Raw genomic sequence first — 110,181 nt, forward strand, 5'->3', positions numbered from 1 at the left:
AAACGCGGGTCCCAGTGATGTCCGTTGGCGACGACGAGGAGGTCGAACCGGCGTCGTTCACCGTGTTGGGTCTCCAGCTCCCAGCCGCCGCCGTCGAGCCGGCGTGCGTGTTCGACGCCATTGGTGAACTCGATCGAGGGGATGAGGTCGAAGGCCTCTGCATAGGCGTCGAGGTAGGCCTTGATCTGCGTGTGGTGCGGGAAGTCGGGATACTCGTCCGGCATCGGGAAGTCGCGGAAGGACAGCTGGTGCTTGGAGGTGTCGATGTGCAGCGACCGGTAGGCACTGCTGTGACCGTTCGGATTGCCGAACGCCCAGTTGCCGCCGATGCGGTCGGAACTCTCGAAACACGTGTACGGGACGCCGTAGTCGGTGAGCATTTTGCCTGCGGTCAGACCGCTGATCCCGGCGCCGATGATCGCGGTGGTCGGTAAGCGCACGCTTCCCCCTCTGGACAGACATCAGTTCTGGACAAACATCGGGTGTAGACACAATCTGGTTTGTGTCTACACGATGGTCGGGGCCGTGTACACAGATTCCGCGAACTGTCTACGGCCTTGTTAGTCTTCGCCGGAGCACACACGCCACCACGAGCAACGCAGACCGCAGAGCAACGCAGGAGAACCCGTGACCGAGACAACCAACCCGTCGGTTCACGACCGCCTGCTCGACGCCACCGAGAAGTTGCTGGCGGACAAGGGCATTCGCGCCACCACGATGCAACAGGTCGCCGAGTCGGCCGGGGTCTCCCGAGCCTGGCTGTACCGGCACTACCCGGACAAACCGTCCATGATCGGCGCCACCATCGTGCGACTGACGGAATCGTTCTGGCGGGACGCGCGGACCGCGCTCGACGACATCGGCGATCTCGCCGGTCAGCTGACCGCCGGTGTGCGGATCGGCCGTGGCGCCTACGACGACCCCGGCACCCTCCTGATGCGGCTGCGTACCGAGGAGCCGACAGAGTTCGCCGAATGCGCGGGCGTCGGCGTCGTGAAACTGGTCCCGGACCTCGCCGGCTTCTGGTTCCCCTACGTCGAGGCGGCCGCCGGCCGGGGCGAGATCCATCCCGCGCACGATCTGCACGAGGTCGCCGAATGGGTTGCGCGCGTGTTGATCAGCCTCGGAACCACGCCGAGCGAGACCATCGACATCGACGACGCCGGACAGGTCCGGCGCCACCTCGACCGTTTCGTGATGCCCGGCCTGCGCACCGACCCCGGCGCCTGACGGACCGCTAGACGACCGCCGGTGCGAGCTCGAGTTTGCCGGCCAGCTTGGCCAGGTATCCGCTGGCGCGCTCGACCGAGTCGTCGGGAAGGCCGTACAGCACGGTCGTGACACCGATCTCGCGCCACTTCTCGAGCTTCTCGGCCACCGGCTTGAAGTCGAGGACGACGACCTGCGGGTCGCTTTCCCGGCCGGAGTCGGCCCAGATCCGCTTGAGCAGCGCCACCGAACCCTCGATGTCGTCTTCGCCCGGCGTGGTGATCCAGCCGTCGGCGCTGCGGGCGATCCACTTGAAGTTCTTTTCCGTGCCGGCACCGCCGACCTGCACCGGAATATGCGCCTGCGTCGACTTCGGCCACGCCCAACTGGGACCGAACCTGACGAATTCGCCGTCGAATTCGGCTTCCTCCTGCGTCCACAGCGCCCGCATCGCCTCGAGGTACTCGCGCAGCATGGTCCGGCGACGCTTCGGTGGCACGTGGTGGTCTTCGAGCTCGTCGAGGTTCCACCCGAATCCGACGCCAAGGGTCACCCGGCCACCGGAGAGGTGGTCGAGCGTCGCAATGGTCTTGGCGAGGGTGATGGGGTCGGACTGCACGGGAAGGGCCACCGCAGTGCCCAGTCGAATCCGCTCGGTCACCGCGGCCGCGGCCGCGAGTGACGTCCACGGGTCGAGGGTTCTCATGTACCGATCGTCGGGCAGGGTCTCGTCACCGGTCTGCGGATGCGCGGCGTCGCGACGAGTGGGGATGTGTCCGTGCTCGGGGACGTAGTACGACGCGAAGCCGGCGTTCTCGATCAGCGGCGCCAGGATGTGCGGCATGAGGCCACGATCACTGGTGAACTGTACGATTCCGAAATCCATGAGGGCCTCCCCGGGCGCCGTTGCTGCCGCCCTCTCAGAATCGGACGGTTGACTGGACACCAGTCTAGGTGATGGGCGCCACAGAGACCAGGGGTTCAGACCCTTCGAGGCTCGTCGCTTGCGCTCCTCGCACCTCAGGGAGCGACGGTCCGGCTAGGGCGCGACAACGAGCCGTTGCCGGACATCACGGAAGATTCCGTTGGCGACGCTGGTGCGGCTCACGGCATCGGCGGCCAGGACGACAGCCGCCGAGGTCCAGCAGCTCTTCTCCACCGGCCAGCGCTTGCCGTCCGCGAAAACCAGTCCCGTCCAATATGATCCGTCGGGATCGCGCAGGTGCTGTATGGAGGCGATCAGCTCGACCGCATCAGCTGTGTCGCCCAGCGCGTCGAGAGCCAGTGCCAACTCGCAGGTTTCGGCGCCGGTGACCCATGGGCGGTGGTCGACGCACCGCACACCCTTGCCGGGGACGACGAACTGGTCCCAGCGACGGGCGATCAGTTCCTGACCCTCCTGGCCGCGCATCGCACCGCCGAGGATCGGGTAGTACCAGTCCATCGAGTGTTCGGACGGGGGCGTGAAGATCTCCCACTCGTCCCGCACGATGTCGGCGCGGATCACATCCCCGAGCCTGGTGTGGGCGACGATCCAGTCCTCGTCGGGCTGATCCATCTGACCGGCGATCCGGATCGCACAGTCCAGAGCCTGAAAGATGCTGGAGTTGCCCGTGATCAGGGCTTCACCGAACATGGCGCCGGTGCGGTGGTCGCCACCCCACCGGAACGCGCCGTCCTCGCGCTGGAATCGGAGGACGCAGTCGATCGCCGACCAGACCGCCGGCCACATCCGTTGCAGGAAGCCATCATCCCCGGTGATCAGGTAGTGATGCCACACCCCGACCGCGATGTAGGCGCAGAAGTTGCTGTCGGTGCCGGCATCCTCGACCTTGCCGCACACAGTGCGGATCGGCCAGGAACCATCGGCTCGCTGCTTGCGCCGCGACCACTCGTAAGCGGCCTCGGCCTCGGCGTGAAAACCGGTGACCGACAACGCCATCGCCGATTCGATGTGGTCCCACGGATCGGTTTGCCCGCCGGGGAACCACGGCAGTGCGCCGGATTCCTCCTGCATGCCGACGATCGCTGCGCCGGTGGCGCGCATCTGCTCGGCGGTGACCACTCCAGGGACAGCCGGAGCGACCGTCATGAAGACGCAGCAATCTCGGGCTTACGGAGATACAGGGCCACGGACTTCCCGATGAACGGGTTGAGCACCTGCTCACCCACCCGGGTCAGCCACGGCTTGCTCATCATGTCCCAGACGAGCAGCTGGTGGTAGCCCTTCACCAGCGGGTTGTCGTTGTTCTCCACGCCGACAGCACATTTCAGCCACCAGTACGGAGCGTGCAGAGCGTGTGCGTGATCGGTGCCGGTGACCTCGAGGCCCGCCGTGCGCAGCTTGCCGGCCAGTTCGGAGGCCTTGTAGATGCGGACGTGTCCGCCCTCTACCTCGTGGTACTCATCCGACAGGGCCCAGCAGACCTTCTCCGGCCAGTACCGCGGCACCGTCACCGCGGCCACCCCACCGGGCTTGAGAACGCGAACCATCTCGCTGATCGCACTCTCGTCGGACGGAATGTGCTCCAGGATCTCCGACATCAGCACCACATCGAAGCTGTTGTCCGCGTACGGGAGACGCAGTGCGTCACCGACCTCGGCGCGCGCCTTGGCCGAAGCGGGCACATGCCCCTCGGCCGTCATGGCGTCGAACATCTCCGCGACATCGGCCATGTCGCTCTCCGACATGTCGAAGGCGATGACATCCGCGCCCCGCCGGAACATCTCGAAGGAGTGTCGTCCCTGACCCGCCCCGATGTCGATCGCCTTGGTGCCCGGGCCCACGCCCAGACGGTCGAAATCAACTGTCAGCACTCGATGTCCCTTCTGTTGCTCGCCGGTGTCCGGCCAGCACGGTTTCGTAGTGGGCCGCCGTCTTCGCGGCCACCGCCGCCCAGCTGTAGTTCTCCTCGGCCCGGCGCCGTCCGCCCGAGCCCAGACGAGCCCGCAGCTCGGCGTCGTCGAAGAGTCGACCGATCGCCTGCGCCAGACGCCCGGAGTCCCGCGGCGGAACCAGCAGCGCGGCTTCCTCGCCCGTACCGACGACCTCCGGGATCGCGCCGGCGCGAGTGGCCACCAGCGGTGTGCCACAGCTCATCGCCTCGACCGCCGGCAACGAGAAGCCCTCGTACAGGGACGGCACGCATGCAACCTCGGCCGAGGCCAGGAGTTCCGCGATCTCGGAGTCCTCGAGCCCCGAGACCACCGACACCCGATCGGCGATCGCGAGATCCTCGATCATCGCGGCAGACGGTCCATTCGGGTCCAATTTGGACACCAGTACCAGTTGCACGTCGTCGCGTTCGGCGGCGAGCTTCGCCACCGCCTCGAGCAGGTACGACACCCCCTTGAGAGGTGCGTCTGCACTGGCGATGCTGACGATGCGTCCCGGTACGCGTTCGGTTCCGGGCGTGAAGATCTCGGTGTCGACGCCGAGTGGAATCGTCGTGATACGGCCCGACGGGATGTCGAAGGCCTTGCGGATGTCGACCTCGCTGCTACGGGAGACGGTGAGCAGTTCCGGGATCCGGCGCGACACACGTCCCTGCATACGCAGGAAGGAATGCCACCGCCACGCAGTGATCTTGCGCCAGCCCTTGGCCGCGCGGACCGCGAGGGTGCGGTCCCGCGTGATCGGGTGGTGGATCGTCGCGATCAGCGGGAAGCCCGCCTTCTGGATGTCGAGCAATCCGTAACCGAGACACTGGTTGTCGTGCACGATGTCGAAGTCGTCGCGCCGCTCCTTCAGCAACCGGGCGACCCGGAGGCTGAAGGTGAGCGGCTCGCCGAAGCTCGCCGTCCACATCGATCCGACCTCGAGCAGGTCGATCCAGTCGCGGTACTCGCTCAGTCCCGGGGTACGGAAGGGGTCCGGCTCGTCGTAGAGCCCGAGGCTCGGCACCTTGGTGATCGTGACACCGGCGTCGATGGCCGACTGGTCCAGTTCCGGGTACGGCTGCCCCGAGAAGATCTCGACGCTGTGCCCGAGAAGCGCGAGCTCTCGGGACAGATGACGGACGTACACCCCCTGCCCACCGCAATGAGGTTTGCTGCGGTAGGACAGCAGTGCAATCCGCACGGTTACTGCGCCCCGGCGGTGGCAGCCGCCTCGAACTCGGAGATGCTCACGAACTTCGCACGCGCACGGCCGGCCGCCTTGCCCGCCGACTTCTCGGCGGCGTCGATGGCCTTCCACCCGGCGAGGTCGATGCGGTTGGCACCGCGATCGGCGACGAGCGCGGCGACATCGTCACGCGGGGTCGACGGATCGGCGATCGTGCCGGCGACGAAGTCGTCGATCACGGCGCGCGCCGTCTCCTGACCACACAGCCGATTCATGCCGATCCCGCCGGTGGCCCCGCGCTTGATCCACCCGGTGACGTACAGGCCCGGCATGACCTCGCCGTCGGCGGCCACCTGGACCCGCCCGCCGGCATTCGGGACGACGCCGCGTCCCTCGTCGAAGGGGAGGTCGGTGACCGGGACGCCCCGGTAGCCGATGGCTCGCAGCACCAGGCCCGTCTCGAGGTCGAACCGCTCATCGGTCGGCGTCACGGCCACTCGCCCGGAGGCGTCGGTGTAGGCATTGCGCACGCACGTCAGCGCGGTCACCTCTCCGTCACCGGCGATCTCCACAGGAGACGTCAGGAAGCGGAAGACGATGCGCTTGTTGCCGGGCGTCTGCGGCCGTTCGGTGAACTCGCGGGCCAGCCGGATCTTGGTTGCGATGGTGGAGTCGAGCGTGTCGTCGGCCAGCGCCGCCTCGGTGGCCGGGTCGAGGGCGAGGTCCTCGGGATCGATGACCACGTCGACCCCCTCGACGTCGCCGAGGGCCAGGAACTCGCTGTTGGTGTAGGCAGCCTGGGCGACGCCTCGCCGGCCGAGCAGCACGACCTCCTTGATGTTCGACTCACGCAGCTTCGCCAGGGCGTGGTCGGCGATGTCGGTCTTGGCCAGCTCGTCGGGATCGGTCACGAGGATGCGTGCCACGTCGAGCGCCACGTTGCCGTTTCCGACCACCACCGCGCGCTCCGAGGACAGGTCGACATCGAGGTCGGCGAAGTCCGGGTGGCCGTTGTACCAGGCGACGAACTGAGTGGCCGCGACGGAGTTGCGCAGGTCCTCCCCCTCGATGCCCAGCCGCTTGTCGGTGGCGGCACCCACCGCGTAGATGACCGCGTGGTAGCGCGCGACGAGTTCGTCGTGGCTGATGTGCTTGCCGACCTCGACGTTGAGGTAGTAGTCGAAGTTCTTCTTGGCGGCGACGGACGCGAAGGTCTTCTCGACGCCCTTGGTGGCGGCGTGGTCCGGGGCGACGCCCGCGCGGACCAGGCCGTAGGGCGTGGGCAGGCGATCGAACATGTCGACCTTGATGCTCTGCTTGCGCACGAGTTCCTCGGCGGCGTAGAAGGCGGCCGGCCCGGCGCCGATGATCGCCACGTGCAGCTCCTTGTCGGGCAGCTGCGGCGACTTGCGCGGCGGGACGAGCCCGCCCTCGACGTCGTGGTCCTTGTAGTAGTCCGCGTTGATCTGCAGATACGGCTCGTCGCGCTCGGTGAGCTGATCGTCGGGGACGATCGCCTCGACCGGGCACTCGTCGATGCACGCGCCGCAGTCGATGCAGGTCTCCGGGTCGATGTAGAGCGCCTCGGCCGTCAGGAATTCCGGCTCGTCGGGCGTCGGGTGGATACAGTTCACCGGACACACGCTCACGCAACTCGCGTCGTTGCAACATGGCCGGGTAATCACATGCGCCATCTGCTGTTTCCTCGTAATCCAACACGTAGAACGTGTTCTAGTTTCGGCCTTGACTGTATCTTAACTGCAAAGATACCTGCGACCCATTGAAGGGACTCGAGTGAGCCAGGTTACTTCAGGTGTACAAGCGGGATCATTACCGGCCCGCAAGGACGGCGCCCGGTTCTACCAGGCGCAGTACCGGGTCCGGACCGGTGATGTCGATCAGGACATGCGGGTGCGGCTCGACGCCGTCGCTCGATATCTGCAGGACATCGCCAACGACAACCTCGAGGCCACGGAGTTCGGCAAGACCGAACCGTTCTGGATCGTCCGGCGAACCGTCATCGACGTCATCCGGCCGATTTCCTGGCCCGGGACGGTGACGGCCCAGCGCTGGTGCGGGGCCCTGTCGACGCGGTGGACCAACATGCGGGTACGTCTGACCTCCGACCACGAGACCAACCGGTTCAATCCCGACCCGCGTCCCGAGGGCCTGATCGAGACCGAGGCGTTCTGGATCAACGTCAACGACAAGGGCGTGCCCTCGCGGCTGTCGGACGAGGCCTTCGAGATGCTGTCGTCGATGACCGACGAACACCGTCTGCGGTGGAAGTCGATGAACCCGGAGAAGGCTCCGGCCGCCGAGGACATCCCGTTCCCCGATCGCGAGCACGTCCTGCGCATCACCGACTTCGATCCGTTCAAGCACCTCAACAACGCCGCCTACCTCGAGGCCATCGAGGACGAGCTGGTCGAACACCCCGATCTCGTCGACATGCCGCACCGGGTGGTCATCGAGTACCTGCGGCCCATCGTCCCCGGGACGCGCCTCACCCTTCGTCGCGTCCGCGAGGGCGACCAGCTGACGGTGTGGCTGCTGGTACCAGGGTCCGGCGACGAGCTGGTCGTTGCCGCGAGTGTGGTGGTGGGGCCGCTACCGGCCTGAGGCGCGGCGCTACTGACCGCCCTGGAGGAGCAGTTCCATCAGCTTGATCGGGGCTGCGCACGGGTCCCCCTGGGGCGCGCTGCGGGGTTCGACGAACCAGGTGAAGATCCCCCGGCTGGGCGCCCGCGCGGTGACCCCGCAGACGCCCGGACGGTCGGGACTGCGCTGGGTGAAGGCGGACTGGCTGGCGACCTTGATGTTCTCGGTCTGGAATCCGAGCTTCTTCGCCGTCTCCTTCTCGAGGTTGACGTTGCCCCATTCGAACCAGTTGAACGTCACGCTGACGACGTCGGTGGCACCGGACACCAGCCAACGGCAGATGGCACCGCTGAAGGATCGCTCGGCGAATCCACCGCCGGCCACGACGTCGGCGATCATGGCGTCGGGGAGCACGTCGCATTCGAGGAGCAGCTTGTCGAACTGATCGGTGTCGATGTCACTGCTGCCGGACTGTCCGGCGGCGCCCACCGGCACCGGCTCACCGTCGACCGTTCGTGCACACCCGGCGAGCGCGGTCAGGCCGAGGAGAAGGGCGATGAGAACCGCCAGCGGCCGCCTCATGACGCACGCTCGATCGACAGTGTCGCCAACTCCCGGGCGGCGTCGCAGATCTGCTCGATCGGACGGGCCTGCTGTGCGTCGCCGCGGATGGACCATTCGAAGAAGTCGGCCCCGAAACCGATACCGACCTCACAGATCTGACCGGACTGGGTGTAGCCGATGAACCCCTGATGACCGTCGATCTCGAGCTTGTTCGTGACATCGCGCGACAACTTGACGTTGGCCTCTTCCCGGCCGATGGGTGAACCCCGGTACCAGTTGAACGAGGCGACCGCGCCCGTGCGCGAGCCGGTGGTGTCCCACTCACAGACCGAGGTGTTGTTGACGGTCTCGGTGAGCCCGCCGAAACCGGTGATCCGGGTGACCTCGTCCAGCGTCACCCCACCGCATTTGCCGAAAAACGGTCCGGAGCCCGCCTGGGCGGGGGCCTCCGGGGTGTTCGGCTTGTTCGGGTCGGCCGGCGCGTCGTCCGAACAACCGCCGACCAGCAGCACGACGACGGCGAGGAGTGCGACGAGGAAGCTCGAGTCGCGGAGCCGATCGAGTTGTCGCCGTTCACGTTTGGTGGGCCTGCCGGCGCCGCGGTCACGACGGGGCTGGCTTGCGAGGATCTCCTTGGGCGGAGGTGGAGGGGACCGGTCGACGAAACATTCGGCGGCCATCGGCGCGGACACCCGCTTGTTGATCGTCTTGATCACCTCGACGATGCGTTCGCGCCCGGCCAGACGGACACGGATCTCGTCGCCCGGAACCACGGGCTGAGCGGGCTTCGCGGTTACGCCGTTGACCCGCACATGGCCACCCCGGCACGCCGCACCCGCCGCGGATCGGGTCTTGGTCAAACGGATCGCCCAGATGTAGGCATCGACGCGCGTGGACATGGTCAGCGACCCGGCCGCCCGGCCGCCGGGCCGTGGTGACGACCCGAATAGTCGATCATGTGCCCGCACTCCCTTCACCCGCGTGCGCCCGCCGCCGACGCGCACGGCGTCGCGGTCGAGCTCAGTGGCCACCACTGTAGCCGCGCCCGCCGTCGAGTCGCGGTTTCACCGCGCGGGCGACGTGCTCACCGTTTGCGGGTCAACAGATACACTCCGCCGCCGACGGCGAGGACGGCGAACAGGATCGCCAGGAACGTCTGGTCGAGCAGCAGCAGGACCACGAACACGGCGATGCCCGGCGAGACCGCGACCAGGCTCATCACCGGATGCTCCCGGACGACCTCCGACACCGCTCTGCTTCTGTCGCGATCGATCGCCATCACGACCTCCTCATCGGCTCCGCGTGGCGTCCAGCCCCGCTTTTCGTCCAGAGTAGTGGTCGACGCCCCGGCACGGATCGAGTGCAATGCCGGGGCGCCGGTCTGGGGGGCGGCCGGTGTCAGGCCGCTTCTGCGCCGGAGCTGCTCGCCGAGTCCGAGCCCGAGTCCGATGCGCTGGCGGAGTCGGTGTCCGAACCCGCGTCGCCGCCGGCGTCCGGACCCGCGTCGCCGCCGCTGTCCGAACCGGCGCCGTCGGAACCGGAACCGCTGGAGCCGCTGCCCGATTCACCGCCGTCGTCGGTGCCCGAACCGTCGTCGTTGCCCGCACCGTCGTCCGAGCCCGCACCGGTGTCCTCGGCGTCCACCGCGGTTTCGGGGGCGCGGTGCTTGCCCTCGTAGGTGGCGCGATGCTTGCCGACGTATTCCTCTTCCTCGACGACGTCGCTGCCCGACTCGCCGGTCTCGGGGGCAGCGAGCTCGGGGGCTTCGGTGTCCGCAGAGGTGACCGACGCGAACCCGGTGGGGGCCGAGGCCGCGACCCGGGCGACGGTGTTCGACTGCGGGATCACCGCGTCGTCGGTCGCCGGGATACCGAAGGGGAACTCGTAGCTCGGTATGTGGATCACCGGGACGATCTCGCCGGTGTCGAGCTGACCGAAGGAGATGACCGGGCGGCCGAGACGATTGGGCCGGAGTTCGCCGTTCACCTCGACCAGGGGACGGAAGGTGACCGTGGAGCCGAGCCAGTCGACGGTGATCGGCCCGGTGAAGCCGTAGTCGCTGGTGAGGCGGAGGAAGTTGCCGCTGAGCAGGCCGTGGTCGCCCCCGACACTGAGCCGGGCGAAGTCCTTGGAGAGGGAGAACCAGTCTCCGTCGAAGTCGACACCTTCGCCGCCGAGCAGCGCGGACGCCAAGCCGGACAGGATCTCGAGACCTGCGCCGCCCAGTACGCCGGTCGGGTCCGCCAGGAGCGCAGTCGGGTCGGTGAGCGCGAACTGCACCTCGCCGTTGGGCTGCTGGTAACGGAAGTCGAAGGTTCCGGCGACATTCGCACACGCGCCGACGCCGTCGGCGTAGCCGGCGGTGAGTCCGCCGTAGCAACCGACGCCCGTGATCCCCGGGATGGTGGCCAGAGGTTTGCCGAGAACGGTCACGTCGAGATCGCCGGTGTTCCACGCGTGGGCCGAACCGATCACCGCGAAGGCGAACGCCGACCGGCCGTCGCTGGCCCCGGCGGTCGCGATGCTCAGCGGCAGGTAGGAGACGGCGGTGGCATCACCGTCGCGGTATGCGAGGGCAAACTGAAAACCGTTGCCCTTGACCGTCGCCGAGCCGGTGGTGTCGGGTTCGGGTGTGATCTCGGAGGGCAGCTCCGTCTGGAAGATCGGCACGAGAATGACGTTCGCGGCATCCTTGATCCACTGCGGAATACCGTCGTAGAGCTCCTTGAACGAGCCGTACACGCCGACCGGGACCAGCTCGAGGCTGTCGGGCAGCACGACCGCGACGCCGAATCCACCGAGGTCGGTGGACGAATCGGAGCAGTCCGCTCCCCCATTGCCACCGCCCGATGCGCAGAGCTCGATCCGCCACGCCTCGACGAGCTCGGCCAGAGCCTCGTTGTTGATGTCGGCGAAGAGGTCGCCCAGCGGATTCGTACCGTACTCGTTCTTCAGGTCCTTGATCTGGTTCGCCAGACCGGAGCCGGTCGTGGGGGTCGGCCACAACGACAATGCCTCTGCCGCGGCCGGTTCCATCGCCTGTCCGGCGCCGATCGCGGCGACCGTGGCGAGCGCGGCAGCACCCGCGACGACGCGGTGCTGGCGCTTCTGCTTGCGGTCCGCGCGGCGCGCGACCTTCTCCGAACGCTGAGTTCCGTTCCGCCCCATGCTGGTCACTCGTCCAACTTTCTTCTCCCACCCCTTGCGCTGAGCAAGTTAAGCACCGGGGATCGAAAATTGGTAGCCGACGCGGCGCCACGGCACGAAAGCGACCTGCTGGACAAACGACCAGGTCGGAAGGTTTGCGCGAGACGGATGCGGCCGCCCCGATCCGTATGACGTCGAACCCGGATACCGGGCTCGACGTCATACGGATGAGATGCGGGTGGGCGAGGTCGGGACTACCAGCGGTCGCGGTCGAGTTCCGTTCCGGCAGCACCGGCGTCGGCCGCGCAACCGAAGCCGACGATCCACCGCGCCGGTCCCGTCTCGCCGGCGGCCACCTCGACCTTGCCCAGCATCATCGGTTCCGGCAGAGCGGCGAGGAACTCGCCGAGCGCGGCCGGCGACAACCGCCAGATCTCGCCCCGAATGGCCCGTCCGGCAGCAGGATCGCGGATCAGGCCCGGTTTCGGCGGGATGGTGTCGAGCGCTACGAGTCGGTAGGTCGGGGTCGTGGTGATCTCGCCCGCCCATCGGGCGCCACGCTCGCTGAGCTCGTGGGTGAGCGGCCCGCCCCGCATGTGCGCGCCGAAGACCGCGAGCTCGATCGACTCCGCGGTCTCCACCCACGACGCCCGGATGTCGGGAGCACCGAGGAACCGGCCCGCCACGTCGACGAGGACCGCATCCTCGTGTGCCGTGCCCAGGAAGGTGACGCCGAATTGCGCCTCGGTCCCGTCGGTTTCGGATACGACGCCGCTCGGGACGGCGAGGCCGCAGAGATCGAACAGATTGCAGAAGTTGGTGTACGTGCCCATCCGGGAGTTGACGCCGACCGGGTCGTCGGCGACCTCGGCGATCGTCGGGTGCGCCGGCGCGGTCGGGACCATCAGCACGGTGGCGTCACCCCACTCCTCCATGGCCTCCGTCCGGAGTTCGGCAAGGCGGCGGCGCGCGCGGAGGAGATCCACGGCGGTGAATCGAGCTGCGGCACCGATGATCCCGGCTACGGTGGGGTCGAGCCCGGCATCGTCCGGGTCCGCCGAGTCCAGGAAGTCACCGACCGCGTCGTGCCGTTCGGCGACGAGCGCGTCCTCATACAGAAGTTTCGCAGCCGCCAGGAAGGGCGACAGGTCGACGGTCTTGATCACGAGTCCGGCGGCCTCGGCCCGCAGCACCGCCTCGGCGAACGCGGCGCGCCAGGCCTCGTCGAGTTCAGGCAGGTCGGCGGGCACGGCGACCACGGGACGTTCCGGTGCGGCCAGCGGCGCCGACGAGCCGAACGGCCTCGGGCCCTGCGCTGCAGCCATAGCCGACATGGCGCGGTTCGCCAGTGGGAGGTCGGCGGCGAAGATCGTGACCGTATCATAGCTTGCACACGCCGGCACGACGCCGTCGGTCGAGATCGCCCCGACCGTCGGCTTGACGCCGACGAGCCCTTGTAGGCCCGCGGGTACGCGGCCCGATCCGGCGGTGTCGGTGCCGATCGCTATGTCCGCGAATCCGAGCGCAACCGCCACCGCAGATCCCGAACTCGAACCGCCCGAGATGCGATCGGGTCGTCGCGAATCACGCACGGCGCCATGAGGACTGCGCGTTCCCACGAGTCCGGTCGCGAACTGGTCGAGGTTCGTCTTCCCGATCACCACGGCACCGGCCGCCCGCAGTGCCGCGACCGCGGGTGCGTCTGCGGTCGGCGTGGAGGCGTAGCCCGGGCAGGCCGCGGTGGTCGGCAGCCCGGCGACGTCGACGTTGTCCTTGACCGCGAGGATCGTGCCGGCCAGCGGCCCGCCGGACGCGAGTGCCGCATCGAACTCGGCCGCGACGTCCGCCTGCGGACGCAACGTGAGGAACACCTCGGGACGGTCCGCCGCGGCGATCCGGGTGTAGACCTCGTCGACCTTGCTCATGCCACTCGCTCCTCGTTCCCCACGCCGACCACTGCCGTCTCGGCGCCGTTGCCGTCGTCGGCGAATTCACCCTGCGCCGACCATCTCTGACGCTCCTCGGCCCGGGCGATCTCCATCTTCTCCCGCCGAGAGGCGATGTCGGCGGCATTGTCTTCGAGGTACTGCTGGTGTTCTGCCAGCGAGAAGACACCGTCGACGATCTTGGTACTGTCCCCGCGTCCGGCAGCGACGTGGGCGCGCATGTCGAGGAGTTCCTCGGCACTCACCGGGTACCAGTGGATACGGTCGAAGAAGCGCAGCAACCATGGGTGTTCGGGATCGAAACCGGGAGCCGGCTGCGGGTGGCGATGGTTCCACACCTGCGTGGTGCGTCCGACGAACTGATAGCCGCCGGGACCCTCCATTCCGTAGATGCACAGGTAAGCACCGCCGATGCCGACCGCGTTCTCCGGCGTCCAGGTCCGCGCCGGGTTGTACTTCGTCGTGACGAGCCGGTGGCGGGGGTCCAGCGGAACCGCCACCGGCGCACCGAGATACACGTCGCCCAGGCCGAGTACCAGATAGCTGGCGTCGAACACGGTGCGATAGACGTCGTCGACGGAGTCGAGGCCGTTCATGCGGCGGATGAACTCGATGTTCCACGGGCACCAGGGAGCGTCGGAACGCACACCGAGCATGTAGCGTTCGATGGCCTCCCGGGTGGCCGGGTCGTCCCACGACAGCGGCAGGTGAACCGTTCGGCTGGGCACCACGAGATCTTCGGCGGCGGGAAGCTCGCTCTCGCATTCGGCCAGCCATTCGAGCATCTGCGTCTGTGACCACACATCCGGGTCCGCTTTCACCTGCAGCGACCGGATGCCGGGCGTGAGATCGATCAGACCCCGGGGCTCTTCGGCGGCGATGCGCTCACTCAGCGCGTGCACACGTGCCCGGAGCGCCAGGTCGAGCTGCATCTCGCCGTATTCGACGAGGATGTTGTCGTCTCCGGAGCGGCGGTACGTCACCGACGTCGACCCGTCGGCGGTCGTCGTCGAGCCGAGGATTCCGTTGTCGGCGTCGCCGCCCGAGGACAGGACGTCGACGAAACTGGCGCGCCGGCCGAGGCCGGTCTCCTTGGGCGAGGCGGTCTCCGCACTGCGCACGGCCACGAAGCGGATCGTGTCACCGGGCTTGAGCTGACCGAGCTTCCACCGCTGGGCGGTCACGACCGTCACCGGGCACACGAATCCGCCGAGGCTCGGCCCGTCGGGTCCGAGAAGGATCGGTGTGTCGCCGGTGAAGTCCAGGGCACCAACGGAGTACGCGTTGTCGTGGATGTTCGACGGATGCAGTCCGGCTTCGCCGCCGTCATTGCGCGCCCATCGCGGCTTGGGACCGATCAGCCGGATGCCCGTCCGGTCGGAGTTGAAGTGCACCTCGTAATCGGTGGCGAACAGGTCGGCGATGTCGGCCTCGGTGAAGAACTCGGGTGCGCCGTGCGGACCGACGGTCACCGCCAGTTGCCAGGTGTTGGTCAAGGCGGGCTGCTCGTCGCCGAGGATGCGCCGCGCCGGACCGGTCGGACCGCCCAGCAGTGCGAGCTGATCGCCCGCCGCGAGCGGCCGGCCGTCGAGTCCACCGAAACGCCCCATCGTGAAGGTCGAACGGCTACCGAGATAATCCTCCGCGTCGAATCCGCCCGACACCGCGATGTATGCCCGCATGCCCAGCGACCCGACGGTACCCACGTCGAGGACGTCACCGGCAGCCACCGACAACGGAACCCATTGCGGCACGGGCCGTCCGTTGAGCGTCACGGCGACCGGCGCACCGGTGACCGCCACGACGGCCCCGGCCTCGAAACGCAATGCCGGACCCATGAGGGTGATCTCGAGGCCGGCCGCCGCCTCGGGGTTGCCGACCGCGAGGTTGGCGAGCCGGAACGACAGGTCGTCCATCGGCCCGGAGGGCGGTACCCCGACCTTCCAGTACCCGGTACGACCGGGCCAGTCCTGGATGGTGGTGAGCGGGCCGGACCGCAGGACGGTGACGGGGGCCGGCGTGGGGGCCCCGATGGAGGCAGACATGGTGTGGTCCCTCGGTGAGTCGGTGAGCTGTACGGATTCGACGCGGCGGAGGTGTCAGGCGGCTGGTCGGGTCACGATGACCCGGACCGCGGTCGGGTCGAATCCGTTGCACGGGTTGTTGATCTGCGGGCAGTTGGAGATCAGCACCAGGGTGTCGGTCTCGGCGCGCAGCGCTAGGCGCTTTCCGGGCGCCGACAGTCCGTCGACGATGCCGAGAGACCCGTCGGGGTCGACCGGCACGTTCATGAAGAAGTTGACGTTGCCGACCAGGTCGGCCTTGCCCAGTCCGTGCCGGCTGCCCTCGATCAGGAAGTTCTCGACACACGCGTGCTGATGCTTGGTGTGGTGGCCGTAGCGGAGGGTGTTGGACTCCTGCGAGCACGCACCACCGACGGTGTCGTGGTTGCCGACCTCGTCGGCGACGATCGTCATCAGCGGGTCGCCCTCCTGGTCGCGGATGACGGTGCCGGTGGTCAGGAAGATGTTGCCCTGCGCGGCGATCGTGGCCTGCGCCGAGTAGCGCTTCGTGTGGTCGTCGGCACCGTAGAAGAGGGTGTCCACGGCCTGGTTGCCGTGTAGGTCGACGATGGTGAGCACGTCGCCGGCCGCGACGACACCCGACCAGGGGCCGCGTTCACCCACGGTGGCGTCGTGGACGACCGTGCCGGTGACGAGGGCGAGGCCGGCGGCGGGTGCCGCGGCGAGATCGATGGTGGCGGTCATGAGTGTTCGGTCCTCTCGGGATGGGGAGCTCAGAAACGAGCCGCGGCCCAGGCGTCTTCGGAGTTGGCGACGGCCCGTTGGTATTCGGGGTCGGTGTGTGCGACGCCGGCCAGCAGCGCATCGAGTTCGGCCTGGGCCTTCCACGCGAGCAACTCGAGCGAGGTGGTGTCGAAGGTCGGCGACGGGTCGACGGGGTGTGCGGTGTTCACGATCGCCACGACGCACGGCAGGTGCAGGATGAGGTCGACCGACTTGTCGGCACCGGCGGAACCGGTGGAGCGCAACGAGCCGTCGTCCTCGACCTTCACCCCGTGGAAGAACGACACCGAGGGTGCGACGTCGGTCGGCGTCAGGCCGTGCTTGGCGGCGGCGAGAGTGAACATCTCGCGTCCCGCCGGGGTTGCCGAATGTACATGTCCGTCGCCGTATTTCGCGATGTTGCCGGCGAGAGTGGTCGTGCCGCAGAGGGCGTCGTGATGGCCGGACTCGTCGGCGACGACGGTCGCCAGGACGCGTCCCTGATCACTCAGCAACGGATGTCCGGCGCCGAGATAGGCCTGCCACGGGACCTTCACCGTGTCGGCGACATTGAGCCGCTCCCACGGTGCGTCGGCGCGCCACAACAGGATGTGGGCGCAGGCCGAACCGGCGACGTCGTGCAGGCGCAGGCGCGTACCGCGGGCCAGGACCTTGCTGGTGTAGCGCCCACCGGGAACGGCCTCGGCCCAGGTCAGGGATGCGGGCTCGATGCCCGCGGGTGGGTTCGGCCAGTTCGACGCCGGGACGACCGGCATGCTGTCGGTGATACGGCCGGCCTGCGACCGGGCATGCTCGCGGGCTCCCGCGGTGGTCCCGGTGGCGGTGATGGTGGTCATTCTCGTGACTCCTCCGAGTTGTTCAGGAAGCGGGGAAGGTGACGGGCTTCGGATGTTCCTTGCCGCGTGGGAAACACGCGATCCCGACGAGGACGGTGACGGCGATGCAGATCGGTCCGGCCCAGCGCAGGATCGGCATCTCGCCCGCGGGATCGAAGACCTCGGCGCGTGGCCAGGCCAGGTTGATCACCATGAGCGCTCCGTAGAGCACCGCGAGAGCGTTGACGACGATCCCGAGGCGACCCAGGCTGAACAGCTTCTTGCCGCCGGCGTCGACGCCGCCCCGGTGCGGCCAGCCCTGGAACCGGCGGTAGAGCATCGGACCGGTGACCGCGAGGTAGGCCAGGTAGATCAGGATGATGCAGACGCTGGCGAGTGTCGCGAAGATCGCGGAGTTGCCCACGTTGACCAGCAGGATGCCGATGCAGAGCACACCGATGAGGATCGACGGCGCGATCGGGGTACCGGTGCGGCGGTTGACGTGGGACAGCTGCGCGGAGAACGGGAGCCGGCCGTCGCGGGCCATCGAGAACATCAGTCGCGAGCACGCGGTCTGGATGGCGAGGGTGCAGATGAAGATCGCCACCGCGACGTCGCACAGCAGGACCTTGCCCCAGAAGCTGCCGAGCACCGAGTCCAGGACGTAGGGCAGTCCGCCGGTCGCGAGTTCCTCATCGAGCGTCGGCGCTGCCATGAGCGCACCGAGCAGCATCAGTCCACCGCCGACGGCGGAGACGGTCAGAGCCATCCGGATGGTGCGCGGTGCGACCCGTCGCGGGTCCCGGGTCTCCTCGGCGAGCTCGCCTGCGGAACCGAATCCGACCATGACATATGCGGCCATCAGGCCGGACACGATGAACGCCCAGATGTAGCCGGGTTGCTGCCCGGGGACGCCGGTGTCGAAGACGACGTCGGGGCCGCGGCGGGCGTGGGTGAACAGCGCGAGGATCACCGCGGTGACGCCGACGAGTTCGCAGATGACGCCGATGCTGTTGACGCGGCTCATCCAGGTGACGCCGACACAGTTGATCGCGGTGACGATCACCAGGAGGATCGAGCCGAGCAGCACCGCATTCGCCGCACCGCTGGTACTGGTGAGCGTCGGGTCGTCACCGACGATCTGAAAGCCCGTCCACACCGCAGGCAGGACCACCTGCAGCGCGATGGCCGCGGCGGCGGCGGTGACGATCTGCGCGATCATCATGAACCATCCACCGAACCAGCCGATGACCTCACCGCCCAGGCGGCGGGACCACTGGTAGATGGCACCCGAGATCGGGTACCGCGCAGCGATTTCCGCGAAGCACAGGGCCACCAGGAACTGGCCTGCGTAGACGATCGGCCAGGTCCAGAAGAACGCCGGTCCACCGAATCCGAAGCCGAGTCCGAAGAGCTGGAAGATCGTGGTCAGAATGGAGACGAACGAGAAGCCCGCAGCGAAGGAGGCGAATTTGCCGAGCGAGCGGTGCAGCTGCTGCTCGTAACCGAATTCGGAGAGGTCGTCGGCGTCGAGGTCGCCGGCCGGCGCGGTGGCCGGTGGCGCAACAGCCGTTTCCGGGGTTGAGGTCATGGTGCGTTCCTTCTTGTCGAGGAGCTCCTCGTCGAGCGCGAATCTGTCAGTTGACAGATAAGCGAACGAACATTTCTTGCGGTTGACAGTTTTGTTCCGACCGCGAAAACGGGCGTAACGAGTGCGTTAATCGATGCAGGTCGAGGTATCGCAACGGCCTCCGGAGTCGCTCACACATGGTCCACTGGGTCGAGAACATCCACCAACGCAGGAGGAATCATGGCGACCGGCGCGCGCTCGGCCACCACATCCGGCGGTCCCGGGCGCCCACGCCTGGTGCCGTCGAGACGTCGGGGCGAGACCGCCCGCGACGAGATCCTCGACGCCGCCGCCGAGCTCTTCACGCGCCACGGCTACACCGGGACATCGACGCGGATGATCGCCGAGGCCGTGGGCATCCGTCAGGCATCGATGTACCACTACTTCGGCACCAAGGACGACATCCTCGCGAACCTGCTGGAGACGACCGTGCTCGCCTCGGTCGAACAGGCCCGCGCTCTGCTCGACACCGAGGGACCGGCGTTGGATCGGCTGCTCACACTGGCCCGGTTCGACGTGGAACAGCTCGCCCGCGCACGCTGGAACCTCGGCGCGCTCTATCTGCTACCCGAGGTGGGCGAACCCCGATTCGTCGAATTCCGCTCCGCGCGACAAGAACTCGCCGCCGCCTATGCGGCACTGACGTCCGCGGCGCTGGGCGATCCGGCGGACAAGCGCTGTCTGCTGCCGTTCCGCCTCGTGGAGTCGGTCATCATGATGCGCGCCGACGAACAGCGCGGCGAGCTCGGCAGCCACACCGCCGAGGGTCTCGTCGGCACGATCGTCGGCGCGATCCGGATGCTGACCGAACACCGGCCCTGACCGGCCGACGGCCCAGCGGAGAGCAGAACGACCCTGGCGCAGTAGGTCACTGCGCCAGGGTCGTTGCTCTGGTCCGATCAGCAGCTGCCGACCACACCTCCCTGTAACGCGACCTCCGCCATCCGCAGCAGCGAACACGGCACCGCATCGCGACGGGCGGACTGGGCGGGCGCGATCCTCTTCACCGCCGGCGTCGGCGTCACGCGCCGAACCGCGGGCACCGGGGCCGACCGCGTGACGGCGGACACCGGGGTCAGCTGCCTGATGACGGTCGCCGGTACCGGCGGGGCCACCTGGGCCGGAGCCCGGTCGAGAGAGACCGACGTCGGCTGGGGACGCGTGGCCGGCTTCCGGTTGAGCGGCACCTTCCACCCCTTGTCGTAACCGTGCGCCGCTCCGATGGCGACACCGGCCGCGACTGCCGGCAGCGCGACCAGAGTGGCGACGACAGCGGTCCCGACCAGCGGACCCACGACGAGACCGGTAGGCCAAAGCGGAAGTGTGAGAACGAGTCCGAGTCCACCACCGACCACACCGCCGACGGCCAAGGCCAGCGGAGCCGCGACACCGGCGCCGATCACACCACCGACCGCGGCGTCGCCGACCATCTGTTCGGCGACCTTGTCCGCACGAGCCACCGAAACCCCGTTGCTGCGCAGGACGTCGGAGATACCCGCCACGAGTTCACCCGAGCCGGCACTGATGTCCGCGGCCAGCTGCCGGGACACGACGCTGGGGCGACGTAGCTCGAGATTGCCGATACGCACGACGTCACCGGTTCCGGCCGCTCGATCGGCGACCCGACGGGCGGGCCCCAGCGGCGTCGGATGCACCGACACATCACCCGGCAGAACCCGCGGCCAGGTCGACGTCACGACCGACTCCTGTTTCCCGCCAACGGCCTTCGACACCACCACCTGGGACACCGGACGAAGGTCCGGCAACCTCCCGATCGGCGGGGCCCCGGCGAGAATCCCCGCCGAGGCGAGGTCCGGTGTCGGCGGCCCGGCCCCTGGAGTGGCTGCGTCGGCAGGTGCGGTCACCGCGAACGACGCGGCCATCGCACATCCCAACAGTACGACCGCTGGGCGTCGAACGCGCAAGCCCTGGAAGCGCATTCGGCGTAGCTCGGTCGAAGTCCCTGACCTGCTCATGGACTACCTCATTTCTGGATGGTGAATCTCCCATTGTTGAAAAACGCTAGACCCGGAACGGCCGTCCTCGTGGCCGTTTTCGCGAGTCATGTATTCGTCGAGAATCGCGGCGATCCGGATGATCGCCTCGTTCTCGGTCATCCCGAGGTGGTGCACGTCGACGTCGACGTTCGAGATGTTCCCGCGGACATACGGTGCCCATCCGTCGTGCCCCACCGCGTCCGCACGACGGTCGCGGACCGCGGTGAAGTACCGCAGGTCGACGTCGACGACGGGTGGCTGCCAGTCCCCGGTCGCCCGGATCAGCATGTTGTACGCCTCGGTGAGGTTCTCGATGGATTCGGCGTCGATGCCGAGTCCGCCGCCGAGACGCGCGGCGATCTGTTCGGCCGCCTCCTCCGCGGTCGCGTCGGCGCTGACGAAGTCGATGCCGAGGACCGGTCCGAGGTTGCTGATGAGTTCACCGGCCGTGATGGTGGTGATCGCCTCGGTGTCGACCGCGTCGGCCTCGGTGTCGAGCATCGCGAGCAGCGCGACCTCTTCCCCTGCTGCCCGCATCTCCGCGGCGACCGCGTGCGCGATCGTGCCGCCCAGCGACCACCCCATCAGGTGGTACGGCCCGTGCGGCTGCACGGTGCGGATCTCGTCGAAGTAGCGGCGGGCGAGCCCGGCCACGGTTGTGGGACCGTCCTTCTCGCCACCGATCTGTGGTGCCTGCAGGCCGTACACCGGTCGTCCGGACGCGAGGTGCCGGCCGAGGGTGTGATAGGCCCACGAGAGCCCGGACGCGGGATGAACGCAGAACAGGGGCGGCCTCTCACCGCCCGGCCGGATCGGCAGCAGGACGTCGAACCCCAGCGGTGGCAGCGCATCGAATTCCATGGATTCGCCGGTGCCTTCGCCGTTGCCCATCCCGTCCTCGATCCGCCGGGCCAGATCGGCCGGACTCGACGCCGACAGCATCCACCGGACGGGGATGTCCATGTGCAGTTCGCTCTTCAGGTCGTTGACCACCTGGACCGACCGCAGCGAGTTGCCGCCGAGTTCGTAGAAGTCGTCGTCGACCCCCACCCGTGGCACCCCCAGGACGTGTTCGAAGGTGCGGACAATCTCACCTTCCAGCCAGGTCGACGGCTCGCGGAACTCCGCGGTGTTCAGCGCCGGCTTCGGCAGGCGCTTGCGGTCGAGCTTGCCCGACGCGGTCAGCGGCACCGTGTCCAGCACCAGCACCGCGGTGGGCATCATGTACCCCGGCAGTTCCGTCGACGCGTAGGCCGTCACCTCGTCGGTGTCGAAGTCGGCGGCGTCCGGGGAGTCGATGCCCGGGGTCGCGGGCACCAGGTAGACCGCGAGGAACTCGACGGTGTCGGTCGAGGTGACCGTGGCGACCGCGCGGGCGACCTTCGGGTGTTCGGCGAACACCGCCTCGATCTCCCCGAGCTCGATTCGCAGGCCACGCAGCTTCACCTGGAAGTCGCTGCGGCCCAGGTACTCCAGATCCCCGCTCGGCCGGCGGCGCACGAGGTCGCCGGTGCGGTACATCCGCTCCCCCGGCGCGAACGGGTCGGGTACGAAGCGTTCCGCGGTCAGGCCGGCTCGTCCGTGATAGCCGCGAGCCACCTGGGTCCCGGACAGATACAGATCGCCGGTGACGCCCGTCGGTACGGGCTGCAACCGCGAATCGAGAACGTAGGCACGGGCATTCCACACCGGCTTGCCCATCGGCACGGCCCGGGTGTCGTCGGGATGCGCGGCATACGCGGTGGCGTGCACCGTGAACTCCGTCGGACCGTAGAGATTGTGCAGCTCCACCCCGGGCAGCATCCGCCGCGCCGCGGCGACCACGTCCGGGCCGAAGGCCTCGCCCGCCACGAGGAGCGCCCGCAGCGAATCCAACGAGCCGGTGGTCGCGGCGCCCGCGAACACTGCCAGCATCGAGGGCACGAACGAGGTGATGGTCACGCGCTCCCGGGCGATCGTGTCGGCGAGGTAGTCGGTGTCGGTGTGTCCGTCCGACCGCGCGATCACCAGGCGCGCTCCCACCGCGAGGGTGGCGAACAGCTCCCACACCGAGACGTCGAACGTGGCCGGCGTCTTCTGGAGGACGACGTCGGTGACGTTCAGCTCGTACTCGTCGCTGATCCAGAGAACCTGGTTCACCACCGAACGGTGCGACACGGCGACGCCCTTCGGCCTTCCGGTGGAACCGGAGGTGAACAGGACGTAGGCGAGATGGTCCGGTGTCAGCCGACCGAGCCGGTCGTCGTCGGTCAGCGGCGCATCGTCGAAGGCGTCGAGTTCGACGCCGTCGAGCGATGTCAGGACCACGACCGGGTCGGCGCACTCCAGCATGTAGTCGATCCGCTCGGCCGGATGATCGGGATCGACCGGGACGTACGCTCCACCGGCGGCGTGCACCGCGTACATCGCGGTCACCTGGTCCAGCGAACGCCGCATCCGCAGCGCCACCAGTGAATCCGGGCCGACCCCGCGGGAGACGAGCCACCGGGCCAGCCGGTTGACGCGGCCGGCGAACTCCGCGTAGGTCAGGACGGTCTCGCCGGCGGTGATCGCCGGGCTGTCGGCGAACCGGACCGCGGAATCGGCGAAGAGCGACGCCAGCGTCGCCGTCGGATCGATCGCGTGGGCGGTCTCGTTGCACCGCACCAGGACCGCGTCCCGTTCCGAGTCGTCGAGCAGGTCGACCTCGAGCACTCCTCGCGCGGGATCCTCGGCGAGCGCGGTGAGCATCCGCACCAGGCGTTCGCCGAAGCCGGCGACCGTCGATGCGTCGAAGAGGTCGGTGGCGAAGGTGATCCCGCCTCGGAGACCGGCCGGCGCGCCGCTCGCGTCGTAGGTGTCCGACACCGTCACCTGCAGGTCGAACAGCGACATCCCGGTGTCCGGCTCGACGGCGGACGCCGACAGCTCCGGTAGTTCGATGTCTGCCGAGGCGGTGTTCTGGAACGCGAGCATCACCTGGAACAACGGGTTGTAGGCGTCGGACCGGACCGGGTTGAGCTCCTGGACGAGTCGCTCGAAGGGGACATCCGAGTGCCCGAAGGCCGCCAGATCGGTGTCTCGAACGTCGTCGATCAGTTCCCGCAACGACATGCCCGGCCGCAGCTGTGTGCGGAGGACCAGGGTGTTGACGAACATGCCGATCAGATCGTCGAGTTCGCGCTCGCCTCGCCCGGCATACGGGGTGCCGATCGACACGTCGTCGGTCGCCGCGAGCCGGGCCAGGAGTGCGGCCAGCGCCGCGTGGAAGACCATGAACAGCGTGGTGTTGTGGGCACGCGCGACCTGCTGCAGCGCGGCGTGCAGATCGGCGTCGACGGTCAGCGGCACGTTACCGCCGGTGTAGGACTGTGTCGGCGGCCGCGTGCGGTCGGCGGGCAGTTCGAGCAGCGCAGGCGCGTCGGCCAGCTGCCTGGTCCAGTAGTCGATCTGCGCGTGCAGAAGCGAGTCGGGGTCATCGGCGGCACCGAGGACCACCCGCTGCCAGAGCGCGTAGTCCGCGTACTGCACCGGCAGCGGTTCCCAACCGGGTTCCCCACCGTTCGTGCGGGCCGCATACGCGTTCATCAGATCGCGGGCGAGCGGCGTCAACGACGAACCGTCGGCACCGATGTGATGGATGACGACCGCGAGCACCCACTCGTCGTCGCCGAGCGAGAACAGGCTGATCCGCACCGGGACCTCCGACGTCACGTCGAAGGGCCTGGCCAGCAGCCGGGACATCGCCTGCGGCATCTCCGATTCGGGAACCGACGTGACGACGACCGGGACACGGTCGGCGGCGGGCGGCAGGATCACCTGCGTGGGTTCGGCATCCACATAGGGGTAGACCGTGCGCAGGATCTCGTGACGGTCGACGACGTCCCCGACGGCCGACCGGAGGGCGTCGACGTCGAGGTGTCCGGATAGCCGTACGACGATCGGGATGCTGTACGCCGGCGAGTCGGGTTCGATCCGGCTGAGGAACCACATCCGCTGCTGCGCGTACGAGAGCGGGATGCGTGCGGGTCGTTCCAGCGATCCCAACGGGATCCGGCCGATGGCCGTGTGGGATTCGGCCCGTGCCGCCAGCTTCGACACCGTCGACGCCTCGAAGATCATCGACACGCCGACATTGGTGCCCAGGGCCGCGCCGATCCTCGACACGACACGGGTCGCGGCGAGACTGTTGCCGCCGAGGTCGAAGAAGTCGTCGTCGGCACCGACCCCGCCCTCGATCCCGAGGACTTCGGCGAAGACCCCCGCCACGATCTCCTCCACCGGGGACGCCGGGGCGCGGAATCGCCGGGTGGTGATCAGCGGTGCGGGAAGGGCCTTGCGGTCGAGTTTGCCGCTCGGCGTCAACGGGATCTCGTCCAGAACCATGACCGCGGCCGGGACCATGTACGGCGGCAGCGAGTCCAGGAGGAGGGCGCGCAGCTTCTCGCCCGAGACCACCTCACCGGGAGCGGGCACCACATAGGAGACCAGCCGCATGCCGACCCCGCTGTCGCGGCGCGGCACCGTCACCGCGAACGACACCCCGGGATGCTCCCCCAGCGTGGCATCGATCTCGCCGAGCTCCACCCGGAAGCCGTGAATCTTGACCTGGAAATCATTGCGTCCCAGGAACTCCAACGACCCGGCGGCATTCCAGCGGACGACGTCACCGGTGCGGTACATCCGCTCCCCGGCCCGACCGTGGGGATGGGCCACGTAACGCGATGCCGAGACGCCGGGCCGGTTCAGATAGCCACGGGCCAGCGCCGGACCGGCCAGATAGAGTTCGCCTGCCACACCGACCGGGACGGGCTGCATCCGCGCGTCCAGGACCAGGGCCTGCATCCCGGCCATCGGGGTACCGATCGTCGACCGTTCCCCCGCCTTCAGCGGCTCGGTCGCAGTGGCGACGATCGTGGCCTCGGTGGGCCCGTACAGCACTCGGAATCGGCGTGCGCGGACCGGGTCGTCGCCCACCCACCGGGTGATCAGATCCGTCGGCACCTCGTCGCCGCCGGACATCACCTCTCGCAGGTCGTCGAGACCCGTGGGATCGACCGACGCCAGCGCCGCGGGGGTCACGAACGCGTGGGTGACGCGTCGGCTGCGGAGGAAGTCGCCGAGTTCGCTGCCGCCGCGTACGTCGGTCGGCGCCACCACGAGTGCCGACGACGAACTGATCGCCAGCAGGATCTCGAGCAGTGAGGCGTCGAAGGACGGCGAGGCGAAATGCAGGACCCGGGAGTCGGGTCCGCTCGCGGGATCGACGAACAGCGAGGACAGATAGTCGGCGACCCCGGCGTGGGTGACCGCGACGCCCTTGGGCACCCCGGTCGATCCGGACGTGAACACGACCCACGCCGTGTTCGCTGCGCGCACCGGCCGGATCCGTTCGGCCTGTCCGACCTCGCCGTCGTCCAGCGCGTCGATGCGCGCGGCGTCGGCGGGATCGTCCGCGACGACCCAGTCGATCGTCCCGGGTAGTCCGGCGCGTGCACCGAGCGTCGTGATACCCAGCGTCGCACCGGAATCGGTGACCATCTGACCGATCCGAGCGGTCGGGTAGTGCGGATCGACCGGCACGTAGGCGGCGCCGGACTTGACCACGGCCCACCAGGCGATGACGGAGTCCAGGGACCTCTCGACCGCGACGGCGACCGGCTGTTCGGGTGCCGCGCCCCGTCGGATGAGGTGACGTGCCAATCGATTCGAGCGTCGGTCGAGTTCGGTGTAGGACAGCTCGACGCCACCGGCGACCACCGCCGGCCCGTGCGGGTTCCGCCGAACCGCAGCGGCGAAGACCTCCGGCAGGAGTACCGATGAGGGCGGCGCCTGGTCACCGGCGAGCCGCGGCCGTCCGACACGCGACAGCAAGTCGGTACGTTCCGCGGAGTCGAGCCAGTCGATCTCGCCGACGGGTGTCTCCGGATCGTCGACGATCGCTTCCAGTATCCGGCACAGACGCTTGACGAAGCCCTGGACCGTCTCCGGGTCAAAGAGGTCGTGCGCGAACATCATCGCGCCCGAGATGCCCTTCGCCGCACCGTTCTCGCCGTAGGCGTCGGCGACCACGAGCTGTAGGTCGAACTGGCAGACACCGGTGTCGGCCTGCACCCGCGACACGGTCACCTCGGGCAGTTGCACGTCGACCTTGGAGAGGTTCTGGAAGGCGAGCGCCACCTGGAACAACGGGTGGTGTGCGGTCGAGCGTTGCGGGTTCAGCTCCTCGACGATCCGCTCGAACGGGACGTCGCCGTGCTCGTAGGCGTGCAGGTCGGTGTCCCTGACCTCGCCGAGAAGTCCGGCGAAGGACTGATCGCGGTCGAGGGATGTGCGCAGCGCGAGCGTGTTCACGAACATGCCGACGAGCGGTTCGAGTCCCGGCTCGCCGCGGCCGGCGACGGGGGTGCCGACGACGATGTCGTCGCCACCGCTCAAGCGGCCGAGAAGCGTGGCCAGCGCGGCGTGCAGGACCATGAACAGCGACGCGTTCCGCGATCGCGCCAGTTCCAGCAGGCGGCCGTGGAGCCGGGCGTCGATCTCCACCGGGACGTGGCCGCCGGACAGACTCGCCACCGCAGGTCGCGGACGGTCGGTGGGGAGATCCAGCACATCCGGGATCTCGGCCAGCGTCGACCGCCAGTAGTCCAGCTGCGCGTGCATGAGGGACTGCGGATCGTCGGGCTCACCGAGCACTCGACGCTGCCAGAGCGCGTAGTCGGCGTACTGGACCTCGAGCGGTTCCCAGGCCGGTTCCTGTCCGGCGAGCCGGGCTGCGTAGGCGGACATCACATCCCGTGCCAGCGGCGCCATGGACTGTCCGTCACCTGCGATGTGGTGCACGACCAGGATCAGCAGGAACTCTCCGGCCTGGTCCAGGAAGGGACCGCCGACCGCGGTGCCGGGCTCGCCGATGCGCAGGAGTCCCACGCGGATCGGCACCCTCGTGGTCACGTCGAAGCCGCGACGTACGAACTCGCCCACCGCGTCTTCGACGGCGCTCTCGGGCACGTACCGGATCTCCACCGCTGCTGCCACGTGGTCGAGCACCAGCTGGTGCGGCTCACCGGCGTCGTCCGGGTAGATCGTCCGCAACACCTCGTGCCGGCCGATCACGTCGGCGAGCGCATCCTCCAGCGCCGCGATGTCGAGGTGTCCGGCCAGCTTCAGGATCACCGGGATGTTGTACGCGGGTGATTCCGGCTCCATCCGGTTCAGGAACCACATGCGCTGCTGCGCCAGCGACAGCGGGAGGCGCTCCGGTCGCGGGCCCGGGATCAGCGGTGCCCGCTGTCCTTCGTGCAGCGATCCGGCGAGCGCGGCCAGGCTCGACACGGTGGGCGCCTCGAACAGGGCGCGCACCGGGACACGGACGCCCAACGCCGCACCCACTCGCGCGGCGACCACCGACGCGCTCAGCGAATCGCCGCCGAGGGCGAAGAAGTCGTCGTCGGCACCGACCCGAGCGATGTCCAGGACTTCCTCGAAGGCGGTGGCCACCACGGACTCCGCGGGATTCGACGGTGCCCGGAACTCCGTTGCGGCGAACACTGGTGCGGGCAACCGGCTCCGGTCCAGCTTGCCGGTCTGTGTGCGCGGGACCTCGTCGAGTACGACGACCGCGGCCGGGACCATGTATGCGGGCAGCCGCTGCGACAGCGACTCCCGCAGGTCGTCGCCGGAGCACTCCGCACCCGGTACCGGCACGACGTAGGACACCAGCGTCCGCGGCATCCCGTTGTCACTGCGGGCGATGGTGGCTGCGTACGCCACGTCCGAGCGGCCGCCGAGGAGCGCGTCGATTTCCCCGACCTCGATCCGGGTACCGCGGATCTTGACCTGGAAATCGTTGCGTCCCAGGAACTCCAGCTGGTTGTCGACGGTGCGCCGGACCAGGTCGCCGGTCCGGTACATCCGGTCGCCGGTGTCACCGAACGGGCACGCGACGAACCGGGCCGCGGTCGTCGTCACGTTCCCGACATAGCCGTCGGCCAGTCCGGGCCCGAACAGGTACAGCTCCCCGACGACGCCCTGGGGCACCGGGCGCATCCAGGTGTCGAGCACGGCTGCGGCGACCGGACCGACCGCACGGCCGATCGTCACCCGGCCACCCGGTTCGAGCGGTTCGCTGGCCGTGGCCCAGATGGTGGATTCGGTGGGGCCGTAGAGGTTGATCATGGCGCGTCCCGGCGCCCACCGCGCGATCAGTTCGGGGCCGACGGCCTCGCCGGCGGTCGCGAGGACACGCAGCGTGTCGAGTCCCGCATCGGGCACGGTCGCCAGAGCCGAGGGTGTCACCACCGCGTGGGAGACATGTTCCCGACGGATCAGCTCGGCGAGTTCGGGGCCGCCGTAGACATCCGGCGGCGAGACGACCAGGCGCCCACCGGAACCGTGCGCCATCAGCATCTCGAACACCGAGGCGTCGAAGCTCGGTGAGGCCACCTGCAGAACGCTCGACGTGGCATCGCAGTCGAGGATGCGATGCTGTGCGTCGACGAGCCGCGCCAGGCCGCGGTGGCTGACCAGCACGCCCTTCGGCGTGCCGGTCGAACCGGAGGTGTAGATCACGTAGGCGGTCTGTCCGATCCGGATCGGACCGCCCCGCTCCACATCGCTGATCGGCTCGGCGGCTTCGGCGTCGAGCATGCACAGGTGCCGTTCGTCGTCGAGTTCGAGCCACTCGACGCCGGGGGGCACGCCGGGACCGTCCAGGGTAGCGGTCCCGGCGTGCGTGAGACCCAGCCTGACATCGGCATCGGCATCGGCATCGGAGAGCAGGTATCCGATCCGTTCAGCAGGCAGGGTCGGGTCCACCGGCAGGAATGCCGCACCCGTCTTGGCCACCGCCCAGAGGGCGACGACCGCGTCGAGCGATCTCGGCAACACACAGGCGACCACGTCGTGCGACCGGACTCCTTGGCGCAACAGGAATCTGGCCATTCGGTTCGACCGCTCGTCGAGCCAGCGGTACGACACCGACGCGCCACACGTCACCGCGATCGCGTCGGGGTGGCGGGCGACGGATGCGGCGAGGATGTCGGGCAACGTCTCCGGGTGGTGACCCCGCGGCGGCGCCGGCCGATCCAGCTCGCCGCCGACATGCGCGAGCATGCCCAGGCGGGCGTCGGGGTCGTCGGCGATCCGGGACAGGCACTCGACGAAGAGGTCGACGATCTCCCGCGCCCGGCTGGGGTCGAAATCGTCGCGGCGGAAGCGAAGCGTGATGGACAGGCCCGGTTCGCCCTCCCCCGCATCGTTTTTCGGTGCCACGACCAGACTCAGGGGGTACGGGGTGGCGTCGACGCCGGTGAGCCCGTCGACGCGGAGACCCGCCGACGAGACGAGTTCCTGCAGGCTCGACTCGCGCAGGGGGAAGGACTGGAAGGCGAGCGCGGTGTCGAACATGTCGGCCAGTCCCACCGCGCGGTGGATGGCGGGAAGGCCCACGTAGTGGTGGTCGAGCAGTTCGGCGTTGTGGTCCTGGGCCTCGACCAGCAACTCCCGCAACGACGTCGAGGGATCGAGCCGGACCCGGACCGGGACGGTGTTCAGGAACATCCCGAGGGCCTGGCCGACCCCCGGCAGTTCCGGCGGGCGTCCGGCGACGGCCGAACCGAGGATCACGTCGGTCTCACCGGTCAGCACACGCAGGACGAGTGCCCATGCTGTGGACACCGCGGTACCGACGGTGACCGCGGAATCGGCGGCCACGGAGCGCAAACGCAGGAACTCCTGTGCCGGCAACTCCGCGCCGACCTCGCCGGCCCGATCTCTCGACATCGCGGCACCGTTCCGGCTGACGCGGGTCGCCGCGTCGACGTCGGCGTAGGCCCGTGTCCACGCCGCGATGGACGCGTCGTGGTTCTGCTCGGCCAGCCAGCGCAGGTAGTCGCGGTAGGAGGGGGCCGAGCCGGCCGTGTCGATCCGCTCCGGCTCGCCGTAGAACTCGAGGAGCTCACCGATGAGCAGCGGCATCGACCAACCGTCGAGGATCACGTGGTGATTGGTGATGTGCAGCGCGAACGCCTCGGCCTCGAGACGGACCAGGGTGAACCGGATCAGCGACGGGATGCTCAGGTCGAACCCCGCGGCGGCGTCCTCGGCGGCGATGCGTTCGGCTTCCTTCCGGGCCCGGTCGGCGGACCGGCCGGTGAGGTCGATCTCGCGGAAGGCGACGTCGGTGTGCCCGACCACGACCTGGCGTGGGCCCCGGGAGGTCTCGACGAAACCGGCACGCAAGATGTCGTGACGGTCGACGAGCGCCTGTGCGGCACGACGCAACCGCGCGCCGTCGAGGTACCCCGACAGCCGGATCGTCGACTGCACGGTGTAGTTGTCCGAAGCGTCGGGATCGAGCGTGGAATGGAAGTGGATGCCGGCCTGCGTGGGCGACAGCGGCCAGATCTCGGCCAGATCCGGGTAGCGATGGTGGAGGAGCTCCGCATCGGAGTCGCAGACATCCCCGAAGTCGTTGTAGGAGAGCGCATCGCGGTTCTCCAAAGGTGCGACGTCGGTCTCGACTGCTCGAGCGGGGTCGCCGGACTCGGGGCCGTCGAGGTCGGCGAGGGCCGCCAGCGCGGCGACCGTCTTCGCCTCGAAGACCTGGCGGCCGGTGATCGTCAGTCCGACCGACTTCGCCAGCGCCACAAGCTGCATCGAGACGATGCTGTCGCCGCCGAGGGCGAAGAAATTGTCATCGGCGGTCACCGTGTCGACGTCCAGGACCTCGGCGAACAGTTGGGCGACGAGCTTCTCGGTGGGGGTCGACGGCTCTCGGCCGCCGGCACTCTCGGCGCGGAAGTCCCACGCGGGGAGCGCCTTTTGATCAACCTTGCCGGTGCGGGTGACCGGCATCGCCGGCAACTCGAGGATGACGGTCGGCACCATGTAGCGCGGCAGGGATTCCGCGAGGTCCGTGCGCAGCGCGGTCACGTCGAGCTGCTCCCCCGGCGTGCCGACCACATAGGACACGATGACCGGCCGGCCCGCCGGTCCCGGCTGGACCAGGGTGACGGCCTGCGCGACCGCGTCGTGCCGTGCGAGATGTGCGTCGATCTCGCCGGTCTCGATACGCAGACCGTGGATCTTGACCTGCTGGTCGTTGCGTCCCAGATAGTCCAGTTCGAGTCCGCCGCGTCCTCGGATCCACCGCACCTGGTCACCGGTGCGGTAGATGCGCTCGCCGGTCGCCGACCGGGGATCGGCGACGAACCGGGATGCGGTGAGGTCGGGACGGTCGAAGTACCCGCGGGCCAGACCCGGTCCGCCCAGGTACAGTTCGCCGGACACGCCGACCGGAACCGGCCGCAGCCATGCGTCGAGCACCACCGCGGACACCCCGCGGACCGGCCCGCCGATGGTCACCGGTTGTCCGGGCTGCAGGTCGTCGGCCGCGGTGGCCCAGATCGTGCATTCGGTGGGGCCGTAGTGGTTCATCAGCCGGCGTCCGGGGGCCCAACGGTTCACGATGTCCGCGCCGGTCGCCTCCCCGACCACCGCGATCGTCGTGAGCGACGGCACCCGTGCGGGGTCCATGGTGTTGAGGGCGGTCGGGGTGATGATCGCGCACGAGATCTCCTCGGCCCGCACCAGTTCCTCGAGATCGGTTCCGCCGTAGACGTCCTGGGGCGCCACCACCAGGCATGCCCCGTTGCCGTGCGCGAGCAGCACCTCGGAGACGCAGGCGTCGAAGCCCGGAGACGACACCTGCAGCACTGCCGAACCCGCTTGCACGCCGAAGTAGTCGCCCAGTTCGGTGACCCGGTCTCGCAGGCCCCGGTGATCGATGTGGACCGCCTTCGGCCGTCCGGTCGATCCGGAAGTGAAGATCAGGTACGCACTGCTGTCGGCCTCCACCGTGGTCGTCGACCAGTCCGCTTCCGCCCCTTCGTCATCCGCCCGTTCGGCGGCGTCCAGAACGAGCCAGTCGACGCAATCCGGGAGGTTCTTCGTGACCTCCTCGACCGTGATACCGAGCGTGCAGTGCGAGTCGGCCAGCAACTCGGCCAGGCGGTATGCGGGATTGCCGGGATCGAGTGCGACGAACGCTGCTCCCGACTTGGCCACCGCCCACATGGCAACGATCAGTTCGACCGACCGCGGGAGCGCCAGCGCGACGAACCCCTCGGGTCCGGCGCCGCGGCGCACGAGTTCACGGGCGACACGGTCGGCCCGTCGGTCGAGCTCCCGGTAGGTCAGCGTGCCCTCTCCCGAACGCACGGCCGGCATGTCGGGGTGGCGGCGCGCGGTGTCCGACAGGATGCCCCGGAGCGTCCGCGGTGTCATGGCCGGCGGACCCTCGACGCGGGACAGCGCGGCCCGTTCGGTGTCCCAGCAGGGAGAGACCGCCGCGACCTTCCGGCCCGGGTCCGCCGCGATCTGCCCCAGCAGCATCGCGAAACGTTCGAGCAGGAGTGACGCGCTCTGCGCGTCGAGACGATCGGCGGAGTACTTCAGGATCAGCTCGTAGCGGCCCGGATCGCCCGCCCCCCGTCCGGCGGTCACCGGTCGGGGCGGGGTGACCTGCAGGCTGACCGGATACGGGGTGGCGTCGTGCGCCACGATGCCCTTCCACCGCAACCCGGCATCCGCCAGGGCGCCCGCGACCCCCTCGGCGTCGATGGGATAGGACTCCAGAACCGTGGCGGTGTCAAAGATGTCGGCCATCCCCGCGGCGCGCTGGAGTTCGGCGAGCCCGATGTTGCGGTGCTCGAGCATGGTGGCCTGCTGGGCCTGCGCCCTGGTGAGCAACTCCGTGACGGTCTCGTCGGGATCGAGCCGGACCCGCACCGGCAGGGTGTTGATGAACAGGCCGATCATCCGCTCGATGCCCGCGATGTGCGCCGGCCGATCGGAGACCGTGTTGCCGAACACCACATCCGACCGACCGGTCATGGCGGAGAGCAGCAGTGCCCACGCCACCTGGATGGCGGTGTTCGGGGTGACGCCGTGGGCGCGGCCGAGTCCGAGCACCGCGTCGGTGGTGGCCACGTCGAGATCGAGGTCGACCTGCGCGACGTCGTCCGCGGCGACCCGGTCCGGGTTGCCGGTGAGTCGCGTCGGGCTCTCGATGTCGGCCAGCATCTCCTCCCACGCGGCCGTCGTCGCCTCATGGTCCTGAGAATCCAACCACTGCAGGTACTCCCGGAAGGACCGCGGTGCGGGCAGCCCGGCCGCTCCGCCGTCCGCCGAGTCGGCGATGTACAGCGCGAGCAGGTCGTGGACGAGCAGCGGCATCGACCAGCCGTCGAGCACGATGTGGTGGTTCGTCAGCAGGAGCAGGAACTCGTCGTCGTCGACGCGGATGAGGTGGAACCGCACCAGCGGCGGCTGCGACAGGTCGAAGGGGGTCGCCGACTCGGTGATCAGCCGGCGCAGCTCACGATGCCGCTCCTCGGCGTCGACGATGCCGGTGAGGTCGGAATCGGTCCAGTCGACGGGCACGTCGCGCAGCAGGATCTGGCGTGGACCGGAGCGGGTCTCGACGAAGGCGACCCGGAGACTGTCGTGGCGGTCGATGAGCGCCTGCGCCGCCTGCCGCATCCGTTCCGGCCGGACCGACCCGCCGAGGGTGACCTCTGCCTGCACGACGTAGCCGTCGGCGCCACTCATGCCTCCGGCGCTGTTCTTGGCGTCGATGCCGTCGAAGGTGGCGTGGAACAGGAGTCCGGCCTGCAGGGCGGTCAAGGGCCAGACGTCGACCATCGACGGGTGGTCGCGCAGCCAGCCGTCGATCTCCTCCTGGGTGGTCTCGACGAGCGGGAAGTCCGACGGGGTGTGACCGCCCACGTGATCGGCCTGCGCGAGTCGGGCGAAGGCCTCGAGAGCCTGCACCCACAGCTGCGACAGTTCTTCGGCCTCGGCGCGGTCGAGCACCAGCGAGGCGAATTCGAACACGGCGTCGAGTTCGAGTCCGTCCGGACCCGGCTCGGCGATCGCGTTGATGTCCAGGATGGCCGGCAACGCCATCGACGGGTCGGCCGTCCCGGCCAGCGCGTCGAACTCGCGTGACGGCGTCCACGGTCCCACGAGATCCCGGGTGCCCGCGCGGCCCAGGTAGTTGAAGCTGATCTGCGGTTCGGGACGGTTCTGGAGTTCGTTGCAGCCCACCGGGTCCAGGTGCCGGACCATGCCGTAGCCGATGCCGTTGTCGGGCACCGCGCGCAGTTGTTCCTTCACCCGCTTGATCGCCGCGCCGGCGGCTGCCCCGCCGGCGAAGGCGTCGTCCAGATCGATGCCGGCCAGGTCCAGGCGGACCGGGAAGCGAGAGGTGAACCAACCGACGGTCGCGGTCAGGTCGGCACCGGGGACCGCGGACTCCTCACGACCGTGCCCCTCGAGCGCGATCAGTTCGCTGCCCGATGCCTCACCGCGCAGAGACCGCCAGCGTGCCAGCGCGAGTGCCAGGGCGGCGAGCAGCGGGTCGTTGGGGCTGCCGTGGAACCGGCCGGGGATGGTGGTGACGACCGACTCGGTGACGTCGGCGGGTAGGCGCACACGCACGCGTTCCGCGGTGGCGGTGACGTCGCGATCGGGGTCCAGCGCGCGGGCACCCAGCGGACGGTCACCGGCCGCGAGGATGTCCGACCACAGGTCGAGTTCGGCGGCGGTACGGCCGGAGGACCGTTCGACCAGGCCGTGGACCCAGCGCCGCACGGAGGTCGTCCGCGGGCTGAGCTGCGGGTCGGCGCCCGCCGCGATCTGACCGTGGGCGATCGCGAGGTCGCCCAGGAGGATTCGCCACGACACCCCGTCGACGGCAAGGTGGTGGATGACGAGCCACAACAGATCCGGCTTCGCACCGCCACGGTCCCGCATCCACACGAAACGCGTCAGCAACCCGGCCGTCGGGTCGAGGAGATCGGCCGCGGCCTGCAGGTGCTGGTCGATCTCGTCGGCGTCGCGACGGTCGAGCCACACCTCGGCGAGCGTGGAGTCGACGTCGACCGAGCCCGGTTCCCGCACCTCGACGAACCTCTCGCCCGAGTGGACGTCGCGCAGTACCGCGCGCAGGATGTCGTGACGGTCGACGAGGGCGCCCAGTGCACGAACGAGGTCGGCGCGGTCGAGGTCGTCCGGGAGTTCGACGAGGGCGGCCTGGGCGAAACGGGAAATGTGCCCCCGGTCGAGCATCGCGTGCATGATCGGCGCCAGCGGGAACGATCCGACGCCCGCCCCGGGGAGTTCCTGCAGGGCGTCGTCGTCGGCTGAGTCGGTGGCCCGCACCGCCAGGGCCGCGACGGTCTTGCACTCGAACACGTCCTGGGTCGAGAACGCCAGTCCGGCGGCCTTGGCGCGGGCGACGAGCTCGATCGAGGAGATGCTGTCGCCGCCGAGGACGAAGAAGCTGTCGTCGGCGCCGACCTCGTCGACCCCGAGGACGTCGGAGAACAGCTGTGCCAGTCGGTATTCCCCGGGCGCCGACGGAGGCCGTCCGGTGCGCGCGGACGCGAAGACCGGAGCGGGTAGTGCCTTCCGGTCGACCTTGCCGAACGGGTTGAGCGGCAGGGCGTCCAGCGTGGTGATCACCGCCGGGACCATGTGCGGCGGAAGCGATTCGCGCGCGAATCGGCCCAGCTCCGGGACATCGATCCGGTGGTCGCGGACGGGCGTCACGTAGGACGCGAGGACGGTTGCGCCGGAGTTGTTGCGGACCGGCACGGTGATCGACGCCTCGACGTCCGGGTGACCGATGAGAACCGCGTCGATCTCGCCGGGCTCGATCCGGAACCCACGGATCTTCAGCTGGAAGTCGGTGCGTCCCAACAGTTCGAGCGACAGTGCAGAATCGTCTCCGACCCACCGTGCGAGATCGCCGGTGCGATACATCCGCTCCCCGGGCCGGCCGTGGGGGTTCGCGACGAAATGGTCCGCGGTCTGCGCGAACAGGTTCGCGTAGCCACGCGCAAGACCCGGTCCGGTCAGATACAACTCGCCCGCGGTGCCGACGGGGACCGGCTGCAACGCAGGGTCGAGGATCACCATCGACGCGCCGCGCACCGGCCGGCCGGCCGTCAGACCCTCGGGAGGGTCGAGGACCCCGCTTGCGGCGGTGATGGTCGCCTCGGTCGGTCCGTATTCGTTGATCATCCGCGCGCGCCGCGTCCAGAGTTCGACGATGCGCGGCGCGGTCTTGTCGCCGCCGACCATGACCGCCCGCAGATCGGTCAGCTCCTCGGGCTCGACCGTGGCCAGCATCGCCGGCGTCAACGTCAGGTGGGTGACACCCTCGTCGGCGAGCAGGCGTGTGAGCCGCTCGCCGCCGATCACGTCCGGCGGCACGACGATCAGCGCGGAACCGCTCGCGAAGCAGGTCAGCAGCTGTTCCATCGACGCGTCGAAGCTGGGCGAGAGCGCGTAGGACACCCGCGACTCCGGGTCGAGGCCGTAGGCCTCGGACCGGTCGGAGATCAGGTTCGCGAGTCCGTTGTGCGTGACCTGGACGCCCTTCGGCACACCCGTCGATCCCGAGGTGTAGGTCACGTAGGCGACGTTGTCCGCACGCAGCGGACGAATGCGGTCGCCGTCCCCGATCGCCGGGCCCGAGGCGAGGGCGGCCCCCTCCCCGAGACCGCCCTCCCCTCGGGATTCGTCCCCCCGGGAATCGTCACCGTCGACGAGCACCGTGGGCATCGACTCCGGGAGTCGATCGGTGAACTCGTCGGCGGAGATGGCCACCGCGGCGCCGCTGTCGGCGACGATGTGCTCGATTCGCTTGCGTGGGTAGTCCGGGTCCACCTGGACGATGGCAGACCCGGACTTCGCAACCGCCCACGCGGCGGCGACGGACTCGGCGGACCGTCGGAGAAGTATCGCGACCGACGTGTCCGGCCCGCAGCCCAGGGCGATCAGGCGGCGCGCCATCCGGGACGAGACGGCGTCCAGTTCCCGATAGGTCAGGCGGACTCCGTTCGACGAGATCGCGACCCGGTCGCCGTGACGAGCCACGCTCTCGGCGAGGATGTCCGGAAGAAGCCGCGGCGCAACACCTTCCGGACCACGAACGGGCAGAAGCGCAGCGCGTTCGTGATCGTCGAGCAGGTCGAGCAGACCCACCTGGCGCTCCGGCGGACCGCCGAGGAACTCGTGCAGGAACATCAGGAACCGGCGGTGGTGGTCGGCGAGTTCGGCAGCGGTGTAGACGTTGGGGTTTCCCTGGAAGTCGATGTGCGTGCTGTCGTGCCCCGCACCGGGATAGATGTTGACGAACAGATCCGAGGTGGGCCCGGACGTCAGCACGTGCAGGCGTCCCACCACGTCGCCGAACACGACCTCGCTGTCGACCATCATCAGGTTCACGGCCGGACCGAACGAGGACGCCTCGTCGCGGGCGATCCCCATGTCACGGAAGATGTCCTCCTGGCGGTACCGCTGCCGCCGGAGAGCGCTCAGCAGCTCGCCTTTCACGGCGGTGACGACCTCGCTGAGCGTGTGCCCCGCGACCGGGACCCGGAGCGGCACGACATTCGCCACCATGCCACCCGAGCGACGGAGGACGGCGGAATGCCGGCCCGAGACCGGCAGACCCAGAAGGACCTCGGGACTCCCGGTCATCCGGGCGAGGTAGGCGGCGAAGGCCGCGACGATCACCGGCGTGACCCCGCCGTCATGCGAGGCGTCGTCGAGGAGTCGGGCGGTCTCGTCGGGCAACGGGGTGCTCACGAGGGTCGGATGCAGCGTGGGCTTGCCGAGTCGGCCGGCGAGACTGACCACCGGGCGGGGCACCCTCGAGGTGTTCGCTCCAGTACTTCCGGTCGTTCTCGTAGCGGGTCGAGCCGGGATATGACGCGTCCTGCTCGATGATGTCGGCGAGATCGCTTGCCGTGCAAGGCGGTGGGGCCTCGCCTCGGATGCCGGCGTTGTACCGCTCGGTGATGCGCCGGACCATCGTGACCGCCCCGAACCCGTCGAGGGCGATGTGGTGTGCACGCAGGTACCAGAAGTAGTGGTTCGTCCCCACCTGGTACACGATGCTCGTCATCAGATGGTCGACGAGCAGATCCAGAGGCCGCGAGTAGTCCTCCGACATCAGGCGATGTGCGGTCTCGACCGGGTCGGGCTCCCCGCGCAGAAGGATGGCAAGGTCTCGAAATGATGACATTCGGCAATTGGTCCAATCGGATGACATTGCCCTGACCGCCTGCTATCCGCGCAGATTTCTGCATCTCCACTGCCGCAGAAACAGATTCGGATCCAGATTCACAAACCCGGGGGTACGGTCCCGAAAACGTTTGTCGGGGAGGTGGTTTCAGGCGACACCGGAAGACGGTTAATAAGCACAAATCGCCCAGAGTGCGCATATCGTCAATCTCATTAGATTGGGTAGCTAATGGGTATGAATAATTTGACTAACGACGCCGTGACCATTTCGATATTCAATCTCCACTTAGATTCTCAACCGCGACAGAAGGTCTCGATTCAGACGGTGTCGTTCCAGGAAACTACAACGACCCAGACGCATGTACATCTGCGGCAACCACATTGCCGCGCTGCTCCGTAGGACCTTTGTCACTCGGCGGGTGCCTTTGGTCATCACGCTGTCCCCCGTTCGGTTCACCGCGTGCCGACCGTTGCGCCGCAGTCGCCGAACCGGCCTCTACCGGGCAGGCACCGACCGCGTGCGCCAGACCCGGCGGAGGCATCCCGCTCGCGCAGGGCTCAGGTCCACGGACTGGCCCTGCTGCTCCTCGCCGCCCACTACCCCGCCGGGCGGACCCCGTCGCGGCCAGGTACGCCGTGATCGACGGTTGGCGCGCCGTCGATCGGCGACGCCGCAGGCCGATTAGGGTGGTGATCATGGCAGGGCGCAGCATGGACTTCGATCCCATCACCGAGGCACGGGACAACTGGACCCAGGCCGGGTGGGGCGACGTCGCCGACGGCATGGTCGCGGTGACCTCGGTGATGCGCGCGCACCAGATCCTGCTCGCCCGCGTCGAGGCCACGTTGCGACCGTTCGATCTCAGCTTCTCCCGGTTCGAACTCCTTCGGCTGCTGGCGTTCTCACGCCAGGGCGCACTGCCCATCACCAAGGCCAGCGACCGTCTCCAGGTTCACGTCACGAGCGTCACCCATGCGATCCGTCGCCTCGAGGAAGGCGGCCTCGTCCGACGTGTCCCGCACCCGACCGACGGGCGCACCACCCTCGTCGAGATCACCGACCTCGGCCGCTCCACCGTCGAGGACGCCACCAAGACCCTCAACGAGAAGGTCTTCGCCGACGTCGGCATGACCGACGACGAGATGGCCGGCCTGGTCGGGGCGATCCAGTCGTTGCGGAAGCACAACGGGGACTTCTGACCGAGATCGGTGTTGCGTTTTGTCCCGGCAACCGGGACAGAACGCAACGTCATCACGAAGCGGCCCGCAGTAGAGCACTCCGAACTGCCTCGACGACCTGCTGCGGCCGTTCGGTCAGGTCCGCCCACGTGAAATTCAGGACTGTCCATCCGTCGGCGATAAGCGCATTGCGCTTGGTCCGGTCCCGCTGAAATGTGTCGGCGTCGCGGTGGAACGCAAAGCCATCGATCTCGACGGCGAGCCTGGCCTGCGTGAACGCGAAATCGAGCAGGTACCCGCATACCGGCAGATTGGCCGTCCATCCGTCGATGCCCTCACGACGGAACAGTCCAGCGGTCAGGCGTTCAGCCTCAGAGCGTGTCCCGTCCTCGAGTTGATCGAGATACTTCGACACCGCTCCGGATCCGGCGCGTTTGGGGTATCGGCCATGTGCGGCCCGGAGGTCGGCGAGCGTCACGTCCTCGGAGAGCAGCACCGAGTCGAGGACGCCGATCCCGAGATCGACTGCCGCGTCGAGGACGGACAGCGCGGGCCTGGTGACGCGGAGGTCGTCTTCGACGGTGACGTCCTCGTCGGCGAGGTCACGGTGCCGTACCAGCGCAGTCGCCGACGACCTCGCGTGGCGCCCGCGACGTCGCGTGAGCACCAGATGTTTCGCGGGCTCCCTGGGATGCAGCCTCAGCCACCAGCACGCCGCGATCCCACCGAGCGCGGCGTCGTCGCCGACGGAGAGCACCGCGATCCGGGCCTGCGCCCGTGCCGAACGATGATGGCCGGAGACCAGGTAGACAGCGGGCGCAACCGCGGTCCAGTCCCCCGCTGCCCGGCGTCGGCTGATCGCGGACCGGCTCAGCCCGGCCGCGTGCGCCTGCGACGTCGTCAGCACGCCGTCCTGGCGAATGATGAGCTCGTTGAGGTCGACCACGGAACTTCGACGCAGCACGCGTCGACGCGGTTCCACCTCCCCCGAGCGCAAGAAATCCCGTTGCGTTTTGTCCCGGTAACCGGGACAAAACGCAACGGGATTTCAGGAGCCGTCAGGCAGGTACTTCGAGACCTAGTGCAGCGAGGTGATGATCGCGCTGAAGTCGAGGTCGGCGTGCTGCTCGGCGAAGCCGCGGTACAGCTGTGCGGCGTGGGTCCCGAGCGGTGCGCGGGCGCCGGTGCTGGCGACGGCGTCCATCGCCAGACCGAGGTCCTTGTTCATCAGTGCGGTGGCGAAGCCCGGCTTGAAATCGTTGTTCGCCGGCGAGGTCGGGACCGGGCCCGGGACCGGGCAGTTGGTCTCGATGGCCCAGCAGTTGCCGGTGGCACCGGTGACGACGTCGTAGAGCGCCTGCTCGTCGAGGCCGAGCTTCTGAGCGAGGACGAACGCCTCGCCGACCGCGATCTGCTGGACGGCGAGCAGCATGTTGTTGCACACCTTCGCCGCCTGGCCGGCACCCGCCGCACCGCAGTGGATGATCTTCCCCGCCATCGGGTCGAGGGTCCCACGCGCCGCGGAGAAGGCCTCGTCCTCGCCGCCGACCATGAAGGCCAGGGTGCCGGCCACGGCACCCTTCACCCCGCCGGAGACCGGTGCGTCGACCTGAGCGAAACCGTGGTCGACGGCGCGACGGTGGATCTCCCGCGCATCGTCGACCGAGATGGTCGACGAGTCGATGAAGAGCGCACCGGTCGGGGTGACCGGGATGATCTCGTCGTAGAGCTTCTTCACGATGCCGCCGTTGGGCAGCATGGTGATCACGACCTCGGCCGCGGCCACGGCCTCGATGGCGGCGGGGAACGTCTCGATGCCGTTGGCCTTGGCGGTCTCGACCGCCTCGGGAACCGGATCGAACCCGTGCACCGTGTGCCCGGCCTTGACCAGATTGGCGGCCATCGGGCCACCCATGTTGCCGAGGCCGAGGAAAGCGATCGTCGTCATTGTCTTTGCTCCCTAGAGTGTTTGCCTGCGAAAACCATTGCGTTGCAGCGAGTTCGCGTCAGCTCTCCCGGTAACGGGACGCGATCGAACGGCCGAGGACGACCCGCATGATCTCGTTGGTCCCCTCCAGGATGCGGTGCACACGGAGGTCGCGGACGATTTTCTCGATTCCGTACTCGGACAGATACCCGTAGCCGCCGTGCAGCTGCAGCGCCTGGTCGGCGACGTCGTAGCAGCTGTCGGTGACGAAGCGTTTCGCCATCGCACACTGCTCCACCTTGTCGGGGGCGTTGTCGTCGAGCGCGGTCGCCGCGTGCCACAGCATCAACCGTGAGGTCTGCAGCGAGGTCGCCATGTCGGCGAGTGTGAACCGGATGGTCGGCTCGTCGAGCAGCGAGTTGCCGAACGCCCGACGACTCGAGACGTAGGCGGCCGCCTTGTCGAACGCCGCCTGGGCACCACCGAGTGAGGACGCCGCGATGTTCAAACGGCCACCGTTGAGGCCGTTCATCGCGATGCCGAACCCGATGCCCTCGGTCTCGGCGAGCAGGTTGGCCGCCGGGACCCGCACCTCGTCGAGGATGACCTGCGCGGTGGGCTGTGCATGCCAACCCATCTTGTGTTCCTGCGCACCGAAACTCAGTCCGGGAGTGTCCTTCTCGATCAGGAAGGTGGAGATGCCCTTGGGTCCGGCGTCGCCGGTGCGGGCCATCACCACGTACAGGTCCGACGACCCGGCACCGGAGATGAACTGCTTGACCCCGGTGAGGACGTACTCGTCACCCTCACGCTCGGCACGGGTGGCTAGTGCCGCCGCATCCGATCCGGCACCCGGTTCGGTGAGGCAGTAGCTCGCGATGGTCTCCATCGTCGCCAGTCGCGGCACCCACTTGTTGCGCTGTTCGTCGGTGCCGTAGTGATCGATCATCCATGCGCACATGTTGTGGATGGACAGGAACGATGCGACCGCCGGATCGGCGTAGGCCAACTGCTCGAAGATCCGCACGCCGTCGAGACGGCGGAGTCCGCTGCCCCCGGCGTCCTCGGAACAGTAGATGGCACCCATCCCCAGTTCGGCCGCCTCGCGGAGCTCAGGCACCGGGAAGTGGTTGGACGCATCCCATTCCAGCGCGAAGGGCGCCAGTTTCTTGGCCGCGAAAGCCGCTGCGGTCTCGACGATGACGCGTTCGTCACCGTCGAGCCGCGCGACTGCGGCCTCGGCAAGTGTGGTCATCTCGGCCGCACTCAGTCCATCGTCGGGATGACGAACTCGGCGCCATCCTTGATGCCCGACGGCCAGCGCGTCGTGACAGTCTTTGTCTTGGTGTAGAACTGGATCGACGCCGGGCCGTGCTGGTTGAGATCGCCGAAGCCGGAACGCTTCCAGCCACCGAAGGTGTGGTAGGCCACCGGCACCGGGATCGGCACGTTGACGCCGACCATGCCGACCTCGACGCGTGCGGTGAAGTCGCGGGCGGCGTCACCGTCCTGGGTGAAGATAGCAACACCGTTGCCGTACTCGTGATCCGAGGCCAGCGCGAGGGCTTCTTCGTAGTCGTGCGCGCGCACCACCACGAGCACCGGACCGAAGATCTCGTCGGTGTAGATGCTCATGTCCTTGGTGACGTTGTCGAACAGGCTTGGTCCGATGAAGAAGCCGTTGGAGATGTCGTCGTCGCCGTACTGCTGCTCAGGCGTGCCGATCTCGCGGCCGTCGAGAACGAGCTCGGCGCCTTCCTCGACACCCTTGGCGATGTAGCCGCGGACACGATCGAGTGCGGCGGCGGTGACCAGCGGGCCGTAGTCGGCCTTGGGATCGAGGCTGTGGCCCACGCGCAGTGCGTTGGCCTTCTCGAGCATCTTCTCGCGCAACCGGTTCGCGGTCTCCTCACCGACCGGCACGGCAACGGAGAGGGCCATGCAACGCTCGCCGGCACTGCCATAGGCGGCGCCGATGATGGCGTCGGCGGCCTGGTCGAGGTCCGCGTCGGGCATGACGACGGCGTGGTTCTTGGCACCGCCGAAGCACTGCGAACGCTTGCCGTGTGCAGCGGCGGTCGAGTAGATGTACTGCGCGATGTCGGAGCTGCCGACGAAGCCGAGAGCCTTGACGTCCGGGTGGGTCAGGAGCGCGTCGACGGCTTCCTTGTCGCCGTGGACGACCTGGAAGACACCGTCGGGAAGCCCTGCCTCGGTGAACAATTCGGCCAGGCGGACCGGCACGGACGGGTCCCGCTCGCTGGGCTTGAGAATGAAGGCGTTGCCGCAGGCGAGTGCCGGGCCGGCCTTCCAGAGCGGGATCATCGCCGGGAAGTTGAACGGGGTGATACCCGCGACCACACCGAGCGGCTGGCGGACCGAGTGGACGTCGATGCCGTTGCCGGCACCCTCGGTGAACTCGCCCTTCAGCAGATGCGGGATGCCGATGGCGAACTCGATGACCTCGACTCCGCGCTGGATGTCACCGAGGGCATCGGCGTGGGTCTTGCCGTGCTCGAGCGACAGTGTGGTCGCGAGCTCGTCGGCGTTCTTGTTGACCAGGTCCACGAAGCGCATGAGGACGCGGGCACGACGCTGCGGGTTCCACGCCGCCCATTCCTTCTGCGCCTTCGAGGCGGTGGCGATGGCGGCGGCGACCTCGTCGGTCGACGCGAGCGGCACCTGGGCCTGCACGGCACCGGTACTCGGGTTGAAGACGTCGGCGAAGCGGCCACCCTCGGCGGTGACGCGCTTGCCGTTCAGGAAGTGCGGGATGGAAGGGACAGCGGGAGCGGACACGGAGATCACCTTTGATTCTTCTCGGGCGTTGCCTGGTCGGGGTCTCGGCCGGGGGCCTGACGCGTTGTTCGGGGTTTTCGGACCTGCCTCGTCGGCGTCGGAGCCGGCGGCGAGCGCCCCGTTCCGGAGTTCGGGGTTATGGCCTCTGTCACCACATAGTAGGACATCCAAGTATTTCTTCCAACCCCCTTCCCACCTGCGATTTCGCAGCGAGGAGCGGGTTAGGTTACCCTCGCTGCGAAAAGCCGACGTCGAGAGGAGTTCTGCAAATGTCGGTCGTCATCCTCTACGGAACCGAGACCGGAACGGGCGAGCTCGTCGCGGACGCCATCGCGGACGCGCTCGACCAGCACGATCCCTCGATCTACGACATGAGCGAGTACGCGGTCGAGGACCTTGCCCCGGAAGACTTCCTGGTGATCGTCTGCTCGACCTACGGCGAGGGCGAGCTCCCCACCGGTGCCGAGCCCTTCGCCGACGAACTCGAGAGCGTCAACCCCGATCTCGGCGGGCTGCGCTTCGCCGTGTTCGGGCTCGGCGACTCGATCTACGACACCTTCAACCGCGGCGGCGAGATCATCGCCGAGATGCTGACGAAGCGTGGGGCCGTCCAGGTCGGCGAGCACGCCCGCCACGACAACTCGTCGTCGATCAAGCCCGCGAAGCAGGCCGAAGAATGGGCCGAGGGCATCGCGGAACTCATCGAGGGCTGATCAGAACAGACTGGTCGACTCCGAGCTGATCATGCCGCCGGCCGTCCCACGGTCGGCGGCATTGCCGTCTCTGTGGCCACCGCCTGCTCCCATCCGCGGACAGCCGACAGCTTCGCCAGCTCACACACCGCGCGGATCATGATCGCGAGCACGATGCCGAGGAACATCGCGGTCGGCACCGAGACGTTGAGGTTCTCGCCGAGCAGCAACACGCCCAGCACCATCGCGACCGCCGGTTCGGCGACCGTCATGGACGGGAACGACGTCTGCAGGTCGCCCGCCCCGAAACCCAGCTGCTGCGCGACCACCGCACAGACCACCACCAGCACGAACAGATAGATCTCCGGCTGGACGAAGGTGCGCCAGAACTCGTGGGTCATCTGGTAGATCACCGCTTTGACCAGCAGCGCCGAGACCCCGAACATCGTGCCCGCGACGAGTCCGTAGAACAGCGCCTTGTAGTGCGGGCTGGAGCGTCGCGCCAGGATCACCAGGCCCACGACCATCCCGATGACGGCCCCGACGGTGCCCCACAGCAGGAGCGCATCCGGTCGCCGGAGTGACGGTTCCGGTCGCGAGACGATGAGGAACGTCGCGACGCAGACGACGAGCACCCCTCCCCACGCCCACTCGATGCGCGCGGGATGCCGGTGGTCCGCCCAGGCCTCCAGCGGCAACGCGAACAACACCGCGAGCACGACGAGCGGCTGTACCAGCAGGATCGACCCGAGCCCCAGGGCGGACGCCTGCAGGCCGAAGCCGCAGAGCGCGATCCCGGCACCCACCCACCATCCGACGGTGATCGCACCGTTGACCCGGGACGCACGCTGCCGCAACACGGTGCCGGCGGCGATCATCAACGCCGCCAGCACCGCCAGTAGCGCGGGAACCCAGGAGTGCACGTCCCCAAGGGTAAGGGCGTCGGGGACCCCGCGCCCGAGTCGGGCACCTGCCGGCCGAGGATGCACCCGGTGTCGCAACCCCGACAACCAGCGCCGACGACGTACATTCGAGTGCATGCGGTATCGGTCGGATCTGGAACGCCTGGCCACTCTCGACGCAGCCGCGATCGAGCGGGCCTGCGCCGACTGCACGACCCTGGACGAACTCATCGGTTGTGCCGTCGACGAACACCTCGAGTTCGATGCGCTGGCCGACGAGGCCGAGATGCACGACGAGCGCGAGCACGCCGCCTTCCTGCGCCAGGAGGCCGCCGCGTGGCGCGCGACCGTTCGCCTGTTGCGCACCATCGCCGCCGATCCGGACGCCTATCCCGCGGAGTCCCGGCGGACCGGCACCGCATGAGCGGCACACGCACCTTGATCCTGATGCGTCACGGCAAGTCGGCTTATCCTCCGGCGACGCGCGACCACGACCGCCCGCTCGCCGGACGCGGCGACCGGCAGGCCGCCCTCGCCGGGCGCTGGATGGGCGACGAAGGCCTGCGCATCGACGCGGTGCTGTGCTCGACGTCGACCCGGACCCGCCAGACCCTCGAACGGACCGGCGTGCGGGCGCCGGTCACCTTTGTCGAGGACATCTACGGCGGGGACGCCGACGACGTGCTCGAGTCCATCCGCATCCACGCGCCGGCCGACGCGGCCACGCTGCTCGTCGTCGGACACGAGCCCGGTATGCCACAGACCGCGCTGACGCTCGATCCGGCCGGTCCGATCGATCGGTTTCCGACGTCCGCGTATGCGGTACTCACCGTCTCGCAGCCATGGGAGCGCCTCGGTATGGCGCCGGACCCCGACGCTCACCTCGTCGGCGTGCGGATACCTCGGGAGGAGTGACCGCGGCTGCTCGACCCGACCCCGAGCGAGCATAGGAGCGCGTATGCGCGAGACCCAGCGGACCATCATCGAAGCCCTGGGGGTCCGACCCTCCATCGATCCCGCCGACGAGGTGGAGCGGCGGGTGGGCTTCCTCGCCGACTATCTCCGCGCGGTCGGCGCGTCGGATTATGTGCTCGGCCTGTCGGGCGGCGTCGACTCGACGCTGGCCGGGCGCCTGGCCCAGATCGCGGCGGAGCGTGTCCGGGCCGATGGCGCCGACGCGGTGTTCGTGGGCATGCGTCTGCCGTATCGGGTACAGCACGACGAGCACGACGCCGCCGCCGCCGTCGAGTTCGTGGCGGCCGACGAGACGCTGACCGTCAACGTGGCGCCGGGAGTGGATGCCCTGAACAGCGAGATCTCGGGGGCGATGGGCGCGCCGCTCACCGACTTCACCAAGGGCAATGCCAAGGCACGACACCGCATGGTCGCGCAGTACGCCGTGGCCGGCGACCGCGGGCTGCTGGTGATCGGCGCCGACCACGCGGCCGAGAACGTCACCGGTTTCTTCACCAAGTACGGCGACGGCGCCGCGGACATCCTGCCGCTGTCGGGTCTGAACAAGCGTCAGGGCCGATCGCTGCTGCGTCACCTCGGTGCGCCGCAGCAACTGTGGGAGAAGATCCCGACCGCCGACCTGCTCGACGAGAAGGCGGGCCAGACCGACGAAGACGAACTGGGCCTGACCTACGAGATCATCGACGACTACCTCGAAGGCCGCGAGGTCCCGATCGATGCGGTGGAGAAGATCGAGGCCGCCTGGCACCGCAACCGGCACAAGCGCACGACTCCGGTGGAACTCGACGACTCCTGGTGGCGGGCCTAGCGAGCCGGCGCGCGATCTTCGGGCACTCCGCGGTTTACTGTTGTCGACGTGTCTGTCTACGCAAACGGCTTCGTTCGGGTCGCGGGTGCGGTGCCCGTCCTCACGATCGCCGAACCCGCCGCGAATGCCGCACGCACCGTCGAGCTGATGCGGCGCGCCGCCGACGACGGCGCCGCTCTGGTGGTCTTCCCCGAACTCGGGCTCTGCGGCTACAGCATCGACGACCTGTTCCATCAGGACGCGCTGATCGACGGGTGCCGCGACGCACTGAGCGAGATCGCCACGGCCAGTAGGGGCCTCCGACCACTGATCGTGGTGGGTCTGCCGATGGTCGTCGGCGACGGACTGTTCAACTGCGCGGCGGTCATCCACGACGGCGAGGTGCTCGGCATCGTCCCGAAGTCGTATCTGCCGAACTACCGCGAGTTCTACGAACAGCGATTCTTCTCGGCCGCCCGCGATGCGGTGCCCACCACCGTGACCGTCGCCGGCAAAGAGGTCCCGTTCGGGGCGGATCTGATCTTCGAGGCGACCGATCTGCCCGGTTTCGCACTGCATGTCGAGATCTGCGAGGACGGCTGGGTGGCGATCCCGCCGAGCACCTGGGCGGCCCTGGGCGGCGCGACCGTGCTGGCCAATCTGTCCGGCAGCCCGGTCACCATCGGCAAGGAGTCCTACCGGAAGAACCTCTGCACAGGCCATTCCGCGCGCACGATCTCCGCGCACGTCTACGTCGCGGCGGGTTACGGCGAGTCGACAACCGATCTCGCCTGGGACGGTGACGCCCTCATCACCGAGAACGGCTCTCTGCTGGCCCGGAGCGAACAGTTCGCGACCACCGATCAGGTGATCTCCGCGGACATCGACCTCGACCGGCTCCGGCAGGAACGCATGCGGATGATCAGCCTGCGCGACCAGGCCGGCGATTACTCCGATCGACTGAAGTCGTTGCGGCGCATCGGGTTCTCGTTCGGCGAACTGAGCGGCGACGACGATGTGCTGCGCCGGGTCGTCCCCCGATTTCCTTATGTCCCGGCGGATTCCGCCGATCTCGACGAGCGCTGTGCCGAGGTCCGGCACATCCAGGTGCAGGGTCTGGCCCAGCGGTTGCGCTCGACGGGCATCGACAAGATCGTCATCGGCGTCTCCGGCGGACTCGACTCGACTCTCGCACTGCTCGTCGCGGTCGACACCTTCGACCGACTCGGCCTGCCCCGCACCAACATCCTGGGTTACACGATGCCCGGTTTCGCCACCGGCGGCGCGACGCTGCGCCGGTCTCACATCCTGATGAACTCACTCGGTGTGACCGGCAAGGAGATCGACATCCGGCCGTCGTGCGAGCAGATGCTCGCCGACCTCGACCACCCCTACTCCCGCGGCGAGAAGGTCTACGACGTCACCTTCGAGAACGTGCAGGCCGGTGAACGCACGTCGCATCTGTTCCGGCTGGCGAACCACCACGGCGCCATCGTCCTCGGCACCGGCGACCTGTCCGAACTCGCGCTCGGGTGGTGCACATACGGTGTCGGCGACCAGATGTCGCACTACAACGTCAACGGCTCGGTGCCGAAAACCCTCATCCAGCACCTGATCCGGTGGATGATCAGCAACAGCCACCATTCCGCGGAGACCACCGAGGTGCTCGCCGAGATCCTCGACGACGTCATCTCCCCCGAACTCGTCCCGGCCGGCGACGACGGGAAGATCCAGTCCACCGAGGACACCGTCGGCCCGTACGAACTCCACGACTTCTTCCTCTACTACGTGACCCGGTTCGGGTATCGGCCGACCAAGGTCGCCTACCTCGCCCGGCAGGCCTGGGGTGACCGCTCACGCGGCCCGTGGTCGGAGCTGCTGGTCGAGGACAAGCGCAACGAGTACGACACCGCGACCATCGAGCACTGGCTCGGGATCTTCCTGAAGCGCTTCATGGGCAACCAGTTCAAACGCACCGCCATGCCCAACGGCCCCAAGATCGGTTCGGGCGGTTCGCTGTCACCGCGCGGCGACTGGCGTTCGCCGTCCGATGCGTCGGCGCGGGTCTGGCTCGACCAGCTGGCGGGCGGATCGGACCGGGTGTAGCGCCCACCGGTCACGCCGCGCGCGGCGCGGCTCAGTCGCAGGCGGCGAGCAGCTGTTTGAGCTGATCGTCGAAGGCGTTGGCGATCTCCCACGGGTCGGGGGTCTGGTCGGTGCACGCCAGGATGCCGATGTTGAGGTGTCCGTCGGCGGAGAACACCGTGATGTTCAGTCCGAGTCCGTGGAAGATCGGCCCGAGCGGGTAGACGGCGGTGACGCGTGAACCGAGGAAGTAGAGCGGGAAATCGGGGCCGGCCACGTTGGACACGAGGACGTTGAAGATCGGCGGATGCGCCGAGGCAAGCTTCCGGTTGCCGTAGAACTTCATCGCCGTCGACAGTGTGACCCCCGGTGCGAACTGAGCCCAGGACCGCAGGATGTTGGCGTCGATCTCGGCGTGGTGTTCCTTCGACTTTCGGCTGAACTCCGCCTGCTTCTCGAGTCGCTCCACCGGATCCTCGACGTCAGTGGACAACTGGGTGAACATTCCCGTCACCTTGTTGGTGCCCTCGACCACGAGGTCGGACTCGTCGGCACCGTGGACGGACACCGGCACCATCCCGACGAGCGGCCTGTCGGGCAGCTCGTCGTGTTCGAGTAGGTAGGTGCGCATCGCACCGCCGACCAGCGCCAGCACGACGTCGTTGAGCTTCACCCCGAAGTGGTTCTTCACGCGCTTGACGTCGTCGAGCGACAGTTGGCTGAGGCCGATGCTGCGGTGGGGCGTGATCGCCGAGTTGAACCGGGTCCGGGGCGCCATGAACGGTGCGGGCATGGCGGACTGCCGTTGAGCCCGGCGCAGCCAGCCGACCGGGACGCTGACCGTCCGCGGCAACAGTTTCGCCATCGCCAGCGGGCGCTGGACGAAGTAGTTGATCGCCCCGGTCGCGGCGATCGTTGCGCGCGACGGCGGGCCCGCCGATTCGTGGACCTTCGACGAGTCGAGTTCGGGTGGGTCCGGTGTGAGAGTGCACATCTGGGCGAGCATCTCGGCGCTGGTGACACCGTCGGTGCCGGCGTGGTGCATACGCAGCATCGCGCAGATGCGGCCGTTGGAGAGCCCTTCGATGATCCACAGTTCCCAGAGGGGCTTGCCCCGGTCGAGGGTCTGGCCGGCGAGATGACCGCACAGTTCGGCGACCTCACCCGCACCGCCCGGCGCGGGCACCGCCACGCGATGGACGTGACGCTGGATGTCGAAGTCCTCGTCCTCGATCCACACCGGGTGGTCGATGTTGAAGATCGAGTTGTCGAGCTTTCGGCGGAAGGCCGGGATCGCGGCGACGCGCCGCTCCATCTCCTCGCGCAGCCTGTCGAAGTTGTACCCGCCGGGCATGGTGCTCGGATCGATCTCCACGAGACCGATGACGTGCATCAGCTGGCTCCGGGTCTCCAGGTAGAGGAACGAAGCGTCCAAACCACTCAACCGCTGCATGACATCAACCTCTCGTCTCCCCGCACCCGAAAGCCCCCACGCCATCATGCCGCACGCCGGAGACTCCGGAAGCGTGTTCGTCCCAGTCGATCGACCAGGTTGTCCTCCACCGCCCGGACAGGACTCAGATCGGCATCGAATCGACCATCTGGAGGACGTTCTGGGCCGGGGTCTCCAGCACCACGATCATCGCCAGTTCCCGAGCCGGGTCGTCGGTGATCTTGAAGACGCCGCGACCGTTCTCGTCGATGAGGCCGGTGCCGTGCTTCCACCGCACCGGCCGCGAGGTCGCCGACGAGCGGGAGTACTCGGCGTTGAGGGCGTCCTTGGAGGCGAACCAGAACACGCCGAACGGGCGGTCGACCGCCCCCGCGGCGCATCGCACCACGAACACGGTGCGCACCTTGCCGTTTCCGGTCTCCGACGGGCCGACCTCGTCGCGGCCGCCGGCGTACCTACGGACGCACTCGGCGTTGCCCCATCTCGCGGCGGTGTCCGGGGTCTGTGGGAGGAGCTCGGGGAACTGCGCCACGAGCGGCGCGAAGACCCCCCAGGTCGCGCCAGTGCGTACGGACTGCGACGGGCTCGGCGGCGAGACGGTGTCGCCGTCCAGCGCGGCCACCCGGTAGGTGTGTTCGCCTGCGGGCACCGAGGCGTCGACGACCTCGGTCTCCGTACCGCGGTACACGACTATCCCGTCGTCGCGGACGAGCTGATTGCCCGTCGCACCCGGCACCGCATCCCAGGTCGCGACGAGGCGTCCGGTTCCGGCGTCGAGTTTCAGGCCGGTCGGTGCATCCGGCACGTCGACGCTGGTGAGCGCACGTACCGAGAAGAAGGAGCCGACGGCGAGCAGCACCGCGGCGACGACGATCGCCGCGATCGTCCACGGCCGCACGGTCGGTGAGTTCGGCGGGGTGGTGGGCGGGCCCGCGGGTGGGGTGGTCACAGGTTGTGCCATCAGATCGGCAGCCTCTTCAGCAGATCGGCCGCAGCGGCAGCCGGTTTGCCGGGCACCACGACCCACACGACCGACTTGGCGCGGTCGCCGGTGTCATGGGCGAGGATGGCCTGCCCCTGATCACGCTGCTTGTCCGAGAGGTACAGCGTCCCCGTGAAACCCTGCGCCGTTGTGTAACCGGTGCCGCGCAGATTGTAGGCGGTCACGTCCGCCGCCGCCCGCGCCTCCTCGGGTGTGTCGTACACGTCGACGATCACCTGGTAGTCCGCATTCTTCGCCTCGTCGTCGCGGTAACGGGTGCACCACACGGTGCGCTTGGAGGACTCGAACGCGAGGTCGCCGTCCTCGCCCCAGCACCGCATGCCGTCGAAACCGTTGGTGCTCAACGGAGATGCCGGCACGAGGTCGTGGTAGAGGTCGGCGATGGGTTGAAGTTCGCCCCAGGTCATGAAGACGTCGACAGCCTCTGAGTTGCGGGAGAACTCCGAGGTCCGGCCGTCCTCGTCCTGCGCAGCGACCTGGTAGGTGTACGTACCCGGAATCGGGCGCGGTGCGGTGAATTTCGTATCGGGACCGGAGTAGATGACCTCGTGGTTCTGGGTGACGACGTAGTCGGTCGCGTCGTCGACGTGACCCCAGGACAGTTCGACGGCGGTCGTCGTCACCTCGGCGTCGGGTGCGTTCGGGGTCTCCAGTGTCCCCGCCGAGGTGCTCACGAATCCGGCACCGGCGCCGAGGATTCCGGCGATCAGCGCGACCGCCGCCCCGATCGCGACGACCGTGGCGCCACCTCCACGCCGGACGGGCCGGGCCGGTTCCGCGGCATGTGTGGGCTCCCATCCGTGCAGGGTCTCGGTCGAGACCATCGGCGGCCCCAGCCGCTCCCGGGCGGTCGGATCGGTCGCCCAATCACGGTACGCCGCAGATGAAGTCGGATCTCCGGCGGCAGGCATGCCCGGAGCCGACCCCGAAGAACCCGGAGACGCATGGGGATCCGGCTGCATACGCGGCCCGACGAGGGTCTGACGGGTGTCGAAGGCATCGTGCAGGGCGTCGGCGAACTCGCCGGCGGTCGGGTACCTGTCGTCTGGGTTCTTGGCCATCGCCCGAGCGAGGACCGCGTCGACCGCGGCCGGGAGCGCCCCATTGCGACTGCTCGCCGGCGGCGGCTCGTGGTACATGTGCGCGGTCATCAGGCCGTGCAGCGACGTCGCATCGAAAGGCGGTGCGCCGGTGAGGAGTTCGAAGGCGGTGGCGCCGAGCGAATAGATGTCGCTACGGGCGTCGACGCGTCGGCCCTCGATCTGCTCGGGCGACGCGTAATGCATCGTCCCGATCGTGATGCCGGTCCCGGTCAGGTTCGTCACCTCGTCGAGCACCTGCGCGATGCCGAAGTCGGTGACCTTGACGGCCTCGGGTGTGAGGGAGCCGGTGTTTCCGGGACGGTCGCCGCCGAGACCCGGGGTGACGAGGATGTTCGCCGGTTTGATGTCGCGGTGCATGATCCCGCGACGGTGCGCGGCGTCGAGCCCGGCGGCCACGCCGCGGACGATCGTGCACGCCAGCCGAGGGTCGAGGGGCGCGTCGGCCGCGAGCATCCGCGCGACGTCGACACCGGGCACGTACTCCATCGCGATCCAGAGCTGACCCTCGAAGACCCCCCGGTCGTAGACGGTGACGACATTGGGGTGGTGTAGCGGCGCGACGATGTCCGCCTCCCGCTCGAACCGGGCGCGGAACACCGGATCGGTGGCGTGTCCCGACCGCAGGACCTTGAGTGCATCCGACCGCGGCAGCCGCGGGTGGGCCGCCTTGTAGACGTCGCCCATGCCACCGCGTCCGAGCACGTCAAGGACGCGGTACCCCGCGATCAGGTCCCCTACCTGGTACATGACGTCCTCACCGATACCCCGTGCACCCGCGGCTTCGGGCGGATGCATAGGCACCGAATGCTACCGAGTGTCACCAAACCCCGGCCGGGTACACCGTCCGAACCCTACGATCGGCGTCGATGGAATCCACCGAGAAACTTCCCGACGCCCCGGGCGGGGCCTTCAGCGCGACCGAACTCGACGAGGCGTTCGCCGAATTCCAGCGCACGGTCGCCGAGGTCGCGGTCAGCGGTGACTGGGACCGCTACGCCGACATGTTCACCGAGGACGCCGACTTCGTCGAGCACGCGCTGGGGACGCTGCGCGGCCGCGAGGAGATCCGCGCCTGGGCCTGGCGCACGATGACCGCCTTCCCCGGAAGTCACATGACGGGCTTCCCGTCGCTGTGGCACGTCGTCGACGCCCCGACCGGTCGGGTGATCTGCGAGGTCGACAACCCGATGCGCGATCCGGGGGACCAGAGCCTCATCACCGCCACGAACATCACCATCCTCACCTATGCGGGCGACGGTCTGTGGAGCCGCGAGGAGGATGTCTACAACCCGATGGAGTTCGGCCGGGCAGCGATGCGGTGGTGTGAGAAAGCCCGCGAACACGGCAATCTCGATGAGCCCGCCGCCACGTGGATGGAGACCAGCGGCGCCTTCTTCGCCCGGTCCCACAAGAAGGGCTGACGCCGGGAAAAATCCCCGCCGACCTGCGACGAGGCGACCGAACCGATCGCCCAGGACAACCGTGACCGACACCACCGTGCACGGTCGTAACGTCGGCACCATACGGACACGACAGTGTCACAGACGGACTTGGGACCCGATCGCAAGTGCCGTAGGCTAGGGCTTTGACCAGTGGAGGAGGGCTGCGCAGTCGCGCGTCCGAGACCACCCAAGGTCCGCCCGGGTGGGCGTGACCCGCCCACGACGACGCCGCTATCCCACTCGCGGCACCGTCGCGAGGCAAGAAAAGACGACACACGTACGACATACGCGGACACCCTTCGGAGGACATCTATATGGCACGCGAGCTGACGCAACTCGAGCTTCTCAAGGAACTCGCCCCGGTTGCCGAGGAGAACGTCAACCGTCACCTCAAGACCGCCAAGGACTGGAACCCGCACGACTATGTCCCGTGGGACGAGGGTCGCAACTTCGCGGCGCTCGGCGGCGTCGACTACGACCCCGAGCAGTCGCAGCTCGACGAGGTCGCCAAGGCCGCGATGATCACCAACCTGCTGACCGAGGACAACCTCCCATCGTACCACCGCGTCATCGCCGACAACTTCTCGATGGACTCCGCCTGGGGCCACTGGGTCGGTCGCTGGACCGCCGAGGAGAACCGCCACGGCATCGTCATGCGCGACTACCTCGTCGTCACCCGCGGTGTCGATCCGGTCGCCCTCGAAGAGGCGCGGATGATCCACATGACGAACGGCTACGACCCGATGCTGGCGACCGCCGGTCGCGTCGACGAACTCGAGGAGCACGCCGACGAACTCGGCCTGCTGCACTCGGTCGCATACGTGACCTTCCAGGAACTCGCGACCCGCGTCAGCCACCGCAACACCGGCAAGGCCTGCAAGGACCCGATCGCGGACAAGATGCTGCAGCGCATCGCGGCCGACGAGAACCTGCACATGATCTTCTACCGCAACATCTGCGGTGCGGGCTTCGACATCTCCCCCGACCAGACGCTGCGCGCGGTCACCGACATCGTGACCAACTTCCAGATGCCCGGCGCCGGAATGCCGAACTTCCGCCGCCACGGCGTCCTGATGGCCAAGCACGGCATCTACGACCTTCGCCAGCACCTCGAAGAGGTCGTCATGCCGGTTCTGCGCAAGTGGAACGTCTTCGAGCGCGACGACTTCACCGCCGAGGGCGAGAAGACCCGTGAGGAGCTCGCCGCCTTCCTCGAGCAGCTCGAGAAGGACACCATCCGCTTCGAGGAGATGCGCGACCGTTCGCTCGCCCGCGAGGCCAAGAAGCGGGAGCAGCGGGCATCCTGAGCACGACCCTCTCCAGCAGCCCGGCGCCTTCGACCTCCGAAGGCGCCGGTTCTGCGTCCCCGGCCAAGCTCCGCATCGGCTCCATCGAGCTGGCGAGCCCCGTCGTCCTCGCGCCGATGGCGGGTGTCACCAACGTCGCATTCCGCACGCTGTGCCGCGAACTCGAGCTCGCCCGCACCGGGACCGTCTCCGGTCTGTACGTCTGCGAGATGGTGACCGCCCGCGCCCTCGTCGAACGTCATCCGGTCACGATGCACATGACGACCTTCGGACCCGACGAGAGTCCGCGATCGATGCAGCTGTACACCGTTGACCCGGAGTACACGTACCAGGCGGCGAAGATGATCGTCGACGAGAACCTCGCCGATCACATCGACATGAACTTCGGCTGCCCGGTACCCAAGGTGACGCGCAAGGGCGGTGGCTCGGCCATCCCCTACAAGCGGACGCTGTTCCGCAAGATCGTCGCGGCCGCCGTCCGTGCGACCGAGGGCACCGACATCCCGGTCACGGTCAAGTTCCGCATCGGCATCGACGACGACCACCGCACGCATCTCGACGCGGGGCGCATCGCCGCCGAGGAGGGTGCCGCCGCGGTCGCCCTGCACGCCCGGACCGCGTCGCAGCGCTACTCCGGCGAAGCCGACTGGGATGAGATCGCCCGCCTCAAGGAGCACGTCACCTCGGTGCCGGTGCTGGGCAACGGCGACATCTTCGAACCAGCGGACGCGGTGGCGATGATGAACCGGACCGGGTGTGACGGAGTCGTCGTCGGCCGCGGCTGCCTCGGACGCCCCTGGTTGTTCGCCGAACTCGCCGCCGAACTCAACGGATTCGAGGCACCCAGTCCCCCGAACCTGGGCGAGGTCGCCGAGATCATGGTCCGGCACTGCCAGCTCCTCGTCGACCACCACGGCGAGATGAAGGGCTGCCGCGAGATCCGCAAACATGTGGCGTGGTACCTGCGGGGATTCCCGGCCGGCTCGGAGATCCGTCGGCGGATGGCGCTCGTCGGCAGCGTCGACGAGCTGCGCGAACTGCTGTCCGAACTGCCTGCCGACGCACCGTTCCCGAGTGACGGTCATGGCCCGCGCGGCCGCCAGGGTTCGCCGGCGAAGGTCGCCCTGCCCGACGGCTGGCTCGACGATCCCGACGAGGACGTCGTGCCCGCCGGTGCGGAGATCATGCACTCCGGCGGCTGACACGTTCTGCGAAAACCGTCACAACGACGGTCCGGCTGAGTTCGATTCTCAGGTGCGATCAGTAATATGGCGCGAAGGTCCCGGCCACCCGGGGCCCTGCGTGCGTGCGTGCCGCGTCGATCAGCCCCGACGCGCGGTCATGCGCATTCGAGACCTACGGGGTAGAGGAACGTGCATTGAGTCGGACATCGGGACCGGACGAACCGGAGGCGGGAGACGAGGCCAACCGGTCTCGTCGTGGCCGTCGTGCCGGGCGTCCCGACGATGCCAACGACCGCCGTCCGCCGGTGGACCCCGGCGCTCGGGACGCCTCGCCGCCGGGAGCGCACCCGAGTCTCCGCGAGCCGCGTTCCAGTGATCGCTTCGTCCGCGGGCGGACCCGACTGACCGTCCGCGAGCTCATGGAGCAGATGAACGCGGAGGAACCCCGGACGCCCCCGGCCGACTCCCCCCGCCGCGGACGCTCCCGCGCCGGTGCGCCCGACCAGGCACCCCCGCCCGGCCCTTACGCGAACATCCCGCCGACGACCCGCAGCCGGTCCCGCCGCTTCAACCCGGCGCAGCCCGATCAGGTCCGGCCCCCTCGTCCTCCGCTCGGACGGAGCGACCAGGGCCAGCCCGCGGCCGACGATCGTCCCACCGAGATCCACCGCTTCGACAACGACGTCACCCAGAAGATCCCCACGATCGGTGACAAACCCGGCGAGCCCGCACCCGACCTGTCGGACCGCGCCACCGCCCAGCGCGCCTTCGAGGAGTCGCGTGCCCAGGACGCGCTGGTACCCCCGGCCGCGACCACGCCGGACGAACCGCCGACCCCTCGCGAACCGCTCGAACGAACCCCCGACCTGACCGGTCCACTCCAACTCCGCCAGGCGCCCCGCCACCACCCGGGGCGCGGCGGCGACCGTCGCGGTGCACTCGTCCGAAAGACCACCGCCACCGGACGCATCCTGGTGGCCATCGCATGTGTGACCGCCCTGGTCGGCACCGGTTTCGTCTGGAACTACCTGCAGTCGTGGAACGGCAACTGGCGCAATGTCACCGCCGTCGACGCCGAAGACAAGAACATCCGCAACAAGGACGCCCAAAACGGCGACGAGACCTACCTGATCGTCGGCACCGACACGCGTGGCGGCAAGAACGCGAAGGTGGGTGCGGGCACCACCGCCGATGCCGAGGGCGCCCGTTCCGACACCGTCATCCTGGTCAACGTCCCGGCCAACCGTGAACGCGTCGTCGCGGTGTCCTTCCCACGCGACCTCCAGGTGGACCAGCCCGCATGCAACTCGTGGGACAACGAGACCGGCAAGTACGGCGCGGAGATGCCGGCACAGAGCGGCGTGAAGCTGAACAGCGTCTACTTCTACGGCGGCCCGCAGTGCCTCGTCCGGGTGCTGACCCAGATGAGCGGCCTCAACATCAACCACTTCATCGGCATGGACTTCTACGGCTTCGAGCAGGTCGTACGGACGATCGGTGGTGTCGAGGTGTGCTCGACGGTGCCACTCTACGACTACGAGCTCGGCAACATCCTCCGCAAACCCGGCAAACAGAAGCTCACCGGGCGCAGGGCCCTCAACTATGTCCGCGCCCGCAACATCGCCTCCGAGGGCAACGGCGACTACGGTCGCATCAAGCGTCAGCAGCTGTTCATGTCGTCGTTGCTGCGTTCGACGCTGTCGGGCAACGTGCTGGCGAACCCCAACAAGCTCAACAGCATCGTCAACACGTTCATCAGGTACAGCTACGTCGACGGCGTCGACACCCAGTCGCTGATCAACCTCGCCGAGTCGATGCAGGGCATCGAGGCCGGTCGCGTCTCGTTCCTGACCATCCCCACCTCCGGCACGACCACCGACGGTTCCAACAATGAGATCCCACGCACCGACGACGTCGATGCGATCTTCAACGCGATCATCGACGACCTGCCGTTGCCCGGCGAGAAGGTCGAGAAGAAGAAGCCGACGTCCAAGGCGCCCTCGCGAGCTCCGAGTTCGAGGAACTCGACGGAGACCCCCGGACGGATCAACGCCACCGCGCAGAATCCCGGCAACATCGGTATCCGCGTGCTCAACGGGACCAGCACCACCGGTCTCGCCGCCGAGGTGTCCGACCAGTTGAAGCCGTACGGCTTCGACGTCCGCGGTGTGGCCGACGCCTCGGAGAGCCGGGACGACACCGTCGTGCGGTACGGCACCGGACAGCAGAACGCGGCCGCCACGCTGGCCGCCATGTTCCCCGGCGCCGAGATCCAGCTCGACCGGACGGTCAAATCGGGGGTCGAACTCATCCTCGGGTCCGACTTCACCGGCGAGCTGGGATCGGTGCCCGACGCCGGGGCCACGGTGAACGTCGAGCAGCTCGCGCCGGCCGAGAACACCGGTGATCTGCCCAACGATCTCGCCGTCACCAACGCGGGCGACACGACCTGTACCTAGCACGATCGTCCGGATGAGACGACGACGACGTCACCGCGCCGGTCGTTCACGCTGCGTTCATCGCCCGTGAGCGAAGAAGACCGTTCCCCGACGTACCCTGGGTACATGCGTACTGCCTACCAAGAGCAACTCGAGGAGCTGACCAACGTCCTGGGTGAAATGTGTGAACTCGCGGGTACCGCGATGTCGCGTGCCACCCAGGCGCTCCTGCAGGCCGACCTCGCCGTTGCCGAAGAGGTCATCGGCGACAGCGAACGGATGGCACAGTTGTCGGCCCGCGCCGAGGAACAGTCCTTCGCTCTCCTCGCTCTCCAGGCCCCGGTCGCCGGCGACCTCCGCGGAGTCGTCAGTGGTTTCCAGATCGTCGCCGACGCCGACCGGATGGGTGCCCTCGCCCTCCACGTGGCCAAGGTCGCCCGTCGTCGCCACCCGGCAAAGGCCCTCCCCGAGGAGGTCAACGGCTACTTCGCGGAGATGGGCCGGCTCGCGGTGACACTCGCCAAGAATGCGCATGAGGTCTTGGTGACTCGCGACCCGCAGGCCGCGCTGCGCTTGCAGGAAGACGACGACGCGATGGACGATCTCCACCGCCACCTGTTCACCGTCCTGATGGACCGCGAATGGCAGCACGGCGTCGCCGCGGCGGTGGATGTGACCCTGCTCGGTCGCTACTACGAACGCTTCGCTGATCATGCCGTGCTGATCGGTCGCCGGGTGGTGTTCACCGCCACCGGCAAGACCCCCGAACAGTTCCAGAACATCGGGTGATCTTCCTCGCTCACCCTTCCCGGGGAGCGAGGGCACACATTTCGAGAGGCCGAGGATTCAGTTGGATGAACTGAACTCGGTCTCTCTTCATGTCAGTGAAGATCTGGCGCGTTTTACGCCCGGGAACGATTTCACAGCTGCACATGTCCCCGTTATGGTGGCGGACATGGGCCAGAATCAGCCGATCGAACCCGATTTCAATGCGATGACCGACGAGGACGCCGCGGCAGCCGCCCACCGACGGCAGATCATCACCTACCTCGGCGTCATCGCATCGCTCACCGCTCTGCTGGTCATTCTCCTGATCAACATGTGAGCAGCAGACAGGGCCCCTCCCGTCACCGGGAAGGGCCCTGTTCGCGGGGTTGGTGCGTGCGTCAGCCGAAGCGCCCCGAGATGTAGTCCTCGGTCTCCTTCTTCGTCGGATTCGAGAACATCGTCTCGGTGTCGCTGATCTCGACCAGCTGTCCGGGCTGACCGGCACCCTCGAGATTGAAGAATGCGGTCTGGTCGCTGACGCGGGCGGCCTGCTGCATGTTGTGGGTCACGATGACGATCGTGTACTCCTTCTTGAGCTCACCCATCAGATCCTCGATGGCCAGCGTCGAGATCGGGTCGAGCGCCGAGCACGGCTCGTCCATCAGCAGCACGTCCGGGGAGACCGCGATGGCCCGCGCGATACAGAGCCGCTGCTGCTGGCCGCCGGAGAGTCCGCCGCCGGGCTTGTCGAGACGGTCTTTGACCTCTTCCCAGAGGTTCGCGCCGCGCAGACTGCGCTCGGCGACCTCGTCGAGCTCGGCCCTGTTGCGCACACCCTGGAGGCGCAGGCCGGCGACGACGTTGTCGCGAATGGACATGGTCGGGAACGGGTTGGGTCGCTGGAACACCATGCCGATCGTGGCGCGCACGCTCACCGGATCGACGTTGCGGCCGTAGATGTCCTCGCCGTCGAGCAGCACGCTGCCCTCGGCGTAGGCGCCGGGGGTGACCTCGTGCATCCGGTTCAGGGTGCGCAGGACCGTCGACTTGCCGCAGCCCGACGGGCCGATGAAGGCGGTGATGCAGCGCGGCGGCACCTCGAGGGTCACGTCCTTCACCGCATGGAAGTCGCCGTAGTAGATGTTCAGGTCTTTGATGTCGAGGCGCTTTGCCATGACGTTGTCCGTTTCTACAGTGTCGACCCGTTCACCGGGCCGGGGGTGGTCTCAGAGTCACCGAGACTCAGGATGTCTTGGGTGCGAAGATCTTCGACACGACCTTGGCCCCGAAGTAGACGATGGCCACGAGGATGACCAGGCACAGGGCCGCGCCCCAGACCTTGTCGAAGGCACCGGGCCCGTTGTTGTACTGCTGAACCATCATCAGCGGCAGTGATTCCTGGTTGCCGTCGAAGGGATTCCAGTTCATCGCGCGCGTCGAGCCGACGAGGATGAGCACGGGTGCCGATTCCCCCATCACGCGGGCGATGGCCAGCATCACGCCGGTCACGATGCCCGAGAGGGCCGTCGGCAGCACGATCTTCGCGATGGTCTTCCACTTCGGGATACCCAGCGCATACGACGCCTCGCGCAGATCCTGCGGGACGATCTTGAGCATCTCCTCGGTGGCACGGACCACGAGCGGCACCATGAGCAGCACCAGCGCGATCGCCACCACGAACCCCGAGCGGGGCAGTCCGAGGCTGGTGCGCCACACCGCATAGACGAACAGGGCCGCGACGATCGACGGAACTCCGGAGAGGATGTCGACCATGAACGTGGTGACCCGGGCGAGCAGCGACTTCTTGGTGGCGTACTCGACTAGGTAGATGGCCACGAAGATGCCGAGCGGGATCGAGATCACGGCGGCCAGTGCGGTCTGCATCAGCGTTCCGACGATGGCGTTGGCCGCGCCGCCCTTGCGCTCGGGCAGGGTCCACCAGTCGATGTCGAGCAGTGGTTCGATGCCGCGGATGACCAGCGTGGCGACCAGCCACACGAGCGGGACCAAGGCCATGAGGAGTGCGGCGATGACCGAGGTCCGGACGATGTGATCGGTCAGGCGCCGACGCTTCGCGAGCGGGGCGAAGCCGGTCGGCTTCTTGACCGGGTCGGCCGATCGAGAGGGCGTTGTGACGGTCATGGTCACTTCTTTCCGGCGACGACCGCGCGTGCGGCGGCGTTGACGATGAAGGTCAGGACGAAGAGGGTGAGTCCGGCGGAGATGTAGGCGCCGGTCTTGGCCGGTGAGTCGAACTCGGCGGCGTTGTTGGCGATCTTGGTCGCGAAGGTCTCGCCGCTCTCCATGAGGTTGAAGTTCATCGGGCCGGCGGTGGAGATGATCAGCAGCAGCGCCATCGTCTCTCCGAGCGCGCGACCGAGGCCGAGCATCGAACCGGAGATGTAGCCGGAGAAGCCGAAGGGCAGCACCGCCAGCTTGACGACCTCGAACTTCGTCGCGCCCAGGGCGAGAGCGGCCTCACGGTGCCCCTTGGGCGTCTGCATGAAGACCTCACGGGTGACCGCGGTGATGATCGGCAGGATCATGACCGCGAGCACGATGCCCGCGGTGAGCAGCGTGCCACCGGTGGACATGTTCGCGACCTGGGTGGGCTGCTGGAAGAACGGCAGGAAACCGAGGTGGCCGACGAGCCACTCGTTCACCGGCACCAGCGCGGGGCCGAGGACGAGGATGCCCCACAAGCCGTACACGATCGAGGGCACCGCGGCGAGCAGGTCGACGGTGTACGTGATCGGTCCGACGAGGCGCTTGGGGGCGTACTCGGTGAGGAAGATCGAGATCCCGAGCGCGACCGGCATCGCGATGAGCAGGGCGATGACGGAGACGACGACCGTCGCGTAGAACAGCTGTGGGATGCCGAACGCGAGTTGGTTGCCGCTGGTGATCCAGTCACCGGTGTAGGTGAAGAAGTTCTCCTCGTTCTTGGCCAGCGACGGGATGGCCTGCGCCAGGAGGAATAGCGCGATGAGCCCGATGACGAGCGAGACGACGAAGCCCGAACCGACCGCCAGGTTGCGGAACACCTGGTCGGCCACACGGTGACGCGCCCCGGAGTGCAGGTTGCTGGGTGTGGCGCCGTCGGGCGACGACTCGGGAAGGCTCGTCCCATCCGAATCCGGCGGGATCGCACCACTTTCTTTGCTCAGCGACGTCATGCGTCCCTCTTGTGCTTCCGCTCTGGTCATTGGGGCCACTTCCCGGTCCACTGCTCACAGTCCGTGCGACACGCGAAGAGTCGTGTCAGTGTGTCAACCGCACATGCGGGGCCGCAATTCCTGGCGGCCCCGCATGCACTGTTCCGTTGTGTCACGTCAGGCGTTGCCGCTGCCGGCAAGCGCGTCGATGCTGCCCTGCAGCTTGGCCTTGAAGTTCTGCGGCACCGGCACGTAGCCGATCTCCGCGAGACCGGTCTGGCCGTCGCCGAGGATCTTCGTGAACGCATCCTTCAGGGTGGCACTGGTGGCCTCGTCGGAGTAACCGGCCGAACAGACGATGCTGTACGGCGTCAGCAACAGCGGGTAGGCACCCGGGGTCTTCGACGCGAACAGCGCGTCGGTGTCGACGACGAGGTCCTTGCTGGCCGGGTTCTTGAACTCCAGCGCGTCGAGGGCCTTGCCGGCACTCTCCGCGTTCAGCTCGACCGGACCCGCTCCGAAGTCGATGTCGGCGACACCGAGCTTGTTCTCGGTCGCGAAGCCCCACTCCACGTAGCTGATCGAGCCGGGGGTCTTCTTGACCGTGTCACCGACACCGGTCGACTTCGACGCGCCCGAACCGACGTTCTTGGGAGCGAATTCCTTGCTGTGCTCATACGGCCAGTCGTTGGGCGCCGAGTTCTGCAGGAACCGCTGGAAGTTGTCGGTCGTGCCCGAGCTGTCGGAGCGGTAGACCGGGACGATGTCGCCGCCCGGCAGCTGCGCGCCCGGGTTGAGTGCGGCGATCGCCGGATCGTTCCACTTGGTGATCTTGCCGTTGAAGATCTTGGCGATGACGGCGGGATTGAGCTTGAGGTCGTCGACGCCCTCGAGGTTGTAGGCGACCGCAACCGGTCCGACGACCATCGGCAGATGCCAGGCGTCGTTGCCGTTGCAGCGATCCTTGGCCTTGGTGATCTCGTCGCCCTTCAGGGCCGAGTCCGAACCCGCGAAGTCGACGTCGCCGGCGATGAACTTCTTGATGCCGTCACCGGAGCCGCTGCCGGTGTAGTCGAGGACGATGTCGCTGTCGTCCGAGAGGATCTGACTGAAGTGCTCCATGGCCTTCTGCTGGGCGGTGGAACCCTCGCCACTCACCGTCTGAGTGTCTCCCCCACCACACGCCGTCACCAGGGTCAATGCCGCGATCGCCGACACCGCCGCCAGAGCGCCGTTCCGCTTGATTCTCACCGCAGGTGTTGCCTTTCCGTATCGTGCTCCGTCCCGAGGCCCGGGCGTCCGGAGTGTCCGAAAAGGAAAGCTAGGCGCGCCGGGTGGCCGAATCCCCGACAGAAGGTGAACGGAAGGTGAACCACCCGAGGCGGTCAGGTGCGAATGGCGTGCCGCGACCTCCGGGACCGGATGGAAGTGATCTACGCAACGCAGGTGTCCTTACTTGGCGGGAGCCACACATCGGCGACATCGTCGGGGCGATGCGGACCGCGCTCAGCCGCGGGCTTCACCCGTAGGCGACATCGACGGCATACCTGGTGAAGCCCAGGCGTTCATACGTGCGCAAGGCCGCCGTGTTGTCGCCTTCCACGTAGAGGTTGATCTCGGCGACACCGCGCCGTGCGAGGTGGTGGAGTCCGGCAAGCGTCAGCAGCTTCCCGAGCCCGCGCCCCTGCGCCTGCGGATCGACACCGACGATGTACACCTCGCCGAGATCGGCATCGTGCTGTTTGGTCCAGTGGAAACCCAGGAGCCGTGCCGGATCCTCGGCGTCGAAGGCGAGGAACAGACCTTCGGGATCGAACCAGTCGGCCGCGACCCGCTCGGCGATCTGATCGAGCTCCCAGCCGCCCTGTTCGGGATGCCAGTCGAAGGCGGCGTTGTTGACGCGCAGGATCTCTGCATCGTCGTCCGACCCGGCATAGGTCCGGAGTGTGAGACCCGGATCGACGACGAGTTCGGGGAGCTCGTGTCCCTCACCGACCGGGCGCCGTAGTTGCAGGAGTTCGCGCCGCTTCTGCAGTCCCATCGCCGATGCGAGCGCGACTGCACCGGGCAGATCGCCGTGCGCCCACACCCGGGCCGGGAGCCCTTCCTGCTTCGCCGCGGCGAAAGCGGCGTCGAGCAGCGAGCGTCCCAGTCCCTCGCGCCGCCGCTCGGGGTCGACGACCGCCTCGATCATCGACGGCTCGCCGTCCCGACCGGGCACGACGTTGGCGTAGGCACCTGTGGACCACACGTGGATGACCGGCGAATCCGCGTCGGTGTCAATCGCTTTGACCGCCTCGTCCGAGAGCGGAGCGACGCCGTCGGCAGAGGTCGCCGCACGCACCATGCGACGTGCCTCGGCGACGACCTCCGCGGGGGCGGCACCTCGTCGTACCTGCATTCGGTCAGTTTCCGGCGCTGGCACTGAACTCCTCGTCGAAGGTATCCGGACCGTGGAGGGTGTCGTCGAACTCGCCCGGATCAACTTCCGGGGCAACGTCTTCCGGCACTTCCTCGACCTCGGCCTGGGCCCCCCGACCGCGCGTGGGCCGCACCGCCTTGTATCCGACGTTGCGGACCGTGCCGATCAGCGATTCGTGTTCGCTGCCGAGCTTGGCGCGCAGACGGCGCACGTGCACGTCGACCGTGCGCGTACCGCCGAAGAAGTCGTACCCCCACACCTCCTGCAGCAGCTGAGCGCGCGTGAACACACGACCTGCGTTCTGCGCCAGGTACTTCAGGAGTTCGAATTCCTTGTAAGTCAGATCGAGGGGACGTCCACGCAGTCGCGCGGTATACGTCCCCTCGTCGATGACCAGCTCCCCGAGCGTGACCTTCCCCGACGTCTCCTCGGCGGCCACTCCGCGGGTGCGCACCACCAGCAGGCGCAACCGCGCGTCGAGTTCCGCCGGTCCCGTGCCCGGGAGCAGGAATTCGTCGATGCCCCAGTCCGCATTGACCGCGACCAATCCGCCCTCGGTCAGCACGGCCGCCACCGGCACCGAGGAGCCGGTGCTACCCAGCAGCCGGCACAGTCCTCGTGCCGCCGCCAGATCCGCGCGTGCGTCGACCAGGGCCACGTCCGCGTTGCCCGCCTCCATGAGTGAGGAAACCTCCGTCGGGGCGACACGCACGTTGTGAGCGAGCAGCGACAGCGACGGCAGGACCGACTCCGGATTGGGATCGGCCGTCAACAACAAGAGATCCACCTAGCACTCCGATCTCGTTCGTCCCCGTCCCAGACCATCCAATCCGCCCACCACGCTGTGAACGCCTCCGCACACGCCACCGCAGATTGTTTACTCTGGCTTACCAACGTGTGCGAGATAGGTGACAGAATAGCGCCATCCGCGCACTTCGCTGTTAACAAGTCGAGTCGGGGCGATCGGTGGACACGCCGGAGAGGATGGTCGTCCGAGCATGCCGGGCATCCGGAAAGTCCTCGTCATCGCGGTCACCGTGGCGGTCGTCGCCGCCGGATCGGTGCTGCTCGTCGACGTCGGCGCGGCCATTCGCAGCGAGCACCGACTCGCCCGTGCCCTCGCCGAATCACCGCGCGTCCCATTCGATCCCGAGGTGACACTCGCCGGGTTCCCGTTCCTCACCCAGGCGTCGAAGGGTGACTACTCCGGGGCGACGATCGCCGCTCGCGGTGTCGAACTACCCGGTTGCGAACCCGCCCGCGGCATCTGCCGAGGCGAACTCGGCGCCACACTCGGCCGTTTCCAGGGCCCGGAACGAGGGGATTTCACCGGGAGTGATGTTCTGCACACATCGTCGATCTCGGCCTACACCCGCCTCGACGCGGTCACCCTCGCGCGTTATCTGCGGATCACCGATCTGACGGTGAGCACGCCCGCCCCAGACGGCAAGGCCGGGGGCGGTGGTCCCCAGGACGGCGTCGTCTCCCGTTCGGAGGGTGTCGTTTTCACCGGCACGGTCGCCCTGCCGCCGGACGCCGGGCTCGCCGCCGATGATCCCCCTTCGGCGTCCTCGTTCACCGGGCCGAAGGTTCGGGTCAGCGTCGCGGTCGACCTGTCGGTCTCCGACGGCGCACTGGAGATCCGGGCCACCGACTTCTACACCGGACCCGAACGACACGTGGACGCCGACGTCCCCGAGCAGATGCGCGCAGCTGTACTCGACCGTTTCAGCATGGTCCTCCCCCCGCTCCCGATGGCCTGGGGACTCGTGGCCCAACGTGCGGAGAGCTTCGGCGGCGACGTGCAACTCGTCGCCGACTCCGGCCCCGCCGGCCTCCGGCCGGGCCGGTTCTGACAACGCCGTACGCAGCGCACACACCGCTCTGCACGCGGCCTTTCTGCGCTGGTCAGAGCGCAATCCACCCGGGGGTTCGGACTCCGATCGGCACTGTTGTACCCTCGTGGGCATGCAACAGCGCCGTGAGTACTTGCTCACACGCCGCCGGGCGATCGACTTCTGTCGTGTCGCCGATTGTTGCTGTCGCACGCACCGCTGACGGTGTGCCCTACATGCGCTGCCACGCAGTCGCATCATGCGCACCGCCGATGACGACGGGGTGCGTCTTCACCGAGGCCTGAGTCCTCTCTCCACACGCCTCCTCGCTCATCACAGATCAGAGCCCGCGGGCGTCTGTCCGCGCCTCGCCGCTGTTTCGCCACACAGATCCATCCACCACCAGATATTCATCCGAAAGGAACCAGACATGGCACGTTCCGACGTCCTGGTCAGCGCCGAATGGGCTGAACAGAACCTCAACGCCGACAAGACCGTCTTCATCGAGGTCGACGAGGACACCTCGGCCTACGACGGCGGCCACATCCCCGGCGCGATCAAGCTCGACTGGAAGCAGGACCTGCAGGACGGAATCCGCCGCGACTTCGTCGACGCCGATCGCTTCTCGAAGCTGCTGTCCGAGCGTGGCGTCGCCAACGACGACACCGTGATCCTGTACGGCGGCAACAACAACTGGTTCGCGGCCTACGCCTACTGGTACTTCAAGCTGTACGGCCACAACGACGTCAAGCTGATCGACGGCGGCCGCAAGAAGTGGGAGCTCGACGGCCGTCCGCTGTCCTCGGATGCGGTCACCCGCCCGGCCACCGAGTACAAGGCCTCCTCGCCCGACCTGAGCATCCGCGCGTTCCGCGACGAGGTCATCGACGCCATCGGCACCAAGAACCTGGTCGACGTGCGCAGCCCTGACGAGTTCTCCGGCAAGATCCTCGCGCCGGCGCACCTCCCGCAGGAGCAGGCACAGCAGCGCGGCCACGTCCCCGGCGCCATCAACATCCCGTGGTCGACCACCGCGAACGAAGACGGCACCTTCAAGTCCGACGAAGAGCTCACGGCTCTCTACGCGGGCAAGGGATTCGACGACAGCCGCGAGACCATCGCGTACTGCCGCATCGGCGAGCGCTCGAGCCACACCTGGTTCGTACTGACCGAGCTGCTCGGCAAGAAGAACGTCAAGAACTACGACGGAAGCTGGGTCGAATACGGCTCGCTGGTCGGCGCGCCGATCGAACTCGGAGAAGGAAAGTAACAACTATGTGTGCTGCACCCAAGCAGGGACAGAAGCTGCCTGCCGGCGTCGACGTGGAGAAGGAGACGGTCCTCACCGGGCAGGTCACCGACGGCTCGGGCAACCCGGTCGCGGGCGCCTTCGTTCGTCTGCTCGACTCGACCGGTGAGTTCACCGCCGAGGTCGTCGCCTCACCGACCGGCGACTTCCGCTTCTTCGCCGCCCCCGGCACCTGGACGCTTCGCGCCCTGTCGTCCGTCGGCAACGGCGATGCGTCGATCAGCCCCGAGGGCCCCGGCATCCACGAACAGGACATCACCGTCTCCAAGTGATGCACTCCTCGTCGTGGGTGTCCGAGACCTCACGACGCCGCCCGGTCACCGCACTGCGGTGACCGGGTTTCGTCGTTTTCGGGTCCCTCGAGTGGCGACCCGCTGAACCCTCCGCAGGAGCCCGGGTTAGAATTTGCCTCGTGGTCCTCTTCTTCGAAATCCTGCTGATCCTGGCCGCCGTGCTGATCACCTGGTTCGGTGTCTACACCCTCTACCGCCTGGTCACCGACGAGTCGTGACGTCCCACCCGGGAACCGGTGGAGCCGCCGACGAGCCTGCCGGCTCCGTGCCCATGGGCGACGGTGTCACGCCGCCATCGGGCGACGGTGTCGCTGTGCCCGCGGGCGAAGGTGTCGCCCATCGTTCCGGTGACGAGGCGATAAGCCAGGCCGAGGCACGGGCCGTCGAGTCCGGCAGCCGCGAGCGCAACGTCCCCACCTGGGACGACCTCCCGCTGCCCGCCGACACCGCGAACCTTCGCCTGGGCGCCGATCTCCATCCCGGCCTGCTGGCACTTCTGCCGCTGGTCGGCGTCTGGCGCGGCGAGGGCGAAGGCCACGACGCGGACACCGACACCGACTACCACTTCGCGCAGCAGATCGTCGTCTCGCATGACGGCCAGAACTTCCTCACCTGGGAGTCGCGCTCGTGGGTCATCGACGACGACGCCGTCTTCGTCCGACCAGACCTCCGCGAATCCGGTTTCTGGCGTATCGGCGAGGACGACACCATCGAGTTGCTCCTTGCCCACGCCGAGGGTTCGGTCGAGCTCTTCTACGGCACTCCCCTCAACCAGACCTCGTGGGAGTTGGCGACCGACGTCGTCATCAAGTCCCAGTCCGGCCGCCGCGCCGGCGGGGCGAAGCGCCTCTACGGTCTGGTCCCCGACGGTGACCTGGCCTACGTCGAGGAGCGCGTCGACACCGACGGCGACCTCATCCCCCGTCTGTCGGCCAAGCTCCGACGCCACGTCGGTTGAGCATCTCGCGGGATCAGCGGATTCCCGGGAGCCCCTCACCGATGAGTCCGGCCGCAACGTCGTAGATCCGAGAACGCCAGGTACAGATTCCGCTTCGGAAGGGCGCTGTAGACCAGCGACCCGAGCATGATCACGACCGACCCGTACGCCGTCGCGGCGCCGGGTCGGCCCGCCCAGCCGGGGTGAACCGTCCCCGACGCCGAGATGTAGGGTCCGTGTCCGGGTGAACCGCCGCGCCGCGGCCCCACCACGGAGAACACGTCGCTGTGGGTGGAGTACGGGGCGATCTTGAAGTCGACCCGCTCATGCGGCCCGCATTCGACGACGGTGTACTCCGCTCCGGAACGATGAACGACCGCGACCCAGGTGTCACCCGCATTGCGGACCGTGAATGTCGTTCCGCCGGAACGAAATTGGTACGTTATCCGGTCCTCTACAGGGTCCCGCAGCCGGCAGCCGGCGAGTCCGCTGACCCAGTCGGCACTCCATGGTGTGAGGTAACGCTGGTCGAAGAATTCCCGCTCCGACGGGATCGGGATGGTCACCGGCATCGCGCGACCCCGGTGGACCCACACCCCTCCGTAGATCACCGGACGACCGTCGGCTCGACGGGGTGCCTGTACATAGGTGAACGAGTCCTCGTCGGACAGGGTGATCGTCTCACCGGGTCCGAGGCGGCGGAGTTCGACGCGGCCATCGAAGAAGATGAGCGCGGCCGCGGAGCCGTCACCCCGGTTGTGGATCGTCACATGCTCGTCGTCCGCGTGGAAGAGCCCGGCGGCGTGGGGATCGGCGAAGGCGAAACGCGGTGGTGTCGCGGTTCCGAAATCCGTGTCACCCGGGCCCCAGTAGCCGTCTTGCCAATGGCTGTCGCGGGCGGCCGCTTCATTGGTTTCAGGGCCGTCGAGACCGGGTTCGATCGGGTCTTCACGGACAGCGTTCGTGGTGACCATCGTTCTCTCCCTCTGGCCGGTGTTTCCTCTGGCAGGTATTCGTGGCACGCACAACGGTGGACTGCTCCAGTTCACTCCCGCTGGAGCCCGGTCTCACGAGTAGTGCGCTACGCGGATCACCGATGGCCGTCGTGCCGGGAACGAGTGGTGGGCGGACATGAGGGCCCGAGACACGGAACGGCCCCCGCATCGCTCGAACGAGCCTCGTGCCGACCGGACCGGGTCGGGATGCGGGGGCCGGGTGACCACCTGGTATTCGTCGGCGCTGATGAGGTGGTGACCCACCTCCGGCGACACGAATGCCACACGGTCAGCTGCTAACGGATGGTCACCTCACATGTCCGATGAGAAATCACTATCAGACCACCTCCTTCCCTGTGTAACCGCGAAAGTACGCCCGCTCTCGGCGTCCCGCAACGGGATTTTCGACACGGCTCCGCCCTTCGCTCGACACCGGTTCGATCGGGGCACGCGGCTCGATCAGCTGGGTCAGACGGGGTGGATCAGGGCACGGGTACTGCGGGTGCGCCCGATCCCGGGACCGGCGCGGCCGGCGGCGCTGCCGGGGCCGGGGAGGGCGCCGGCGACTGTCCGGGCACCGGCTTGGCATCCGGCGGCAGGGACTCGACGACCTCGAGCTTGGAGCGGAAGGTGTCGTCGGTGATGACCTCGATGTGGTTGATCATCCAGCGCCCGCCCTGGCGTTCCATGTCGAAGGTCAGCCGCGACGGGTTGATGCTGACGAGTTCCTTCTGGCCACGGGTGACCGACTGGTTCATGAAGATCAGCACCTGCGAGGTGTCGGCGGTGTTGGTGACCACGCCGGCGTCCTGGATGGTGACCTCCGAGACGACCTGCTGCTTGCGAACCTCCGCGGCCAGGTTGTTCTCGGTGATCAGCTTGGTGTACTCGGGTTTGGCCGGGCCGGTGAGCACGCTCATCGACTGGTCGATGTGATCGCTGACGTTCCCGGCGTTGTACCCGAACATGGTGTTCGCGTAGTCGCGGGCGGTGGCGAGCGAGGATTCGCGCGCTTCCTCCTCCGCACGGCCCTGGGTGTACCGGTAGCCGAGGAACGCGGTGGCCGCGACGGTCGCCACCACGAGGACGGCCAGCACGATCAATCCCAGGCGCGCCTTGCTGAGCCCGGATGTCTTGCCTGCCATCACGCCACCCACTCGAAATCCGTCATCTTCAGGTCGCCGTTGATCCGGGTCATGTCCACACGCCAGCGGAACACCTTGTCCTGGGCGGGGGTCTGGCCGTCGAGCGACTGCTGATGCCAGCCGAACACCATGATCACCGAACCCTCGTCGGGTTCGGCCTTGGTGACCGCCGAACTGAGGATGATCGACTTGGTCTCGAGCTTGCCGTCCCGCACGAGCGAGGCGACCTGCTGGATGTTGTTCTGCACTTCCTGCTTGACCTTGCCGCTGGTGTCGTCCTGCACCGACCTCAGCGTCTGGTCGACGGTGTCGGGATTCATGCTCGTCAGGTTGATCAGCACCTGCGAGGCGAACGCCGAGTACTCCGCCCGCAGATCGTTCTGCTCGTTCTGCCGGGCGATGCCCAGCGCGAACACCACCGAGGCCACCGCGCAGACGACGATGACCACGATCGCGACGACGACGCCGACCACGGCCCGCGGCGATCGCCGGCCCGACCCGCGGTAGCGAACCTTGCCCTTGCCGGCCTTCTCCGGGGACTTCGACGCCAGACGTGCCCGACGTCGCTCGCGGTAGCTGACCGTCTTCTCGACCTCGGAGGGATCGGGAGCGATCTCCGACCCGGCGTCCGGCTCGGCGAGTGGCACTGCGGGGGTCGTCGTCTCCTCGGCCGACTCGACCGGGGTCTCGGCGGCGGCGGTCTCGGCAACGGGGGTCTCGGTAACCGGGGTCTGCTCCGCGGGCTTCTTTCCGGCCGGGCGGCCACGTCGGATCGGCGCCGACCGGACCGGCCTCGTCGGCTTCCGACGGTCGGTCTGGGCGGTGCGACTCGGTGCCGTGCCGGCCGGGCTCGTGGTGACCGGGGTCGACGTGGTGCCGTCAGGCGTCACGGACTGACCGTCCTGCTGATCATCGTCTGCCATGTACTGCTCTGTCCCTGCCCTTCACTCCCCGTGCCGGCGTTGTACGTCTTGCCGTCGGGTCCGATGAAGTTGCCCGACTCCGGATCGTATGTCGTGGCGTACACCGCGGGCTCCGGGGTGAAGTCCTTCGGTGTGCCCGGTGTCACGGTACCGGAGGACGCCGGCTGCCATTTCAAGCCGAACGGAAGACCGCTCTGGAACGGATCGACCGATCCCGGCAGCGGTTTGTAGCCCGTGCGGCACTCGGCCGGCGTCGTCGCGCGGCGGCCCGGGAACTCCGCACACGGGTAGTTGCGGGCGCCGCGCACGGCGACGTTGGAGTTCTGCGGCACCCGGCAGAGCATTCCCGGCGGCAGCTCGCGCGCGGTCTGCGCCGACGGCCACCGCCACTCCTCCTTGGGCAGGAAGCCGATGTTGCACACCGGCCGGTCCTGGAAGCCCAGCGAGAAGTTCACATTCGGCCCGTAGTTGTTGGTGCCGGTGTTCAGGGCGGTGATCAGTGAGTTCATCAGACGCGGATAGAGCACCAGGATCTGCTTCCAGTTCGGCAGGTAGATCGCCTGGGTCTGGGCGATCGTGCCCAGATTCGACACCAGCAACGGGTACGAACCGCCGAGCGATTCGAACAGTTTCTGTGCCTTCGACGTCGTCGACGGCCCCTTGCGGAGGATGTCGCCGATCTCGGGACGATCGGCCCGCAGCTGGTCGGTGAACGCGGTGACGTCACGGGTCCACGCCCGGATGTCGTCGGCCGTGCGGGACTGCGTCGCCAGCAGCGGAGCCCCCTGCTCGACGAGTGCGATGGTGGTGTCGGTGTTGTTGTTGGCCTCGCCGATGAACAGGGTCATCGAGTCGAGGAGCCGCTGCAGCGCTTCACCGGTGCCGTTGAAGGCGACGAAGGATTCGTCGACCAGCGACCGGAGTTTGGTGTCGCCGATCTCCTGCAGCATCGCGTCGGCCTGGTCGAGCATGGTCGAGATCTCCACGGGGACCTCGGAGACGGTGACCTCGGTGCCGTCGTGGAGGTACCCGGTCGGAGCGTCGGCCGGCGGGTTCTTGTTCGGGGTGAACTCGACGAACTGCTCACCGATCGCCGAGACGCTGCGCACCGATGCCACCGCCGACGCCGGGATGTCGGTGCCGTTGTCGATGACGAGCGTCGCCGCGACGCCGTCGTCGGTGAGCTTGACCGAGTCGACCTTGCCGACATAGACGCCGCGATAGCTGACGTTGGCGTTCTGGTACAGGCCGCCGCTGGTCTCCATGTTCAGCTGCACCCGATAGCTGCCCACGCCGAACATCGACGGGATCCGGATGTAGAACAGCGCCATCGCGACCATCGCGATCACGGTGACGATCGAGAAGATGATCAGCTGGATCCGGACGAATCGAGTGATCTTCATCAGCGCCCACCTCCCGCATACGAGGGCACCGTCGGCGGCGCCGTGGGCGACGGCACCTGCACCGGTGGAATGAGATTGGCCGGAACCGGTTCCGCGGTGTCGGGAAGCTTCTCACCACCCGGGATCAACGGCGCGGTGAAGGGGTTGAGTCCGCGAGCGGCCGCACCGGCCGGGCGGCCGAACACGCCTTCTGGGCCGGTGACGCCCAGGCCGGCGAACATCGTCTCGCTCAGCCGGTCCACCGTGAGGTCGAGGGTCAGATCCGAGTTCACGAAGTCGCCCTTGACGATTTGGCGGATGGTCGGCTCGTAGAACGGGAAGGTCAGCAGGATGTTCAGCGACTGCGTCATCGCCGGTCCCGAGGCCTGCAGCTGATCGAGGGCGGGTTCGATTCCCTTGACGATCGTGACGATGTCCTCGGAGTTGGCGCCGAGGATGTCGTTGGCGGTCTTCGACAGTTTCGACACCGAGGCGAGGGTGTCGAGGAACTGCTGACGCTGGTCGACGAGCAGCTGCAGGATCTGCGGGCTCGCGTCCAGCGCTCGTTCGATCGTGTCCTTCTGCTCGTTCATCGTGCGGGACAGGCGATCAAGCCCCTCGGTGGCGCGGATGATGTTGTCCTTCTGGGCATTCAGATCCGCAACCAGGGTGGTCAGCCGCGGGATGAGTTTCTTGATCTGCGTCTCACGTCCGCCGAACACCTGGCTCATCTCGTGCACGATGTCGCCCACCTGCGACAGCCCGCCGCCGTTGAGGACCACCGACAGCGAGCTCAGCACCTGCTCGGTGCTCGGGTAGGTGCACGCCGCGACCTGTTGCGCGGCATTGATGTCGGGCACCGTCGGCACCTTGGGATCGGTGACGATGTTGGACTGTTCGGGACACTTGGTCAGCGGGATCTCGTCGCCCGCTTCGAGGCGTCCGCCCTCCGGTTCGGCGGGCTGGACTATCTCCAGGTGCGTCGAGCCCAACACACTGGTCATCCCGACCATCACATGCGAACCGCGCGGGACGATGACGCCGTCGTTCAGACGGATCGTCACCTGTGCGTTCCAGTCCTTCACCGCGATGTCGCCGACGCTGCCGACGTTCGCATCGTCGATGAGGACCGGGGCGTTGTTCACCAGTCCGGCGGCGGACGGGATGAGGGCGGTGATCTGGTAGGAGCCGCCGCCGGTCCCCTCCGCACCCGGCACGGGCAGCGAATTCGGTCCGTCGAAAGAACATCCGGCGAGGAGCGCGGTGAGCGCCACCGCGCCTGCGGCCAGTCCGCCGCGTAGGCGTGCCGAGGTCATCGGTCACCCCCGAACGGCACCAGGAGGTTTCCGAGCGGCGAACCGGCGTTGTCCCGCCGCGTCTCGTTGTCGATGCGCCGCACGCCGGCCTGCGCCCGCGCCTTCACGTTCGCATTCTGGTACTGCAGCTGACTCGGCAGCGCATTGGTTCCTTGCACCGGGTTGGTGAGGAAGGGCGGGTAGTTCATCGAGATCGACGACAGCACCGGCGCGAGGATCTCGACGCATTTGTCGATGTCCTGCATCGACGTTCCCGGACGGTTGGTGGCATCCATCGAACCACACAGCAGCGTGATCAGGTTGGTGCCGTTGCCCAGGCCGAAGACGCCCGACAGCGAGCCGGAGAGCGGGTTGTAGATGTTGTAGAAGTTCGCGAGCTGGTTGGGCGCGGAGTGCAGCACGCCCTCGACCTGCTCGTTCTTGTCGGCGACGATCTTGGTGGTCGCCTGCAGCCGTTCCACCGACGAGGCCAGTGCGTCCTTGTTGGTGTCGATGAAGCCCTGCACGTCGGTCATCGCCGAGTCCAGGCCCTTGAGCGCCTCGTCGAGCTCGGTGGTGTTGTCGGCGAGAACCGAACTCACCGAGGCGAGCCGGCCGTTGAACTGCACGAGCTGCTCGTGGCTGCCCGACAGCGCGTCGGTCAGCTTCTGCAGACTCTGGATCGTCGAGAACAGATCTCCCCGGCCGGCGGCGAGGGTGCCGATGACGTCGGAGACCTCGCGGATCGACTTGTTGATCGCGGCGCCGTTGCCCTCGAGATTCTCGTCGAAGACGTTGACCGCCCTGGCCGCCGAGCCCTGGTCGGGACCCTCCGGACCGATCGCCTCGGTCAGCTTCGTGAGCTGGGCCTTGATGTCATCCCATTCCATCGGGACCGCCGTGCGATCCATCGGGATGTCGTAGCCGTCGGACATCACCGGGCCGCCCGAGTAGACCGGGGTCAGCTGGACGAAACGCCCCGACACCAGGCTCTGCGCAACGATGACCGCCTTCGCGTCCTCCGGGATGTCGACGCTCTTGTCCACGCGCAGTTCGACTTTCACGTCGTTCTCGCGGGGCGTGATCTTCGAGACCCGGCCGACGTTCACACCCAGGACCCGCACGGGATCACCCTCGTAGAGGCTCGCGACCGATCCGAAGTAGGCGGTGAAGGTGTTCGTCGTGGACCGGAGGAAGACCGTCCAGCCGACGACGACCAGGGCGATCACGAGTACCACGGCGAGCACACCGAGCAGCACCTTGCGTCCGATGGTCATGTTCACCGCCCTCTCGTGGTCGGCGCCGGCGTGGGATAGGTCGGGGATGGCAGCGGGCCGCGTGGCGAGTCCGTGCCGTCGGGGGGACCGAGCTTGTAGTAGTCCGGGATCAACGGGAAGCCGGTATACATCAGCGACTGCCAGACCTGCGGGTAGCGTCCGCGCAGCGCGTTCAGGAAGGTCGCGGTGTAGTCGCCGAAGCTGTTGAGGCCCACCAGGGAGTCGAAGTTCGGACCGGACGCCACCGCCTCGCCCAGGGTGTTGGCGAAAGGCCCGAGCCGATCGATCGTCTCCTTCAGGTTCTTCTCGTTGTCGGTCAGGATCGTCGCCACCCGGTCGAACTTCTCGAGCACCGGCGTCAGCTGTGCGTTGTTCTCGGCGATGAAGCCACGCAACTGAGCGGTCACGTCGCCGATGCCCTTGATCAGCTGGTTGAGCGCGTATCTCCGCATCTCGATCTCGCCGACCAGGGCGTTGGCGTCGATGAGCAGCCGGTTGATCTGGTCGTTGCGGTCTCCGACGATCTTGCTGACCTGATTGGCCTTGGCCAGCAGGGCACGGAGTTCCTGGTCGCGGTCGGCCACGGCCTTCGACAGCCGGGCGACGCCGTCGACCGCGCCCTGCACCTGGTCGGGTGTCTCGGAGAAAGTCACCGACAGCGTGTTCAGCGCGGTGTTCAACTGGTCGGTCTTCGTCCCCGAGATCGTGTCGGTAGCGCCTTCGAGTGCGTCCTGCAACGAATACGGCGCGATGGTGTTGCCGAGGGTGATCGATCCCCCCGGCTTGATCCGTTCGCCGCCGTGCGGGATGACCGTGAGGTTGCGCCGGCCCAGCACGGACTCGGTGCGGATGGCGGCCTGCGTCTCGTCGCCCATCTCGACCTCGTCGTTCATCCGGAACGAGACCTTGACCTTGGTGCCCTGGTCGGTGCCGGCGAGTTCGATGCCCTCCACCGTGCCCACCTGCACGCCCGACACCACCACGATGTCGCCCTTGGCGAGTCCGCCGGCGTCGTCGAAGTAGGCGCTGTAGGTGCTGATGGGTGCCAGGTACGGCAGCTTGTCCATCTGCATGGCGGTGATGACGACGAGCGCGATCACCACGATGCCGATGACACCCACCTGCGCCCGGGTGCGTCCGCCGCGCTTCTGCTCGCGCGCGATGTCGGCCTCGTCGGATTCGGTTCTGCGGCTGGAGAACATGCCGCCGAAGGGAAGACTCATGAGCCGTCACACCTTCCGCCCGCGCGGGTGGTGTCGCCCATGACGTTGTTCGAGGTGTAGATGATCGTCTGTCCGCCCGGCGCGGGGAGCAGTAGTCGGATGCGGCAGAAGTAGATCTGCAGCCAGGCACCGTAGGAACCCAGGTTCGACAAGGTCTTGTAATCCTCCGGCAGGCGCGTCAGCAGATTGCGGACGAATGGCTCGGCGGCCAGCAGCTCCTCCGACACCCGACCGGTGTTGGCGACCATCGACTGCAGCGTGGGACGGGTTGTCGAGAGCAGATCGGCGAGACCGTTCGTGACCCGCGACGTCTGGGTGAGGGCATTGCCGATCGTGCCCTTCTGCTCGGCGAGGCCGGTCACCAACTGCTGCAGCAGGTCCACGCTGGTGTCGAGTCCCGCGCGGTCGCCGTCGAGGGTCGCGAGTGTCGTGTTCAGGTTGTTGATGACGCTGTCGATCAACTGGTCGCGGTCGGCGAGTGCATCGGTGAACGACGCGGTGTTGGCCAGCAGGGTGTTCAGCGCCCCGCCCTGGCCCTGGAAGACCGCGATCAGCGAGCTGGTGAGCGCATTGACGTCGTCGGCGTTGAGGGTCCGGAACAGCGGTTTGAAACCACCGACGAGTTTGTCGAGGTCGAGTGCCGGTTCGGTCTGGGTGATCGGGATCTGCGCACCGTCGCCGAGGAAGCTCGAGGTGTCACCGGTCCCCTGCTGGAGTTCGAGATACCGGTCGCCGGTGAGGTTCTCGTACCGGATCAGTGCCCGAACGGATTTCGGGAGCGGGTACTGCTCGTCGACGGAGAAGGTGACCACGGCCTCGTTTGCCCGGTTCAGTTCCACACCGCCCACGGAACCGACCTCGACGCCGGCGATCTTGACCTTGCTGCCCGACTTCATCGCCGATGCGCTGGTGAAGACCGCGGAGAACTCGTTCGACGCCCCGGAGCGGTACCGGCTGAAAACCACGACCAGCGCGACGAACACCAGGATCATCACGACGGTGAACGCGCCGAGTTTGATGAGGGTCGCGCGGAACGCGCGTGCGCGGTTATCCACGGGGCGGCTCTTCGAACAGGATCTGGAACAGCTTCTTCGAGTTCACCTTCGGCTTGGTCCTGGGCTCGTAGGGCTGAGGAGCGTTGTCGCCCACGAAGAACGGGGCGTGTTCGGTACTGCCCGGGTCGGAGAGACCACCGGCGCAGGTGGGCGGTGCCTCGACCCCGACCTTGGGCAGGTCATACGGGTAGGCGTAGGGGTCCTTGCCGGGGAACAGTCCGGCGTCGAGCATCAGCATGCCGTTGCGGCCACCCATGAACGGTTTGGCGACCTCCGAGGCGATGGCCCCCGCGGTGAGGAAGCACTTGATGCCCGGCGAGTTGTAACCGAGCAGCGCAGCAATGGGATTGAGATCCGACAGCGCGCCGATGAGCGTCTTCTTGGTCGGCGCGATGACACCGTCGATGGTGTTGGCCATCCCGGTGGCGTTGATCAGCAGCGCGTCGAGGTTGGAGGTGTTGTCCACCAATGTGTTTCCGACGACGGTGAAGTTGTCGACGGTGCGCATCAGGTCCGGCATCGAGTCCGCGTAGACGTTGGTGACGGTCGCCCCCTCTCGGAACAACCGGTTCAGCGCCGGCAGGTGCGGATTGGTCTTGCCCAGCAGCGTGGTCAGCTGCTCCAGGGCCACACCGATGTCCTCACCCTGACCCGACAACGCGGTGTCGACCGCACCGAGGGTGGCGTTGAGTTTCTCGGGCTGCAGGTCGGCGAGCACCGAGACGAGTTGCTGGAAGACGGTGTTGAGTTCGACGACCACGCGGTCGGCGGGGATGACCGCGCCCGCGGTGAGTTCTCCCTCGGCCTCGCCGGGGACGACGAAGTTGACGGCCTTGGCGCCGAAGATGGTGTTGGACTTGATGTCGGCGACCACGTTACCCGGGATCTTCGACATCTCGCTGTCGGCGATGTCCAGGGTGAGGATCGCGTCGCCGCCGCGTTCGGTGATCTCGCCGACCCGCCCCACCTCGACCCCGCGCAGTTTGACCTTGGCGTCGGGATTCATCACCAGGCCGGCGCGCGGTGCGACGAGCGTGACCTGTTGGGTTCCCTTGAACGCGCCGAGGAACGACGCGCTGGCGCCGATGATCAGGGCCAGCAGCGCCGAGACCATGACGACTGCCGCCAGGCGACGGGTGGTCCGTGTCCGTTCTTGTCTCTTGCTCATCGCTCAGCCCGCCAGGTTGAACTTGCCGTCCGCGCCGTAGATGGCGAGGGAGGTGAGCAGGGTGATGACGACGACCACGACCAGCGAGGCACGAACGGCGTTGCCGACCGCGACGCCCACGCCGACCGGACCGCCGGAGGCGTTGTACCCGTAATAGGTGTGGATGAGCATGACCGCCACGGCCATACAGATGGCCTGCACGAACGACCACAGGATGTCCGACGGGATCAGGAAGGTGTCGAAGTAGTGGTCGTACACACCCGGCGACTGTCCGTAGAGGAACACCGTCGCCGAGCGGCTCGCGAGAAACGATGCCAGGGACGCCAACGCGTACAGCGGGATGATCGCGATCAGACCGGCGACGATGCGGGTGCTGACCAGATACGGGATCGAGGAGATGGCCATCGTCTCGAGGGCGTCGATCTCCTCCGACACCCGCATGGCGCCGAGCTGCGCGGTCGCGCCGGCGCCGATGGTCGCGGCCAGCGCGATCCCGGAGATCACCGGCACCGCGATACGCACGTTGATGAACGCGGAGAAGAAGCCCGTGAGGGCCTCGACGCCGATGTTGGCCAGCGAGCTGTAGCCCTGGACGGCGATGGTGCCACCGGTGAACAGCGTCAGGAAGCCGACGACCACGACGGTGCCGCCGATCATGGCGAGTGCCCCTGTGCCCATGGAGATCTCGGCGATGAGCCGGAGGGTCTCCTTTTTGTACTGCTTGAGCGCACGGGGGATCGACACGATGCTGTCCCAGTAGAACAGTGCCTGATCGCCGATCTGGTCCCAGTCCTCGCCGGCTCGTTTCACCGCGACGCGCGCGGTCCGGAAGCGGGTGGTGAACGGAAGTACCATCGCTCAGCCCGCCGTTGCTTTGAGTCCGACGGCGGTGACGACGACGTTGACGACGAACAGTGCCATGAACGAGTACACGACGGTCTCGTTGACGGCATCGCCGACACCCTTCGCGCCTCCCTTGACGTTGAGTCCCTGGTAACAGCCGACCATGCCGGCGAAGAGGCCGAACAAGGCGGCCTTGACCATGGAGATCATCAGCTCGCCAAAGCCGGTGAGCAGGGTCAGATTGGCCACGAAGGCGCCCGGGTTCACGTCCTGGAGGTATACGGAGAAGACGAAACCGCCACCGATGCCAATGGTGCAGACCAGGCTGTTCAGCAGGAGGGCGACGCCCGTCGACGCCACGATGCGCGGGACGACGAGACGGTGGATCGGGTTGATGCCGAGCACCTTCATCGCGTCGATCTCTTCGCGGATGGTGCGGGCGCCGAGGTCGGCGCAGATGGCCGTGGCACCCGCACCTGCGACGATCAGCACGGTGACGATCGGGCCGATCTGGGTGATGGTGCCCAGGGCCGCGCCCGCACCGGACAGATCCTGCGCACCGATCTCGCGCAGCAGGATGTTCAAGGTGAAGCTCACGAGCACCGTGAACGGGATTGCGACGAGCAAGGTCGGCACCATCGACACCCGGGCGATGGCCCACGACTGTTCGACTGTCTCCCGCCACTGGAACGGACGACGGAAGAGCTCACGCGCCGAATCGACGCCGAGCGCGACGAAATCCCCGATCCCCCCGAGGGGTGTTGCCAGTTTGTTCAGCACCAGCGGACCCCCTTCACCCTCGCACCATCGCGAAACCTATCACGCAGAATCCCGGCGATTAAGTCAGTTGACCAGAGCGCTTGCCGAGAACGTACGTCCCGGATCTCGGTCGGCGAAGTAGCCGGTGAGAGTCTTGGCCAGGTCCTCCGAGTCCCACGCATCGCCGTCGGCGGTGAACACCTCGTCGATCGTGGGTGCCGCCATGAGGGTGACCTTGGGGCCGTATACGACGAACACCTGTCCGGTGACGCCGTCGGCTTCGGGGCCGGCGAGGTAGGTCACGAGACGGACCACATGTGCTGGATCGAGCGGATCCACGCCATCGCTGGGCGCCTCTCCGAAGACGTCCGCGGTCATCGCGGTCCGCGCGCGCGGGCAGATGGCGTTGGCGCGAACGCCGTAACGCTTGAGTGCACGCGACGCGGACAGCGTGAGCGCGGTGATGCCGGCCTTGGCGGCACCGTAGTTGGCCTGCCCCTCGGGACCGAGTAGACCGGCCTCCGAAGAGGTGTTGATGATCCGGCCGTAGACCGGACCACCAGCAGCCTTCGACGCCGCACGCCAGTGCGACGCCGCATTGCGATTGAGCAGGAAGTGGCCGCGCAGGTGCACGCGGATGACCAGGTCCCACTCGTCGTCGGTCATGTTGAACAGCATCTTGTCGCGAACCACGCCCGCGTTGTTCACGACGATGTCGAGCGAACCGAGCTGCTCGGTCGCCGCGGTCATGATGGCAGTCGCGGTGGACGAGTCGCTGATGTCGCCGGGCACGGCGATCGCTCGACCACCGGTCGCGGTGATCGTGTCGATGACATCGCTCGAATCGAGCGCTGCCGGAAGGTCGTTCACGACGACCGCGGCCCCTTCTGCGGCGAGACCGATGGCCTCCGCCCGACCGAGACCTGCACCTGCACCGGTGACGACCGCGACGCGACCGTCCAACGAGTAACCCACCCGACATCCTCCTGAGCTGAAACTAGAACCTGTTCTAGCAGGATTCCCGATCAGATGGAACCGAGCGGGAGTTCCAGCTCTGTCAGTCCTCGACGACCGAGAGTGCGGACTTCGGGCAGTTGGCCGCCACCTGCCGCAGTTCCTCGACGCGGTCCGCGGGGATCTCCTCTTGGAGAATGACCAGGTAATCGTCATCATCCGGGTCGAAGAAGTCCGGTGCCATCCCCACACAGATGGCGTTGGACTCGCACAGGTCGAAATCTGCCTTGATACGCATCAGAACCTCCTCCTCACCGGCTCGTCGCCTGTTGACGGGGCTGCCAGAACAGGTTAGAACGTGTTTCAGAAACTAGACGAGCCTTCCCCCATAACTTGACCACAAGCGGGGTTCGGACGCTAGCCACCCACCCATGGAGTTTCGATGCGAATCGCCTATACCGATCAACAGTCCGAGCTCCGGCGGGAGCTGCGTGGCTACTTCTCGTCCCTGATGACCGAGGAGCGCCGCGCGGCGCTGTCCGGCGGCGACGGCGAACTCGGCGAGGGGGACGCCTACCGCGATGTCGTTGCGCAGATGGGCGCCGACGGCTGGCTCGCCCTCGGGTGGCCCACCGAGTTCGGCGGCCAGAACCGCTCGATGATGGATCAGCTCATCTTCACCGACGAGGCCGCCATCGCAGGTGCCCCGGTTCCCTTCCTCACCATCAACTCGGTGGCGCCGACGATCATGCACTACGGCACGGAGGACCAGAAGGCCTTCTTCCTACCGCGCATCGCGGCAGGCAAGCTGCACTTCTCCATCGGCTATTCCGAGCCGGGCGCCGGCACCGACCTCGCTGCGCTGCGCACCACCGCGGTCCGCGACGGCGACGACTACGTGATCAACGGCCAGAAGATGTGGACGAGCCTGGTCCCCTACGCCGACTACATCTGGCTCGCCTGTCGTACCGATCCGTCGACGCTGCAGGAAGGCGGCAAGAAGCACAAGGGCATCTCGGTGCTCATCGTGCCGACGACCGCCGAGGGTTTCGATTACACCCCGGTGCACACGATGTCGGGGGTCGACACCAGCGCCACGTACTACCAGGACGTGCGGGTACCGACGTCGGCGATCGTCGGCGACGGGGGCGGCGGGTGGCCGCTGGTGACCAACCAGCTCAACAACGAGCGCGTCGCCCTGTGCAGCGCGGCACCGATCCAGACCGCTCTGCGCGAGACGATCGCCTGGGCACAGCACACCAAGACCGGCGACGGACAGCGACTCATCGACGCCCAGTGGGTTCAGCAGAATCTCGCCCGGGTGCATGCGAAGGTCGAGTTCCTCAAGTTGATCAACTGGAAGATCGCCTCGATCGCCGGTTCGGGCGAGGCGCCGAGCCCCGCCGACGCCTCGGCGACCAAGGTGTACGGCACCGAGTTCGCCACCGAGGCCTACCGGTTGCTGATGGAGGTCGTCGGCCCTGCGGCGACGCTGCGCGCGGGAAGCCCCGGCGCCCACCTCAACGGTCGGCTCGAACGCTTCCAGCGCACCTCGCTGATCCTCACCTTCGGCGGCGGCACCAACGAGGTCCAGCGCGACATCATCGCCATGCTCGCCCTCGGTCTTCCCCACCAGCGTCGCTGACGACTCACTCGAAAGAGGCACTCCACCATGGATTTCTCCCTTCCCGAATCCGGTGACGACGTCAGTGGCCTTGCCCGTGACATCGCCACCGCCGTCAGCACGCCCGAACGCGTCGCCGAACTCGAATCCGCACGCGCACCGATCGACGCCGAACTCTGGCGGCAACTCGGCAATGCGGGCCTGCTGGGGCTCGAGTTGACATCGGAGGACGCGGGCGATGCCGGCGGCGATCTCGGCGTCATCGAGAACGCACTCATCGCAACCGAACTCGGCCGGACTCTCGCGCGGGTGCCGTTCGGATCGCATGCGATCGCCGCACTGCCGGTCATCGCCGCGCACGGGTCGACGGCTCTTCGTGAGCAGGTGTTGGCTTCGGGGGCCTCTGGTGGTCTCGTCGTCTCGGTGGCCGTCGAGGAGGACCTGGGCTCGCCCACCGACTCCCCCACCACCTCCCTCTCGTCCGACGGTTCGCGACTGTCCGGCGTCAAGGTCAACGTGCCCTATGCCGAGGCCGCTGATCTGCTGCTGGTCGACGCGGTCGGGCCCGACGGCGTCGTGGTGGTCGCCGTGCGCACCGACTCGACCGGGGTCCGGGTCACGGCCGCGCCGTCGACCGGACTGATACCGACCGCGCAGGTCGAGTTCGACGACGTGCCGGTGGATCCCGACGCCGTGCTCGAGGGTTCCGGCGTGGCGGACGCCCTGTGGGCACGGGTGACGCTGGCCTGTTGCGCCGAACAGTCGGGTGTCGTGCAACGCGCGCTCGAGCTGACCGCCGAATATGCCCGTGAGCGTGAGCAGTTCGGCCGGGCGATCGGCTCTTTCCAAGCCGTCGCCCAGCGTCTCGCCGACGGTTACATCGACGCTCAGGGTCTCGCGCTGACGGCCACCCAGGCCGCTTGGCTGCTGGCGAACTCGGACAACGCCACCGAGGTGCACAACGCGATCGCGACTGCCAAGTTCTGGGCCGCGGAGGCCGGGCATCGGGTAGCGCACACCACGGTCCACGTGCACGGTGGCGTCGGCCTCGACACCAGCCATCCGGTTCATCGATACTTCCTGCGCGCCAAGCACAACGAGTTCGCCTACGGATCGGCGACGGCGTCGGTACGCGCGATCGGCGCCGAGTTGGCCGCCACCCCGGCGTGAGCGCGCCGGGCCGGGTGTCGACGGGGTCGGTGGTGTCGACGGTCGGCGACCTGCTCGCCCCCTTGAGCGAGGTCACCGACCGCGGTGTGTACTTCGAGGAGGAGTTCACCTCGTGGGCACGCCATCTGGAGGGCGCTGCGGTCCGGGCGGACGTCCTGCTCGAGTGGTTGTCACCCGACCGGCCACCCCATGTCGGTGTACTACTCACCAACACACCGGAGTTCAGCGCCCTGTTCGCGGCCGCGGCGCGGCACGGCTTCGTCCTCGTCGGACTCAACACCACTCGACGCGGCGCCGCGCTCGCCGCCGACGTCGCGCGCGCCGACTGCCAGATCGTGCTGTGTGGCAGCGATACCCGCGACCTGCTTGCCGGCGTCGACCTCGGTGACGTCCGCGTCGTCGACGTCGATGGTCCGGAGTGGTCGTCGGCGATCGAATCGGGTGCCGCGGCACCGCTGGTCGAAGCGACGCCCGACGACCTGCTGATGCTGATCTTCACGTCGGGAACCACCGGCGATCCGAAGGCTGTGCGCTGCACGCATCGGACCTTCGCGGTCAGCGGACCGATGCTCGCGGAACGGTTCGGAATCGGTGCCGACGATGTCATCCATCTGTCGATGCCGATGTTCCACTCGAACGCGATGATCGCGGGATGGAGCGTGGCCGTCGCGGGTGGTGCGTCGATCGCGGTGCGTCGCAGCTTCTCCGCACGCGGCTTCGTCGCCGACCTCCACCGCTACGGCGTGACCTACGCCAACTACGTCGGAAAGCCGCTCAACTACATCCTCGCCACCGACCCACATCCCGACGACGCGTCGAGTTCATTGCGCATCATGTACGGCAACGAGGCGTCGGCGGTGGATCGGCAACGCTTCGCCGTCCGCTTCGGCTGCCGCGTCGTCGACGGATTCGGGTCCACCGAGGGCGGTGTCGCGATCACCCGGACCCCGGACACCCCGCACGATGCGCTGGGTCCGCTTCGTGCACCGACCGCCGTCGTCGACGTCGAGACCGGTGAACCCGCACCGCCCGGCGTAATCGGTGAGATCGTGAACTCCTCGGGGCCGGGGTTGTTCGCCGGCTACCACAACGACCCCGACGCGACGGCCGAACGCATGCGCGGCGGCGTCTACCACACCGGCGATCTCGCCTGGGTGGACGACGACGGCTACCTGCACTTCGCCGGCCGCCTCGGCGACTGGTTGCGCGTCGACGGGGAGAACCTCGGCACCGGACCCATCGAACGAATCCTGCTGCGGCATCCCGCGATCCGACAGGTCGCGGTGCACGGGATACCGGTGGAGATCGGGGACGAGATCGAGGCGGTGATCGTCGCGGACGGTGACCTGGACCCCGAGGACTTCGCCGACTTCCTCTCGGCGCAGAACGATCTCGGCCCGAAGCAATGGCCACACCGGGTGCGGATCGTCGACTCGCTTCCCGAGACCGCCACGTTCAAGACGGTGAAGCGCCTACTGGCATCCGATCCCGGCCCGCCCACCTGGCGACGTGAGGGTCGAACCTACCGCTCCTGACGCAGACCCACCCCTTTTCGGCGTTTCCACCACCCGCGCGTGCTGGGTTTGCCGAAAAGGGGTGGGTGCGGGGCGGGTCAGCCGCCCAGCGTCTTGTTCATCCGCCCGACGGCCTCTTCGTACTCACTCACGAGATCCGCGATGAGGCCGGCGACCGGGGTGATCGCGTTGCAGCGTCCGACGATCTGACCCGCGGGCATCGCGACGACGTCGGGATCGTCGGCCGCCGAGATGCGCGCGTGCGCCTCGGCGACGAGGAGGTTCTGCAGCGGCATCGGCAGCGGTTCGGGAGCGTTCTCGGCGTCCCAGGCGTCGGTCCACGCCGTCTTCAGCAGACGCGCGGGCTTGCCCGAGTAGATACGACGACGCACCGTGTCGCGCGACGTCGCCTTGAGCAGCGCCTGCTGTACCGTCGACGGCTTGTCCGAGCCCTCGGGCACACCGAGTTTGTATTCGGCGGCGGTCAGCCAGTACGTACCCATCCACACGCCCTGCGCACCGAGCGCGATGGCCGCGGCGATCTGGCGACCGCTACCCACACCGCCGGCCGCGAGCACCGGCGCGGAGTCGCCGACCGCGTCGACGAGTTCGGGCCACAGGATCATCGAGGTGACCTCGCCGGTGTGGCCGCCCCCCTCGTAGCCCTGGGCGATGACGATGTCGACGCCGGCCTCGACATGGTGCAGCGCATGGTCTTTCGCGCCCGCGAGGGCGGCGACCAGCACCCCGTTGTCGTGCGCGGTCTGGATGACATCCGACGGCGGCGATCCGAGCGCGTTGGCGATGAGTTTGATCTGCCCGTACTTACGACGATGCTCCATCGCGACGTCGACATGCGAGCGGGCCACCGAGTGCAGCCAGCCCAGCACACCCGCATTCACGCGATCACCACCCGGCAACGGCGGGACACCGAGATCGTCGAGCGTGCGCTCCACGAACGCCCGATGCTCCGGCGGGATCATCGAATCCAGGTCGACCTTGGACCCCTCGGTCGGGATCTTGGCCGGCATCACCACGTCGACGCCGAACGGCTTGCCGTCGGTGTTCTCGTGCATCCACTCGAGGACCTCGTCGAGTTCCTCGGCCTCGTTGAACCGCACACATCCGAGCACACCCAATCCGCCGGCACGGCTGATCGCCGCCGCGACATCCTGGCTCGGGGTGAACCCGAAGATCGGGTACTCGATGCCGAACCTGTCGGCCAGTTCTGTACGCATTGCTCTCACTCGTTTCCGGCGCTCTACAGCGCCTTGTCACATTTCCGGCGCTACAGCGCTTCGTCGGCGGGACGCTCGGCGGTGACCGCCGCCCCCCAGCGATAGTCGGGTTTACCTGCGGGCGAACGCTTGATCTCGTCGACGAACCAGACGCTGCGCGGGCATTTGTAGCCCGCGAGCTCCTTGCGCACGACGTCGTTGAGACTCTCCAGCGAGGGACGTGCCCCGTCACGGGCGGCGATCACCGCGGCGACGCGCTGACCCCAGCGGTCGTCGGCGACTCCCACCACAACGGTGTCGAACACATCGGGATGGGCCTTGAGCGCACCCTCGACCTCCTCGGGGAAGACTTTCTCCCCGCCGGTGTTGATGGACACCGATCCGCGGCCGAGCATGGTGATGCTGCCGTCGGCCTCGAGCACCGCGTGGTCGCCCGGCAGCGAGTAGCGCACGCCGTCGAAGACCTTGAACGTCTTCGCCGACTTCTCCGGGTCGTTGTGATAGCGCAGCGGCACATGGCCCGACCGTGCGAGCACCCCGATCTCGCCGCTGCCCGGTTCCACCGGCGTACCGTCCTCACGGAGGACGTGGGTCTCGCTGTCGGCGTTCACGCGTGGGCCCCCGGTGTGCGGTGTGCCCTTCGCGACGATGCCCAGACCACCGAAACCGGTCTCCGACGAGCCGATCGCGTCGACGATGACGGCGTTCGGGAAGCGTTCCAGGAACTGCTCTTTCACGCTCGGCGAGAACAAGCAGGCCGACGAGGCGATCGAGACGACGCTCGACAGGTCGTACTCCCTGCCCTGCCCGAGGGCCTCGACCATCGGGCGCCCCATGGCATCACCGGTGATGAACACGACGTTGACCTTGTGGCGCTCGACGATCTCCCAGGCCGTCGGACCGCTGAACTCGGGGTACACCACGGCTTTTCCGCCGGCGAACAGTGACTGGAAGATCGCCCACTGGGAGCCGCCGTGGATGAACGGCGGGATCGGGTAGCGCACGAGCTGTCCACCGTCGACTCCGGTCTTCGCGAGGTGCCACTCGTCGGGCACGGGTTCGCTGGTGTACCAGTCGATTCCGCCGCCGAGGACGCGCCACACATCCTCCTGGCGCCACACGACGCCCTTGGGTTTGCCGGTCGTGCCGCCGGTGTAGAGCATGTACAGGTCGTCGTTGGAGCGGTCCTCGAAGTCGCGTTCCGACGGCGCCCCGGCGATGGCCTCCTCATACCGGATCGCGTCGTCGTGGCCCTCGCAGCACAGGTCTTCCGACGTCCCGTCCTCGATCACGATGCGGTGCTCGATCGCCGGCGATTTCGGTAACGTGTTGCACACCCGTTGCGAGTACCGTCGCTCGTGGATCAGGAGCTTCATCCCGGAGTCGGTGAAGATGTGCTCGAGCTCGGCCTCGACGTAGCGGTAGTTGACGTTCACCATGACCGCTCGCGCCTTGAAGACGGCGATCATCGACTCGACCGACTCGAGGGTGTTTCTGCTGTACAGACCCACCCGGTCGCCGGGCTGCACGCCCAGTTCGCGGAGCTTGTGCGCGAGCGCGTTGGAGCGCGCCTCGAGTTCGGCATAGGTCCGGCCGCGATCGCCGGATTCCAGGGCGACGCGCTCCGGAACCAGGTCGACGGCATGCTCGATGAGGTCGGCAATCGTATAGGCCATGGCTCAAAATTAGAACGTGTTATCGTTCTGGGCAAGTGCGGAATATGACCCGGGAGACAGCGATGACCACAGCCACCCCCACCGAGTCCGTCACCGACAAGGCTCCCGAGTGCCTCGTCGAGAAGCGCGGACACATCCTCATCGTGACGATGAACCGTCCGGAGGCACGCAACGCGCTCTCCACCGAGATGATGCGGATCATGACCGAGGCCTGGGACCAGGTCGATTCCGATCCCGACATCCGGGTCGCGATCCTCACCGGCGCGGGCGGTTACTTCTGTGCGGGCGCCGACCTCAAGAGCATGAACAAGCAGGCCCCTGGCGACACCGTCGACTCCGGCGCGTGGAACCCCGCATCGTTGCCTGCGCTGCTCAAGGGCCGTCGCCTGACCAAGCCGCTGATCGCCGCGGTCGAGGGCCCGGCCATCGCCGGCGGCACCGAGATCCTGCAGGGCACCGACATCCGAATCGCCGGCGAGAGCGCGAAGTTCGGCGTGTCCGAAGCACGGTGGGGTCTCTACCCGATGGGCGGCAGCGCCGTGCGCCTGGTCCGGCAGATCCCGTACACCGTCGCCTGTGACATCCTCCTGACCGGCCGGCACATCACCGCGCGCGAGGCGCTCGAGTACGGCCTCATCGGGCATGTCGTCGACGACGGCAAGGCACTGGACAAAGCCCTGGAGCTGGCCAAGCAGATCGCCGCCAACGGACCACTCGCGGTCCAGGGCATCCTCAAGACCATCCGCGAGACCGAGGGCCTGCACGAGATGGATGCCTTCGAGGTCGACGCGAAGATCGGCGTCTCGGTCTTCAAGTCGAAGGACGCCAAGGTGGGTCCCCGTGCATTCGCCGAGAAGCGCACCCCGGAGTTCACCGGCGAGTGAGGACCACCGACCACCGGTGAGAATCCACACCGCACTCTTCGGTCCGCAGCAGGCGGCCGAACGCGCCCGGGCACTACGGGACGTCGGGATCGACGGAATCTTCACCTTCGACGGCCCGCACGACGTCTTCAGCCCGCTGTTCGGCGCGGCCGGCGTCGACGACGTCGCGCTGATGACCAACGTCGCCATCGCGTTCCCGCGTAATCCGATCACGGTCGCCCATCAGGCCAACGACCTCCAGTTGCTCAGCGACGGCAGGTTCACCCTCGGACTCGGCACGCAGATCCGACCGCAGATCGAGAAGCGGTTCGGGGTGCCGTTCGAGCGGCCCGTCGACCGGATGGTCGAGTTCGTCTCCGCACTGCGCGCGATCTTCGACTGCTGGCAGAACGGCACCCGTCTGGATTTCGACGGCGAGTTCTATCGGCACCGCCTGATGACCCCGATGTTCAACCCGGGACCCAACCCACACGGCATGCCACCGATCTACGTCGGCGCCCTGGGACCCCGCCTCACCCGCGCCGTCGCCGAACATGCCGACGGCCTGCTCGTCATGCCGTTCACCACCGATCGATTCGTCCGCGAATCGATCCTGCCGCGCGTCGACGCCGGATTGGACGCGTCCGGACGTACCCGCGCGGACTTCGCGGTCGTCCCGGAGATCATCGTCGCCACCGGTCGCACCGAGGAGGAGTTCGACACCTCGGTCGACGCGGCCCGCCGCCTCCTGTCGTTCTACGGGTCGACGCCCGCCTATCGACCGGTGCTGGAGATGCACGGGTACGGGGACCTCCAGACCGAGCTGAACCTGCTGTCGAAGCAGGGGCGCTGGGCGGAGATGGCCGGTCTCGTCGACGACGAACTCCTCGAACTCATCGCCGCACACGGCAGTCCACGCGATGTGGCCGCGACGATCCGCGCACGGTCGCACGACATCGCCACGGATGTCGCGATCTACCAACCGTTCCCGCTCGCCGACGAGACGCTCGCGGAGATCATCGACAGCCTCTGACCACTTGCTGCCTGAGCGATGAGGCGACTACACCAGCGTCGCCAACTGCCGGATGGTCTCGGTGTCGCGCGCGGTGACCATCAGCATCGTCACACCCGCGGCCTCCCAATCCTTGATCTGCGCCCGGACCACGTCGGCGGTTCCGACGAGCATCGTCTCGCGGACCATCTCGTCGGGGACCGCGGCCATCGCCTCGGCCTTCTTGCCGCTCAGGAACAGGCTGACGATCTCGTCGACCGCGTCGCCGTAACCCATGCGCTTGTAGAGCTCGGCGTGAAAGTTCTTCTCCTTGGCGCCCATTCCGCCGACGTACAGCGCGGTCGACGGCCGGTACCGCTCGATCGCCGACGCCACGTCGTCGGTGATGACGACCTGCACCGTGGCCGCGACCTCGAAGTCCTCACGACTTCGGCGTGCTCCGGGACGTGTGAATCCCTCGTCGAGCCAAGAGTTGTACTGATCGGCGAGCCCGAGGCTGAAGAAGATGGCGAGCCAGCCGTCGGCGATCTCGGCGGTCTGCGCGACGTTCTTCGGCCCCTCGGCGCCCAGCCAGATCGGGAGGTCGGCGCGCAGCGGATGCGTGATCGGCTTGAGCGACTTGCCGAGTCCGGTGGCGCCGGGCGCGTCGGCCGGGTACGGCAGCGGATAGTGCGGTCCGGCACTCGTCACCTTGTCGGCGCGGGCGAGGACGTCACGAACCACCTGGACGTATTCACGGGTGCGCGCCAACGGTTTTCCGAAGGGTTCGCCATACCAGCCCTCCACCACCTGCGGCCCGGAGACACCGAGGCCGACGATGTGCCGGCCGTTCGACAGGTGATCGAGGGTCAGCGCGTGCATCGCCAGCGAGGTCGGCGGCCGCGCCGACAGCTGGGCCACCGCGGTGCCCAATCGGAGGCGCGACGTCGCCGCACCCCACCACGCCAGCGGCGTGTAGGCGTCCGATCCCCAGGACTCCGCGGTGAACACCGCGTCGAATCCGCATTCCTCCGCGACCGCGATCAGCTCTGGCGCGTTCGGGATCGGATCGGCACCCCAATATCCGAGTTGCAGACCGAGCTTCACTCGCATTCCCTTTCGCCGGCCGCGGAGATTCTCACGGCCTGACATGCGTCTTGTGTCCAATACTAGAACGTGTTCTACTCGAGATGTGAGCATGAGCGTAACGTCTCCGGCCGCCGGCAACCCCATCGCCAGTCCTGTTGCCACGGTGCCCGAGCCGAAGTCCCCCATCCTGACCGCTCCCCTGATCAACTCCTTCGACTACACACGGTCGCTGGGTCCGGTGCTGAGCCAGTTCGCGCTCGCGCTGCGCGACGGCCGCATCGTCGGGTCGAAGGGCAGCGACGGCAAGGTCTCCGTGCCGCCGGCCGAATTCGATCCCGTGACCGGGAAACAGTCGACGGAGTTCGCGGAGGTCTCGACCGTCGGCACCGTCACCAGCTGGACCTGGCAGGACGAGCCGGTGCCCGGACAGCCGCTCGACAAACCCTTCGCGTGGGCACTGATCCGGCTCGACGGCGCGGACACCGCACTGCTGCAGGCGGTTTCGGTCGAGTCGCCGTCGGAGATCTCCACCGGACTGCGTGTGCACGCGGTGTTCGGCGCCGCACGGATCGGCCGCATCGACGACATCGCGTACTTCGCCCCGGGCGAGAGCCCACAGACCGCACCGGAGAACACCGCCGACGCACCGAAGGGTGCCGAGGCCGGCCTCGTCGTCATCCCGACCCCCATCACGACCGAGATCACGCATTCGGCCACCGAGGAGGAGTCCGCCTACCTCGAAGGCCTCAAGGCGGGCAAGCTGATCGGTACCCGGATCGGTTCGGGCGTCGACGAAGGGCGCGTGTACTTCCCGCCCCGTTCGGTCAGCCCGGCGGACGGCGCCCGCGCCGTCGAACGAGTCGAACTCCCACACACCGGCATCGTGACGACGTTCTGCATCGTGAACGTGCCGTTCCAGGGCCAGCGGATCAAGCCTCCGTATGTGGCCGCATATGTGCTCCTCGACGGTGCGGACATCCCGTTCCTGCACCTGATCCTCGACTGCGAGGCCGACGACGTCCGAATGGGCATGCGCGTCAAGGCCGTCTGGCTGCCCGAGGACGAGTGGGAGCACTCGATCGGCAACATCAGCCACTTCGCACCCACCGGCGAACCCGACGCCGAGTACGACACCTACCGAGCCCACCTGTGATGAAGGACCATCTGTGATGACACTGCCGCCGATCGCGATCATCGGGTTCGCCCACAGCCCCAACGTCGTGGGCACACATGGCACCACCAACGGTGTCGAGATGCTCATCCCCTGCTTCGACAAGCTCTACGCCGAACTGGGCATCGGCCGCACCGACATCGAGTTCTGGTGCAGCGGTTCGTCGGATTATCTTGCCGGACGCGCCTTCTCGTTCATCTCCGCAATCGACTCGATCGGCGCGATGCCGCCGATCAACGAGTCCCATGTCGAGATGGACGGCGCCTGGGCACTCTATGAGGCCTGGGTGAAGATCGCCACCGGCGAGGTCGACCTGGCGCTCGCCTACGGCTTCGGCAAGGCCTCCGCAGGCAACACCGACCAGACCCTCGCCCTGCAGACCGACCCCTACACGGTCGCGCCGCTGCATCCCGATGCCCGTTCGCTGGCCGCGCTGCAGGCACGCGCCGGGATCGACGCCGGGACCTGGACCGAGGCCGACATGGCCGCCATCGGGGCCCGCACCTCCGGCGGTTCGGTCGACGACCTCCTGGCGAGCGACTACGTCGCGAATCCCCTGCGCCGCCATGACATCGCGCCCTACACCGACGCAGCCGCCGCGGTCGTCATCGCCAGCGAGCGCAAAGCCCGTGAACTGGTGGCCAATCCGGCGTTCGTCACCGGTTGGGATCACCGCATCGACACGCCCAACTTCGGGGCCCGGGATCTCACCGTCTCGCCGTCGACGAAGCTCGCCGGCGACACCGCGTTCGGTGACCGCAGCCGAGCGGTGGACGTGGCCGAGATACACGCGCCGTACTCGCATCAGGAGATCATCGTGCGTAATGCTCTCGATCTACCTGATTCGGTGCGGATCAACCCGTCCGGCGGTGCGCTGGCCGGCAACTCGCTGTTCTCGGTAGGCCTACAGCGCATCGGCTATGCGGCCCACGAGATCCTCACCGGCAACGCCGGCACCGCCGTCGCCCACGCGACGAGCGGCCCTCTGCTGCAGCAGAACATGGTGGTCACCCTGAGCGACCAGAACAACGCGGGAGGCGGGAACTGATGGGACACAAGAACCGTGCGGCAGTCCTCGGTACCGGCCAGACCCGCTACGTCGCCAAGCGCTCCGACGTCACGATGGCCGGTATGGTCCGCGAGGCGATCGACGCGGCGCTGATCGACTCCAGGGTCTCCCTCGACGAGATCGACGCCATCGTCATCGGCAAGGCCCCCGACCTCTTCGAGGGGTCGATGATGCCCGAGCTCGCCATGGCCGAGGCCATCGGTGCCGTCGGCAAGCGTCTGATCCGGGTGCACACCGCCGGATCGGTCGGTGGCTCGACGGCGAACGTCGCCGCATCCCTGGTCTTCGCAGGCGTCCACAAGCGCGTCCTCGCCGTCGCCTGGGAGAAGCAGTCCGAGTCCAACGCCATGTGGGCGCTGTCCATCCCGGTGCCGTTCACGAAGCCCGTCGGCGCCGGCGCCGGCGGCTTCTTCGCGCCGCACGTGCGCGCGTACATCCGCCAGTCGGGCGCACCGGAGCACATCGGCGCGATGGTCGCGGCGAAGGATCGTCGCAACGGCGCACTCAATCCGCTGGCGCACCTGCATCAGCCGGATCAGAGCGTGGAGAAGGTCATGAGCTCACAGATGCTCTGGGATCCCATCCGCTACGACGAGACATGCCCGTCGTCGGACGGCGCGTGTGCGGTCGTGATCGGTGACGAGCAGGTCGCCGACGACGCGGTCGCCGGTGGCAACCCGGTCGCGTGGATTCACGCCACCGCCATGCGGACCGAGCCGCTGTCGTTCGCACACCGCAACGTGGTCAGTCCGCAGGCCGGCCGGGATGCCGCTGCCGCCCTGTGGAAGTCGGCGGGCGTCAGCAATCCGCTCGACGAGGTCGACGTCGCCGAGATCTACGTGCCGTTCTCGTGGTTCGAACCGATGTGGCTGGAGAACCTCGGCTTCGCCGCCGAGGGCGAGGGCTGGAAGCTGACCGAATCCGGCGACACCGAGATCGGTGGGCGCATCCCGCTCAACGCCTCCGGTGGCGTGCTGTCGTCGAACCCGATCGGCGCGTCGGGCATGATCCGCTTCGCGGAGGCCGCGATCCAGGTCATGGGCAAGGCCGGCGACCACCAGGTCGACGGTGCCCGCAAGGCCCTGGGCCACGCCTACGGCGGTGGCTCACAGTACTTCTCGATGTGGCTCGTCGGAGCCGACAAGCCCCTCCACTGACCGGCGTTTCGTAGCATTCATGCGCACCATCAGCGCATGGATGCTACGAAATCCGCTCGGGCACAGCGCAGGCCATCCCGTCCGCCATTCCGGTCGGACGGACCCCCAGGGACTGGTTGAGGCGAGCCCGCTGATTCTCCCAGGCGACGGTCATCGCGAGTTCGACGATCTGCGTCGGCGAGAAGTGACCGGCCAGGCGTCGACGCACCTCGGCGAGATCGTCGGCGACCGCGGGGGTGCGGGTCATCGCCTCGGCGAAGGCGATCACGAGCTTGTCGACCTCGCTGTAGGCATCGGAGTCCTGGTAGTCGGGCAGATCACGGAGTTGCTGCTCGGTGATCCCGGCACCCGATGCCAGCGCCGAGCCGATGTCGAGACAGAATTCGCAGCTGACCATCCCCGCGGCCTTGAGTTCGGCGAGCTCTTTGAGTTTCGGGTCGACACTGTTGGACAGCAGCATCGCGCTCTCCATCCCCATCGTCGCCCCGGCGATGAGTGGTCGCCGCGCTATCTTCCCGACGAGTTCGGTGCGGTTGCGCCGGGCCCCGCTCATGGCGCTGAGGTAGTTTCGGATCCGGTGTAGTGCTCTCATATCTACCCTTCCCGTCCGCGTCGCCGGCTGTAACGCCGTGCAGCCAAGTATGTGACCAGCAGTACAATCGCCGCCAGCGCCACCGCACCGTGCGCCACGGCCCCCCAGGCGAAGACCCCGATCTCATGCACCCCGCGGCCGCCCAGCACCAGACCCAGCGGCACCCCCACGAGAAATGCGACCGGCAGCCATCGGCGACGCGTCGACGCCACCACGATCGCCGCACCGACCGCCATGAACGCGAGGCCACCGTCGACCATCGCGTGCTGGTTGTACGGCTCACCGAGCGAGGTCGAGAGCCATTCTCCGGCAACCATGTTGCCAACACCATGCAGGACAAGGAGAAGCCCGAGCACAGCCGCGGCCCCTTGTGCGAGCGACCACCGCCACCGGCCGGCGGAACTCGCCCGCGCCGCGGCGACCTGCCGTTCCACGGCCGCGTAGGTCGACGTGGTCGGCGCACGCCGGAAGGCATTGGCCAGCAACACGAGATCCGGCTCCACCGCACCCGGTCGGGCGGAGCCGGCGAGAACGGCGGCGATGTCGTCGTCGAGGCGCTCGGCCGCCGCGACCTCCTCGGGATCGAACGGCGGCTCGGAATCGGATGGATCGTTCGACGTCACCGCGGCATCACCTCCCTCAGTTTGGCCACGCCGCGGTAGACCAGCATGCGAGCCGCGGTCGCCGAGAGACCCATCGCAGCACCGATCTCCTCCGAGGTCAGCTCGGTGGTGAACCGCAGCGTGACCGCTTCGCGTTCCCGCGCGGTGAGAACCCACAGGCGACTCCGGACATCGTCGACGTCCGCCGCGCGGAGCATCGCCGTCTCCGGATCATGCCCCTCGGACCGGTCGGCATCGGCACTCACCTCGGCCACGGGCACCTCTCGCGCGGTACGCGCCCACCAGTCCGCGACGACATGCCGGGCGATCCCGATCAGCCACCTGCCCACCGAGCCGCGCCGGCCGTCGAAACGGCCCCAGGAGCGGATCGCCTTGGCGAACACCTCAGCGGTGACGTCGTCGGCATCGGCGGTTCCGGGCACACGGGTACGCACGTAGCGCCACACCCCCGCAACGTGCTCGCGGTACACCGCGTCGAACTGATCGATCGCGCCGGACTCCGAGTCCTTCCACCCTTCGTGTCGATGGTTCTCTCGACCCATCTCCGGCCACGAGGCAACCACTGTAACGACCGATCCGACAAGAAGACCGCGGGCGGGACGGGTGAGGTCATCACCGGTCCCGCCCGCGGCGGTTCGTGTGCTCGTTCAGGCCTTGCGCACCGAGTTGATCGTCTTCTCGACCTCCCAGTAGGCCCGCAGTGCGGAGAGGCGGCCCTCGGAGTCGGCATGGTAGGTGAACACACCACGCGCCTCGGAGACATGACCTGCGATGTGCGTGACGATGCTGCCGATGTAGGCGACCTCGTTCCCGCAGATGATCTCCTCGTCGAAGCGGAACTCGATGCTCTCGGTGGTCGCGATCGACTTGTCCCAGAACTCCGAGATGCGCTCGTACCCCCGGAATCCGACACCCTCCGGATCGAACATCGAGGGACCCACCGGATCCTGGACGATCGCGTCCGGCGCGAAGTTGTCGATCCACGCCTGCTTGTCGCGGGACTCCACGAACTCTCGTGAACGACGACCCGCCACGACCGCGGGATGGTTCTCGCGGTCGATGTCCAGGTAGGCCGGCTTCGGGTCTGTCGCGGTCACTTCGTCCCGTAGTCGACGCGGAGTTCCTTGACGCCGTTGATCCAGCCGTGACGCAGACGACGCGGCGCGGCGACCTTGGTGATGTCCGGGACGAGATCGGCGAGCGCGTTGAACATCAGGTTGATCTCCATGCGCGCCAGGTTGGCGCCGACGCAGAAGTGCGCACCGTTGCCACCGAAGCCGACGTGCGGGTTCGGGTCGCGAAGGATGTTGAACGAGAACGGATCGTCGAACACGTCCTCGTCGTAGTTGGCCGAGCCGTAGAACATGCCGACGCGCTCGCCCTTCTTGATGTCGATGCCACCGATCTGCGTGTCGCGCTTCGCGGTCCGCTGGAAGCAGTTGACCGGGGTCGCCCAGCGGACGATCTCGTCGACGGCCGTCGCGGGGCGCTCCTTCTTGAACAGTTCCCACTGGTCGGGGTTGTCCAGGAAGGCGTTCATGCCGTGGCTGATGGCGTTACGCGTGGTCTCGTTGCCGGCCACGGTCAACAGGATGAAGAAGAAGCCGAACTCCGTCTCGTCGAGCGACTGCCCGTCGATGTCGGCGTTCACGAGCTTGGTGACGATGTCCTCGCCCGGGTTGCGGCGCTTCTCCTCCGCCATCGTGTAGCCGTAGCCGAGGATTTCGGCGTTGGCCTGCTGGGGATCGGTGGTGTAATCCGGGTCGTCGGCGTTCATCATCGAGTTCGACCAGTCGAACAGCTTCTCGCGATCCTGCTCCGGAACACCCAGGAGATCGGCGATGGCGAGCAGCGGCAGGTCCACGGCGACGTCCTTGACGAAGTCGCCACTGCCCTTCTCCAGAGCGCGCGTGACGATCTCGCGGGCGGCGTCGTCGAGCTTCTCCTCGAGGGAGTGCACCGCACGGGGAGTGAACAGCTTGGAGACCAACTTGCGCAGACGGGTGTGCTCCGGCGGATCGTGGTTGATCAGCAGGGCCTTGGTGATCTCGATCTGCTCGGCGGTCATCTCGTCGTCGAAACGCATGATGACGCCGTTGGCGTTGGTCTCCCAGTCATCGTTGTTCTTGGAGATCTCGCGGATGTGGGCGTGCTTCGAGATCACCCAGTAACCGCCGTCGTGGAAACCTCCACCCTTGCCGGGCGCCTGGGCGTTCCACCAGACCGGCGCGGTCTTACGGAGCTGCGCGAACTCCTCCACCGGGATTCCCTGCTCGAGCAGGTCGGGGTTGGTGAAGTCCCAACCCTCCTGCTCCATGAACGCACACTTCACGACTACGTCGGAAGGGCTCGTGCGCGCAGAATCCGCCGTGGTCGGCTCACTGCCGATCGGGGCACTCTGGGCCTGGGTCACGTCACACCACCTTGCTGGAGATTTAGAACCTGTTTCAATCTCATTAGACCACATTGTGACACACGCGACACCCCCGGATGAGAACTTGTTCTAGTTTTTGGATCGCGCACCCGCCCCACCTGCGGAGTTCGGCCGTCGGGGACATAAGATCCCATGTATCCCGGTACGCATCGGAAGTCCGGCGGAACGTGCTACGACACCGCCCAGACCGGCCTTCCGACGCTGCCCATGGACGCAAACATAGAACATGTTCTAGCTTGATTGCACGGCCTCGACACCTCCGTCGAAGTGCCGTCGACCCGCAGACGACGGACGAGGTCCGCCGGGTGAACGAAGGAGTGAAGATGGGCGTTCCGGTCATCGTGGAAGCAGCACGCACGCCGATCGGCAAGCGCGCCGGGTGGTTGTCGGGCCTCCACGCAGAGGAGTTGCTGGGCATCATGCAGCGCGGTCTCATCGAGAAGGCCGGAATCGACCCGGCCCTCGTCGAGCAGGCCATCGGCGGCTGCGTCACGCAGGCAGGCTCGCAGGCGGGCAACGTCACCCGCAAGGCCTGGCTGTCGGCCGGACTCCCCGAGCACACCGGCGCCACCACGATCGACGCCCAGTGCGGATCCGCCCAGCAGGCCAATCACCTCATCGCCGGGCTCATCGCGTCGGACGCCATCGAGGTCGGCATCGCCTGCGGCGTGGAGACCATGACCGCCGTGCCGCTCGGCGCGAATGTCGGCACCAATGCCGGCCCTTACCACGCGGACTCATGGAATGTGGACCTGCCGAATCAGTTCGAGGCAGCCGAGCGGATCGCCAAGCGACGCGGCATCACCCGTGCCGACGTCGACGCACTCGGCGAACGAAGCCAGCGCCTCGCCCGCCAGGCCTGGGACGAAGGACGCTTCGACCGTGAGGTGCTCACGTTCAAGGCGCCCGAGCGGACCAAGGACGGCGAGCTGACGGGCAACATCATCGATGTCAGCCGCGACCAGGGCCTGCGGGAGACCACTCTCGAATCCCTCGCCGCACTCAAGCCGGTCATCGACGGCGGCATCCACACGGCGGGCACGTCGTCGCAGATCTCCGACGGCGCCGCGGCCGTGCTGATCATGGACGAGGCGAAGGCCCGTGCCCTCGGCCTGACGCCGCGCGCCCGCATCAAGGCTCAGGCGCTCGTCGGCTCGGAACCGCACTTCCACCTCGACGGCCCGGTCCAGGCGACTGAACGTGTCCTGGCGAAGTCGGGAATGTCGTTGTCCGACATCGACATCGTCGAGATCAACGAGGCCTTCGCATCGGTGGTGCTCAGCTGGGCCCAGGTCCACAACGCCGACATGGATCGCGTCAACGTCAACGGCGGCGCCATCGCTCTCGGCCACCCCGTGGGCAGCACCGGTTCTCGCCTGATCACCACGGCCCTGCACGAACTCGAGCGACGCGACGGACAGACCGCCCTGGTCACCATGTGCGCCGGCGGCGCGATGGCCACCGGCACCATCCTCGAGCGCATCTGACCGCGTGGCCGTCTTCGACCCGGACAAGAAACCGGACCAGCTCGATTCGCCGATCGTCAGCACCATCATCAAGCTCGGCTCACGGGCACACACCGCGGTGTACAAGCTGACGGGCGGACGATTCGGCGAGACCTGGCGCATCGGTGCGGGGCTCAAGAAGCCAGCGCCGGTGTGCCTGCTCACCACCATCGGCCGCAAATCCGGTCAGCCGCGTACCGCGCCGCTGATCTACCTGCGTCGCGGGGACGCGTTCGTCGTAGTCGCTTCGCAGGGCGGCTCGGCGAAACACCCTGCGTGGTACCTCAATCTGCGCGACAACCCTCAGGTCACGATCCAGCTCGGCAAGGAGAAGTACGACCTCGTCGCACATACCGCCACCGACGCCGAGCGCGCCGGATTGTGGCCGGATCTGGTCAAGGTCTACGCGGATTACGACACCTACGCCGCCTGGACCGACCGGGAGATCCCGGTGGTGATCTGCAAGCCTGCCGCTGCCGCCTGAGGAGCGCGACACCTCTGGTGCCTGATCGGAGAGAACGCGACACACCAGCAGTGCTGCCTGAGGTGTGAGGAGCGCAAGCGACGAGCCACGAAGGCCTGGTGAGTCGACGTCGCCAGCCCTTCGTGGCTCGCTGCGCTCGCACCTCAGGGAGCAAGTACAAGCGCCGGCTCGCACCTCAGGGAACGACCGGGCCCTGTCGCGCGAGCTCCCGAACCGCGGCACCGGTCCAGGCGTCGAGAAAAGCCCGGAGTTCGGCACCGGTCCGGTGCGACTCGGTGTCGAGGACCATGGATTGCAGTGTGCGCAGGACGATCTCGGCGATGAGGTCGAGGGCGTGGGCGTCGTAGCCATTCTCGGCCCAGCCGACCTCGAGTCGGTCGACCATCGTGCGGGCGAATCGTCGGGCGTCGGCGGAGGTGAATCCGCCGACCACCGGCACGCTCAGCTTGTCGGCCCGCAGGAGTAGGCCGACGTAGTCGTCTTCGGCGAGCTCCTCGAGTACGGCGGCGATGCCCTCGACGAGGGCCGCGTCGGGTTCGGCGATACCGGCCAGTCGTGTCATCACCCGTTCGAGCAGTCCTTCGACGGCGTCGAGGGCGGTCGCCGACAACAATTCCTCGGTGCCGGAGAAATAGCGGTACACCGTCTGCCGGGTGACCCCGAGTTCACGTGCGACGTCGGCGATGCTGGTGGCCGTGCCACGCCGGTCGATGGTCGTGCGGGTCGCCGCCAGGATGCGCGCGACCGCCTCGGCGTCGTTGACGGGTACCCGACCGCTCCAACCATGTGTGCGCATCAGGTCATGAGCCTACCGTCACCAGTCCGTTTGCCCGCGTCTCGAGCTGACCATACGCATGACCCAATGATGTATGGTGTGGTGATGTAGCACAGATCGCGTACATGCGTGCTCGTCCACCCGGAGGTTCGAGATGACGACACCGACGAAGGTCAATCCGTTCCGCGACGGTTTCGACTTCACCGACCCCGATCTACTCCAGCAGCACGGCATGCCGGTCAAGGAGTTCGCCGAGCTCCGCCGCACCGCACCCGTCTGGTGGAATGCGCAGCCGGTAGGTACATCGGGGTTCACCGACGGCGGTTTCTGGGTGATCTCCAAGCACGCGCACATCCGCGAGATCTCGAAGAACAACCAGCTGTGGTCCACCAACGCCAAGGGCGCGATCCTGCGCCTGCCCGACTACGTGACGCCCGACCAGATCGAACTCACGAAGGCGTTGCTCATCAACCACGACCCGCCGGAGCACACTCGACTGCGAAAGATCGTGTCGCGCATGTTCACTCCGCGGGCGGTAGCACTGCTCAAGGACCAACTGGCGGCCTCGGCTCACGAGATCGTCGAGGCCGCGGCCGCCAAGGGCAGCGGCAATTTCGTCGACGACATCGCGGTGCATCTACCCCTGCAGTCGATCCTCGACCTCATCGGCGTCCCGCAGGCCGATCGCGAGCGGCTCCACGTGCTCGTCGACGCGATGATCAACAACGACGACCCCGACGAGACCATCGACCCGGCGACCGCGAACGCCGAGGTACTCGCCTACGCATATGCGATGGCGGAGGAACGCCGCAAGAACCCGACCGACGACCTCATCACCGCCCTCATCGAGGCCGACATCGACGGCGAGAGAATGACCGAGATCGAGTTCGGTTTCTTCGTCGTCCTGCTCATCACCGCCGGCAACGAGACAACCCGCAACGCGACGTCGCACGGGATGAACGCCTTCCTGGACCATCCGGAGATGTGGGAGCTCTACCGGCGGGAACGTCCGGCGACGGCCATCGAGGAGATCCTGCGATGGTCCACCCCGGTCCATGGATTCCAGCGAACCGCCCTGACCGACACCCGAATCGGCGACGTCGACGTCGCCGCCGGCCAGCGTGTCGGGTTGTTCTACAGCTCCGCGAACTTCGATGAAGAGGTCTTCGACGACCCGTTCACCTTCGACATCACGCGAGATCCCAACCCGCACCTGTCCTTCGGCGGCAACGGCGCCCACTTCTGCATCGGCGCCAACCTCGCCCGACTCGAACTCAACCTGATCTTCAACGCGATCGCCGACACCCTGCCCGACATCGCCCGGCTCGGCGAACTGCGTCGTGTGCGATCGGGCTGGCTGAACGGGGTCAAACAGTTCGACGTCTCCTACCGGAACTGAGGTGGCCGGACCGGTTCACCGAGTCGCGGCCGGAATCCATGCCGCGGAACGCCGTCCGGACCAGTTGGCCAGCGTCTCGGTCGGCACGGCGCCGTCCCGCGGCTCGACAACGACGCCGAAGGGAACGTTCGGGTCCTCGCGGATCTCGGCGGGGATGAACTGACGCGCGATCGCGAGCGTCGCGGCGGCGGCTTTCGGGACGGCTTCGGACGGCTGCCCGGTCGCCACCGCGAGATCCCAACCGTGCACCAGACTTTCGTTGACATAACCCCACAACGCACCGGCGCCGGGAACCTCACCCCACGGGACCTGCACCGGCGCGGTGAGCGTTGCGTCGTCGGACCAGAGTTCGAGGGCACGAGCCACGACCGCCGCATACTCCTGCGCGTCGAAACGGTCGGCGATGAACGGCATCGACCGCACGTCGACTCCCGCGGGCAGGGCGGCCGCGCGCTGCGCCGTCGCAAGCAGATGGGCCCCGAGAGTGCGGACGTCGAAGTCGTCGCACGGCGTCGGGGCGGCGAACTGGTCGGCTGTCACCGCGGAGAGCAGCTCGGTGACCCAGGTGGTGGCGGCCGCGAAGACCGGGCGGGGATCCGGCGGTGTGGTCTGTGCGTTCATGGTCTTTCCTTTCGTCGGTGGCTGACGAGTCCAGTCAAACCGCGAAACCTGACATCTTCTGTCATGTTTGTGCGAGATGATCGTCGGCATGCGCGCCGAACGCCTCATCGCGGTCCTGATGCTGCTCAAGAAGCACGATCGGGTGACCGCGTCGACGATCGCCGTCGAACTCGGGGTGTCGGAGCGGACCGTGCTGCGCGACATCGAGGCGCTGTCGCTGTCCGGGGTGCCCGTCTACGCGGAGCGCGGCCGGCACGGCGGGTTCTCGCTCGTCCCCGGCTATCGCACCGACCTCACCGGCCTGACGGTCGAAGAGGCGACCTCGCTGCTCGCCGGAACGGGACGGCTCGACTCGCCCGCCTTCGCCAGCGCGATGCGCAAGGTCACCGCGGCACTGCCCGAGGCGTACAGAGGTACCGCGGTACGGGCCGCCCAGCGGGTTCTGGTCCGCCCCGAGGGATTCGTGCGGACGCCGAAGGAACTCGACGCTCTCGATCCGGTGCAGTTCGCGGTCTTCGCGGGCAGGCGCATCCGCACCCGGTACCGCCCGCGTGGGGTGGGCGAGGCACGGGAGCGGATTCTCGATCCGATCGGGCTGATCATCGCGGGCGACACCTGGTACCTCGTCGCACACGGTGCGGGTGACGGGACCGAGGAACGGATGTACCGATTGTCGCGGATGAGCGAGGTGGAGGTCCTGGACGAACCGGCGGTGCGCGACGCAGACGTGGATCTGGAAGAGATCTGGGAGCGGCGTCGTACCGCGTTTCGTTCCTCGTTCGATGCGGTCGACGTCGTGGTCGAGTGCACCCCCGACGATGTCGATCGGGTCCGCGCGATCGTGCTCTCCTCGGAGACGAGGGGTGACGCCGCAGATCGTCGACGGGTCGAACTCCGGTTCGCCGACCGCCGGCATGCCGCCGGCGCGTTGTGGGCGGCGATGTTCGACCTCGACATCGCGGTCCTCGAACCGCAGTGGGTCCGGGAGTCGTTGGCCGACCGGGCGCGAGCGGTCCTCGCCCGCCCCTGAAATGCGCCCCCGAAATCCGCCCTCCACAGGCGGCTCGACGACAGTATGTCGGCGTTCCGCCTGCTCAGCGCGGTTTCCAGGGGAGGTTTCCAGGGGCGGTTTCCAGGCGCGGGACGCCTAGCCGACCCCGCGCTCCGCGTCGGCCCAGTACTGCGCCCGCAGTGCCTTCTTGTCCGGCTTGCCCAGCGCGGTCAACGGCAGTGCATCGGCGAAGATCACCCGCTTCGGTGACTGCACGGCACCCTTGCGATCCTTGACGGCCTGCTGGATCTCGGCGGTGATGCGCTCCTTGGCTGCGTCGTCGGCGTCCGCGTCGGGACGAAGCACGACGATCGCGGTGACCGCCTCGCCCCACTTCTCGTCGGGCACACCGATCACGCCGACCTGGCCCACCGCAGGATGCTCTGCCACCACGTCCTCGACCTCGCGCGGGAACACGTTGAAGCCACCGGTGACGATCATGTCCTTGGTGCGGTCGACGATGAACCAGAATCCGTCCTCGTCTTCACGTGCGACATCGCCGGTACGCAGCCATCCGTCGCGGAAGGTCTCGGCGGTCTGCTCCGGGAGTCCGAGGTATCCGCCGGCGAGAAGTGGTCCGGCAACGCAGATCTCGCCCGGCTCACCCTGCGGGACGGGCTTGTCGTCGGGGCCGAGGAGTGCGGTGCGCAGGAAGGCCGACGGCCGGCCGCAACTGCTCAGGCGACGCTGGTCCTCCCCCGGCCCCGGATGATCCCCCTTGGCGAGGTAGCTGATCACCATCGGCGCCTCGGACTGGCCGTAGTACTGGGCGAAGATCGGGCCGAACCGTTCGATCGCCTCCGCGAGCCGGACCGGATTGATCGGCGACGCACCGTAATACACCGTTTCCAGCGACGACAGGTCACGCGTCCGCGAATCCGGATGGTCCATCAGCGCGTACAGCATGGACGGCACGAGCATCGTCGCGGTGATCTTCTGCTCCTCGATGGTCTTGAGGACCTCGGCCGGATCGAACTTCGACAGCACCACCATCGACCCGCCCTTCATGAGGGTGGGGATGAAGAATGCCGCACCCGCATGCGACAGCGGCGTACAGAGCAGGAACCGGGGATGCTCCGGCCACTCCCATTCGGCGAGCTGGATCTGCGTCATCGTCGCCATCGCGCGCGCGGTTCCGATGACGCCCTTGGGTTTTCCGGTGGTGCCGCCGGTGTAGGTGATCGAGACGACGTGTTCGGGCGACAGATGTTCGGCCACAAGCGGTTTCGGTTCGAAATTGTCCGCCTCGGCGATGACGTCACGAGCCTGGGCCGACAACTGCTCGGGCACCGGGCCGAGGGTCAGCACCTGCTTCAGTCCGGGGACACGTTCCAGCAGCGCCGCCGCACGCTCGACGAACATCGGCACGGGGTCGATGATGAGGGTCGAGACACCGGCGTCGGACAGGACGTAGGCGTGGTCGTCGAGCGAGCCGAGCGGGTGCAGCGCGGTCCGTCGCCACCCCTGCGTCTGGCCGGCCCCGATGACGAAGAGCACCTCGGGCCGGTTCAGTGCCAGCAGGCCGACCGCGGTGCCCGTGCCCGCGCCCAGCCCCTCGAACGCCTGGATGTAGCGGCTGATCGCGGCGGCCATCTCGCCGCCGGTCATCTCGGTGTCCCCCAGGGACAACACCGTGCGATCGGCATGGCGCCGCAGCGCGGCGACCATCAGGTCGCCCATGTGCGTGCCCCCGCGAAGGTGATCGAAGTCGGTCGGTGCGGTCGTCGTACCCTCGTTCGTCATGCCACAAGACTAGGACGTGTTACAGCTTCAGGAAAGAAGGTCCACCAAAATCGCGGTTATCGCCTGTAGAACACGTTCTAGGTTGCGGTCTCCGGGGAACGCTCACCCATCCGCGACTCCCGCCACGGATCGAGCGGGTTGCCCTACGATCGAAGTATGACTGATCTCGACCTGGCCACCACTCGCCGCGACATCGCCGACGCCTTGCTGACCGCGCTGGAACGCCGCCACGAGGTTCTCGACGCCATCGTCGACGCGGAGAATCACGATGAAGCCGTCACGGCGATCGTCGAGCTGCTCGGCAAGTCGCAGCTGGGCGCCAAGGCGATCCTGGACATGAAACTCGACCAGCTGACCAAGGACGAGCGCCGCAAGAACCAAGCCGAGCTCGACGACCTCAACAACGCCCTCACCTTCACACTCGCCGAGCGTCCGGCCAGCAGCGGGGACACCCTCGACCTGCGCCCGTTCGACGCCGAGGCCGATGCCGAACTGTTCGCGGCCCGCACCGACGAACTCGGCACCGCCGGCGACGGTTCCGGGGCACCGGCCGGTGACGTCGCCGCCGAGATCAGCGCCGCCGCCGACCGCGTCGACGCCGAAGAGGCCGTGTGGCTCGTCGCCGTCGAGGGAGAATCCAAGGTGGGCTTCGTCTTCGGCGAACTGAAGGACGGCGAGGTGGACCTGCGGATCTGGATCCACCCGCAGTACCGCAAGTCCGGCTACGGCACGGCTGCCCTGCGCAAGTCGCGCTCGGAGATGGCCGCATATTTCCCCGGAGTGCCGATGGTCGTGCGGGCGCCCGGCGCATAATCCAGCATTTCTCGCTGGACCCACTGCCAGGCTGTTGGTGGGTCCATCATTCTCGGTGGATTACGCTGCGGGTCGAGCGCGAAGGCCTGTGGCGCTGCACATGAACGCTCACGCGCCGAGCGCGAGCCTGACGGCAAGTACGACCAACACGAGCACATACGCCATCGACCCGAAAACGATGCCGGCGCCTATCTGACGACGCTTACCACCGTTGAACATCAAGAACCCACCGACAACGGCCACCAGAAGGTACAGCACGAAGCTGGCCGCCAACACCACGATCCAGGTCAACGGGGCCAGCGCCAATGTGCCGATTGCAGCGAACGGTGTCATTGGCCCGAAGAACCGATGGTCCTGGACTTCGCTCGTAATCGGGTTCACGTCGCGCTTTCGAAAATCAGTCGGGCGAGCCCCGCGGAAACCGCGGCTGTAGCAACCACGGACGCCCAGCCGCGCGTGTTTCTGAATATCGCCAGAACGCATGCTCCCACGATGATTGCGACCGGAATCGCCTTGGCGCCCTGGTAAATGGGCAAGCGCTCAGCAAAATACGAGGCAAAGAAACACAAAATCATGAGCAGGAGAGCCACGCACGTCCTCGTCGCGTAACTCCGTTGACTGGTACTGTCGCCGGGCTCGACTGTCGCAGCCTGCTCGCTGGTCATTGTGCTGCGTTGCGTGAGTTGATATCGGGCGTGCTCA

The 110,181-nt window shown here is 67.6% G+C and carries 87 protein-coding genes and 1 pseudogene; 32 read left to right on the plus strand and 56 right to left on the minus strand.

The genetic code is table 11. From position 1 onward, the window contains the following. Positions 1–440, minus strand: a 440-nt coding sequence (locus GOAMI_RS12650; protein ID WP_006436927.1) for an NAD(P)-binding protein, incomplete at its 3' end; no start/stop codon positions are given. A gap of 187 nt (positions 441–627) precedes the next feature. On the opposite strand from GOAMI_RS12650, the gene GOAMI_RS12655 reads away from it, so the two are divergent. Continuing rightward, positions 628–1,230, plus strand: coding sequence for a TetR/AcrR family transcriptional regulator (locus tag GOAMI_RS12655; RefSeq protein WP_006436928.1), 603 nt, complete (start codon positions 628–630; stop codon positions 1,228–1,230). A 7-nt stretch (positions 1,231–1,237) separates the two neighbouring features. Here GOAMI_RS12655 and GOAMI_RS12660 read toward each other — a convergent pair whose 3' ends face one another. From GOAMI_RS12660 to GOAMI_RS12680, 5 genes are all read right to left on the minus strand, one after another. Next, entirely contained in the window at positions 1,238–2,095 is an 858-nt protein-coding gene (locus tag GOAMI_RS12660; protein WP_006436929.1) for an LLM class F420-dependent oxidoreductase, read from the minus strand. Positions 2,096–2,248: 153 nt separating this feature from the next. After that, positions 2,249–3,301 (minus strand): prenyltransferase/squalene oxidase repeat-containing protein, encoded by a 1,053-nt coding sequence (locus GOAMI_RS12665; RefSeq protein ID WP_006436930.1) that lies wholly within the window; start codon positions 3,299–3,301, stop codon positions 2,249–2,251. Beyond that, on the minus strand, positions 3,298–4,026 hold the full coding sequence (locus GOAMI_RS12670) for a class I SAM-dependent methyltransferase (protein WP_006436931.1): 729 nt from the start codon (positions 4,024–4,026) through the stop codon (positions 3,298–3,300). Before GOAMI_RS12670 ends, GOAMI_RS12665 begins: the two co-directional genes overlap by 4 nt. Beyond that, complete coding sequence (locus GOAMI_RS12675) at positions 4,013–5,290, minus strand: glycosyltransferase family 4 protein (RefSeq protein WP_006436932.1); 1,278 nt, start codon at positions 5,288–5,290, stop codon at positions 4,013–4,015. Before GOAMI_RS12675 ends, GOAMI_RS12670 begins: the two co-directional genes overlap by 14 nt. Before the next feature lie 2 nt (positions 5,291–5,292). After that, positions 5,293–6,969: an FAD-dependent oxidoreductase gene (locus GOAMI_RS12680; RefSeq protein WP_006436933.1), complete on the minus strand. Its 1,677-nt coding sequence runs from the start codon at positions 6,967–6,969 to the stop codon at positions 5,293–5,295. A gap of 100 nt (positions 6,970–7,069) precedes the next feature. On the opposite strand from GOAMI_RS12680, the gene GOAMI_RS12685 reads away from it, so the two are divergent. Continuing rightward, positions 7,070–7,897, plus strand: a complete 828-nt coding sequence (locus GOAMI_RS12685) for an acyl-[acyl-carrier-protein] thioesterase (RefSeq protein WP_006436934.1) — start codon at positions 7,070–7,072, stop codon at positions 7,895–7,897. A gap of 9 nt (positions 7,898–7,906) precedes the next feature. On the opposite strand, the gene GOAMI_RS12690 is transcribed toward GOAMI_RS12685, so the two are convergent. The 9 genes from GOAMI_RS12690 to GOAMI_RS12730 form a co-directional block, all read right to left on the minus strand. Further along, positions 7,907–8,458, minus strand: coding sequence for a DUF3558 domain-containing protein (locus GOAMI_RS12690; protein ID WP_006436935.1), 552 nt, complete (start codon positions 8,456–8,458; stop codon positions 7,907–7,909). Then, entirely contained in the window at positions 8,455–9,339 is an 885-nt protein-coding gene (locus tag GOAMI_RS12695; RefSeq protein ID WP_040004812.1) for a DUF3558 family protein, read from the minus strand. Before GOAMI_RS12695 ends, GOAMI_RS12690 begins: the two co-directional genes overlap by 4 nt. A gap of 185 nt (positions 9,340–9,524) precedes the next feature. Beyond that, complete coding sequence (locus GOAMI_RS12700; RefSeq protein WP_006436937.1) at positions 9,525–9,719, minus strand: hypothetical protein; 195 nt, start codon at positions 9,717–9,719, stop codon at positions 9,525–9,527. Positions 9,720–9,838: 119 nt separating this feature from the next. Further along, on the minus strand, positions 9,839–11,608 hold the full coding sequence (locus GOAMI_RS12705) for a hypothetical protein (protein WP_006436938.1): 1,770 nt from the start codon (positions 11,606–11,608) through the stop codon (positions 9,839–9,841). Between the two features lie 233 nt (positions 11,609–11,841). Continuing rightward, positions 11,842–13,512 (minus strand): allophanate hydrolase, encoded by a 1,671-nt coding sequence (gene atzF, locus GOAMI_RS12710; protein ID WP_006436939.1) that lies wholly within the window; start codon positions 13,510–13,512, stop codon positions 11,842–11,844. Continuing rightward, positions 13,509–15,578, minus strand: a complete 2,070-nt coding sequence (locus GOAMI_RS12715) for a 5-oxoprolinase/urea amidolyase family protein (protein WP_006436940.1) — start codon at positions 15,576–15,578, stop codon at positions 13,509–13,511. The genes atzF and GOAMI_RS12715 overlap by 4 nt, the downstream gene beginning before the upstream one ends. Before the next feature lie 54 nt (positions 15,579–15,632). Continuing rightward, the gene (locus GOAMI_RS12720; protein WP_006436941.1) at positions 15,633–16,301 is read right to left on the minus strand and encodes an urea amidolyase associated protein UAAP2; all 669 of its coding nucleotides are present in this window, start codon (positions 16,299–16,301) and stop codon (positions 15,633–15,635) included. Positions 16,302–16,330: 29 nt separating this feature from the next. After that, entirely contained in the window at positions 16,331–17,176 is an 846-nt protein-coding gene (locus GOAMI_RS12725; protein WP_006436942.1) for an urea amidolyase associated protein UAAP1, read from the minus strand. Positions 17,177–17,198: 22 nt separating this feature from the next. Further along, positions 17,199–18,746, minus strand: a complete 1,548-nt coding sequence (locus GOAMI_RS12730) for an amino acid permease (RefSeq protein WP_006436943.1) — start codon at positions 18,744–18,746, stop codon at positions 17,199–17,201. 219 nt (positions 18,747–18,965) lie between these two features. On the opposite strand from GOAMI_RS12730, the gene GOAMI_RS12735 reads away from it, so the two are divergent. Next, complete coding sequence (locus GOAMI_RS12735) at positions 18,966–19,607, plus strand: TetR/AcrR family transcriptional regulator (protein ID WP_006436944.1); 642 nt, start codon at positions 18,966–18,968, stop codon at positions 19,605–19,607. A 77-nt stretch (positions 19,608–19,684) separates the two neighbouring features. Here GOAMI_RS12735 and GOAMI_RS12740 read toward each other — a convergent pair whose 3' ends face one another. Continuing rightward, on the minus strand, positions 19,685–20,668 hold the full coding sequence (locus tag GOAMI_RS12740) for a hypothetical protein (RefSeq protein ID WP_006436945.1): 984 nt from the start codon (positions 20,666–20,668) through the stop codon (positions 19,685–19,687). Positions 20,669–20,769: 101 nt separating this feature from the next. Beyond that, positions 20,770–38,834: pseudogene (locus tag GOAMI_RS12745) on the minus strand (amino acid adenylation domain-containing protein); the annotation flags it as partial. Between the two features lie 725 nt (positions 38,835–39,559). Between GOAMI_RS12745 and GOAMI_RS12755 the strand changes: the two are divergent. Continuing rightward, on the plus strand, positions 39,560–40,063 hold the full coding sequence (locus GOAMI_RS12755; protein WP_006436948.1) for a MarR family transcriptional regulator: 504 nt from the start codon (positions 39,560–39,562) through the stop codon (positions 40,061–40,063). A gap of 52 nt (positions 40,064–40,115) precedes the next feature. Here the strand turns inward: GOAMI_RS12755 and GOAMI_RS12760 are convergent, their stop codons facing one another. From GOAMI_RS12760 to GOAMI_RS12775, 4 genes are all read right to left on the minus strand, one after another. Further along, positions 40,116–40,988 (minus strand): type IV toxin-antitoxin system AbiEi family antitoxin domain-containing protein, encoded by an 873-nt coding sequence (locus GOAMI_RS12760; RefSeq protein WP_006436949.1) that lies wholly within the window; start codon positions 40,986–40,988, stop codon positions 40,116–40,118. A gap of 132 nt (positions 40,989–41,120) precedes the next feature. Continuing rightward, positions 41,121–41,990 (minus strand): 3-hydroxyisobutyrate dehydrogenase, encoded by an 870-nt coding sequence (gene mmsB / locus GOAMI_RS12765; protein WP_006436950.1) that lies wholly within the window; start codon positions 41,988–41,990, stop codon positions 41,121–41,123. Positions 41,991–42,048: 58 nt separating this feature from the next. After that, a complete protein-coding gene (locus GOAMI_RS12770; RefSeq protein WP_006436951.1) occupies positions 42,049–43,224 on the minus strand; it encodes an acyl-CoA dehydrogenase family protein in 1,176 nt (391 codons plus the stop codon). An 11-nt stretch (positions 43,225–43,235) separates the two neighbouring features. Next, the gene (locus GOAMI_RS12775; protein WP_024499775.1) at positions 43,236–44,768 is read right to left on the minus strand and encodes a CoA-acylating methylmalonate-semialdehyde dehydrogenase; all 1,533 of its coding nucleotides are present in this window, start codon (positions 44,766–44,768) and stop codon (positions 43,236–43,238) included. 269 nt (positions 44,769–45,037) lie between these two features. Between GOAMI_RS12775 and GOAMI_RS12780 the strand changes: the two genes are divergently transcribed. Beyond that, positions 45,038–45,481 carry a flavodoxin domain-containing protein gene (locus tag GOAMI_RS12780; protein WP_006436953.1) on the plus strand — a complete coding sequence of 148 codons (444 nt, stop codon included), beginning with the start codon at positions 45,038–45,040 and terminating at the stop codon, positions 45,479–45,481. A gap of 29 nt (positions 45,482–45,510) precedes the next feature. Here GOAMI_RS12780 and GOAMI_RS12785 read toward each other — a convergent pair whose 3' ends face one another. Then, positions 45,511–46,383, minus strand: coding sequence for a DMT family transporter (locus GOAMI_RS12785; RefSeq protein ID WP_006436954.1), 873 nt, complete (start codon positions 46,381–46,383; stop codon positions 45,511–45,513). 115 nt (positions 46,384–46,498) lie between these two features. Between GOAMI_RS12785 and GOAMI_RS12790 the strand changes: the two genes are divergently transcribed. From GOAMI_RS12790 to GOAMI_RS12805, 4 genes are read left to right on the plus strand one after another with little or no spacing between them, the layout of a single operon-like run. Beyond that, positions 46,499–46,786: a hypothetical protein gene (locus GOAMI_RS12790; RefSeq protein ID WP_006436955.1), complete on the plus strand. Its 288-nt coding sequence runs from the start codon at positions 46,499–46,501 to the stop codon at positions 46,784–46,786. Beyond that, positions 46,783–47,277, plus strand: a complete 495-nt coding sequence (locus GOAMI_RS12795; protein ID WP_006436956.1) for a SixA phosphatase family protein — start codon at positions 46,783–46,785, stop codon at positions 47,275–47,277. The genes GOAMI_RS12790 and GOAMI_RS12795 overlap by 4 nt, the downstream gene beginning before the upstream one ends. A 43-nt stretch (positions 47,278–47,320) precedes the next feature. Further along, positions 47,321–48,145: an NAD(+) synthase gene (gene nadE, locus GOAMI_RS12800; RefSeq protein WP_006436957.1), complete on the plus strand. Its 825-nt coding sequence runs from the start codon at positions 47,321–47,323 to the stop codon at positions 48,143–48,145. 48 nt (positions 48,146–48,193) lie between these two features. Then, positions 48,194–50,230: an NAD(+) synthase gene (locus GOAMI_RS12805; RefSeq protein ID WP_006436958.1), complete on the plus strand. Its 2,037-nt coding sequence runs from the start codon at positions 48,194–48,196 to the stop codon at positions 50,228–50,230. 31 nt (positions 50,231–50,261) lie between these two features. Here GOAMI_RS12805 and GOAMI_RS12810 read toward each other — a convergent pair whose 3' ends face one another. From GOAMI_RS12810 to GOAMI_RS12820, 3 genes are all read right to left on the minus strand, one after another. Continuing rightward, on the minus strand, positions 50,262–51,662 hold the full coding sequence (locus GOAMI_RS12810; protein ID WP_006436959.1) for a WS/DGAT/MGAT family O-acyltransferase: 1,401 nt from the start codon (positions 51,660–51,662) through the stop codon (positions 50,262–50,264). A 124-nt stretch (positions 51,663–51,786) separates the two neighbouring features. After that, entirely contained in the window at positions 51,787–52,623 is an 837-nt protein-coding gene (locus tag GOAMI_RS12815) for a hypothetical protein (RefSeq protein WP_006436960.1), read from the minus strand. Continuing rightward, positions 52,623–54,515 carry a serine/threonine-protein kinase gene (locus tag GOAMI_RS12820; RefSeq protein WP_040004813.1) on the minus strand — a complete coding sequence of 631 codons (1,893 nt, stop codon included), beginning with the start codon at positions 54,513–54,515 and terminating at the stop codon, positions 52,623–52,625. The genes GOAMI_RS12815 and GOAMI_RS12820 overlap by 1 nt, the downstream gene beginning before the upstream one ends. Positions 54,516–54,634: 119 nt before the next feature. Here GOAMI_RS12820 and GOAMI_RS12825 point away from each other — a divergent pair, with 119 nt between their 5' ends. The 6 genes from GOAMI_RS12825 to GOAMI_RS23035 all read left to right on the plus strand — a co-directional run bounded on the left by GOAMI_RS12825 (position 54,635) and on the right by GOAMI_RS23035 (position 61,244). Continuing rightward, positions 54,635–55,189: a nuclear transport factor 2 family protein gene (locus GOAMI_RS12825; protein WP_006436962.1), complete on the plus strand. Its 555-nt coding sequence runs from the start codon at positions 54,635–54,637 to the stop codon at positions 55,187–55,189. 335 nt (positions 55,190–55,524) lie between these two features. Continuing rightward, on the plus strand, positions 55,525–56,517 hold the full coding sequence (locus GOAMI_RS12830) for an acyl-ACP desaturase (RefSeq protein WP_006436963.1): 993 nt from the start codon (positions 55,525–55,527) through the stop codon (positions 56,515–56,517). Between the two features lie 74 nt (positions 56,518–56,591). Next, positions 56,592–57,719: a tRNA dihydrouridine synthase DusB gene (dusB, locus tag GOAMI_RS12835; protein WP_255219194.1), complete on the plus strand. Its 1,128-nt coding sequence runs from the start codon at positions 56,592–56,594 to the stop codon at positions 57,717–57,719. A 176-nt stretch (positions 57,720–57,895) separates the two neighbouring features. Further along, complete coding sequence (locus tag GOAMI_RS12840) at positions 57,896–60,160, plus strand: LCP family protein (protein WP_006436965.1); 2,265 nt, start codon at positions 57,896–57,898, stop codon at positions 60,158–60,160. A 105-nt stretch (positions 60,161–60,265) separates the two neighbouring features. Further along, complete coding sequence (phoU, locus tag GOAMI_RS12845; protein ID WP_006436966.1) at positions 60,266–60,928, plus strand: phosphate signaling complex protein PhoU; 663 nt, start codon at positions 60,266–60,268, stop codon at positions 60,926–60,928. A 61-nt stretch (positions 60,929–60,989) separates the two neighbouring features. After that, positions 60,990–61,244, plus strand: a complete 255-nt coding sequence (locus GOAMI_RS23035) for a hypothetical protein (protein ID WP_006436967.1) — start codon at positions 60,990–60,992, stop codon at positions 61,242–61,244. A 61-nt stretch (positions 61,245–61,305) separates the two neighbouring features. Here the strand turns inward: GOAMI_RS23035 and pstB are convergent, their stop codons facing one another. The 6 genes from pstB to GOAMI_RS12875 form a co-directional block, all read right to left on the minus strand. Beyond that, positions 61,306–62,082, minus strand: a complete 777-nt coding sequence (gene pstB / locus GOAMI_RS12850; RefSeq protein WP_006436968.1) for a phosphate ABC transporter ATP-binding protein PstB — start codon at positions 62,080–62,082, stop codon at positions 61,306–61,308. Positions 62,083–62,149: 67 nt separating this feature from the next. Beyond that, positions 62,150–63,049 (minus strand): phosphate ABC transporter permease PstA, encoded by a 900-nt coding sequence (gene pstA / locus GOAMI_RS12855; protein WP_006436969.1) that lies wholly within the window; start codon positions 63,047–63,049, stop codon positions 62,150–62,152. Positions 63,050–63,051: 2 nt separating this feature from the next. Beyond that, complete coding sequence (pstC, locus tag GOAMI_RS12860; protein ID WP_006436970.1) at positions 63,052–64,083, minus strand: phosphate ABC transporter permease subunit PstC; 1,032 nt, start codon at positions 64,081–64,083, stop codon at positions 63,052–63,054. A 156-nt stretch (positions 64,084–64,239) separates the two neighbouring features. Then, positions 64,240–65,313 carry a phosphate ABC transporter substrate-binding protein PstS gene (gene pstS / locus GOAMI_RS12865; RefSeq protein WP_006436971.1) on the minus strand — a complete coding sequence of 358 codons (1,074 nt, stop codon included), beginning with the start codon at positions 65,311–65,313 and terminating at the stop codon, positions 64,240–64,242. A 268-nt stretch (positions 65,314–65,581) separates the two neighbouring features. Beyond that, a complete protein-coding gene (gene mshD, locus GOAMI_RS12870; RefSeq protein ID WP_006436972.1) occupies positions 65,582–66,463 on the minus strand; it encodes a mycothiol synthase in 882 nt (293 codons plus the stop codon). Between the two features lie 4 nt (positions 66,464–66,467). Then, positions 66,468–67,271 carry a winged helix-turn-helix domain-containing protein gene (locus GOAMI_RS12875; RefSeq protein WP_006436973.1) on the minus strand — a complete coding sequence of 268 codons (804 nt, stop codon included), beginning with the start codon at positions 67,269–67,271 and terminating at the stop codon, positions 66,468–66,470. A 211-nt stretch (positions 67,272–67,482) separates the two neighbouring features. On the opposite strand from GOAMI_RS12875, the gene GOAMI_RS12880 reads away from it, so the two are divergent. The 4 genes from GOAMI_RS12880 to GOAMI_RS12900 all read left to right on the plus strand — a co-directional run bounded on the left by GOAMI_RS12880 (position 67,483) and on the right by GOAMI_RS12900 (position 70,879). Next, positions 67,483–68,340 (plus strand): LmeA family phospholipid-binding protein, encoded by an 858-nt coding sequence (locus GOAMI_RS12880; RefSeq protein WP_006436974.1) that lies wholly within the window; start codon positions 67,483–67,485, stop codon positions 68,338–68,340. A 409-nt stretch (positions 68,341–68,749) separates the two neighbouring features. Then, on the plus strand, positions 68,750–69,589 hold the full coding sequence (locus GOAMI_RS12885; RefSeq protein ID WP_006436975.1) for a sulfurtransferase: 840 nt from the start codon (positions 68,750–68,752) through the stop codon (positions 69,587–69,589). A gap of 5 nt (positions 69,590–69,594) precedes the next feature. Next, positions 69,595–69,900 carry a DUF1416 domain-containing protein gene (locus tag GOAMI_RS12890; RefSeq protein WP_006436976.1) on the plus strand — a complete coding sequence of 102 codons (306 nt, stop codon included), beginning with the start codon at positions 69,595–69,597 and terminating at the stop codon, positions 69,898–69,900. Positions 69,901–70,192: 292 nt separating this feature from the next. Further along, positions 70,193–70,879 carry a heme-binding beta-barrel domain-containing protein gene (locus GOAMI_RS12900; protein ID WP_035760795.1) on the plus strand — a complete coding sequence of 229 codons (687 nt, stop codon included), beginning with the start codon at positions 70,193–70,195 and terminating at the stop codon, positions 70,877–70,879. Positions 70,880–70,914: 35 nt separating this feature from the next. Here the strand turns inward: GOAMI_RS12900 and GOAMI_RS12905 are convergent, their stop codons facing one another. From GOAMI_RS12905 to GOAMI_RS12970, 13 genes are all read right to left on the minus strand, one after another. Then, on the minus strand, positions 70,915–71,832 hold the full coding sequence (locus GOAMI_RS12905) for a hypothetical protein (protein ID WP_006436978.1): 918 nt from the start codon (positions 71,830–71,832) through the stop codon (positions 70,915–70,917). Positions 71,833–72,335: 503 nt separating this feature from the next. Next, positions 72,336–72,998, minus strand: coding sequence for a hypothetical protein (locus GOAMI_RS12915; RefSeq protein ID WP_006436979.1), 663 nt, complete (start codon positions 72,996–72,998; stop codon positions 72,336–72,338). Next, on the minus strand, positions 72,998–73,888 hold the full coding sequence (locus tag GOAMI_RS12920; RefSeq protein ID WP_006436980.1) for an Rv1363c family protein: 891 nt from the start codon (positions 73,886–73,888) through the stop codon (positions 72,998–73,000). The genes GOAMI_RS12915 and GOAMI_RS12920 overlap by 1 nt, the downstream gene beginning before the upstream one ends. Then, entirely contained in the window at positions 73,885–75,324 is a 1,440-nt protein-coding gene (locus GOAMI_RS12925) for an MCE family protein (protein WP_006436981.1), read from the minus strand. Before GOAMI_RS12925 ends, GOAMI_RS12920 begins: the two co-directional genes overlap by 4 nt. Continuing rightward, positions 75,324–76,619 carry an MCE family protein gene (locus GOAMI_RS12930; protein ID WP_006436982.1) on the minus strand — a complete coding sequence of 432 codons (1,296 nt, stop codon included), beginning with the start codon at positions 76,617–76,619 and terminating at the stop codon, positions 75,324–75,326. Before GOAMI_RS12930 ends, GOAMI_RS12925 begins: the two co-directional genes overlap by 1 nt. Next, positions 76,616–77,875 carry an MCE family protein gene (locus tag GOAMI_RS12935; protein ID WP_006436983.1) on the minus strand — a complete coding sequence of 420 codons (1,260 nt, stop codon included), beginning with the start codon at positions 77,873–77,875 and terminating at the stop codon, positions 76,616–76,618. Before GOAMI_RS12935 ends, GOAMI_RS12930 begins: the two co-directional genes overlap by 4 nt. Positions 77,876–77,877: 2 nt before the next feature. Next, a complete protein-coding gene (locus GOAMI_RS12940) occupies positions 77,878–79,098 on the minus strand; it encodes an MCE family protein (protein ID WP_006436984.1) in 1,221 nt (406 codons plus the stop codon). Continuing rightward, a complete protein-coding gene (locus tag GOAMI_RS12945; RefSeq protein ID WP_006436985.1) occupies positions 79,095–80,153 on the minus strand; it encodes an MCE family protein in 1,059 nt (352 codons plus the stop codon). The genes GOAMI_RS12940 and GOAMI_RS12945 overlap by 4 nt, the downstream gene beginning before the upstream one ends. Next, a complete protein-coding gene (locus GOAMI_RS12950) occupies positions 80,146–81,267 on the minus strand; it encodes an MCE family protein (protein WP_040004809.1) in 1,122 nt (373 codons plus the stop codon). Before GOAMI_RS12950 ends, GOAMI_RS12945 begins: the two co-directional genes overlap by 8 nt. A gap of 57 nt (positions 81,268–81,324) precedes the next feature. After that, on the minus strand, positions 81,325–82,176 hold the full coding sequence (locus GOAMI_RS12955; protein ID WP_006436987.1) for an MlaE family ABC transporter permease: 852 nt from the start codon (positions 82,174–82,176) through the stop codon (positions 81,325–81,327). A gap of 3 nt (positions 82,177–82,179) precedes the next feature. After that, a complete protein-coding gene (locus tag GOAMI_RS12960) occupies positions 82,180–82,944 on the minus strand; it encodes an MlaE family ABC transporter permease (protein WP_006436988.1) in 765 nt (254 codons plus the stop codon). Between the two features lie 63 nt (positions 82,945–83,007). After that, a complete protein-coding gene (locus GOAMI_RS12965; RefSeq protein ID WP_006436989.1) occupies positions 83,008–83,898 on the minus strand; it encodes a 3-oxoacyl-ACP reductase in 891 nt (296 codons plus the stop codon). A gap of 82 nt (positions 83,899–83,980) precedes the next feature. After that, positions 83,981–84,175, minus strand: a complete 195-nt coding sequence (locus tag GOAMI_RS12970) for a ferredoxin (protein ID WP_006436990.1) — start codon at positions 84,173–84,175, stop codon at positions 83,981–83,983. Positions 84,176–84,319: 144 nt separating this feature from the next. On the opposite strand from GOAMI_RS12970, the gene GOAMI_RS12975 reads away from it, so the two are divergent. The 3 genes from GOAMI_RS12975 to GOAMI_RS12985 are packed head-to-tail and all read left to right on the plus strand — an operon-like array spanning position 84,320 to position 88,206. Beyond that, the gene (locus tag GOAMI_RS12975) at positions 84,320–85,522 is read left to right on the plus strand and encodes an acyl-CoA dehydrogenase family protein (protein ID WP_006436991.1); all 1,203 of its coding nucleotides are present in this window, start codon (positions 84,320–84,322) and stop codon (positions 85,520–85,522) included. A gap of 27 nt (positions 85,523–85,549) precedes the next feature. Next, positions 85,550–86,671 carry an acyl-CoA dehydrogenase family protein gene (locus tag GOAMI_RS12980; protein ID WP_006436992.1) on the plus strand — a complete coding sequence of 374 codons (1,122 nt, stop codon included), beginning with the start codon at positions 85,550–85,552 and terminating at the stop codon, positions 86,669–86,671. After that, complete coding sequence (locus GOAMI_RS12985) at positions 86,668–88,206, plus strand: long-chain-fatty-acid--CoA ligase (protein ID WP_006436993.1); 1,539 nt, start codon at positions 86,668–86,670, stop codon at positions 88,204–88,206. Before GOAMI_RS12980 ends, GOAMI_RS12985 begins: the two co-directional genes overlap by 4 nt. Positions 88,207–88,283: 77 nt before the next feature. Here the strand turns inward: GOAMI_RS12985 and GOAMI_RS12990 are convergent, their stop codons facing one another. Beyond that, a complete protein-coding gene (locus GOAMI_RS12990) occupies positions 88,284–89,423 on the minus strand; it encodes an NAD(P)H-dependent flavin oxidoreductase (protein WP_006436994.1) in 1,140 nt (379 codons plus the stop codon). A gap of 50 nt (positions 89,424–89,473) precedes the next feature. Continuing rightward, on the minus strand, positions 89,474–91,099 hold the full coding sequence (locus tag GOAMI_RS12995) for an acyl-CoA synthetase (RefSeq protein WP_006436995.1): 1,626 nt from the start codon (positions 91,097–91,099) through the stop codon (positions 89,474–89,476). Positions 91,100–91,161: 62 nt separating this feature from the next. Here GOAMI_RS12995 and GOAMI_RS13000 point away from each other — a divergent pair, with 62 nt between their 5' ends. Beyond that, a complete protein-coding gene (locus tag GOAMI_RS13000) occupies positions 91,162–91,983 on the plus strand; it encodes a crotonase/enoyl-CoA hydratase family protein (RefSeq protein ID WP_006436997.1) in 822 nt (273 codons plus the stop codon). A gap of 16 nt (positions 91,984–91,999) precedes the next feature. Next, on the plus strand, positions 92,000–92,995 hold the full coding sequence (locus GOAMI_RS13005; RefSeq protein WP_006436998.1) for a TIGR03617 family F420-dependent LLM class oxidoreductase: 996 nt from the start codon (positions 92,000–92,002) through the stop codon (positions 92,993–92,995). 27 nt (positions 92,996–93,022) lie between these two features. Here GOAMI_RS13005 and GOAMI_RS13010 read toward each other — a convergent pair whose 3' ends face one another. Next, entirely contained in the window at positions 93,023–94,060 is a 1,038-nt protein-coding gene (locus GOAMI_RS13010) for an LLM class F420-dependent oxidoreductase (protein ID WP_006436999.1), read from the minus strand. A 91-nt stretch (positions 94,061–94,151) separates the two neighbouring features. On the opposite strand from GOAMI_RS13010, the gene GOAMI_RS13015 reads away from it, so the two are divergent. Genes GOAMI_RS13015 through GOAMI_RS13025 form a run of 3 tightly spaced genes read left to right on the plus strand, consistent with a single transcriptional unit; the run spans position 94,152 to position 97,439 of the window. After that, positions 94,152–95,195 (plus strand): Zn-ribbon domain-containing OB-fold protein, encoded by a 1,044-nt coding sequence (locus GOAMI_RS13015; RefSeq protein WP_006437000.1) that lies wholly within the window; start codon positions 94,152–94,154, stop codon positions 95,193–95,195. Between the two features lie 16 nt (positions 95,196–95,211). Further along, a complete protein-coding gene (locus tag GOAMI_RS13020) occupies positions 95,212–96,261 on the plus strand; it encodes a thiolase family protein (protein WP_040004814.1) in 1,050 nt (349 codons plus the stop codon). After that, positions 96,261–97,439: a thiolase family protein gene (locus tag GOAMI_RS13025; protein ID WP_006437002.1), complete on the plus strand. Its 1,179-nt coding sequence runs from the start codon at positions 96,261–96,263 to the stop codon at positions 97,437–97,439. The genes GOAMI_RS13020 and GOAMI_RS13025 overlap by 1 nt, the downstream gene beginning before the upstream one ends. Before the next feature lie 43 nt (positions 97,440–97,482). On the opposite strand, the gene GOAMI_RS13030 is transcribed toward GOAMI_RS13025, so the two are convergent. The 5 genes from GOAMI_RS13030 to GOAMI_RS13050 form a co-directional block, all read right to left on the minus strand. Continuing rightward, positions 97,483–98,031, minus strand: a complete 549-nt coding sequence (locus tag GOAMI_RS13030; RefSeq protein WP_006437003.1) for a carboxymuconolactone decarboxylase family protein — start codon at positions 98,029–98,031, stop codon at positions 97,483–97,485. Positions 98,032–98,033: 2 nt separating this feature from the next. Then, entirely contained in the window at positions 98,034–98,654 is a 621-nt protein-coding gene (locus GOAMI_RS13035; protein WP_006437004.1) for a hypothetical protein, read from the minus strand. Further along, positions 98,651–99,124, minus strand: a complete 474-nt coding sequence (locus tag GOAMI_RS13040; protein WP_040004815.1) for an RNA polymerase sigma factor — start codon at positions 99,122–99,124, stop codon at positions 98,651–98,653. The genes GOAMI_RS13035 and GOAMI_RS13040 overlap by 4 nt, the downstream gene beginning before the upstream one ends. Positions 99,125–99,301: 177 nt before the next feature. Then, positions 99,302–99,751 carry a nuclear transport factor 2 family protein gene (locus GOAMI_RS13045; RefSeq protein WP_006437006.1) on the minus strand — a complete coding sequence of 150 codons (450 nt, stop codon included), beginning with the start codon at positions 99,749–99,751 and terminating at the stop codon, positions 99,302–99,304. Next, positions 99,748–101,067 (minus strand): cytochrome P450, encoded by a 1,320-nt coding sequence (locus GOAMI_RS13050; protein WP_006437007.1) that lies wholly within the window; start codon positions 101,065–101,067, stop codon positions 99,748–99,750. The genes GOAMI_RS13045 and GOAMI_RS13050 overlap by 4 nt, the downstream gene beginning before the upstream one ends. A 344-nt stretch (positions 101,068–101,411) precedes the next feature. Here GOAMI_RS13050 and GOAMI_RS13055 point away from each other — a divergent pair, with 344 nt between their 5' ends. Further along, positions 101,412–102,575, plus strand: a complete 1,164-nt coding sequence (locus GOAMI_RS13055) for a steroid 3-ketoacyl-CoA thiolase (RefSeq protein WP_006437008.1) — start codon at positions 101,412–101,414, stop codon at positions 102,573–102,575. Positions 102,576–102,579: 4 nt separating this feature from the next. After that, positions 102,580–103,077: a nitroreductase family deazaflavin-dependent oxidoreductase gene (locus tag GOAMI_RS13060; protein ID WP_006437009.1), complete on the plus strand. Its 498-nt coding sequence runs from the start codon at positions 102,580–102,582 to the stop codon at positions 103,075–103,077. A 175-nt stretch (positions 103,078–103,252) separates the two neighbouring features. On the opposite strand, the gene GOAMI_RS13065 is transcribed toward GOAMI_RS13060, so the two are convergent. Beyond that, positions 103,253–103,873: a TetR/AcrR family transcriptional regulator gene (locus GOAMI_RS13065; protein WP_006437010.1), complete on the minus strand. Its 621-nt coding sequence runs from the start codon at positions 103,871–103,873 to the stop codon at positions 103,253–103,255. A gap of 133 nt (positions 103,874–104,006) precedes the next feature. On the opposite strand from GOAMI_RS13065, the gene GOAMI_RS13070 reads away from it, so the two are divergent. Beyond that, the gene (locus GOAMI_RS13070; protein WP_006437011.1) at positions 104,007–105,251 is read left to right on the plus strand and encodes a cytochrome P450; all 1,245 of its coding nucleotides are present in this window, start codon (positions 104,007–104,009) and stop codon (positions 105,249–105,251) included. Positions 105,252–105,266: 15 nt separating this feature from the next. Here the strand turns inward: GOAMI_RS13070 and GOAMI_RS13075 are convergent, their stop codons facing one another. Next, positions 105,267–105,872, minus strand: a complete 606-nt coding sequence (locus GOAMI_RS13075; RefSeq protein WP_006437012.1) for a TIGR03086 family metal-binding protein — start codon at positions 105,870–105,872, stop codon at positions 105,267–105,269. 88 nt (positions 105,873–105,960) lie between these two features. On the opposite strand from GOAMI_RS13075, the gene GOAMI_RS13080 reads away from it, so the two are divergent. Then, positions 105,961–106,902, plus strand: coding sequence for a helix-turn-helix transcriptional regulator (locus GOAMI_RS13080; RefSeq protein WP_006437013.1), 942 nt, complete (start codon positions 105,961–105,963; stop codon positions 106,900–106,902). A 117-nt stretch (positions 106,903–107,019) separates the two neighbouring features. Here the strand turns inward: GOAMI_RS13080 and fadD8 are convergent, their stop codons facing one another. Next, a complete protein-coding gene (fadD8, locus tag GOAMI_RS13085; protein WP_006437014.1) occupies positions 107,020–108,666 on the minus strand; it encodes a fatty-acid--CoA ligase FadD8 in 1,647 nt (548 codons plus the stop codon). A gap of 156 nt (positions 108,667–108,822) precedes the next feature. Between fadD8 and GOAMI_RS13090 the strand changes: the two genes are divergently transcribed. Continuing rightward, complete coding sequence (locus GOAMI_RS13090) at positions 108,823–109,479, plus strand: GNAT family N-acetyltransferase (protein ID WP_006437015.1); 657 nt, start codon at positions 108,823–108,825, stop codon at positions 109,477–109,479. Between the two features lie 108 nt (positions 109,480–109,587). Here the strand turns inward: GOAMI_RS13090 and GOAMI_RS13095 are convergent, their stop codons facing one another. Then, complete coding sequence (locus tag GOAMI_RS13095) at positions 109,588–109,962, minus strand: hypothetical protein (protein WP_157228314.1); 375 nt, start codon at positions 109,960–109,962, stop codon at positions 109,588–109,590. Positions 109,963–110,181 lie beyond the last annotated feature (219 nt).

This window comes from Gordonia amicalis NBRC 100051 = JCM 11271, from assembly GCF_000332995.1.
Classification (GTDB): domain Bacteria; phylum Actinomycetota; class Actinomycetes; order Mycobacteriales; family Mycobacteriaceae; genus Gordonia; species Gordonia amicalis.

What these genes read in the sequence shown, in the direction of transcription:
- GOAMI_RS12660 (WP_006436929.1), bottom strand. Translation starts at nt 2,095, where the DNA reads ATGGATTTCGGAATCGTACAGTTCACCAGTGATCGTGGCCTCATGCCG.
- GOAMI_RS12905 (WP_006436978.1), bottom strand. Translation starts at nt 71,832, where the DNA reads ATGGTCACCACGAACGCTGTCCGTGAAGACCCGATCGAACCCGGTCTC.
- mshD (WP_006436972.1), bottom strand. Translation starts at nt 66,463, where the DNA reads ATGCAGGTACGACGAGGTGCCGCCCCCGCGGAGGTCGTCGCCGAGGCA.
- GOAMI_RS12695 (WP_040004812.1), bottom strand. Translation starts at nt 9,339, where the DNA reads ATGTCCACGCGCGTCGATGCCTACATCTGGGCGATCCGTTTGACCAAG.
- GOAMI_RS12810 (WP_006436959.1), bottom strand. Translation starts at nt 51,662, where the DNA reads ATGCAGCGGTTGAGTGGTTTGGACGCTTCGTTCCTCTACCTGGAGACC.
- GOAMI_RS13025 (WP_006437002.1), top strand. Translation starts at nt 96,261, where the DNA reads ATGGGACACAAGAACCGTGCGGCAGTCCTCGGTACCGGCCAGACCCGC.
- GOAMI_RS12975 (WP_006436991.1), top strand. Translation starts at nt 84,320, where the DNA reads ATGCGAATCGCCTATACCGATCAACAGTCCGAGCTCCGGCGGGAGCTG.
- GOAMI_RS12890 (WP_006436976.1), top strand. Translation starts at nt 69,595, where the DNA reads ATGTGTGCTGCACCCAAGCAGGGACAGAAGCTGCCTGCCGGCGTCGAC.
- mmsB (WP_006436950.1), bottom strand. Translation starts at nt 41,990, where the DNA reads ATGACGACGATCGCTTTCCTCGGCCTCGGCAACATGGGTGGCCCGATG.
- GOAMI_RS12830 (WP_006436963.1), top strand. Translation starts at nt 55,525, where the DNA reads ATGGCACGCGAGCTGACGCAACTCGAGCTTCTCAAGGAACTCGCCCCG.
- GOAMI_RS12735 (WP_006436944.1), top strand. Translation starts at nt 18,966, where the DNA reads ATGGCGACCGGCGCGCGCTCGGCCACCACATCCGGCGGTCCCGGGCGC.
- GOAMI_RS12715 (WP_006436940.1), bottom strand. Translation starts at nt 15,578, where the DNA reads ATGTCTGCCTCCATCGGGGCCCCCACGCCGGCCCCCGTCACCGTCCTG.
- GOAMI_RS12690 (WP_006436935.1), bottom strand. Translation starts at nt 8,458, where the DNA reads ATGAGGCGGCCGCTGGCGGTTCTCATCGCCCTTCTCCTCGGCCTGACC.
- GOAMI_RS12755 (WP_006436948.1), top strand. Translation starts at nt 39,560, where the DNA reads ATGGCAGGGCGCAGCATGGACTTCGATCCCATCACCGAGGCACGGGAC.
- GOAMI_RS12900 (WP_035760795.1), top strand. Translation starts at nt 70,193, where the DNA reads ATGGGCGACGGTGTCACGCCGCCATCGGGCGACGGTGTCGCTGTGCCC.
- GOAMI_RS13070 (WP_006437011.1), top strand. Translation starts at nt 104,007, where the DNA reads ATGACGACACCGACGAAGGTCAATCCGTTCCGCGACGGTTTCGACTTC.
- GOAMI_RS12825 (WP_006436962.1), top strand. Translation starts at nt 54,635, where the DNA reads ATGGAATCCACCGAGAAACTTCCCGACGCCCCGGGCGGGGCCTTCAGC.
- GOAMI_RS13015 (WP_006437000.1), top strand. Translation starts at nt 94,152, where the DNA reads ATGAGCGTAACGTCTCCGGCCGCCGGCAACCCCATCGCCAGTCCTGTT.
- GOAMI_RS13090 (WP_006437015.1), top strand. Translation starts at nt 108,823, where the DNA reads ATGACTGATCTCGACCTGGCCACCACTCGCCGCGACATCGCCGACGCC.
- GOAMI_RS13080 (WP_006437013.1), top strand. Translation starts at nt 105,961, where the DNA reads ATGCGCGCCGAACGCCTCATCGCGGTCCTGATGCTGCTCAAGAAGCAC.
- GOAMI_RS12955 (WP_006436987.1), bottom strand. Translation starts at nt 82,176, where the DNA reads ATGGTACTTCCGTTCACCACCCGCTTCCGGACCGCGCGCGTCGCGGTG.
- GOAMI_RS12680 (WP_006436933.1), bottom strand. Translation starts at nt 6,969, where the DNA reads ATGGCGCATGTGATTACCCGGCCATGTTGCAACGACGCGAGTTGCGTG.
- GOAMI_RS13020 (WP_040004814.1), top strand. Translation starts at nt 95,212, where the DNA reads ATGACACTGCCGCCGATCGCGATCATCGGGTTCGCCCACAGCCCCAAC.
- pstC (WP_006436970.1), bottom strand. Translation starts at nt 64,083, where the DNA reads ATGACGTCGCTGAGCAAAGAAAGTGGTGCGATCCCGCCGGATTCGGAT.
- GOAMI_RS12725 (WP_006436942.1), bottom strand. Translation starts at nt 17,176, where the DNA reads ATGACCACCATCACCGCCACCGGGACCACCGCGGGAGCCCGCGAGCAT.
- nadE (WP_006436957.1), top strand. Translation starts at nt 47,321, where the DNA reads ATGCGCGAGACCCAGCGGACCATCATCGAAGCCCTGGGGGTCCGACCC.
- GOAMI_RS12885 (WP_006436975.1), top strand. Translation starts at nt 68,750, where the DNA reads ATGGCACGTTCCGACGTCCTGGTCAGCGCCGAATGGGCTGAACAGAAC.
- GOAMI_RS13055 (WP_006437008.1), top strand. Translation starts at nt 101,412, where the DNA reads ATGGGCGTTCCGGTCATCGTGGAAGCAGCACGCACGCCGATCGGCAAG.
- GOAMI_RS12700 (WP_006436937.1), bottom strand. Translation starts at nt 9,719, where the DNA reads ATGGCGATCGATCGCGACAGAAGCAGAGCGGTGTCGGAGGTCGTCCGG.
- GOAMI_RS12950 (WP_040004809.1), bottom strand. Translation starts at nt 81,267, where the DNA reads ATGGTCTCGGCGCTGCTGGCCCTGATCATCGGCGCCAGCGCGTCGTTC.
- GOAMI_RS13030 (WP_006437003.1), bottom strand. Translation starts at nt 98,031, where the DNA reads ATGAGAGCACTACACCGGATCCGAAACTACCTCAGCGCCATGAGCGGG.
- pstA (WP_006436969.1), bottom strand. Translation starts at nt 63,049, where the DNA reads ATGACCGTCACAACGCCCTCTCGATCGGCCGACCCGGTCAAGAAGCCG.
- atzF (WP_006436939.1), bottom strand. Translation starts at nt 13,512, where the DNA reads ATGAGCAAGGTCGACGAGGTCTACACCCGGATCGCCGCGGCGGACCGT.
- GOAMI_RS12740 (WP_006436945.1), bottom strand. Translation starts at nt 20,668, where the DNA reads ATGGCCGCGTCGTTCGCGGTGACCGCACCTGCCGACGCAGCCACTCCA.
- GOAMI_RS12730 (WP_006436943.1), bottom strand. Translation starts at nt 18,746, where the DNA reads ATGACCTCAACCCCGGAAACGGCTGTTGCGCCACCGGCCACCGCGCCG.
- GOAMI_RS12980 (WP_006436992.1), top strand. Translation starts at nt 85,550, where the DNA reads ATGGATTTCTCCCTTCCCGAATCCGGTGACGACGTCAGTGGCCTTGCC.
- fadD8 (WP_006437014.1), bottom strand. Translation starts at nt 108,666, where the DNA reads ATGACGAACGAGGGTACGACGACCGCACCGACCGACTTCGATCACCTT.
- GOAMI_RS12940 (WP_006436984.1), bottom strand. Translation starts at nt 79,098, where the DNA reads ATGAGTCTTCCCTTCGGCGGCATGTTCTCCAGCCGCAGAACCGAATCC.
- GOAMI_RS12720 (WP_006436941.1), bottom strand. Translation starts at nt 16,301, where the DNA reads ATGACCGCCACCATCGATCTCGCCGCGGCACCCGCCGCCGGCCTCGCC.
- GOAMI_RS12820 (WP_040004813.1), bottom strand. Translation starts at nt 54,515, where the DNA reads ATGTACCAGGTAGGGGACCTGATCGCGGGGTACCGCGTCCTTGACGTG.
- GOAMI_RS12915 (WP_006436979.1), bottom strand. Translation starts at nt 72,998, where the DNA reads ATGGCAGGCAAGACATCCGGGCTCAGCAAGGCGCGCCTGGGATTGATC.
- GOAMI_RS12995 (WP_006436995.1), bottom strand. Translation starts at nt 91,099, where the DNA reads ATGGCCTATACGATTGCCGACCTCATCGAGCATGCCGTCGACCTGGTT.
- GOAMI_RS12770 (WP_006436951.1), bottom strand. Translation starts at nt 43,224, where the DNA reads ATGACCACACTTGCCGAGGCCGCAGTCGCGCGGCTCGACGGTGACGAA.
- GOAMI_RS12925 (WP_006436981.1), bottom strand. Translation starts at nt 75,324, where the DNA reads ATGAAGATCACTCGATTCGTCCGGATCCAGCTGATCATCTTCTCGATC.
- GOAMI_RS13065 (WP_006437010.1), bottom strand. Translation starts at nt 103,873, where the DNA reads ATGCGCACACATGGTTGGAGCGGTCGGGTACCCGTCAACGACGCCGAG.
- GOAMI_RS12780 (WP_006436953.1), top strand. Translation starts at nt 45,038, where the DNA reads ATGTCGGTCGTCATCCTCTACGGAACCGAGACCGGAACGGGCGAGCTC.
- GOAMI_RS12935 (WP_006436983.1), bottom strand. Translation starts at nt 77,875, where the DNA reads ATGACCATCGGACGCAAGGTGCTGCTCGGTGTGCTCGCCGTGGTACTC.
- GOAMI_RS12705 (WP_006436938.1), bottom strand. Translation starts at nt 11,608, where the DNA reads ATGGGGCGGAACGGAACTCAGCGTTCGGAGAAGGTCGCGCGCCGCGCG.
- GOAMI_RS12970 (WP_006436990.1), bottom strand. Translation starts at nt 84,175, where the DNA reads ATGCGTATCAAGGCAGATTTCGACCTGTGCGAGTCCAACGCCATCTGT.
- GOAMI_RS12790 (WP_006436955.1), top strand. Translation starts at nt 46,499, where the DNA reads ATGCGGTATCGGTCGGATCTGGAACGCCTGGCCACTCTCGACGCAGCC.
- GOAMI_RS12990 (WP_006436994.1), bottom strand. Translation starts at nt 89,423, where the DNA reads ATGCGTACAGAACTGGCCGACAGGTTCGGCATCGAGTACCCGATCTTC.
- GOAMI_RS13000 (WP_006436997.1), top strand. Translation starts at nt 91,162, where the DNA reads ATGACCACAGCCACCCCCACCGAGTCCGTCACCGACAAGGCTCCCGAG.
- GOAMI_RS12795 (WP_006436956.1), top strand. Translation starts at nt 46,783, where the DNA reads ATGAGCGGCACACGCACCTTGATCCTGATGCGTCACGGCAAGTCGGCT.
- GOAMI_RS12665 (WP_006436930.1), bottom strand. Translation starts at nt 3,301, where the DNA reads ATGACGGTCGCTCCGGCTGTCCCTGGAGTGGTCACCGCCGAGCAGATG.
- phoU (WP_006436966.1), top strand. Translation starts at nt 60,266, where the DNA reads ATGCGTACTGCCTACCAAGAGCAACTCGAGGAGCTGACCAACGTCCTG.
- GOAMI_RS12815 (WP_006436960.1), bottom strand. Translation starts at nt 52,623, where the DNA reads ATGGCACAACCTGTGACCACCCCACCCGCGGGCCCGCCCACCACCCCG.
- GOAMI_RS12930 (WP_006436982.1), bottom strand. Translation starts at nt 76,619, where the DNA reads ATGACCTCGGCACGCCTACGCGGCGGACTGGCCGCAGGCGCGGTGGCG.
- pstB (WP_006436968.1), bottom strand. Translation starts at nt 62,082, where the DNA reads ATGGCAAAGCGCCTCGACATCAAAGACCTGAACATCTACTACGGCGAC.
- GOAMI_RS13095 (WP_157228314.1), bottom strand. Translation starts at nt 109,962, where the DNA reads ATGCGTTCTGGCGATATTCAGAAACACGCGCGGCTGGGCGTCCGTGGT.
- GOAMI_RS12880 (WP_006436974.1), top strand. Translation starts at nt 67,483, where the DNA reads ATGCCGGGCATCCGGAAAGTCCTCGTCATCGCGGTCACCGTGGCGGTC.
- GOAMI_RS13075 (WP_006437012.1), bottom strand. Translation starts at nt 105,872, where the DNA reads ATGAACGCACAGACCACACCGCCGGATCCCCGCCCGGTCTTCGCGGCC.